Below are 114034 nucleotides of genomic sequence, written 5' to 3' on the forward strand. Positions count from 1 at the left end.
CTTAATAACTGATGTTACGCACTTGATTTAAATTAAGTAGGTGAAAAAGAAAAAGCTAAATTTACACGACGGAGTCTTACATCCAAAGTTTAAATTTATGGAATAGCCTTCGGCTCGAGGTACTTTTGTTTTGGCAAGAGGAGCGAAGCTCCGCAAGGGAAACCATCTTGCGCAGCGGTATCGCTGCTCATCCGCAGAACTCGTTCACTATCGTCAAAATATTCAAAAGTTTCGCAGAAACTTTACTTATTAGAAGGAGTCCTGCCTCAAGCAATTGCGGATGACGTTTCCGCGTATCCACATTCTTCTAGCTCCAAAATTTAATTTTAGAGTTACTGTGTAACATCAGTTATTAAAATGATGAAGTCTAAAATATATTTAAGTTGTCTTGGCGCAATTGCGCTTTGTGTATCTACACCCGTTTTAGCCAAGACACCACCACTTGCCAGTCAAGATGTATCCTGTCACTTTAAATCCGAATTTGACGACACCATCCCAGCAGATGTTTCTTATGTCAAATTTGGCGCCCAACCTTTTAAAGTGTTTAAGACCAATCCTGATTATTTTTCGAGTCATGTTGAAGACTGCCAATTACATCATGGTCGATACTATGTGTTGTCTGTATCTCAGAGCCATCCAGCAAGAACATTGGCACAGTCTTTGATTGAAGTGACACAATTCGACTTAAACGGTAAAAAGGTTGATCAGAAATTTTATAATCAAGGTTGGACCTGTGAGTTAACACAAGGCTTGATTGCAAAAAATCAAAAATTATTCATTGATACACAATGTACAGAAAAATCAAATTTTGATGAATATGGTGAAATGCTTGATCCTAAGAAAAACAAGTCCTATCGAGTCGAAATCAAATAATCTAAAAAAAGCTGATTAAACATCAGCTTTTTTTTTAGGGCTAGGCTTTTTACCTTTATGTTTCTACAATACCCTGCATGCTTTCTAATTTAATCAAATATTTACGGATTTGTTCTTCCGCCAATTCATCATGGCGTGGGTAGAACCACTTGGCGATCTGTTCTGAAACCAAAGGGTGATATTGAATATCAAAATGGTTAAGACCATAGAACACGGCTTTGTGCGATTCTGGCAGTTTTAATTGAAAGCGTGGATTAGGGTGTTCGCCTAAAGCACTCTTTACACTGACCAAATAATCGCCAATTACTTTTAAGGTTCGATTTTTTCGATTCTCAAACTCTAAGGTGCCAGCAATTAAAAAGGTATTGATGTGTGAGGGCAGTGGCGCAGGTTTACGGTTATCGTCCATTAAACCGATACGCGCATTATTATGTTCCCAATCATCATCACGAACACTACCATAGCGCAAGTCCAAAATCCCATTACTGCGAATATTCACAACATGGCTGATGATTTTGACGATGGGGAAATGTCCAATCTTTTCTTGGATTGCAAAACCAAAGCGTTCCAACACCGCGCCATGATGCGGAGAACCAATACATACTAGGTTTTCAACCATATGAAACCATTGGTGCATATTCTGCTTGCCATAGAATAAGGCACTACGACAAACCAAACCTCCCATACTGTGTCCAATCAAATCAATACTGGTAATACGTGGATTACGTTTGATGAGGTCTTCTAACAGATTGGCTAAAGAGCGTCCATTGGCTGAAATTCTGCGCCCAGTATTGTAGTGAAAATAGAGCATGGTGTTGTTATCACGTTGTGCCAGTAATTTTTCTCCAATACCTCCATTGCCACGGTTGCTCCAATCCTGATAAGTCATACACAAACCGTGTGCGAAAATCACCACACGACCTGCCAGATCACCTTGTTGTAATGCACCGTAATGATCATAAAGTACCGGTGAAAGTGCCAATGGATTATGTGTCGCCAAAAGGTAATCGCCCAGCACACCATTTAAAGCACTGACTAAAAAAGTCATATGCGCATTAAGTGGTTTATCATGTAGATTTGGGAAACGTTCAATGGTTTTACGAAGTACAGGCGCCAACAGGTGACTACCATAATTTTGTAAAGCGTTATAACCGAATTTATAGAATTTATCGACGATTGGACGTGACTGAAAACGTTTAGCTTTTTGCTTACTTAAACCAAAAATACTCAGTAACATTTCACGCTGAATTGACTGGATGAAGTCCTGAACGACACCACTAAGCGGTGTACTCACTAACTGTGCTAAGCCTTCTAATACGTCTGCCTGACTCGGAGGCGAGCGATCCCACTTACAATAGGTTTCGTGTAAAGGGGTTAAACTTGGCATTGTTATTTCCTCATCCATATTGATCTGGAACAAAGACTTTATTTTTGCTCTAGATCCATGTATAAATTCTTAGGCAATCATCTTATCTTGTTCATCCTGAACACTATTTAAAATACCGATAATTGCATTAAAGTTTTAATTTTTTGTCGGACAAGATCCCCAAACATACAAATTAAAACAATTCTGTGATTTGAGTCACATTAAAAATTAAAACATTAGTGGTGAAAAAGCAATCTATTTTCAATGAATATTATTTATTTACATGGTTTTAAAAGTAGCTCGTTGTCTATTAAAGGGCAACAACTGAATGATTACTGTCGATGCCATTCATCGCATAATGTGCATTTACCTGATTTAAATCAACATCCAAAAGATGTGTTGATGAAAATTTCAGCATATATTGAACAATGGTCAGATGTAGTCTTGGTTGGGAGCAGTCTAGGGGGCTTTTATGCGACACAGTTGGTCGCAAAATACGGTATACCCGCTGTTTTAATTAATCCAGCTATGCGACCATGGGAATTGTTTCGTCGTCTTTTTGGAACTGAGCATATGCCTTATCAGGTGACAGAACAATGGACACTGGATCATGCTCAATTGGTGTATTTGGAAGATATTGCTGTACCGTTTGTGCAAGATGCAGACAAAATAATGGTGTTATTGCAACAAGGTGATGAAGTTTTGGATTATCGTGAGGCTGAACGGTATTATAGTACAGCTCCACACACATCCTTGATCATGACAGAAATGCATGGTAATCATGCGATGGAAGATTTTGCAGATAAAATTCCCATGATTGTGGAGTTTTTATCTTACTCCGTAAAATAAAAGGAAAAACTTAAACGTGTCTCAATATACGGCTCAATCACTTGAAGTATTATCTGGCTTAGACCCTGTGCGTCGTCGTCCAGGCATGTATACAGATACCACGCGTCCAAACCATTTGGCGCAAGAAGTTATTGATAATGCGGTCGATGAGGCACTTGCAGGGCATGCCAACAAAATCACTGTCACGGTATATAAAGACGGTTCTTTATCTGTTGAAGACAATGGTCGTGGTATGCCAGTCGATATTCACCCTGAGTATGGACAAAGTGGCATCGAAATTATTCTGACCAAACTACATGCAGGTGGTAAGTTCAGTACAGACAATTATCAGTTTTCTGGCGGCTTACATGGGGTCGGGATTTCTGTGGTAAATGCCTTGTCTGATCGTGTTGAGGTTGAGGTTCAGCGCCAAGGCAATCTCTATAAAATGGCTTTTGAGCGAGGTGAACCTGTCGCACCTTTAGAAGTGTTAGAAGGTAAAGTTGCTAAACGTGCAACAGGCACAACAGTACGTTTTTGGCCTGAAGCTAAGTATTTTGATTCGCCTAAATTTGCGCTTAAAGCGTTAAAGCATAATTTAAAAGCTAAAGCTGTTTTGGCTGCAGGTTTGCAGATTAATTATATTGATCAGATCAATGACGAGAAAATCGAATGGCAATTTGAAAATGGTTTAGTCGACTATTTGATGGATGAATTGCAAGACCGTGAAATTATTCCTGAACCTGCTTTTGTTGCAACAGGCGAAGCTGAGCGTGCCAGTGCTGAATTTGCAATTTGCTGGAATATCGAAGGTGGAGAGCAGATTCAAGAAAGTTATGTCAACTTGATTCCAACAGCACAAGGCGGTACACATGTGAACGGTTTACGTTCAGGTGTTACCGATGCGATGCGTGAATTTTGTGAATTGCGTAACTTATTGCCACGTAATATGAAATTGTCAGCAGAAGATGTTTGGGATGGTGTGAATTTCATTCTCTCACTTAAATTCCAAGAACCACAATTCTCAGGTCAAACCAAAGAACGTCTTTCTAGTCGTGAAGCATCCAATATTGTCTTGAATATTGCCAAAGATGCTTTTGCCCTGTGGCTCAATCAGAATGCCGAAGTTGCCATGCAATTGGCTGAAATCGTGATTGCCAAAGCTGGTCGACGTTTAAAAGCAGCAAAGAAAGTTGAACGTAAAAAAATCGTTGCTGGACCTACACTACCTGGGAAATTATCAGATTGTGTTGGACATACACTTGAAGAATCAGAACTTTTTATTGTGGAAGGGGATTCAGCTGGCGGTTCTGCCAAACAGGCGCGTGATAAAAACTTCCAAGCCATTATGCCGATTCGTGGCAAAATCTTAAATACATGGGAAGTGTCTTCGGATGAGGTTTTAGCTTCTCAAGAAGTTCACAATATTGCGATCGCGATTGGTGTGGATCCGGGAAGTGACGATCTTTCAGAATTACGTTATGGCAAAATCTGTATTCTTGCCGATGCGGATTCTGATGGTTTACACATCGCAACATTGTTGTGTGCTTTATTCGTGAAACATTTCCCAGCAATGGTGGATGCAGGGCATTTATATGTAGCGATGCCGCCTTTGTATCGAATCGATGATGCTAAAGATGTTTATTATGCATTGGATGATGATGAGTTAGAAGCTATCTTAAAGAGAGTAAAGTCTAAGAACCCGCAGATCACCCGATTTAAAGGATTGGGAGAGATGAACGCAAGCCAATTGCGTGAAACAACTTTAGACCCAAACACTCGACGTTTGGTTCAGTTGGATTTAGATGATGCACATCATACAGCAGGCTTATTGGACAAATTACTGGCAAAAAAACGTGCCAGTGATCGCAAAGGCTGGTTAGAGCAAAAAGGTAATCTCGCAGATTTAACTGTTTAAACAGCATATGCTTTGATAAAAGTTCTTGTAAAAAGATGAGGTCTAGAAGACCTCATCTTTTTTTATCCGCTTTTAAATCCATATTGCCCAACCTATAGTCAAACTGCTTGATTATTCATAAGCGCTAAAGCGTGGCAATAAAAGCTTTAGATCATTCAACAATAAATTCATCGCATTGATTTTATTGATCAAGAGAGGTTCTATTTTACGGTATGAGTTTTCAACAGATTGACGATATTGACTTTTTAAAAGTACAGGAATTGTCCGTTTTTATCCTAGCTTATCACACTCAATCTGCACTCTCTTTGCTCATTTTTAAGCGGAAAAATCGCACTTAATTTGATCAGTGTGGACTTTAATCTCGCATTTTTAGATTCACTACCTCTCCTTTTCTATCCTATTGGATAGGTATTTGTAGAGCATAATTCATCCGCTTTAGAGAAAAAAATAGCACTGATAGTTTTATTAATTTTCAATATGTTATTGCTTTAAGAAAGCTATTCAAAAAAATTAAATTTTCCACTTGGCATAGAAATTGAATCCAGCCTGTTAGGTATAAACAAAATCATGCATTTAAAAATGCACCAAAAGGTTTGGAGAAAAAATCATGTTCCAACAAAAAATGTTTTCAAAAACACTGTTAGTTGCTGCAATGATGGGGAGCATGGTATTGACGGGGTGTTCAAAGCCTGCTGATAAAACTGACGCGAAACCAACTACCGCTGAAAGCAAGGCACCTGCTGCAAGTGGCGATACGATCAAAGTGGGTATTTTACATTCACTGTCAGGAACTATGGCGATCTCAGAAACTTCGCTTAAAGACACGGCATTGATGGCAATCAATGAAATCAATGCAAGCGGTGGTGTGATGGGGAAAAAACTTGAACCTGTCGTGGTTGACCCAGCATCAGATTGGCCACTATTTGCTGAGAAAGCGCGTCAGTTGATTACCCAAGATAAGGTGGCGGTGATCTTTGGATGTTGGACATCCGTTTCACGTAAGTCGGTATTACCTGTTGTTGAAGAGCTCAATGGTTTGTTGTTCTATCCTGTGCAGTATGAGGGTCAAGAGCAATCTAAAAATATTTTCTATACAGGCGCCGCACCGAATCAACAAGCGATTCCAGCGGTTGAGTATTTGATGAGTGATGAAGGTGGAAAGGCGCAACGTTTTGTTCTGTTAGGTACTGACTATGTTTATCCACGAACCACCAACAAAATCTTGCGTGCATTCTTAAAGTCTAAAGGCGTCGCCGATGCAGACATTATGGAAGAATACACACCTTTTGGTCATAGTAACTATCAAACCATTGTTGGAAATATCAAAAAATTTGCTGCGGGTAAAAAAACCGCTGTGATCTCAACCATCAATGGCGATTCCAATGTACCGTTTTATCGTGAATTGGGCAATCAGGGAATCAAAGCTTCGGATATTCCAGTGATGGCATTCTCAGTCGGAGAAGAGGAATTACGAGGTATTGATACCAAACCTTTGGTCGGGCATCTGGCATCGTGGAACTACTTCATGTCGGTGAAGAATCCAGTAAATGCAGAATTTATCAATAAAATGAAACAGTACGCAGTGGAATACAAACTACCGAATGCAAGCAAATTAGTCACCAATGATCCAATGGAAGCAACTTATGTCGGTATCCATATGTGGAAACAAGCCGTTGAAAAGGCTGGAACAACGGACGTGGATAAAGTGCGTGATGCAATGGCAGGTCAAACTTTCAAAGCACCTTCTGGTTATACATTAAGCATGGATGCCACCAATCATCACTTACATAAGCCCGTCATGATTGGGCAAATTCGCGCCGATGGGCAGTTTGATGTGGTGTATAAGAGCCCTCAACCGATCAAAGCGGAGCCGTGGAGTCCGTATATTCCTAAATAGGCATTTTACAACCCCAAAGCTTGCTGTGTTTCAGCAAGCTTAACCCATGACCAAGATCAAGCGTCATTGTATTTCAACAAGAATAGGGGGAGTTGCGTATGTCGATCAGACTAAGTTTTGCAACACTTTTTTTTATGATTTCCCAGTTGTTCCTGATTCAAACTATTTCTGCTGAATCCTCACATACAGCGCCAACGGGAGCTGCATTAACCACACAAAAAGCTGCATCTCATGATGATGCAATTCAGCAATTTGTACGCGGAGATTTCGCCAGTCGCCGTGCAATGCTCAATCAATGGCCTGCCAGTATTGAACAACTGGACCAGTTGGTTGCTTATGTTGAAAAAGATCAACTCTACACCGATAGTTCAGGCAATACTTATTTGATGAAAGAGGGGGATAAATTATTCAGTTATCCCGATGAGCAAGCAATAACGGATTGGCCGGGTGATTTAAATCAAGTGACTTTGGTCAATACCCTACACAAAGCCTTGAGCTTTGCTCAAGCAAAAATCAAATTACAGTCTACAGATGTTTCACAGCGTCTTGCCGCGATTGATATTCTAGAAAACAACTTAGATGAGCTGGATATAAAAATGATCAATCAGCTTTATCTAGATGAAAACAATAATAAAGTCAAAGCACGTTTAGCACAGCTAAAGGCCAGAATGGATTTTAATAGCCCTGATACTTTGACCAAAATTCAAGCTGCAAAAACCTTAAAAGATTCTAATCGCCCTGATGTTTTAGCCATCGTTGAACAAGCGCTGACACAACCAAACTTAAACCCAGAATTAAAATCAGTATTAGTCAGTGCACAAAGCAGTATCAAAACACGAATCCAGGTCAGTGAATGGACTGGACATGTTTTTTCAGGTTTAAGTACCGCAAGTATTTTACTGCTTGCTGCTCTTGGGCTTGCGATTACCTATGGCTTACTGGGTGTCATCAACATGGCGCATGGTGAGTTGATCATGATCGGTGCTTACACCACTTATGTGGTGCAAAGCTTTTTTAAAACACATTTAGGTGCATATCTGGATTGGTATTTGATTGCTGCCATTCCTGCGGCTTTTCTTGTTAGTGCCTTGATTGGCATGCTGATAGAACGAACCGTGATTCGCCCTTTATATGGTCGTCAACTGGAAACATTATTGGCAACTTTTGGTGTAAGTCTCATCTTGATGCAATTGGTTCGAATGATCTTTGGTGCTCAGAATGTTGAAGTATCAAATATTTCATGGCTTTCAGGCGGTATTTCAATCACACCAAGTTTAATGCTGCCATACAACCGTATTGCGATTATCGTCTTTACCATTGCTGTACTGCTGTTACTGGTCTATCTACTCAATAAAACTCGGTTTGGCTTATTTGTTCGTGCAGTCACGCAAAATCGTCAAATGGCACGGGCTGTCGGGATTCGCTCGGCACGTATCGACATGATGGCATTTGGCTTAGGTTCAGGGCTTGCAGGACTTGCAGGCTGTGCTTTGGCACAAGTAGGTAATGTTGGTCCAGATTTGGGGCAAAACTACATTATTGATGCTTTCCTTGTCGTTGTGGTTGGTGGCGTCGGGCAGGTTTGGGGAGCGGTTTTGGCGGCGCTGGGACTTGGTGTCAGTGGAACAATTCTCGAAATCGGCATGGGTGCTGTGCTGGCTAAAATTATTCTCTTGGTGCTTGTGATTTTGTTTATTCAAAAACGTCCACAAGGTTTATTTGCCATCAAAGGTCGTTTTGTGGAGTAAATATATGAAAATCACTGCATTACTTTCAGATAAACCCTACAGTGCAATCGCGATCGCAATATGCTTTGCAGTGATGTTGATTTTACCGTGGTTCCATGTACTGCCACAGGATTCAAGTCTACATCTTTCAGCGTATTGGGTCACTTTGATTGGCAAAATCATGTGCTTGGCTTTGGTCGCACTTGCATTGGATCTGGTGTGGGGTTATGCCGGCATTCTAAGTCTGGGGCATGGGCTTTACTTTGCTTTGGGCGGATATGCTTTTGGTATGTACTTGATGCGAGAGTCGGCAGGGGATCAACTTCCCGATTTTATGCGGTTTCTCAGTTGGACTGAATTGCCTTGGTATTGGGTTGGGACTCAACATTTTGTTTGGGCCTTGGTGTTGGTTGTTTTAGTCCCGGGTGTAATTGCCTTTATTTTCGGATTTTTTGCTTTCCGTTCCAAAATCAAAGGGGTGTATTTTTCAATTATTACCCAAGCCATGACCTTTGCAGCAGCATTGTTATTTTTCCGCAATGAGACAGGGTTTGGTGGCAACAATGGTTTTACTGGTTTCAAAACGATTCTCGGAATGGATATTACCTCCGCTTCTATGCGAGCTAGCTTATGCTTCCTGACGGCTGTGGTATTACTCCTGAGTTTTATAGGTTTACGCAGTTTAATGAATAAACCTTATGGTCGAGTACTGGGTGCGATTCGTGACAGTGAAAACCGTTTGCAATATCTAGGTTATCGAACACTTTGGTATAAATTGTCTGCATGGGTCATTTCAGCAGTTATTGCTGGAATTGCAGGTGCATTGTATGTACCGCAAGCAGGCATTATTAATCCAAGCGAAATGAACCCTGTCAATTCAATTGAAATGGCAGTCTGGGTTGCCGCAGGTGGACGGGGTACTCTGATTGGTCCGATTCTCGGTGCAGGATTAATTAATGGGGTAAAAACCTATTTTACAGTTGCCTATCCAGAAGCATGGTTATTGATTCTAGGTGCATTGTTTATTGTTGTGACTATTTTCCTCCCGAAAGGTGTGATCGGATTATTTGAACGCTTTAAAAAAGGAGATCACTAATGTCAGCGCTCTTATCAGACTTAGGTTTAAATGCTCAACATGGTGGTCAAATTGGTGAAGGTTACGGTCGCCCTAAAGCCGAAGGCGCCGATTTTAGCCATGGTATTGCACTGTATTTAGAAAAAGTCAGTGTGTGGTTTGATTCCTTTCGTGCCTTAAATGATTTGTCTCTTTATATTGAAGAAGGTGAATTACGCTGCATCATTGGTCCAAATGGTGCTGGCAAAACCACCTTGATGGATGTCATCACAGGCAAAACACGTCCAACAGAGGGTTCGGTTTTTTTTGGTCAAAACTATGATTTAGCCAAAATGAGTACCGAGCAAATTGCTGAAGCTGGGATTGGTCGTAAGTTTCAAAAACCGACTGTATTTGAAAATTTTACGGTCATGGAAAATCTGCTCCTTGCTGCACCTAAAGATAAAACGGTGAAAAAAAGTTTCTTCAGCAAACTAAGCCCTGATGCACAGTTGGCATTAGATGAATCTTTGCAGCAAATTCGTTTACAAGAGTTTATTCAAAAGCCAGCAGGTTTATTGTCACATGGGCAAAAGCAGTGGCTTGAAATCGGGATGCTATTAATGCAACGCCCAAAACTGATTCTGCTAGATGAGCCTGTTGCAGGTATGACCGATGCAGAAACCGAGCGTACTGCTGAATTATGTTTGGAGTTAAAAAAGAATCATACTTTGTTGGTGGTTGAACATGATATGAGCTTTATCGATACCATTAGTGAAAAAGTCACCGTGCTTGCACAAGGTGCAATACTCGCCGAAGGCACATTGGCAGAAGTTCAGGCGAATGAAGACGTGATTGAAAAGTATTTAGGGCGCTAAAGGGGATGCATTATGTTGGAAGTTAAAAACATCAATCAATTTTATGGGGGAAGTCATATCCTCCGTGATGTTAGCCTCAATGCGCCAATCGGTGAATGCTCGGTGGTTTTGGGCAGAAATGGTGTAGGAAAAACCACCTTATTAAAATGTTTGATGGGGATCTTACCCATTAAGTCAGGACAGATTCTTCTAGATGGTCAAGATATTGCCAAAATGAATCCTGAACAACGGGTGAGAGCAGGGTTGGCTTATGTTCCACAAGGGCGGGATATTTTTTCTACACTGACTGTGGAGGAAAATATTTTGATCGGCATGGCAAAATTTTCTGGCGCAAAAACCCGTAAAGTTCCTGAGCACTTATATGAAATTTTTCCAGTCCTCGATGAAATGAAACATCGCCGTGGAGGCGATTTATCAGGAGGACAGCAACAACAATTAGCCATTGCACGTGCTTTGGCTTCCGAACCTAAAGTGTTGATCTTAGATGAGCCTACGGAAGGTATTCAACCCTCAATTATCAAAGACATTGGACGAGTGATTCGAAAATTAGCGGATCGTGGAGAAATGGCGATTGTATTGGTCGAGCAATTTTATGATTTTGCTGAGGAGCTGGCGGATAATTATACGGTGATGGCACGTGGTCAGGTGGTGGCACAAGGTATTGGGGAAGAAATGCCTGAAAAGGGGATTCGAGATTTAGTTGCCATTTGATTATTGACTTAGAATGAAACTCTCAAACACATGATGAGAGCTTCATTCTTTTCAGGATTTGTGTAATGATGAATCGAAGTAAGTAAAAATGAAGATATATTAGATTTCTGTATTTTCATCCCATAAAAAATAACCACCATATTGGCTTGATCTAAATTCTCCACCAATAGTTTTGCCTTGTTCAGTTAAATAATGTTTACCACTGTCGTTTAAAGTTAAAAAACCTTTTGCTATAAATTTATCAAGTAATTCAGGCGTTTTAAGCTTATGTTTTGCCGCGAGCTTTGAGGTGGTTAATTTATTGGAATTTTCAGATGGCTCTTTGGGGGTATCTTCCAATTCTTCCATTTTTACTTCATCAAGCGAAATTCTAACCTCATCGCTAATACGAATAATTCGTTGAGCTTCTTCATAAGCATCTTTGTAGACGGTAGTATCATCTTCTTTATTGATTAAGATACCCATTTCATTATTATTTACTTGACTAAACTCATATAAATTTAGGCTAGAGATAATACAACTAGTTTCATTTAAATAACATTTAGCATGAAGATTTTTACAGAAGCTAACTCGAATATAATCTAGCTTTTGCATCCATTTAATTTCATCGGGATGTAAATCGCTTTTTCCATAAATGATCCGAATATCAATCTTTAAACGATTTTTATCCTCTAGTAATTCTTTGATACGATCATTAAGTCGAAGATAAGGACTAATTAAAATTAGTCTTTCTTTTGCACTTTTTATCAGTTCTTCTAAGAAAAAATTTGTACCACTTGTATTTAAAAACTTTGCCATTTTTTCAACCAATTATTATGTATTAAATTATATAATTCAATAAACTAAAGCATTTGAAATGTAGAAGCAATATTTTATTCCGTTTCAACTTTCTGATAATAGCCCGTTGATGAAACATTCATACCAAAGCCACAATCGGTCTGTTCAGTTAATTGTTCCACTTCAATAAAATTTCCTAAAGATGGGCTATAAGTAAAATTGATGGCAATTCGACAATTTTTATAACGATAGCTTGCTTTCTTCGCTTGAAGAGGCATTTCTGTTTCAAACTCACCAATATTAGGACCATAAATTAGGCTTCGAGGTCCCATCCATAAACCAGTGAATTCGATGTGATATTTCTGATCACGCTTTTTAACATTAACCCGATTCCACTCACCAAAACCGGCATAACTGACATATTCTCCGGTAAAGTCATTATTTGCTTGAGGGACTGCTAACTTTTTTAAATTAAATTGACTGGTTTTTGTGGGTTTAATTTGAAACCATGCTCTTGCCCATAAGGGTTGATTGAGTTTGCTATAGGTTAAACCCACATTATTATTGGCAATGTCGATGTCATTGTCTGAAACTTGGATGCCAGTTTCTTCTTGACCAACCGACTGACAAAAATCGCTCCAAGATGCTTGCTTTTGAAACTGATCAAGTGCTTTTTTATAATTTTTCTGGTCGTAAAATTTTTGTCCCAATTTACGATATTGACTAAGTTTGGCACACCCTTGTTTGACATTTGGGTCAACATAGTCAGCAGCATAGCTTGATGTATGAAGGATCAGAGCCAATGGTGCCAGTAGGCTGATTATAATTTTATTCATAGATGCTCAGAAAGTAGGCAATATTATTCATTGTTATACAACAGATTTTGGAAAAGCCAAAAACAAAATGTGTGATTTTTCATCTTGAATTAACATCCAATTCTAATCAAGCGCTTTGGCTGTAGAGATATATTTAATTTGCAAGAAACTTATTTTTTAATTTCACCCGCTTAATGCTTCGTCAAAATTAAGTTGCATCCACACCAAATCACGCCACATGCCAAATTTCTGACCAACCTGAGGCATATAGCCAGTTTGGATGAATCCGAGTTGTTGATGTAGATAGATTGATGCTGCATTTTCGTGATCGATTGCAGCAACCATGACATGTATGCCTTGTTGTTGTGCATGTTCAATGAGTTTGATCATCAGGCGTTTACCCAGTCCTTGCCGTGCATAGCTTGGATCAATATAAACAGAATGCTCTACAGTTTGTTTATAGCCATTAATTGCTCTGAAACTCGCATAATCGGCATAACCTGCAATCGCGTGAGTAGAGGTTTCTTCTGCCACAAACACGGGGAATCGATTTTGTTCCAGTTCTAAAAACCATTGTTGATAATCTTCTAAGGTTTTTAATTGACTATTCCAAGTGGCTAGACCTGTTTTAATTTCTTGATTATAAATATGCATGATCTCAGTCAGGTCTGAGGTTTTCGCAGGGCGGATCTGAAAATTCATGAATCTTAGGTCAGAGGCAAATTTGTCTGTTTATTTTAGAAAGATTTATTTTTAAGGGCAATAAAAAAGCAAGGTTGAAACCTTGCTTTTTTATCAATACCTAGACGGTCAATTAAAAGTGATATTTCACAAGTGCGCTGACGTTATTTTCATCTTTGCCAGGAACGCCATATTTGTTATGCCATACAGAATGTTCAACACCAAGATATAGGCGAGTATCTGGAGAAATGTGTTTACCAGCGTTCCATTTCCATTGTGTTGTCCAGTTTAATTCACTTGAGTGAGCAACTTGATCTTTTTCTGCAGTAGACCAATCTAGGAAACCATCTACTAAGAATTCTTCAGAAGCAATTTTGAATGGAATTCCATAAGTGAATGTCAATTGATAGTCATCTTCTTGGATTTCGTTATTGGCACGATAGAAGTTTAATTGTGCATATTGGAAATATGGAATCGCTAAATCTACGCCAACACCATAGAGGTAGTTGTTCATATCTTTACCACCTTCCCAAGTGGTTGCGATCAATACATCTTTGATTGGACCAAGTTCAAGTTTTTTCCCTGAAACTGCACCTAAACTGAGGCGTGGTGAAACTTCAAAATAAGTGTCTGATTGACCACCACTGTTAGTACGGTCTGCAAATGCAAAAAAATCGCCGTATTTTAGCTTTGCTGCATACTCAAACGTAATTGTAGATTGTTTTTCATCTGGCGTTAATTCATAGTTTTCACCATAAAGACCGGTAATACTAAAATCTTGCCAAACTGGCGCAGCTTGAGCCATAGTTGCAGTTGAAGCGATTGCACAAATCGCAGCGAGATGTGTAAGTTTCATGAAAAATCTTTCCCCCCAAGAAAAGCGCTTCAAGGATACAGATTCCGCGATAAAAATAAAGCTAAAAATAGATGGAATGTAAATAAATATGTAAACATCAAGTAGGGAAGTGTGTTGAAAAAGTGAATCTAAAAATAAATTAGAAAATGAACTTTTATATTCACGCAATCATCATCCTTTTATATAGAGTTGATTGATTTACTCAGGATTAATGCTAAAAAATTTAAAAAAATCATTAAATTATAAAGTAAAGTAACAAGATGTCATTTTTCATATTGTTTTCATAAAAAAGTTAAAAATCCGCTTGCATATTTTTCAATATAGCCTGATATTGAAGATATAAGAACACCTATCTGCAGATCATTAAAAGTGTTCATCTTTGCAATAGAGGAGTTAAGGTTCCAATTTATTGAAGGTGAAAAGCTGTTTTAAACAGTAGGCTTTGAATGAGCCAAAAATATAAGTTTTGCACTGTTTTAGATGAAAAAAGAGGTTTTTTTATGAATATTGAAATCCGTACAGATAAAAATATTAGAAATAGTGATCGTTTAATTACTTATGTACGCGACGAGCTAAATCAAGAATTCCAACGTCATAGTGAGCGTATTACCCAATTTTCAGTTCATATCAGTGATGAAAATGGGGACAAAGGTGGGGATGATGATATTCAATGCATGATCGAAGTGAAAGCAGCAGGTCTAAAACCGGTGGTGGTAAAACATCGAGCTAAAAATATAGATCTCTCGTTACATGGTGCGATCGATCGCGTAAAACGTAGTTTAGAGCATGTTTTGGAGAAAACTGAAAATCCACGTGGTGGTAAGTTAGAACTTGCAGATGCGGATGAAGCATGAGTAGAAAAAAGGCCTTAGGGCCTTTTTTTATGAATCAAAACAAAAAATGCGATGCACTTTGTCATAAGTTAACAATAAATGCCATTTAAACCAAAAAAATGAAGTATTAAATTTTTTCAAAGCTATTTTTAAAATATTCGTCATAATGTTGATAGGAATAGAATAGTGAGATCAAAATGTTATCAGCACAACAACAAGTCTTTATACAGGCTTTAGAAGATTTAGACCTTGCTCAAGTGAAACGTTTGCTCGCAGATGGGTTTGACCCTAACTTTATGGAGCCAGAAAAAGGTCCAGCAGTATCTATCTGGTCAGATGGATTATTTAAATGGTGGGAAAAAATCTGTGATGCTTATGAAGCAGGGCAGCCCCTAAGTGCGGAACAAAAAGCTCAAGATTTACAACCACATTTAGACATTTTAAATGCTTTGATTGATGCTAAAGCAAATTTTTATTTGTGGGATGCAGAAGAGTGTTATGGTCCTTTATGGGATGCAGCAAGCGCAGCGTGTGTGCCGGTAATTCAAAAGCTGTTAGATCATAAAGTTGATCCTAATACCAAAGATGATGAAGGTAAAACCATTTTGTCATCGATCAGTGATTTGTTTTTTGATTGTGAATTTGATCAAATAGATTGGTCTCAGGCTTTACCTGAAGAGAAAGAATCTTTAGAGTTACTACGTAGTCGCGGTGCGAAAATGTCCAAAGAATTACCTTAAATTTTGAGTCTTCATATGGCAATTTTAAATAGAATCACATTAGCCCTTGCTTCGAGCCTAAGTATAAGCGCAATGGCAGCAGAATTTTCTTTTGATCGTCCTGGATCAGGTTTTGGAACAGGAATTACTCCAGTAGGTCAGTTGGCTTGGGAGCAAGGTTTACCAACTGCAACCTACACTGAAACCCGAGTAGATGGCGCAAAAGCAAAAACTGTAACCCTCAATGGCGATATGCTACTTCGTACAGGTTTAACCTCAAGTATGGAATTGCAGTTAGGTTGGCAAGGTCCAGCTTGGACACAAACCAAGTATAGAGGCGTTAAAGACGATGACTCCGGTTTGGGTGATGTTTCTATTGGGATTAAAAAAGCCATTGATTTAAAAGATGATAAGTTGTCTATGGCGATCTTGGCAAAAGCATTGATTGCAACGGGCAATGAAGGTTTTTCTGAAGAAGACGATATTTACAGTATTGGAACATCTTTAGCTTACCAGTATAACGATTTGGTTAATACGGGTATCACTATGGACTATGCGGTACAAGATGGTCATTGGTCAGTCACAGCTATTCCTACAGTAGGCTATAAAATTGCAGGCAATCTTTCAGGTTTTTCTGAATTCGTTTATTCAAAAACTGAAAGCAAAAATTATGAATATGGTCTAGGTTCAGGTTTGATCTATGCTGTGAATGAACGCACTCAGCTTGATGGTAGTGTCGGTGTTGATTTAAACGGTCGCGATCGTAGCTATAAAGCAGGTTTTGGTATTTCCTATTTATTCTAAACCAGACCGTTCAGAAAAAAGGAGCAGTTAAACTGCTCCTTTTTTTGTTGCTGAGTTTTTATGCTTTTAGATAGGCAAAAACTTGGTTATGCTCTTTTTAAAATGTAAATAAATAGAGGAGGATAAAAATGTTAGAACTCTTTATTGGTGATAAAAACTATTCAACTTGGTCTATGCGTCCTTGGCTTGTGATTCAACATTTTAACATTCCGTTCAAGGAGCGTTTAATCCCGTTTGATCACTTCGACATGGACAGTCAATTTAAGCAAAGTATTTTAAAAATTAATCCTACAGGCAAAGTGCCTGCTCTGGTTGATGATGGCTTTTTAATTTGGGACTCCTTGGCGATTTGTGAATATCTTGCTGAGAAGTTTCCTGAAAAACAGTTATGGCCACAAGAGATCAAACAGCGCGCACGGGCTCGGTCGATGTCTGCGGAGATGCACAGCAGCTTTACTGCGCTACGCAGTACATGCGATATGAATATTGATGCGGATTTAAAAGATATTGGTTTAAAACTTTGGCAAGATCATCCAGCACTACAGCAAGATGTGCATCGTATTGTACAACTGTGGTCGGAACGTCCACAGTTGGATGGTTTCTTATGTGGGGAGAGTTTTAGTATTGTGGATGCATTTTATGCGCCAGTAGTGATGCGTTTTATGACCTATGGAATTCCTGTAACAGACAACAGTGAACGCTATATTCAAAAAATGTTGACTGTACCAGCGGTGCAACAATGGATTGCTGAAGCGCGGGCTGAGTTTAGATTTGTGGCATGTGAAGAACAATATCGAACATTGTCTGACTAAATACCAAAGTTAAGCGATTTCATTGATCGGCGCGTGATACAAGTGCACTTGATTACGCCCAGATTGTTTTGCGCGATATAATGCTTTGTCTGCCAGATGAATAATTTTACTGATATTGTCATCATCTATAGAGGTGGCAATCCCGAAACTTGCAGTCAGTTGCACATAATGATGATCAAGTGACTCAATGACTTGATTTTGGATCGCCAATCGACAACGTTCAGCAAATGCTTGAGCGCTGTCCAATGTGGTGTCAGGTAAAGCAATAATAAATTCTTCTCCACCATACCGCGCCACGATATCGGAATGGCGAATTTGTGAAGAGAGCAGTTTGGCAACTTGGCATAATGCTTCATCACCAAAGTGGTGCCCATATAAGTCATTGATATCTTTAAAATGATCAATATCAATTAAAATAATGGCATAGTGGGTTTTTTTGCTTTGCATTGCATCGAGTTTTTCATTAAAAAAACGACGATTATATAAATTGGTGAGTGGATCCGTTTCGCTGAGTTTTTTGATTAAAGACTCTCTATGTCGCCACTGTGACAATAAAATTTCACATAAAATTAAACACGCCATTAAAATGGGAACAATAAAATATACCATCGTTCCTACCCAGAACAGATTGTCATGACGATTATTCTCTAATATGCGTATGCTAAAGATGGGTGCATAAGGAATGATGTGCCAATAAGTAAATAACATCATTGAAATATAAATCACTAGTGCCGTGATGAGTTGAATATATATAATTTTTCGATTAAATAAAATGAGCCCTACACCTGAAATACACACGAATGCAAATATCGTTGCAGGGCTATAAATTCCGACTAAAAAACCATCAGTGAGCATTAACATAATAAAAATACTGATGACGATATGGGGCAAGATGGTGTTCGCCCATGTTTTATGTTGGAAAAAATGACAAAATAGGATCAGTAAAAAAAGCAGTAGTGTTGAACCAAGATTGACCATCAACTGCAATTGAATCAAGCTGATATTGACCCATTGCCAAGTTTCTGGGGTTAAAAGGATAAAAACTTTCCATGCAATCCAGGAAAGATGCAGCGCCATAGTGAGGATGAGAATCAGAATACACTTATGCAAACTGCTCCAATTCATAATGATGTTTGAATCAAATTGTGTTTTCAGTTTTTTAAAAAAAAGATTAATGCCTAAATTTGATTCTGCCATCCATATTTATTCCTCTATTTTGTTAGTCAGTCATCATTGTATATTGATCATATTTTCTAAATTATAATGACTAAAATCTAGGTTAACAAAACATTATTATGCATGATTTGTTAAAAATTTTTTATAAAAATACACACATTAAAAGCAGTGCTTCGATGATTTAAAAACCTTTTGTTAAGATCGAACTCCTGTACTTGAATAAAATTGATGGCGATTGTTTTTTGCCATGTAGAGTGCTTCATCAGCCTGTTGTAAGACTGTACTGCTCATACTGTCTCGTCCCGAGACGGAGACACCACAACTGGTTTTAAGCGACAGGACTTTGTTGTTAATTTTAAACTCATGATTGTTAATCAAATCTGTTAAACGCAATGCAATTTGTTGCGCTTGCGTTTGATTGACATCACTTAAAATTAAAATAAATTCGGACTCACTATAGCGACCGATCAAGTCTGTTTCACGGATATTTTGTGATAGTTCATTAGCAATCGCAGCCAAAGCTTTATTTGCTGTCTTTAAATTATATTGAGTTTTAATCGTATTTAAATTATCGACGCTCAGCAAAATAATCCCATAATAAGATTCACTTTGTGGGTGCAATTCTTTTAAATAGCTATTAATGGCAAATTGGTTATATATGCCTGTTTGTGAGTCAATTTCTAAATCATGATTGACTTGGTTTTTGTGAATAAGCTTGGCAATAAAAGAGTGTTTCAACACTTGATTGAATAATGAGTGAATTTTACGCCGTCTTTCAGAATAAATTTTATTACGCATCATTTAATCCATCCGTGCTTGGATTTTTATTGTGTGATTCTGAGAATGTAGCAATTTATTCAGCCAAACTCAAATTTAAGTTGATGTAAATAATTGATGAATATAAACATAATTTATAAAAGGGTGACTAATTTTGCAGTAAAATTTAACAATATAGTCAAACCATCTGATTATTGATACGAGTAATTTGATTTCAATCATGCATATTCAATATATTTCAGGCTTTTATAAAAATTATTAGAAGCGTTTAGAAATTCATTTATTTTTGTATTTTTGAATCATAGATGGTCTTTCTATCGAGAGAAGGCATGGATATCGCCATGTTGTGTGGGGGATATAAAAAAACAAAGCACTGCTTTGTTTGCAGCGCAAGAATATGGTTAAACAAAAAATGGTTGAGCAATGAGTCTCATTACCTACGCAAATCTATTTAAACTCTAAATATAAAGCATGGCAATGAAAACTTTAAATCATTCAATAATATATTCATCGCATTGGTTGTATTGATCAATAGAAATTATATTTTTACTGTATACTTTTTTAAGCAGATTGACGATAAAAATAGTGTTGAAGCTGTTTGGGTAAGGCTTAAATTTCGTGATTGATATAAATAAAAAAAACAACAGTGAATTCTGCATATTCTCTGTTGTTTTTGGTCTGAGGCAGGGGGTTAAGGGTTAATCTTGATCAATTTTATGTGCAAATTCTGCGAGATCTGCTAAAGATTGCTTTGCTTCCTCAAACCATGGACTAAACATCTGAAAATTGTGCCACATGCCGGTGTAGAGTTTGTAATTAACCTGAACATTTGCTTCTTTGGCTTTTTCTTCAAAACGTTGTGCATCCGAAAGCAAAATTTCTTTGGAACCAATTTGTACAAGTGTTGGAGGAAGACCTTCAAAATCGCCAAAAATTGGGGATAGCGCTGGCAAAGAACGATCTAGATGTTTCGGAACATAAAAATCAATGCCAGATTCAAGCGCTTCTATAGACAGCAGTGCATCATGCTTTTGGTTATAACGCAAAGACTCTCCTGTGAGCGTTAAGTCTAGAAATGGAGACATCAGGATTAATGCGCTTGGGAGTTGTTGTTTATTTTCTGCTTTAATTCTTAACGCTAATGCCAGAGCTAAATTTGCACCACAAGAATCACCTGAAATGATGATGTCTTTGGGTTGAATGCCTTGATCCAAAAGTTGTTGATAAACATCATAAATGGCGTCACCCGCTTCAGGGAACTTATTCTCAGGTGCGAGAGGATAATCCAGATGTAGCACTTGCATTTGTGTTCGTGCTGCAACTTCGGAAAGAAAAGCACGATGCGTTTTAAGCGATCCTACAAAAAAAGCGCCACCATGGATATGTAGAATCATTTGAGTTGATTGTGCTTGAGGTTTGATCTCTTCTGCTCGAATCCCTGCAATCCGTAAAGGACGTATTTGTACATCTTTACGTTGCGGGAAAACGCGTGCAAGTTGTTCTATCGCAAAGCGCGCTGTAGCTGGAGGAAGATTAAAGCGACTTGGAAATTTGAAGCTGGATTTAAGAATAGATTCTGTAAGATATTGTTTCAGGGCTGAGTTCATCTTCACGTTTATTCCATATTGTTAAATTTTCGACTTTATTTTTGTTGATTTACCAACATTTGTTACAAGGGTACACTATATAGTCACATAGAAGAATTGCTTAATTGACGCAAGTTTTTGATACTATAGATTGTCAATTAGACTAGGGAAAACAAAACAATGAAAAAAATTGTACTCGCATTAGGCGTATTATCGGCAACAGTTCTTGCAAACGCTGCAGATCCACTCAATGGAACAGTTTGGAAAACAATTGATGATACGACGAAACAACCAAAGGCAATTGTAAAATTCACTGAACAAAAAAATGGAACATTGACGGCAACGATCCAAAGTGTTTTAACACCAGGTGAGGAAAACTCGTGCAGCAAATGTGAAGGGCCTTATCACAATAAATCATTGAAAGGCGTGACCATTGTTCACGGACTACAAAATGTCGGTGGTAAGAGTTATGACAATGGTACGATTCTTGATCCTAAAAATGGCAAAACCTATAAACTGAAAGGTGAACTCGCTGGGAATCAATTAAAGTTACGTGGCTATATGGGCATCTCTGCTTTAGGTCGTAACCAAACATGGGTACGTGCAAACTAAGACGGACGCTTCTATCATCTAAAAAAGCCTGATCAATCGATCAGGCTTTTTTATAGTTTAGCGTAGAACGTTTATACAGCAGTTTTTAAGGCTCTAATTTGGTCTTCATCATAACCCACCACAAATTGACCATTCTGTTCAATCACAGGACGTTTAATTAAACTGGTATGGGTTGTGAGTGCATCAATTAAATTTTGATCACTGGATAAGGCAAGCTGTTGCTCTTGTTCACTGAGTTTTTTCCATGTTGTTCCCTTTTTATTCAGCACCACATCTTTTCCTAAGCGATCGAGCCATAACTGAACCGTATCTTTGTCGATACCTTGCTTCTTATAATCATGAAACTCATAACTCAATCCAAGTGTTGTGAGCAAATCAAAAGCTTTCTTCATTGAGTTACAATTTTTGATCCCGTAAATTTTCAACATGTCTTAACCTAACTTACAATTGTGTGATTTAACTGAAAGAGTAACAAAATTGTCGATCTAGACTGTATAGAATAGATAAAATATTTTAAAACAGGGGTGTTCTGTCATAAAAAATTAATATAGTAGGATTAATCTTTTAATTAAGTTGGCATGAGATCGACTGAGATAAAAGATTTTTAAAATAACTCAAAAACAAAAAAGCAAAAATAAAAAAGAGAAAACCCGCATCTAATCATCCTGATTATGCGGGTCTCATTACAACGTCCAATGTCACATCCTTGCAAAATAAATATTCAACATATTTATTTCTTTTCGTCCTACGGCGTCCTATCCCTTTGCTGTCATCCTGACAATGTCCCTGTGCCGTGGAAGGTATAATGCGCTTATTGCAATGAAGAAAATATACGATAACACGACAAATTTTGTAGGTTTTTACCGCATATTCAGTGCACACTTGTAAACTTATTGAGTGGATTTTGAATAAAAACCACTCAAATTGGCTTAAATTTTGTAGTCAATGACCACTGGAGCATGGTCGCTATACCATTCATCTTTATACACCCAAGCATTGACGGTACGCTCTTTCCAGTCAGGTGAGCAAGCATGATAATCAATTCGCCACCCGACATTTTTTGCCCGAGCTTGTCCGCGATTGGACCACCAAGAATATAGTTCAGCTTCTTTACGTACTTCTCGGAAGGTGTCGACATAACCTAAATCATCATAAATATGATCAAGCCAAGCACGTTCATGAGGTAAGCAACCCGAAGATTTTTGATTACCCGACCAATTTTTAATGTCGATACGTTTATGCACAATATTGTAATCACCACAAACAATGATTGATCTGTCTTCATCACGCCATTGTTTTAAAATTTTTGCATATTCTTCTAAGAAATGGTCTTTACGCGCCTGAGCTTCATCACCAGATGAACCTGAAGGGAGATACAATGAGCAAATTTGTACTGGTTTATCTAAACCAAGATCAAATTCAGCTTGGATAAAGCGACCTTGACTGTCTGCAAGCTCAAAACCTAGACCATTGCTGATCGATTTAAAAGGCAAACGACTATAGATTGCAGTACCTGCATAACCTGATTTTTGCGCAGGAAATAGATGGGTAAACCAACCCTCTGGTTTAAATTTATCTGTCCATTGCTCGTGTGTAATGCGGCTTTCTTGGATACAGATTACGTCGGCATCCGACTTTTCCATCCATTCGAGTAAGCCTTTGGTGACGGATGAACGTAAGCCATTTACGTTAATTGAGACAACTCTTAAAATTTTTTGATCACTTGGATAGCTACTCTTTGGTATCATGCGCAGTCATAACCTCAATGTATGAATTTTGGAGCACCTCATGTCAACGCCAGCTCAGTTTAACCCACAAGCTTTTATCGAACTCGCATTATCACGTGGTGTGCTTAAATTTGGTGAGTTTACTTTAAAATCAGGTCGTGTGAGCCCTTATTTTTTTAATGCAGGTTTACTCAACGATGGTGAAGCATTATCGCTTTTAGCTCAAGGTTATGCAGATAAATTAACACAATGTAACAACGTCGAAGTAATTTTTGGACCAGCGTATAAGGGGATTCCTTTCGTTGCTGCGACTGCTGTAGCGCTATCTCAAGTTCACAATCAGAGTGTACCTTGGGGATTCAATCGCAAAGAAGCAAAAGATCATGGTGAAGGTGGTGTTTTGGTGGGTGCTTCAGTTGAAGGCAAAAAAGTTTGGATTATTGATGATGTGATTACCGCAGGTACTGCGATTCGTGAAGTTGTCACGATTCTTAAAAATGCAGGTGCAACAATTGCAGGTGTATTGGTTGCACTTGATCGCCAAGAAAAAGGTCAAGGTCAGTTGTCTGCGATTCAAGAAGTTCAGAAAGAGCTTGAGATCCCAGTTCATGCTTTAATTACCATGAAAGACTTGATGGATTATCTGGATGCGAAAGGCGACAAAGATGCTTTAGCGAAAATGGAAGCTTACCGTGTGAAATATGGCATATAAGCTGAAAAATTAGATAAGATAAGGAGCATCAGCTCCTTATTTTTATGGTCAATGAAGGATTAGGTACCATATTCAATGTTAATTCTTGTGATAATCGTTGTTGTGGCTGTATTAGGCATTATTTTTGCCAAACAGATCGACCAACGACGCTGGCAACGATACCAATTTGAAAGAGATATTTATTTTCGACAATATCCTTTTCAGTGGAAAGGTTTAGAACAGTTTGAGCTGGTTCTAAATATCAATGCGCAAGCGCAAAAAAAATTGATCAACCAACTGATGTTAAGACCGTCAAATGACAGCTATATCAGAAAATCATCCATACAGCGTGAACCAGAATATCCAAGACAACATTATACGATCAAAGTGATGGTACAAGATTTCACGATTGGCTATTTAGAAACAAAATACGCTGAATTATTCGGAGCGAGTCTCGATCAAACGGATTTTGAAATTGGTCGCCCAATTGAATTAAATGCTGAAATTATTGTTTTTGAAAGGGATAATGAAGTTTCCTGTCGTGTAAAACTAGATTTGCCACGTAATCCAAAAACTGCATATCAATATTTAATTGAAAATAACCAACAACAATTTAAAGAAAAAAATTAAAAATAAAAACAGAGGAAAAGAAGCATCGGGCTGTGACCACGACAGTCCTGCATCACGCTCTTTAATTTGAAACAAGATTTTTTGATTAATGCAAGGATTTCTATCTGTATGATTAAGCTCGCACATAGCCTTTCACTGCTTGTAAGGCTCTATTTCGCACAGATAAAGTGTTGGCATGAGCTAGAGAGATTATCTCTCATCATCCATATGTGAATTGAGCAAATAAATACTTTGAACAATATGTTTCTGATTTTGAAAGGTATGGGCGACACGGTGTGTCTGAAACTCTTCAATGGTGAAGTTTAATGTGTATTCTTGAATAGCGTCTAAACTCACCAAGTGCGTGATCAATTGATTGTGTTGTCTTAAAACTTGGATTTGAAGAGGAATGTTGAGATTGTTTTGGAACTGCAAATCCTTGTATCCATAGACCACAGTGGCATCACTGCCTAAAGGTGTAAAACGTTCATGTTCTTGATAAATATCTATAGAATGTGAATGCCTTTCTACAATCACTAAACCAGCTTTTAATGCACTGATATAGAGTGAAGACGAAATTTGGCAAATTCCACCCCCAAGATCTTCTGAAATGATTCCATTCACTAGATTGCGTCCTGCTTTATAGCCATTTTTTAAGGTGGGTGCTTTCACCAAATGCCAAAATGAAAAAATCTGCTGTGGCTGAATGATCACGCCATTTAAAGTTTGGATGGCAAGATCAATATTGTGGATTTTATTTGCGAAATAAGCATTCGATTTGATTTCCTGCGATGTTGAAATTTGGTATTCCGATAGCCATAAATTTTGTTGTGTCAACGCAAAATTTGCTGAGGAAAATAGATGTTCTCGGCTATACCTTCGCAACTGCTGATAACGTAATTTCCATGATTTAGGTAAATATTTTTTCATGTAGAGTTATGCTATTGGATGAGGTTAAAGAGAGGATTGTTTTTCTAAAACAACAACCAAGTAAGACGCATATTCTTTTAAAAATGAACGGCAGAATAGATTATCCAAGCTTCTGAATAGTGGACGCAAGCGTTTGGGAATACGATGAATGGGGAAGAATAAGAACCCTTGACTGGCAATCAGTTTCCACTGGGTGCCTGCAATTTTTTTTATTTCCGACAAAGTCATTTGATGTCCTGCATGCCAGTTTTCTTGTTGATGCTTGACTACTTGTCTACGCTTGGCGGAAGGGAAGTCGAAAATAAGCTGACCTTTTGATTTTAATTTTTGATATGCCTCATTTAAGAATTGGATGGTGGTTGCATGATCTTGATGCATGATCACATGAAAGCTATAGATGGCGTTTAAGCTGTGGTTAGCTATAGGTATTTCAGTTAAACGACCTTCGAGCAAGTCTTTGTTTGGATATTTTGCTTTAGCAACTTTAAGCATTTCAGGGCTAAAATCCACGCCATAATGGGCATAATCCAATAAACGACCTGTACCACATCCCAGATCCATACATTGTTCAGGTGGTGTGGTTTTAAGTATTCGATTGAGAAAATCTCGTTCCTGTTGGTCTAAATACTGCCCATAACTGTTGTTAAAACGATTGTTGTCATAGTCTTCAGCGAGTTTGTTGTAGTAGGTTTTTATTTCTAATTCAGAATGATTCGACATGGGTAGCTCTTTTTATTTGGCGAATAAATAAATTTATAAACTATTTTTGGGGAAATCACACTGTTTACAATCTATAGGCGTTGCAATTTTTTCCTGACGACCTTGTGTACTCATTACCCAAGGTCGATTTTGCCAAGGCGGAAGATGGCGCATATGTTGGCGGTGCCCACAAGAAAGCAAAGCAACATAATGATATTCTTCATCTATTTCAAACCCAAGGATAGTTTGCAACATTTTGATGGTCTTATTCACAATTATTGCCAATAGTTTAGCGAAATTTCGAAAAAGAACGGCATAATCTCCGCTATACTGCATGCAATCCAAAAATTTATCAGAGTATCAAAATGCGTGTACTTGTTGTGATGGATCCCATCGAAAGTGTAAACCTCAAAAAAGACTCAACTATGGCGATGCTGTGGGCTGCAGCACGTCGTGGACATGAATTGGGTTATGCATTGCAACAAGATTTGTATATTGATCAAGGCAAAGCATTTGGTTTGATTTCACCCCTTAAAGTTTTTGAAGACTACAATCATTATTATGAGTTGGGTGAAAAAACCAAAGAGTCTATCGCTGCTTATGATGTGGTGTTGATGCGTAAAGACCCACCTTTTGACATGAACTTTGTTTATACCACGTATATTTTAGAGCAGGCAGAACGGGAAGGTGCGTGGATCATCAACAAACCACAAAGTTTACGTGACTGCAATGAAAAACTTTTCGCAACACAATTTCCTGATTTACAAGTACCAACCTTAGTCAGCTCACAACAGCGTTTAATTCGTGAATTCTTAAAGGAACATGGTGATGTGATCGTTAAGCCTTTAGATGGTATGGGGGGAATGGGGATTTTTCGTTTATACCAAGATGGGGTAAATATTGGTTCAACCATCGAAATTTTAACTGAAAATGGTACACAACCGATTATGGCACAACGCTACATTCCTGAAATTGTAGAGGGCGATAAACGCATTTTAATGATCAATGGTGAACCGGTACCTTATTGTTTGGCGCGTATTCCACAAAATGGCGAAGTACGCGGAAATTTAGCTGCTGGCGGTTTAGGTGAAGCGCGTCCATTAACAGAAAATGATAAAGCCATTGCTGCAAAAGTTGGTCCATTTTTAAAAGCAAAAGGTCTAGTCTTTGTTGGCTTGGATGTGATTGGTAATTATGTGACTGAGATCAATGTGACCAGCCCAACCTGTATCCGCGAGATCGATACTCAATTTGGTACTTCAATCGCAGATGATCTGTTTGATGTACTGGAGGCGGGTAAATCTGCTTAAACATCATATTTAGTGGAATGACATTTTGTAGTGAGATGATCAATTTATTTTTAAATGATGCTAAAAAATAGAGTCTAGAGAGACTCTATTTTTTTTGGGTTGAACTGGATAAATCATGCAAAAATAAAAAAAATAACATTGAATTCTACTTTTTTTAGCAGATTAATGACAAAAGTAGTTTAAACTTTCAAAACAGTAGAAAAAAACAATGAAAGGCTTGGTGAAAAAAAGTAAATAAACTTTTCCCCATAGCGGATTGTGATTACAATTGGTTGTTTAAAATATTCGTTAAACATTTATTTTTGCATTGAAGAATTAGACCGTGACCAAACCTCAGCAAAGCACACCGAAACACGTCATGATGATGGCGGCGGGTACAGGCGGACATGTATTTCCTGCACTGGCAGTTGCAAAAGAATTGCAGCAACAAGGCAGCCAAGTGTCTTGGTTGGCAACACCAACAGGTATGGAAAACCGACTTTTAAAACAACACGATATTCCAATTTATCAAATTGATATTCAAGGTGTACGCGGCAACGGAATTGTACGTAAACTGGCTGCGCCCTTTAAAATTTTAAAAGCAACCTTAAGCGCGATGCGCTATATGAAACAGCTCAAAGTTGATGCTGTTGCCGGTTTCGGTGGTTATGTGGCAGGTCCAGGCGGTTTAGCTGCACGCTTATTGGGGATTCCAATTCTGATTCACGAACAAAATGCTGTTGCAGGGTTTACCAATACCCAATTATCACGAATTGCTACGACGGTATGTGAAGCTTTCCCAAATACATTCCCCCAGAGTGCGAAGATTGTGACGACTGGAAATCCTGTACGTGCAGAGATTACGGGGATTTACAATCCATCTTTTCGTTATAAAGAACGAGAAAATGCGCATGAACCATTACATATTTTAATTGTCGGTGGCTCTTTGGGAGCGCAGGCATTGAATGAATGTGTGCCTGAAGCTTTGAAACAGCTCAATGTACCATTAAACATATTTCATCAATGTGGTCAAAATAAACAAGATACTACCCAAGCGTTATATGCCAATGCCCCCGATAATATGCAGGTTGAGGTTCAACAATTTATCGAGGATATGGCACAGGCTTACAGCAATGCAGATTTAATTATCTGCCGTGCAGGAGCGCTAACAGTGACTGAGGTAGCAACAGCAGGTGTGGCAGCGATATTTGTTCCATTGCCAAGTGCCGTGGACGATCACCAAACTGCCAATGCCAAATTTTTGGAAAAAACGGGTGCTGCGAAAATTTGTCCGCAAAGTACCATGACACCAGATTCCCTAAAAGATTTACTCACGCCGTTGATGAACCGTCAGTTATTGATGGAAATGGCAGTTAAAGCCCGTCAACAAGCTCAACCAGATGCGACACAACGTGTGGTTGGTTTAATTCAAGATTTGTAAGTTAGAGTTGATTATGTCTCCAACAAGCCCAGCTGATAAAGCAAAGAACCTGATTAAAATTCCAGAAATGCGCCGTATTAAGCATATCCATTTTGTGGGTATTGGGGGTGCAGGTATGTGTGGTATTGCAGAAGTATTAAAAAACCAAGGTTATAAAGTTTCTGGTTCTGACATTAAAGCATCCAAAACGACAGTACAGCTTGAAGAGAATGGTATTAAAGTTTTTATTGGGCATGCAGAAGACAATATCAAAGGTGCAAATGTACTGGTGGTATCCACAGCAATTGATCCTGAAAACCTAGAAGTCAAAGCAGCAATTGAAAATCGCATCCCTGTGGTGCGTCGTGCTGAAATGCTGGGTGAGTTAATGCGCTATCGTCATGGTATTGCTGTTGCTGGTACACATGGTAAAACTACAACGACAAGTTTGGTCACTTGTATGTTGGCAGAAGAAAACATGGACCCAACCTATGTGATTGGTGGTTTGTTAAATCGCACAGGTGTGAATGCTGCATTGGGAGCAAGTCGTTTTATCGTTGCTGAAGCCGATGAATCAGATGCTTCGTTCCTTCATTTAGAACCAATGGCTGCGATTGTCACCAATATCGATGCAGACCATATGGACACTTATGGCGGTAGTTTTGATGTATTGAAAGATACTTTCGTGAAATTCTTACAAAAAATGCCGTTCTATGGTTTGGCTGTGGTGTGTGGCGATGATGCTAATATTCGTGAAATCATGCCACGGATTGGTCGCCCTGTGGTGACCTATGGTTTCAATGAAGATAATGATATCCGTGCGATTGACATTGACCAAACGGGTATGCAGTCAAGCTTTACCGTGTTGCGTAAAGGACGTGAACCTTTACGACTAACAATTAACCTTCCTGGTTTACACAATATTCTCAATGCATTGGCTGCGATTGGTATTGCCACTGATGAAGGTGTATCAGATGCGGCGATTGCACGCGCATTAGAAAGCTTCAGTGGGGTAGGTCGCCGTTTTCAAGTTCAAGGCGAATATCCACTTGATGAAGGCACCGTGAAACTGGTAGATGATTATGGTCATCATCCAAAAGAAGTAGAGGCAACGATTAAAGCCGCTCGAGCGAGTCATCCAGATCGTCGTTTAGTCATGATGTTCCAACCGCATCGTTTTAGTCGTACCCGTGATTGTTTTGATGATTTTGTCGATGTGTTGTCACAAGTCGACCAATTGTTATTATTAGAAGTATATCCTGCAGGTGAGAAGCCAATTGTTGGGGCAGATAGTCGCTCTTTGGCACGTAGTATTCGTTTGCGTGGTGAAGTTGAACCGATTTTAATTGACCCTGTAGAAGGTAATTTGCAGAACGTGATACAAAAAGTGTTACAAGCGAATGACTTGTTATTAACACAAGGTGCAGGTAACGTGGGAGCAATTTCTGTAGAATTGGCTCAAAACCAACTGTATTTAAAATAATTGATTTGGCTTTGTTTAAATTTGGATTTGAATAAAGCCTTAAAAATTGAAATTGACTAACTTATAAGTTTAAGGATTTAAACGTGTCAAATGCTTCTAAATTCGGCAAAGTAGCGGTGTTGCTTGGTGGTAAATCTGCTGAGCGTGAGGTGTCATTAGATAGTGGTAAAGCTGTTTTAGAAGCATTATTACGTTCAGGTGTGAATGCAGAGGCTTTCGACCCGCAAGAGCGTAGTGTGACGGAACTTGTGGACTATGATCGTGCATTTATTGTATTACATGGTCGCGGTGGTGAAGATGGTCAAATCCAAGGTGCCTTGGAGTGGATGAACGTACCTTATACAGGGACAGGCGTACAAGGTTCTGCGATTGGTATGGATAAAGTCAAGACTAAACAGATCTGGCAAGGTTCAGACTTGCCGACCGCACCTTATCGTATTATTTCAAAGGATTCTGATCTCAATGAGGTGATTGAGAGTCTTGGCTTACCTTTGATCATTAAGCCCGTTCACGAAGGTTCAAGCGTGGGAATGAGTAAGGTTGAAAAAGCAGAAGACCTTATTGCCGCAATTGAAAAAGCCACTGTACATGACGCAGTCGTGATGGCTGAAAAATGGATTACAGGGCGTGAATATACCATTTCATTTCTAAATGGTTTGCCATTACCAGTGATTCGTTTACAACCTCCAGCAGATGTAGCATTCTATGATTACGAAGCAAAATACAATCGTAATGACGTGGAATATGGTATTCCATGTGGTTTAAGCGAAGCTGAAGAAAAGAATCTTCAAGCGCTCTGTTTGCGTGCTTTCCAAGCTGTAGGTGCTAGCGGATGGGGGCGTATTGATGCGATGTTGGATGAGCAGGGTAATTTTTGGTTATTAGAGGTGAATACTGTTCCGGGGATGACCAGCCACTCTCTTGTACCTAAAGCTGCAAAAGCAGTTGGTTATAGTTTTGATGAATTGTGTGTTGCGATCTTAGCGCAAACACTCACGGAACAAGCTCACTAATTTATGGCTCAACTTCCTGCTTCGATGCGTCGCAAACGTGCGGCGATTACATCAATACACGATAAGCCACCGACACGTCAGGATAAGCTTCTGAACGTGGGTAGCTGGTTGCTTATGGTTGTTGCTATAGCTGTATTATTTGCAGGAATCTATGGTCTTTATAAAGTGATCACCGATGCGCGAGTTGCAACACTTGAAGTGGTGGGGACGAGTTCATCGGTCGAATCGCAAGCGATTACACAACACCTAAAACCTGTTGTGAAAGATAATTATTTCACCTCGGATTTGGAGCAAATTCGAGATAAAGCACTGGAAGTATCATGGGTAGACCGTGTTGTGGTATCACGCGCATGGCCAAATGGTATTCGAGTGCGCGTTATGCCGCGTCATGCAATCGCACGTTGGGGAACAGGGCGATTACTCAGTGATGCTGGAGATGTCTACAGTGAAGCAGTGGTGACCAATCATTCCAATTTGCCATTGCTTCATGGACCACTCAGCCAATCCAAAGTCATGATGCGTCGCTATAATGAAATTAACCAATTATTTCACCCAGTCAATTTACGTTTAAAAGAGCTTTATCTCACTGAACGGATGACTTGGTTTATGCAGTTTGATTCAGGTCTACGTGTGATTGTCGACCAAGATCAAACGATGAGTAAGCTACAACGTCTCAGTCACTTGGCACAAACAGACTTAAAACCCGTGTGGTCGAATATTTCTGCAATTGATTTGCGTTACCGAAATGGTCTGGCAATTCAGTGGAAAAATTCAGTTTCACCCAAAATTACCAACGGTCAGTTTGTTGTAACCAGTAATGACATAGGCGTTGCAGGTGGGATGGTTGCACAGCCATAATATGTGGCTTGAAAAAGAGGCGTAGAGCCAAACATAAACAATGAAGATAATGGTAGCAAAGCGATGAATGAAGCTGTTCCCTCAGTTGTTGCAATTGACATTGGGACACATAAAGTTTCAGTACTGATTGGTAAAGTACATGCCCCTGATAATATTCAGGTTATTGGCATGGCAAGCGCACGTAATAAAGGAATGAATAAAGGCAAAATTGTGAGCCTTGATAAAGTCACAAATGCAATTAAACAAGCCGTTCAAGAAGCTGAAGATATGGCTGAATGTCGTATACATTCAGCATGGGTGTCGATTCCAAGTACTGAATTACAAAGCCATTATGCAATTGGACGTACCCCGATTTCAAACGCAGAACGTACGATTACCACAACTGAGGTGGTACGTGCTCTAGAGTTGGCAAAAGCCAGTCATATGGCAGCTGATCACTATTTGGCGAGTGCTGTACCTTTAGGATTTGAGTTGGATGACTCAACTGAATGGGTACAAAATCCGATTAACTTATCTGCCAATAGTATGACTGCACATTATCAATTGATGATGATGCCGATCAGTACCATGCAGAACTTAGATCGCGCTATGAAAGGTGCCAATATTTCTGTTGAGAAAATGGTGGTTTCGTGTTTGGCAACTGCTGAAGGCAGTTTGCTGAAAGATGAAAAAGAATATGGTGTTTGCCTACTCGATATTGGAGCAGGTACCACCAATATTGCTGTTTATATAGAAGGTCATTTGGCTCTAGCCAGCACCATTCAATGTGGTGGTGAAAATGTTACACGTGATATTGCGACAGTGTTGCAGACCACCACTGAAGAAGCTGAACGGATTAAGTTGCTTCATGGCTGTGTCGATATCCATCAAGTCAAACCTGATCACATGATCCAGTTTGAGGCAATTGATGGTCCGCAAACCATCAGTCGCATAGAACTTGCTGAAATCATTATTGCACGTTATGAAGATATTTTAACTAAAGTGCGCTACGAACTAGAGCAGCGTGGTGCCTTGCAAAGCTTGTATCATGGTGTTGTACTGACAGGTGATGTTTGTCAAATTGAAGGCATGGTGACTTTGGCGCGTCGTATGTTGGGCGTTTCTGCACATCTAGGCAATCCACCTTTACAGGTGGTCACTGACGATCAGAACTTACCTTCATTACGTCGTTCAATGTATGCTACAGCGGCAGGCTTACTTTTATTTAGTCAAAGTGACATGCAAGAGGCGATTGAGGAGCCTGAAGTTCAAGGGGGAAGACCATTCTTTGACCGAATTGTGAATGGTTGGAATGCCTTGAATAACAAATTAAAAGGTATTTTTTAGGTGTATTTTTTTTGGGAATATTGTTAGGAAGTTGTAAGTGTTCTATCCAATACTTGACAAGCTCTGTAATGAACAGCATCCTAAAAACAATTTTTATTATTGAAGATCAAGGCAGTATACGGGCTTAAGTGACTGCCACATTATATTAGGAAATCTAAAGGTCATGGCCTCATTTGAATTTTTAGACGATGGACAAACCGATAACAACGGTCAAGCCCGTTTTACTGTGTTTGGTGTTGGCGGCGGCGGTGGTAATGCTGTACAACACATGGTGCAATCTGACATTAAAGGGGTGAAATTTGTCTGTGCAAATACAGATAAACAAGCCCTGGATCGTATGAATGCACCTTTTAAAATGCAACTTGGTGAGCAAAGTACGCGAGGTCTAGGTGCAGGTGCGAATCCAGATGTAGGTCAAATTGCTGCTGAAGAAAGCCGCGAGCAAATTCGTCAGCACCTTGAAGGTGCAGATATGGTGTTTGTCACTGCCGGTATGGGTGGTGGTACGGGCACAGGCGCTGCACCAGTTGTTGCTGAAATTGCTCAGGAAATGGGAATTTTAACTGTAGGTGTTGTGACTACGCCATTCAATTTTGAAGGTCGTCGCCGTCAGCGTTCAGCTGAAAAAGGCATCGAAGCATTAGAGCAGCATGTTGATTCTTTAATTATTATTCCGAACCAACGTCTTCTCAGCGTATATGGTGACATCTCGATGCAAGATGCTTACCGTAAAGCTGATGATGTATTGTTGAATGCGGTTCGTAGTATTTTTGATTTAGTGGTACGTCCAGGTCATATTAACCTTGACTTTGCTGACTTAAAAACTGCAATGAGTACCCGCGGTTATGCCATGATGGGTGAAGGCAAAAGCAGTGGTCCAGATCGTGCTGAAGAAGCTGCACGTTTGGCGATTCGTAGCCCATTGCTTGATAACGTCAACATCATGAACGCTAAAGGTGTGTTGATTAATATCACTGGCGGTGCAGATGTAACATTACGTGAAACAGAAGTGATCACGGATGTTGTCAACCAGATCGTTGACCTTGAAGAAGGTGAAGTGTTCTTTGGTACTGTGTTTGATCCCGATGCGCGTGATGAAATTCGTGTGACAGTGATAGCTACAGGTTTGACGCGTAACGCAAGTGACGCGACTGAAGCGAAACGTAGAACACATGTAAATAGTGCTGCTCAAGCTCATTTACAACAAGCACAACATCATGCTGTAGATGAAGATGATATTCCTGCGATCAATAAACAGCGTCAGGAAGAGGGTGCACCTGTGACGGCACCGAGTTCAAATGGTCGTTCTACGCCAATGAGTATTCAAGATTATTTGAAAAATCAACAGCGTAAGTAATTGATAAATATTAATAATATTTAATATTGTCGAAAAAGGTAGTGAGATTCATTACCTTTTTTGTTTTTTATCAATGGCTAAATGTGCTAACGTATAGCGGATTTGAGAACGAAGACCGAATTAGCATGTTGAAACAACGTACCCTGAAGCGAGTCGTTAAAGCGAGTGGCATCGGACTACATAGTGGACAAAAAGTCATGATTAACTTTTTGCCTCATGTGGCGGATGGGGGTATTGTATTTCGACGCATCGATTTAAATCCACCTGTCGATATCCCTGCGGATGCCATGCTGATCCAAGAAGCATTTATGTGTTCAAACTTGGTCAGTAAAGAAACTAAGGTGGGCACGATTGAGCATGTCACCAGTGCGATTGCGGGATTGGGGATTGATAACCTGATTATCGAAGTCTCAGCGTCTGAAATTCCGATTATGGATGGAAGTGCAGGTCCATTTATTTACTTACTCATGCAAGGTGAGTTGGTTGAACAAGATGCACCAAAGAAATTTATCCGAATTTTAAAACCTGTTGAAGCACTGATAGACGATAAGCGTGCAATTTTTTCTCCTCATGATGGGTTCCAAATCAACTTTACCATCGACTTTGATCATCCAGCCTTTGCTAAAGAATATCAATCCGCAACCATTGATTTTTCAACTGAAACATTTGTATATGAAGTTAGTGGTGCGCGTACCTTTGGCTTTATGAAGGATTTAGATTATTTAAAAGCCAACAATCTAGCATTGGGGGCAAGTTTGGATAATGCTGTGGGTTTAGATGATACTGGCGTCGTCAATGAAGAAGGTTTACGTTTTGCTGACGAGTTCGTGCGTCATAAAATTTTAGATGCCGTTGGTGATTTATATTTGCTTGGACATCAAATTATTGCCAAATTTGATGGTTACAAATCGGGTCATGCACTAAATAATCAACTTTTACGCAATGTGAAAAGTGATCCAAGCAGCTATGAAATTGTAACATTTGATGACGAGAAATTGTGTCCAATTCATTTCGTCAATGTGACATAAGTCATTGTGTTCTCTAGATTGTGTTATATTGTAACATTAATAAGTGTGAATTGAGTCATATTTTAAACAGTTTCAAATCTTAATTTTATCTATTCTGTTTACTTTTTATTGCTTGCCAAACGTAGTAGAGCTTGGCTAAGCTTAGGGTCGTTCACAAAACTAGCGGCATTTTGTAACATTTCGGATGTTGCGGGTTGCATCGAGCTTACCGTTTTATGGGGTTGTAAGGACGTTTCAGTATTGGTATTTTCAATATGTAATCGGACTTGTAGTTTTTGTAAATCACGTAGTTCATTGATTTGTGATAATTGAGAAATATACTGCTTTTGAAGATAACCGAGTTGACTAATCATGGCTTGATTTTCACCGGTAATCGTCAAAATACCGTATTGATAACAGACAACTCGCCAATTCTCAGGTTGAGGAAGTAGCGGTTGAATTAATTTAGTAAGTTTTTGCCATTCAGCAACTTGCTTTGTAAGAAACGATAAGTTTCCTGTTTTTAAGTGTTGTCTTGTTGGTTGGAAGACGTTTTTGGGTTCAGACATACATTGTTCCTACATATTTATGTCCTATCTTAAGCGCTCGTTTCACCAGATATCAAGGATGAGATCACACAAGAAACTTGACTAAGAACAGTTAAAGAGGTTTTTATGCACACGCGACGTATTTTATTAGCTTTTACACTAGCTGCTTCAGCTGCTACTGCGACATTTGCAGACTTGATTCAAACTCCAGATCGTTTAGAAAAATTATCCAAGACACTTTCTCAAGGTTCTTACAATCCAGATGATTTAGACCTTCCTGCTTCAGCAAAGATGAATGTCACGCTACGCAGTTCAGATGCTCCAATCGAGTTAAACAACGCAAGCATTGCTAAAAAATACGGTTCTAGCTCAAATTCCACTTCTCGTTATTCAGCAAGTTCTCCATATTCATGGTTAGTCACGCATCCTCTTCCAGACATGAAGCGTGTGAGTTCTGATTTCGGTGGTCGTACCATGGGTGGTCGCGCTGAACATCATTCAGGTTTAGACCTTTCTGCACCAAGTGGTACACCAATCTATGCTACAGGTCCTGGTATTGTAACCAAATCAGGTTGGGGTACAGGCTATGGTCAATATGTTGAAATCAACCATGGCAATGGCTATATCACACGTTATGCACATGCCTCACGTCTGATTGCGCGTGTAGGTGATCAAGTCAAAGCAGGTGAGCATATTGCCAATGTAGGCTGTACAGGTCGTTGCACAGGTCCACATTTACATTATGAAGTTGTAAAAGATGGTCAACGCAAGAACCCTTCTTCTTACTTAGCGATGTTGCCATAAAACAATCACGTAATTCATTGAGTGTCTTTGTTGGATATTGAGGATGATATTCAGTGTCGCGTTGAATTAAATCCTGTATTCAGACTAGCATTAAATTGAATTTATATTGTATAAAAAACCGCCATTATTGGCGGTTTTTTGTTATTTTAAGTGTCATTTAGTCAACAACTATTTAGTTCCTAAATAATACCTACAATCTGCATTCGTCTGTAACGATAACTTAACAGGGCTAAAACATGATACATATAATATATAGAAAATTATTCAAGGAGTAAGTGGAAAATGGCGTATTACGGTGATAGCGACGCTCAGGAAACACAAGAATGGCAAGATGCCTTTGATTCAGTGCTCCAGCATATGGGGACTGAACGTGCTGCGTTTTTATTAGAAAAATTATATCAGCAAGCCATTTCAAAGCATGTTCCCATTCAGCGTCTAAATACTCCTTACTTAAATACCATTCCTGTAGAAGAGTCTCCAGCAATGCCGGGCGACCAAGATATGGAACGCCGCATTCGTGCATTGATCCGTTGGAACGCCTTGGCAATGGTATTGCGTGCCAATAAAACAGGTGATGACTTAGGTGGTCACTTGGCAAGTTTCGCTTCATCTGCAACTTTATATGATGTTGGTTTTAACCATTTTTTCCGCGCCAATAGTGATAGCTTTGGCGGCGATATGATTTATTACCAAGGGCACTGTGCGCCTGGGATTTATGCGCGTTCATTCTTGGAAGGTCGCTTAACTGAAGATCAATTGAGTAACTTCCGTCGTGAAGTGGGTGGTCAAGGTCTTTCAAGCTATCCGCATCCTTATTTAATGCCTGATTATTGGCAGTTCCCAACGGTTTCGATGGGTCTTGGTCCAATCATGTCGATCTATCAAGCACACATTCAAAAATATTTAATGAATCGTGGTTTGATCAAGGAAGAAAACCGTAAGGTTTGGGCTTATCTTGGCGATGGTGAAATGGATGAGCCAGAAAGCTTGGGTGCGATTTCGCTGGCAGGTCGTGAAAAACTCGATAATTTAATCTGGGTGGTTAACTGTAACTTACAACGCTTAGATGGTCCTGTTCGTGGTAATGGTAAAATTATTCAAGAGCTTGAATCGTTATTCCGTGGCGCTGGCTGGCGTGTGATTAAAGTGGTTTGGGGACGTCATTGGGACCCTCTACTTGATAAAGATACTTCTGGTGCTTTAAAAGCATTAATGGATGAAACTTTAGATGGCGAATATCAACGTTACCAAGTAAAAGGCGGTGCGTATACTCGCGAAAAATTCTTTGGCAGATATCCTGAAGCTGCGGAATTAGTGAAAGGCTTGAGCGATGAAGATATTGATAATCTAAATCGTGGTGGTCATGACCCATATAAAGTTTATGCGGCTTATGCAGCAGCAATGACCAGTAACGGTCAACCTACAGTGATCTTGGCGAAAACTGTAAAAGGTTATGGTTTGTCTGATGAAATCGAAGCAGTCAACAAAACGCATCAAATCAAGAAAATGCAACTTGATTCATTAAAATATGTGCGTGATCGCTTCAATTTACCATTCAATGACGAACAGCTTGAAGAATTACCATTCTATCGTCCTGGTGAAAACTCGCCTGAATTGAAATATATGAAAGCTCGTCGTGAAGCTTTAGGTGGTTATCTACCTGCACGTCGTAAAGAAAGCGAAGCTTTGGCGATTCCTGAACTTTCAGTATTTGATGGTGTATTGAAAGGCAGTGGTGGTAAAGAACAATCTACGACGATGGTGATGGTGCGCTTGATTGCAGCATTGTTAAAAGAAAAAGCCATTAAAGACCGTGTTGTTCCAATTGTACCTGATGAAGCTCGTACTTTCGGTTTAGAAGGGATGTTCCGTCAGTTGGGTATCTACGCTGCACACGGACAAAACTATACGCCTGAAGACCAAGAACAGCTCATGAACTATCGTGAAGCAAAAGATGGTCACATGTTACAAGAAGGGATCAATGAAGCAGGTGCGATGAGTGCTTGGTCAGCATTGGGTACCAGTTATTCCACCAATAACTTGCCAATGATTCCAATGTATATGTACTACTCTATGTTTGGTTTCCAACGTATTGGTGATATTGCATGGGCTGCAGGTGACTCTCAAGCACAAGGTTTCTTGTGTGGTGCAACAGCAGGTCGTACAACTTTGAATGGTGAAGGCTTACAACACCAAGATGGTCATTCACATATCTTGGCAGCAACTATTCCAAACTGCGTGGCTTATGATCCTTGCTTTGGTTATGAGTTGGCTGTGATTGTGCATGATGGTTTACAACGCATGTATGTCAATCAAGAACGTGTGTTCTATTACTTGACACTCATGAATGAAAACTATGATCAACCTGCATTGCCTGAAGGTGCTGAAGAAGGCATCAAGCGTGGTATGTATTTATTCAACCAAGATGAAAAAGCCACAGTTCAGTTGTTGGGCTCAGGTGTAATTTTACGTGAAGTTATCAAAGCGGCACAAATTTTACGTGATGAATACCAAATTCATTCTAATGTGTGGAGCGTAACAAGCTTCAATGAGTTAGCACGTGATGGTATGGCTGTTGAAGAATACAATCGCTTGCACCCACTTGAAGATGGTAAAGAATCTTGGGTGTCTCAGCAGTTACGTGATACCGATGGTATTGTCGTTTCAGCAACAGATCATATGCGCGCATATAGCGAACAGATCCGAGCTTACCTTCCAGATAGCCGTCCATATGTAACTTTAGGTACAGATGGTTATGGTCGTTCAGATACACGTGGCAACTTGCGTAGCTATTTCGGTGTAGATGCTGCTCATATCGTGGTTGCAACATTGAAAAAACTTGCCGATGAAGGTGAAGTGGACGCACGTTTAGTGAAAGATGCGATTTCTTCGTTTGAACTTGATGTTGACCGTCCAGTTGCATGGTTACCTCAAGCACATCCATCTGTGCAAGAAGTTGCAGCTTATACTGAATCTACTGAGGAGAAATAATGATGCAAATTACAACTCCTGATATTGGTGTAGATAAGGCGACTGTTGCCGAAATCCTCGTCAAGGTCGGCGATACCATTGCTGTAGATGACAGTATCGTTTTGCTGGAATCTGATAAAGCCTCTGTTGAAGTGCCTAGCACTTCAGCAGGTGTAGTAAAACGTATTGCGGTTGCTGAAGGTGATGAAGTTTCAGAAGGTGCAGTATTGATTGAAGTTGAATCTGCTGATGCAACTGTGACAGAAGCCGCTGAAGCACCTGCTCAAGAGCCAGCAAAAGCAGAAGCTGTTGTAGAAGTTAAAACTGAGTCTGCGGCGCCTGTGGCAAATTCAGCATCTACAAATACGACATCACAAACAGTTGAAGTGAAAGTTCCAGATATTGGTGTGGAAAAAGCTTTAGTAGGCGAAGTGTTAGTAAAAGTTGGTGATGAAATTGCTGTGGACGATAGCATTGTTGTTGTCGAATCAGATAAAGCAACAGTTGAAGTTCCAAGTACAGTCCCAGGTACAGTTGAAAGTGTTGTGGTGAAAGAAGGTGACAGTGTTAAAGAGGGTGTAGTACTCATTACAGTGAAAACTATAGGTGGGGCAGCAGCATCAACAGCATCGTCCGTTGAGACAGCGCCACAGCAACCAACGCCAGTACCTCAAGCTGCTGCACAAGAACAGTCCGCTGTGACTCAATCAGGTAAAGTTGAGGTCACTGTGCCAGATTTGGGCGTGGACAAAGCGACTATTTCTGAAATCTTGGTCAATGTGGGTGACCGTGTTGAAAAAGATCAAAGTCTTTGTGTTGCGGAATCTGATAAAGCATCTGTAGAAGTGCCAAGCACAGTTGCAGGTGTGGTCAGCGCTATTCATGTGGAATTGAATCAGTCTGTGGCTCAAGGTACCGCTTTGGTGACCATTGAAGCTGAAGGTCAAGCAGCATCAGCTTCTCAAGCGAAGCCTGCGACTCAATCATCGCAAGAAACAGCACCAGTCGCAGCTCAAGCATCGACTACTGCATCTGCAAAAGTTGAGACGATTACTGCTGTAGACTCGGGTGAGAAATTATCAAAAGCACAGCAAGCTGAAAATGCCAAAGTCTATGCGGGTCCAGCTGTGCGTAAACTTGCACGTGAATTGGGCGTTATACTTTCTCAAGTTCAAGCTTCTGGTCCACATGCACGTGTGATGAAAGACGATGTTTTTGCTTTTGTTAAAGCGAAACTGACTGCACCACAAGCAGCGCCACAAACTACAGTTGCTCAGGTTGCTTCAGGTTTACCGGCTTTACCAGACTTCAGCGCATTTGGTGGTAGTGAAATTGCGCCAATGACACGTTTACAGCAAGTGTCTGTACCGCAGTTGTCATTGAACAATTTTATTCCGCAAGTGACACAATTTGATTTGGCGGATATTACTGAGCTTGAAGCTTGGCGTGGTGAACTCAAAGGTAAGTTTAAGCAAGACGGTATAAGCTTAACCATTCTTGCTTTTATTGCGAAAGCTGTAGCGTTCTTGTTGAAAGAAGAACCTTATTTTGCAGGTCATCTTGCTGACGATCAAAAGTCAGTGGTGTTACGTAAGGAAATTCATATGGGTATCGCAGTGGCGACACCAGATGGATTAACCGTTCCTGTATTACGCAATCCTGACCAAAAATCAATTAAGCAAATTGCGATTGAATTGGGTGAGTTAAGTAAAAAAGCACGTGATAAGAAACTTTCTCCGAAAGATCTGCAAGGTGCCAACTTTACAATTACCAGCTTAGGTTCAATTGGTGGTACAGCGTTTACACCTTTGGTCAACTGGCCACAAGTTGCAATCTTGGGAATTTCACCTGCCACCATGCAGCCAGTTTGGAATGGTTCAGGTTTTGATCCGAAATTGATGTTGCCACTGTCATTGTCTTATGACCATCGTGTGATTAATGGTGCGGATGCGGCTCGATTTACCAATAAATTGACCAAGTTGTTATCTGACATTCGTAACATCTTGCTTTAAGTTTTAAAGATGAGGAAACCTCGCTTTATGCGGGGTTTTTTTATATTTAAGCCGATCAAATCTTTTGCTTTGATTGGTGTTTAAGATATTGAATAGTAAAAATTGAAAATAAACTGAAAAGCATTGTAGAATAGTTGTACTTCATTGGGGAGTAGCCGCTGTTTGTTATCAATACGATAATAAATGGGTGATGATCAACATAATTACTCAACAGAGTATGGTCATCATAGCAAAGAACCAATTTAGCTGAAGGCATGTACTCAGCTATCTTTTGTTGGCAAGACCTTTGATTTATCACTCCGCGTTGGATAGGTGACTATTCATATTGGCTAGCAGGAGGGGTAAGTCATCGGTAAATATTGCTAGCCAGAGACTTTGACATGTTAAATGCCTTCCTCATCTCTTTGGTGGTTGTTGCTTTATCCGAAATGGGCGATAAAACGCAACTACTCGCATTACTTCTTGCTGCACGTTTCCGTAAACCTATTCCGATTTTATTCGCGATTCTGATTGCGACATTGGTCAATCATGGCGTGTCAGCTGTGCTGGGGCAATGGATTACCACGGTACTCAGTCCAACTGTTCTGTTATGGATTGTTTCACTGGGCTTTATCGCCATGGCGGGTTGGATGCTGATTCCAGACGAACTGGATGATGAATCTGAAAGCATCAATAAATGGCAGAAATATGGGGTCTTTGGTGCAACATTTGTGTTGTTCTTCCTGGCTGAAATCGGTGATAAAACTCAAATTGCGACCGTAGCACTTGCTGCACGTTTTGACAGTATCGGATGGGTCACTCTAGGGACTACACTGGGCATTATGTTGGTCAATGCACCTGCTGTATTTATTGGTAATAAGTTGGCAGATAAATTACCAATTTCTTTAATTCATAAAATTGGTGCAGCGATATTCTTTATCATCGGTGTTGCCGCATTGGTACAACATTACTTTTTTTAAGGCTGTTTTGTCGATGCGGCTTTAAGCTGTGATTGGATCAGCACCTTTTCAAGATAAAAAACTCAACCTAGTGTTGGGTTTTTTATTATTTTGAGAATAATCACACAAATAATCATAAAACTTAGGTTGTATATTTATTGTAACTTTGAAGAAAACCTTATATGTTGTATGGGATAAATAAAGATTTATTTTAAAAAAGGTTTTGGGGTTCTGGGTATGGCTTTAGATCGCACCACATCGCAAGTTTTGTTTGATAATGGCACACATAAATGTATTAGTTTTACCAGTTTGGTGAAAGGCGAAGGTGTACAAGCCAATCAATTTTTGATTCTCAATAATGAACGTGCAGCAGTTTTGGATCCAGGTGGTGATTTAACTTATGTACCTTTAACTATGGAATTAAATAAATACACACGTTTGCAAAACCTAGACTATGTGATGGCATCTCATCAAGACCCTGACATTATTACCTCAATGCCACGTTGGTTAGTGTATACCGATGCTAAAGTGGTCGCTTCTAAGTTGTGGGCGCGCTTTTTACCTCACTTAAATTCCGCTTTTATGAGTGACCGTATGAAAGGCGGTTGGCTAGAGCGTTTGATTGAGTTACCTGATCAAGGGGGTTCGATTCCTTTGGGTGAAACTCGAATTATTGTCGTTCCTGCACATTTCTTACATTCAGTAGGGAATTTTCAGTTTTACGACCCCATCTCTAAAATTTTATTTTCTGGGGATATGGGGGCATCTATTGTTGATGATGCATCTACACCGATAGATGATTTTAATAGTCATATTCCAAGTATGCGTGGTTTTCATCAACGGTATATGTGTACCAACAGAATCATTCGCTTATGGGTGAAAATGGTGCGTCAGATGGATATTGAGATGATCGTACCTCAGCATGGCAAACCTTTTATTGGAAAGGAAATGATCAATCAATTTTTAGATTGGATTGAAAATTTACAGTGTGGTGTTGATTTGATGGATGAGACCGTGTTTACCTGTCCTCAATAAAAAAACTCAAAAAATCTATTGTGTTTGGATACGACTTTTTTTAGGATTTTCTTGCCAAAATCTTAAACTGATAACGAGAATCTTAAAAAAATGTTGTCACAAATCTCAGCACAGGATGCGTGCTTAAACTGTGGGGCGTGTTGCGCCTTTTTCCGAGTCTCATTTTATTGGGCGGAGGGAGAAGCAATGCCTTCAGATTATGTAGAACCGTTAACTGCAGTATATTCATGTATGCAAGGGACCAATCAAAAACAACCCCGTTGTATTGCATTGGATGGTGTTGTTGGACAGCAGGTCAGTTGTACCATGTATGAACAACGCAGTTCATCTTGTAAAGAGGTGCAGGCTGGGGATGCACAATGTGCCAAAGCAAGGCAGGCACATAATTTAATTCCCTTGATTGATATTGATGTCATGACACCCAGTAATGATGAAGATTTTGATCAGGTGTGCTAATGCTGCAATGGAGAAGTTTAGGATATGAGAAGATTTTTTTACAAGAGATACAAGCTCTAATCATATATTGAGTCGTTTTTTGACAGTAGCCTAGTGTTGTTTAAAAAGCAGAGACTGTCAGCTGACAGTTTACTGTGGTGTTAAATCCACTATAATTTTATATTCAAAGCCCATTTTTATTTCAATAAGATACTGAAAAATAAAGGGTGATTGAGAATAAGATAAATCCGCACAATAAAAAATGAAAATTGAACGGAAATTTGTATATAATAGCTCACGGAAATTACCAGCGAGACTGTTATGTTGACCATCGTTCAAGAAGCGTTAACCTTCGATGATGTCTTATTACTCCCTGCCTATTCTACTATCCTCCCAAAAGATGTCTCTCTAAAGACACGCCTCACACGCGGCATTCAACTGAACATACCTATGGTTTCAGCAGCAATGGATACAGTGACTGAGTCACGTATGGCAATTGCAATGGCGCAAAATGGTGGTATCGGTATTTTACATAAAAACATGGATATTTCTGCGCAAGCTGCAGAAGTTCGCCGTGTGAAAAAATTTGAAGCAGGCATGGTGAAAGATCCTATCACCGTGACTCCTGAAACGACGATTCGTGACTTGATTGCGATTACTCAAGCCAACAATATCAGTGGTGTACCTGTTGTTAAAGACGGCAAGGTTGTTGGAATTGTGACAGGACGAGATACTCGTTTTGTGACCAATTTAGAGCAACCTGTAAGTAACATCATGACCGGGCAAGATCGTCTTGTGACTGTTCGTGAAAATGAGTCTAAAGAAAATATTCAAGCATTGTTACAACAACATCGCATTGAAAAAGTGTTGGTGGTGGATGATAACCATGCCTTAAAAGGTTTGATTACTGTCACTGATTTCCGCAAAGCAGAATCTTATCCAAATAGCTGTAAAGACGAATTAGGTCGTTTACGTGTTGGTGCTGCGGTGGGTACTGGTGCAGAAACGCCAAGCCGTGTTGAAGCTTTAGTAGAAGCAGGTGTCGATGCGATTGTGGTAGATACTGCGCATGGTCACTCTGCAGGCGTGATTGAGCGTGTACGTTGGGTCAAAGCCAATTTCCCACAAGTTCAAGTCATTGGCGGAAATATCGCAACAGGTGATGCGGCATTGGCATTGCTTGACGCGGGTGCAGATGCTGTAAAAGTCGGGATTGGTCCTGGTTCAATCTGTACAACACGTATTGTTGCGGGTATTGGTATGCCGCAAATTTCAGCAATTGATAGTGTTGCAAATGCACTGAAAGATCAAATTCCGTTAATTGCTGATGGTGGTATTCGCTTCTCTGGCGATATGGCGAAAGCGATTGGTGCTGGTGCAAGTACCATTATGGTGGGTTCACTCATGGCAGGTACTGAAGAAGCACCTGGTGAAGTTGAATTCTTCCAAGGTCGTTACTACAAAGCTTACCGTGGTATGGGTTCTTTGGGTGCAATGGCAGGTGCAACAGGTTCTGCAGACCGTTATTTCCAAGACTCTAAAGCAGGTGCTGAAAAGTTAGTTCCAGAAGGTATTGAAGGTCGTGTACCTTACAAAGGACCAATGGGTAACATCGTACATCAAATGATGGGCGGTTTACGTTCATCAATGGGCTATACAGGTTCCGCAACCATTGAAGATCTTCGCCAAAATGCAAAATTTGTGAAAATTACTGCAGCAGGTATGCAAGAGTCGCATGTGCATGATGTCACGATTACTAAAGAAGCACCGAACTATCGAGTGGGTTAATCTTTTGTAATATTTTGATTGAAAAAAGCCGTCAGTTTATGACGGCTTTTTTATTTTGGTGTAAAGTATAAACGTGAAAAATTGATTGTTATACAACGCATAATAAGTGGGTAAAAAATGAGTTATTTCGGTACAGATGGGATTCGTGGAAAATTTGGTGAACTCCCAATTACCCCTGAATTTGCACTTAAATTGGGGTTTGCCGCGGGTAAAGTATTAAAGCAAATTAGCCCAAAAACAAAACCTATTGTGGTTTTAGGTAAAGATACACGTTTATCTGGTTATATTCTTGAAGCAGCATTACAGGCAGGCTTAAATGCAGCAGGTGTTTATGTGCACTTGTTAGGACCGTTACCTACCCCAGCGATTGCCCATTTAACGCGTGCATTGCATGCCAATTTAGGGATCGTCATTTCTGCATCACACAATCCTTATTTTGATAATGGCATTAAATTTTTCTCAGATGAAGGCAAGAAACTACCTGATACGATTCAAGAAGCGATTAACCGTGAATTAGAAAAAGATATAGTCATTGAAGACACCGCCAACTTGGGTAAAAGTGTACGTGTTAAAGATGCCAATGGGCGATATATTGAATTTTGTAAATCGACGTTCCCGTATCATTTCAATTTACGCCATTTAAAAATTGTTGTGGATTGCGCCAATGGTGCAGCTTATAGCGTGGGTCCTGCGGTGTTTCGTGAATTGGGTGCTAAAGTGATTGCACTTTATAATGATCCTGATGGTTTAAATATCAATAAAGATTGTGGGTCAACACATCCTGAAAACTTACAAAAAGCTGTAGTGGAGCATCAAGCAGATTTAGGCATTGCTTTTGATGGCGACGCTGACCGTGTTGTTTTGGTTGATCGTCATGGAAAGCTGGTAGATGGTGACCATATTCTTTATATCTTAGCCACACAGTCCTCACAGAAACCAGCAGGTGTAGTGGGTACAGTGATGAGTAACATGGCTTTGGAATTGGCATTGGAAAAGGCAAAAGTACCTTTTGTACGTGCTAAAGTGGGTGACCGCTATGTTTTACAAAATCTAGAAGAAAACAACTGGGTCATTGGCGGTGAGCCATCAGGTCATATTTTGACTTTAGACAAGAGCACCACAGGTGATGCCATTATCGCGGCACTGCAAGTATTGACGGTGTTGGTTGAGCAAAATAAAGCTTTGGATGAATTGGTCGCCGAGTTTAAAACTTTGCCCAATGTTTTGGTCAATGTACGCCTTGAACAAATGTTTGACCCATATGCAGTGCCTGCCTTGGTTGCTGAATTTGATAAAGCAGAAACATTACTCAAAGGGCGTGGTCGAATTTTAATTCGTAAATCTGGGACTGAACCGATTATCCGTGTTATGGTAGAAGGTGATGATTTGCAAGAAGTCACTGATTTAGCAAATCATTTAGCAGATGTTGTACGCAAAAATGCTGCCTAAAAATAGTATCTAATCTGTAGAAGGTTTGGGTTCATGAGTGATGTGATTAAAGATTTAAGCGAGCTTCGTTTAACCTATCAGAAAGGTGAACTGCATGAGGAACAGGTGGACGCCCATCCACACCAACAGTTTCTCAATTGGTTTAATTTGGCTTTAGAAGCCAAACTTCATGAACCTTATGCAATGTCCCTAGCGACGGCAAATGCACAAGGTCGCCCGCATGTGAGGACAGTGTTATTGCGTGGTGCAACCGAAGCTGGTTATGACTTTTATACCAACTATGACAGTCAAAAAGGTTTGGATTTAGCTGAAAATCCTTTTGCAGAACTTCTCTTTTACTGGCCGGAGTTGGAGCGCCAAGTCCGTGTTAGTGGTCAAGTCGAGAAAATATCTGAGCAAGAGTCTACTGATTATTATCACAAGCGTCCACGCGATAGCCAAATTGCAGCGCATATCAGTACACCTCAAAGTGGGGTGATTGCGAATCGTGAACAACTTCAACAACGCTTTCAAGCACTGTATGATCAAGTTGCGGAGAAAGACCAACTGGTAAAACCTGAGTTTTGGGGAGGCTATCGTTTGCAACCCGACTATTATGAGTTTTGGCAAGGTCGTCCAAATCGTTTACATGATCGTTTAACGTATGAAAAAACAGATGGATTTTGGAAATTACAACGTTTGATGCCATAAATGCAAAAAATACAAATTAAACAACGACCACTGTTGACACGCCCTGATCATTTTCAGGGCGTATCACCGTTTATTGCTGAACTTTTGGCAAGACGTGGAGTACAGTCGGAACAAGAACTTGATTTAAAACTGAAATATTTACTTGCACCCAAAATGAAAGGTTTGGAGCAGGCGATTCAGATTATCGACCAAGCCATAGATGAACAGAAAAAAATCGTCATTGTGGGGGATTATGATGCCGATGGTGCGACCAGTACAGCACTGATGATATTGGCTTTAAATGAAATGGGAGCAAATGTTCAATATCTAGTGCCTGATCGTTTTAAATATGGTTATGGTCTCACCCCTAAGATTGCCGATTTAGCTTTTGAAAAATTTCAACCCGATTTATTGGTCACTGTAGATAATGGAATTTCCAGTCATGCAGGAGTTGATCAAGCGCATTTACTGGGTATGCAGGTCATTATTACCGACCACCATTTGACTACGAAGCAAACACCTCAAGCTGAAGCTGTGGTGAATCCGAATCAACTGGGATGTGAGTTTCCAAGCAAGGCATTGGCGGGTGTGGGGGTTGCTTTTTATTTATTGGCGAATTTAAGCAGTCATCGTGCAAAACTTGCTAAATCGACTGCAAAAATGCAGCAATATTTAGATTTGGTTGCTTTAGGCACTTATGCCGATGTGGCAAGTCTGGATTATAACAACCGGATTTTGGTCGATGCAGGTGTGAAGCGAATTCAGCAAAATCAGTGTCGTGCTGGAATCAGTGCATTGTTGGATATCGCAGGGCGTGATCCAGCTGAGTTAAAAGCTTCTGATTTAGGGTTTGTCTTAGGTCCTCGAATTAATGCGGCAGGACGTATGGAAACCATGGATATTGGGATTGAATGTCTATTGGCAACTGATATGCAAACTGCCTATGCATTGGCGCGTCAGTTGAACGATTTAAATTTGGAGCGCCGTCAAGTTGAATCACAAATAAAGCAAGAAGCACTGACTGAGCTAGAACAACTTGAATTAGACCAAGACAATTTACCCGCTGCGTTGGTGATGTTTGAAGAGCATTGGCATCAAGGCGTGATTGGTATTGTTGCGGGGCGTTTAAAAGAGCAGTTTCATCGTCCGAGTATTGTATTTGCTGCCGATAAAGATGGCATTCATATCAAAGGATCTGCTCGCTCGATAGAGGGTATCCATATTCGAGATATGATTGAAAAAGTGGCAGAACAGTATCCTGATTTAATTAGCCATTTTGGTGGTCATGCTGCTGCGGCAGGTTTGACCATTCAAAAGCAAGATTTTGAAGCATTTAAGCAGCGTTTTACTGAACTGGTTGCTCAATCAGATGAATCTCTGTTTCAAGCAGTGTTATGGACAGACGGTGAATTACCTGCTCAAGCCTTTCAACTGCAAACGGTTGATACGCTCGAACAATTGGGTCCTTGGGGACAAAAGTTTCCTGCCCCTGTGTTCGAAGGGCAGTTTAAGGTGATTGACTACCGCTGGCTGAAAGATGCTCATTTAAAATTGCGTTTGGCTTTAGCAGATGGGCAGGCTGTGGATGCTATTGCATTTAATGTTCGCGATAAATTTAATTTTGATCCAATGCAGGATCGTGTTCGTATCGTCTATGAGTTAGATAAAAATCAATTCAATGGCAATGTGAGTTTGCAATTGCGAATGTTGCATTTGGAACAGTAATTTCAAATAAAAAAGCGCTGATATAGACGCTTTTTTATTGGCATATCATTAAAAATATAATGAGTAAACTATACGAATAAAAACAAGCCATGTGCTGATTCAATCGGCAAAAGGATTCAAATCTGCTGATATTTCTGAATTGATCATGTCCACTTTAAGAATTGAAAGAATGTCTTTTTCATATCTTAAGCAATATCTCCTTATATAATTAATTTAATATAAATCAATTGATTGTGATTTATCATAAATATTTTATTGTATTAAGATACATTAAGATATATCTTAATATGTATAAATTAATCAATTTGAGAAAAATAAAGATGAAATCAGCTCAGCATGATCATTCACAGCATGACTTTGAACATCGTGGTCATCATCCAGAAAAAGGCTATGCTGGACGTAGAGGTCGCTTATTTGAATCGGGAAAAATGAAGCTTTTGGTACTTCATCTGATTGAACAGCAAGCCAAACATGGTTATGAAATTATCAAGGACATTAGTGATCTGGTGGGTGGCGGCTATACACCCAGTTCAGGCACTATTTATCCCACACTGACCTATCTTGAAGAAATAGGCTTTGTTCGGGTAGAGAGTACGGCGGATGATCGCAAGCAATATCATATTACTGACGCTGGAAAGTTACACTTAAAAGAGCAACAACAACACATTCAACATTTATTAGCGCGTTTAGAAACGCGTCGTGAAATTCATGAAAATGACCAATATTTGGATGTGCATCGCGCCATGGAAAATTTAAAAACGGCGTTGCGTTTAAAGCTCAAAGGTAAAGATTTTAATGCAGAACAGGTCAGACAAGTTGCTGAGATCATTGATCAAGCAGCTGTAAAGATTGGGCGTTTATAGCATGACATCCAAAAGGTGAGACATGAATATTGAAATCCAACAGAAATTACGTCACGCAAACTTAAAAATTACTCAGGCACGAGTGATTGTATTCAAAGCCTTATCAGATCAAAAAGCACAACTGACGGCTAAACAAATTTATCAGCAGTTATATCTGAACAATCAGCAGATTAGCTTATCCACCATCTATCGTGTAGTGAGTGACTTAGAAAGGGCGGGTTTGGTGAGTCAAAAATTGAATGGTAGAGATGAAGCACGCTATGCCTTGATTAACAAGTCCGAAGCTGAATTTCTCAACATTCATTGTGCTGATCTGAAACAGATCAATAAATCCTCTTTGATTGAATCACTGGAAAAGGTTTTCCAACAATTCAATATCGATATTTTAGAGATTGAATTTAACAACACATTACACTAGAAGGTTTAGAGAAAGAGTATGAAACAACATCAATACCACGTGAGCGTACAGCATCTTGCAGATGCCAAAGGTCAACCATCAAACTACAGTGAAAATATCGAATTTAATGTGGGAAACCACGACGATATTTTTGAAATTGTTGAACGTTTAAAAAAAGCTGAGTTTTTTGATGATGAGACAACAAAGGCATTTGCAGTAGGACTCAAATTGTTTTTAGAAGTGATGATTACCCATCGTGATCATATTTTATTTAAAGACTTTGAACCCGCAGTAAAACAATTTATGAAAAATTTAAAGCAAAATGTAAAGAAAGAGGCATGATGATTAAAACAGATACATTTAGAGTGTTGGTATAATGCAAGCAAAATCTACAATGATCGTGGGTAAAATTCCCAAATTACCCGCAAAATATGCCAATTGGTTGATGCCATTTTTCCTTTCAGGATTAATGAGTGCCACTATTTCTATGATTAATTTATGGAAAAATGTGGGATGGTTTGATGCATTTTTTACAAAATGGTTCGATGTCTGGCTATTTTCATGGATGATTGCCTTTCCAACGGTATTGATATTTTTACCGATCGTCCGTCGATTTACTGGACTATTTGTAAACCTAACACCGCCGCCAGCACCTTAAACAAAAAGTTCTGAAAATGGATGGTGTTGGATGGAGATTAGGTCTAGAGCATTTTAAGCGCAAGCCAATATCAGAAAATACAACATCACCAGTGGAGCATCACCATCCTCATAACAAAAACCACACTATTATTGTCCTATTCATAGTATTCAGCGTATTAAGATAGCTATAGGTTGATGGATATAAAACCGATAGGCTAGATATATTGAAATAGCAGATGTTGAAAGAACATCCTGAGCTGATGAACAACTTTAGGATAACAAAATGACCAATACCAACTATACCGAGATTTCTAATTCTGACGATTGTGAAAAATATGTGAATCAATTTATTCAAGATTTTCCAATTCGCTCAGCAGAAATAGGCAGAGGCACTGTCATTAAACGTGCATTACCAAGTCGTCAGAAACGTATGATAGGGGCATGGTGCTTTTTAGATCACGCAGGACCAGTGACATTTCCTCAGGGAGATGGATTGGATGTTGGACCACATCCACATATCGGGCTACAGACTTTTACGTGGATGATTGAAGGCACAATGATGCATACAGACAGCATTGGCTCAAAACAATTGATTCGCCCAAAGCAAGTTAATTTGATGACGGCAGGTTACGGAATTTCTCATACAGAAGTTGCACCTGATACCGAAACCCGAATGCATGCGGCACAACTGTGGATCGCCTTGCCTGATGATAAAATCAATATGGCACCTCAATTTGACCATTATCCAGTTTTGCCAATTGTAGAAAAAGACAATATTGAATTCACTGTATTAGTTGGTGAATTTATGGATACCGTGTCTCCAGTCCAAGTTCATACAGAATTATTGGGCATTGATTTTTTTGCCAAAGAACAGACCAAAACCCGTATTCCACTTAATCCAAAATTTGAGTATGGATTTATGGCTTTAGAGGGTGATGCAATCGTCAATGGTCACGATTTAAATAGTGACAATATGGTGGTGCTGGAACCTGGAATCTCCCAGATTGAAGTGGAACTTCCGAAAGGTTCTCGTTTGTTGTTGATTGGTGGAGAACCCTTTGAGTCGCCTATTTTATTGTGGTGGAACCTTGTGGGGCGTACTCAAGAGGAACTGAAAACAGCGACAGAGCAATGGATCAATCAAGATGCCCGTTTTGGAACAATTCCTGATTATGATGGTCCACGTTTAGAAGCCCCAGCATTTCCAGATAAGATGCGACCATCGAAGTAATCGGTGCCATGATTGATTGCTGATCTTGAGACAGGAGCTTAAATTAAACAATTTGCGTTAAAGGCTCATCCCTTAGCGCAAATACTGAGCTTACAAAGTTTCATCTAAACGAAGGTTAAATAAAAATTTCAATATTATAGGAAAATAAAATGGCAATTATTGCAAATGCAAAAGTAAAAACTTATCCAGAACCATGGTCTGGCGAAGTGCTCAGTGGTAAGCACCAACTGATTACTGATAAACCTGAATCTTTTGGTGGGCAAGACAAAGGTTTAGCACCTTATGATTTTGTTTGTTCGGGTTTGATTTCCTGTACGATGATTACGTTACGGATGTATGCGCAACATAAAGGTTTTGATTTGGGCGAGTTCACAGTTGAAGCAGATTTTAATGCCAACAAAGAAGGTAAAGAATGGATTGAACGCCGTTTATCATTTGCCAATGCTTTATCAGAAGAGTTGCACCAAAAGGTATTAGACATTTGCCAAAAAACACCCGTCACCAAAACCTTGTTACGTAGTGTAGAAATCAATACCTCGATTATTTGAGTGATATTGAAAAAACAATTTGATTTGGAAAAGACATTCTGTTGAGTAACAAAGTGTCTTTTTTTATCTGGTCAATATTGCTGATAACTTATTTACAACTGATGTCATAAATTTGTGTATAAAACTGACCTTGGTTTAAGGGCTTAAAATCTAAATCATCAAAAGAATAAAACGCAGCACCAGTTTCGCCGTCATGACTCAAGGTAATGTCATCAAATTTTTTTACGAGTTTGCTGTTTGAGGTTTGTCCTGCAAAGTAATCAGCACCTCGGAGGGCAATAGTTTTCCCTTTACAGTCGACAATAAGTTGTTTAATCACAGATTGATAAGGCAGATCAGTGTTTCGTTTGATTGGCGCAGTATATTTTTCGTAGATCACCGCTTGTTTAAATGAATCACGAATCACTTTATTTGCCTTACTGTCAATAAAGGCTTGACCTTGGGGCTCAATAGCTCCAAGCAAAATAAGTTTGGGCTGATAGGAATATGCATTGGCGCATGCCAATAATAGAGTTAAACCGAGTAAATGCTTCATTTTTATTTTCAGTATGGCTGATATTCAGACAGATTATAAACACAGTCATTCCAGAGCACACTTAAAAAAGTGTTAAAAATAGAGTAATTCAATTGTTGAAAAGCCAAGATCAATCTATAGTCAGAACACAATAATTGAGGCAATAAAAATGATTACATTACATCATCTGGATCAATCACGCTCGTTACGGATTATTTGGGCTTTGGAGGAGTTGGGGCTTGAATACCAAATTAAGCATTATAAGCGTTTGCCTACCTTAGCTGCACCGCCAGAGTTAAAAGCTGTTCATCCACTTGGAAAGTCTCCTGTGTTGACGGATGGTGATTTAACAATTGCTGAATCTGCGGTAATTTTAGACTATCTTCAAACGACCTATGATAGCAAAAATCAGTTTAAACCTCAGAATCCTCAAGATCTGATGCAATATAACTATTGGATGCATTATGCAGAAGGTTCTTTAATGCCTTATTTGGTGATGACTTTGGTGATGACCAATATGCCGAAACATGTACCGTTTTTGATTCGACCGATAGCAAAAAAAATCTCCGAAGGGGTACGTGGTGGTTTTATCAATCCACGTTTAAAAGAGCATTCTGCATTCTTGGAAGACTATTTTAGCCAGCATGATTATGCGGCAGGGGAGTTCTCCTTTGCGGATATTCAGATGAGCTTCCCTGTGATAGCAATGCAGCAACGTACTCAAAATAAGATGCCTCAAATTGCAGCTTATGCGGAACGCATTCAACAGCGACCTGCTTATCAACGTGCTAAAGCAAAAAGCGGCGATTAATTGTTTGAAAGCTCAAAGTGAAGTCTAAATGAATTTGATCTTTTTACCGGGTGCATCTGGAAGTACTGAATTTTGGCAACCTGTGATGCAAAACTTGTCGATGAATTATGCAAAAACCGTGATTGCCTATCCAAGCTTTGGGGGATACCCAGATCACCCTCAAATTCATAGTTTTGAAGATCTACAGACTTATGTCCTTGATCAGATTGAACAACCATCGATATTGATTGCGCAGTCTATGGGAGGCATCTTTGCTGTCCAAGCAGCATTGCAGAAACCAGAATGGGTTAAGGGACTGGTATTGGTTGCAACTTCAGGAGGAATCAATTTAGCTCCATTTCATGTGACGGATTGGCGAGAAGACTATCGCCAAACTTTTGCTGTGCCAAGTTGGTTTATGGATCATAGATCTTATTTGGATGATGTATTAACCCAGATTTCTTGCCCTGTTCTATTAATCTGGGGTGATTCAGATCCAATCAGTCCAGTTAAAGTCGGTGAATATTTGCAGGACAAAATCAAAAATTCAATATTGCATGTCATTCCACAAGGTGAGCATGATTTAGCTCATGTTTTTGCAGATCAAGTGACAGAATGGGTTGAAGATTTTCTTTCCGAACATGAATGTACTTTACCACAATGACAATTGTGACTCGTCTTGTAGATCTGTGAGTTGGTATAGACCCACGCCAATTAAACGGAATTGAAAATGCTCAGGAATCTGCATTTCATTCAATAAGATTTGAACCACTTGAGTCATTTCTTGTGGTGATTTAAGTGCAGTCTTAAAACTCTTACTGTGTTGTAGTACCTGAAAATTCTTTAATTTCAGTTTGACGGTCACACCTCGCGCTTGCATCTGTTTCTTTTCTAAACTGAGCCAAACCCTTGAGATTAAATTGTCCCAATAGATTGCACATTGTTCGAGATTAAAATCGTCATCAAATGTGGTTTCTTTTGAAATTTGCTGACGTTGCCGTTCTGCTTGTACAGGTCGATCATCTATGCCTTGAGCATATAAAAACAACTGTTTGCCATATTTACCGAAATGATGAATTAAGATATTTTCTTCAATTTTTTGCAAGTCGCCCAATGTTTCTAAATTTAAACTTTTGAGTTTTTCTTGAGTAACTTTACCCACGCCAGGAATTTTTTTTAGGGCTAAATCTTGAATAAAATTTTGCACTTGGCTGGGTCTAATGATGCAAATCCCGTTGGGCTTGTTCCAATCTGAAGCGACTTTGGCAAGGAATTTATTTGGTGCAACGCCTGCGGATGCAGTAAGACCCGTTTGTTGGAAAATATCAGCACGAATTCGTTCAGCGACTTCTGTGGCACTGGGAATATTGAGTAAGTTTTCAGTCACATCAAGATAAGCTTCATCTAAAGACAAAGGTTCAATGAGTGATGTATATTTTTGAAAAATTTCATGAATTTGACGAGAAACATCACGATATTTTTCAAAATTAGGTTCAATCACATAGACTTGTGGGCAACGTTTTTTCGCTTGTGACATCGACATGGCAGAGCGTAAGCCGAACTCACGGGCAGGGTAAGATGCCGCAGCAATCACCGCCCGAGGGTGATGTGAAGAAATCACCACAGGTAAATGCCTTAATTCAGGACGTTCAAGTAGTTCCACAGATGCATAGAATGCATCCATGTCGATATGGATGATTTTTCTCATGAATGACACAGTGTTACAGCGCTGTGTGTTTATTCTAACCGATCTTGATTTGTTGTAAGTGGTGAATTTGGTGTTTGGTAGCGAATCTGCGACAGTCTGTGTCGAGATGATGGTTGGCTAATTTAACTTATTCTGTTGTAAAAACTGTTTCCACTGTTCAGCATCTCCATAAAAAACATTTAAATCAACATTTTTAGCAATACCTTGAATTGTTCCCTGATTGGTATTTTGCCAAAAAGTCCATTCACGACCATCTTTTAAATCAGGCTTATCTTTATACTCACGAATCCAAATCGGTGTGTCCTTAAATTCGCCTGTAAGAACCATGTTATAAAATACTTTGGACGTGTAAAAAATGGGTTGTTTAGCATAATGTTGATGCAACTGATCATGTATGATTTTGATTTGTTTCAGTAATTGCTCTTTGGTGTAAGTGTTGATACAGGCACTGTCATATTCCAAGTCGATGACAGGGGGCAAGGCATTACTTTTATTGGGTACTGTTTTGATAAAGTTTTGTGCTTGAATTGCGCCGTCTCGACACAAACGGAAAAAGTGATATGCACCTACACGCATACCACGTTCACGTGCTTCTAACCAGTAATCCTGAAATTTATCATCTTGATAATCTCCGCCTTCAGTGGCTTTGAGATAAACAAATTGATACTGCTGAGGAGAGATTTTTTTCCAATCGATCTCACCTTGATGATGTGATACATCGAAACCACGAATAACATAATCTTGAGCACCAGCATTTTGTGGATAAAACACAGCCAAGTAACTGGCGATACCCAATAAACTGATACATCCGATACTGGTGAAGATAGAACGATATTTAGGTTGGTGTTTCACAAAAATCATCCTGTTGCCAATGTTATGCAATTTCTAGATTAATCGTCGCGTTGCAGTATTGATCATGTGTTGATTGTACGCGTTTCGCTTTAGGGTGCGTCATTTGACTACCCAATTGTTCAATAAATTTACATGACGCATATTTTTTGGCACGTGCTTGATATTCAGTAATCCATCTGTCTCGGTCAAGCATACGGTTTTCTTGAACTGGCCAAACCCCTAAACGTAAGGCATCTATACCAATTCTCCACGGTTTCGGACTAATCCTTGCTCGGAAACAGTTTTGGTTCTTACACATACGCACATAGTTTGGATCGGCTTGTAGTGCAATAAAAAACTGTTGAGTTTCTTCACTGCGAGGTTCAAAGAGCTGATGCATGACCAAGACCCGATAGCCTTTTGGGGTTTGATAGACACGTAAATGCCAAGTTGGATGTTGCATAGAAAATTGACGAATGGATTTTAAGGCTTGTTGTTCTGGTGAACCCTTCCATTTATTTTGAATACTCAACAATATTTCGGCAGTTTGTTTGCTGAGTACAATGGAAAAAAACACGCCGAGTAGCAATATCCACCATGTTTTAAGTAATACAGTACAGACGATACTGATGAAAAAGAGCAATATAAAACTAAAAAAATACAGTCGACTATTCGGCGCGTAATTAAAATCAATGTCTGCAAATAAAACATCGGGCGTATTGAGACAGAGTGCACCATAAGAATTACGTGTGATCACCACATCATCGTGTTGTTGAATAATTTCTTCACGAATGGGCAAACCTTCACTGCCATTATAAGGAATTTTATGGTCAAGTTTGCGAATGTTCTGTCCTGATCTAAGTTGCTCAAGTGCCTCTTTAACACGTGTTTCTGCATGTATTAGTGCATCATGCATACTCAAATCTGACCAACCAAATCGTTTGATGGTGACTTGGCGTTTTTCGTATTGTGTTGTTATTTTTGCTTCTGCCCAATATCTTGGAATGATCATATGATGTGTCCTTATTCTTTATTCAGTTTTATTTTGAACAGTTTAATCTCGGGTATCTTTTGGGATCTGAAAGAAAATTAAAGCAGTGATAATATTGATCGCACCTAAGCAGATCAGCGTATAGTGAAAAGCTTGAGTAATATGTGTCTCTGTAAAATATACGGTAAAAGTATTCAACAATGTGCCTGCTAAGGCAATACCAATACTCATTGAAAGCATCATAATCATCGACAAGAAACTGTTACCACTACTGGCGTCTTGTTGAGTTAAATCTTTCAGCGTTAACGTATTCATGGTCACAAACTGCAATGAATTGAGTAAACCAAAAACAAAGAAGTGTAGAGTGCGCAGCCAAAGTGGCGTATCGACGGTATGCAAGGCAAAGCTGGCAATACATGCACCAATCAACAAGGTATTGACCAATAAAAATGGACGATAGCCTGTGCGTTGTAAAATAGGGCGGATGATGGGTTTGGAAAATAATGAGCCTAATACAATTGGTGTCATCATGATCCCTGTCATCAAAGGCTCCATTTTAAAAGCCACTTGTAACATGAGCGGTAAAATGAAAGGCACTGCGTTGCCACCAAAACGAGCAAAGAAATTTCCCAATACACCGATGGCATAAATTTTATTTTTAAATAAACGGCTACGAAATAGTGCATTCTGATGCGTATGGGCATGATAAGCATAAATACATGCTGCAATGATGCCGATAGAAAGTAAGCCGATACTGAAGTTTCGAGAGATCTCTTTACTGGCAATATTTTTAATACCGAGAGCCATACCCACCATCGCGATGGCTAAAAACACAAAACCGCTGAAATCGAAAGATTTCACTGAAGCTTCTTTGACATTGGGCATGGCTTTAAAGGTGACAAATGTCCCTAAGATTCCGATCGGTAAATTGATCAAAAAAATCCAATGCCACGAAGCATATTCAACCAGCCACCCTCCTAAAACAGGACCCATCAATGGTCCGAGTAGCCCTGCCAAACTCATCAGACTCATTGCTGAAAGAAATTGTTCACGAGGAATAATTTTTAACATGGCTAAACGACCTACTGGAACCAGTAGTGCACCACCTATGCCTTGAATGACTCGGAATGCGATCAGCAAATTGAAATTGTTGGATAGCGCACAACCCAAAGAGGCACTGGTAAAAATCACAATTGCGATAAAAAAAGTATTACGTACTCCAAAGCGATCAGCCAACCAGCCACTCAAAGGAATACAGGCGGCAACAGCCAATACATAGCTGATGACAATACCATGCATTTTTAATGGATTTTCTTGCAAACTTTCCGCCATTGCAGGCAAGGCTGTATTGATAATCGTGGTATCCAAGCCTTGCATGAAAAAGCCGATCGAAACTAAAAAAACCAATAAATAAAATTTAGGCTGTAATTTGCTGTGCGATGGCGTTGCAGTCATAGAACTGAAATAAGTCAATTTTGTGAATAGTTTAAAACAATGCTCAGCTTAAATCTGTATGAAATCGTTGTTGAACCAGCGAGATAAATGAGCTTTGGTACATGAGTCAAAAAATGAGGCATTGTACAGTTGATCTGAATGCACTGATTTCTGTGCAAAGTTAAAATTTGATCACTGAGTAAGCTTACCCACATTTAAAATGCTTTTGCCAAAGATACTGTGTCAAAGGTCAAGAAACTGCAATAAAAGTGTAATGTGTTGGTCATGAAATTTACACCCCTAATCCTTATAGTGGTGAAAATTTAAACTACAACGGATTGGCGCATGAACTTAAAGATTTCTGCATTGTGTTTAGCAATGCTTTCTGTGGGACTGGTGGCATGTAATGATGACAATGATCAATCAACACCACCAGTGGTTGAGGAGGCAACACCTGAAAGTATTAGCCTAAGTCTATTAGGTCGTTATGAGACAGGTGTTTTTGCTGAAAGCGCAGCAGAAATTCCTGCTTATGATGCAAGCACCAAACGAGTATTTGTGGTCAACGCCAAAAAAGGTTTGGTCGATGTACTTGATGTGTCTAAGCCAGATGCACCAGTTCATATTGGCGAGCTCTCTGCTCGTGAAGCCTTGGCAGAGTCAGAAGTAAATTCTGTGGCGATCAAAAATGGTATTGTTGCGCTTGCTGTTCAAGCCAAGCAAAAAACTGACAAAGGGTTGGTGGCGTTTTTTGATGCTAAGGATTTAAAACTCATCAGTAAAGTTGAAGTGGGTGCTTTACCAGATATGCTGACTTTTACCCCAGATGGTAAAACAGTTTTGGTTGCCAATGAGGCTGAGCCTAATGATGATTATAGTATTGATCCTGAAGGCTCAATCAGCATTATTGATATCACGAATATTCGTCAGCCAACCGCAACTGTTGCAGACTTCAAAGCATTTAATGATAAAAAAGCAGAGTTGATTAAATCAGGTGTACGAATTTTTGGTCCAAAAGCGACAGTCGCTCAAGACTTAGAACCTGAATACATTACAGTTAGCCAAGATGGAAAAACTGCTTGGGCAAGCTTACAAGAAAATAATGCCATTGCAAAAATTGATATTGTCGCAAAAAAAGTGACTGATATTTTACCATTGGGCTATAAAGATCATGGTCTGGCAAATAATGCTTTGGATGTCAGTGATAAAGATAAAAAAATTAATATTCAAGCTTGGCCAGGTTTGCTGGGAATGTATCAGCCTGATTCAATTGCCCACTATCAAGCCAATGGTACCAGTTACTTAGTGACCGCAAATGAGGGTGACTCACGTGAATGGTTAAATGACACAACTGCATATTATGCTGGAGACCAAAGTAAAGGTTTTGCAGAAGCAATTCGAATGAAGCATTTATTCAATGTCAAAGGTTTTAATAATAAAGGGGATTATCCTGCGCATTTGACTCATCTTGTTGCTGGGGTAAAAGGAGCCAAATTGGATGCTACAGTCTTTGCATATTGTGGAGCAACAGCAACTGGTCCAGGTTTATGCCGTGAGGACGACCAATTGGGGCGTTTAAATATTGCATGGAATATGGGGTATGAAACCAATACCGATGGTTCTCCCAAACTAGATGCCAACGGATTATTGACCTATAACAAACTGTATAGCTATGGCGCACGCTCATTTAGTATCTGGGACACACAAGGTAAATTGGTTTGGGACTCAGGCAGTGAGTTTGAACGTAAAGTTGCTGAGTTATTTCCAAATTACTTTAACAGTGATCATGAAGCGGCTGCTTTTGATGACCGTAGTGATAATAAAGGACCTGAACCCGAAGGTTTGGCTTTAGGGACGATTGGTAAGAAAACCTTTGCCTTTATTGGCTTAGAGCGTCAAAGTGGGATTATGGTTTATGATATTAGTAATCCTCAAAAACCTGCTTTTGTGCAGTATTTTAACAACCGTACTTTTAAACAAGATCAAACTTATGTCAATTCCAAAGGTGAATCTATTTTAATTGAAAAGAGTGATCTAGGACCTGAAGGACTGACGTTTGTTTCTGCGAAAGATTCACCGAATGCTAAACCAATGTTGATTGTGGGTAACGAGGTGAGCGGTAGTACAGCAATTTATCAGATTAATTTAAAGTAGAATTTTGAATTAATCCCTTTGTTTTAAAGAGTGCTTTGGCACTCTTTTTTATTACATTTTCAACGCCCACTATCCCAAAACTTAATATGTATAAGGGAGAGTGGGAAGCATTATATCTATAAATTACTGATCTAAGCCTAACCATTGTCTTTGATGATAAGCACCATCCCAAAATAACCATTCTAACTCAGCACCTTTGGTATAGGCTTTATGCATTTTCTCAAGTGTTGCGGCATCACAATGTTCAGCAATACGGTCAATAGTTGCCAAAACATTTTTAACCGCTTCATTAAATTCTTCACCAGAATAGGTATCGATCCATGCTTGGTAAGGATTATTGGCGACAGATTTGTTGACAATATCTTTACCGACTTCAGCATAAATCCAGAAACAAGGCAGTAATGATGCCAATACCACAGGATAGCTTTCTGACCACGCTGTCGCTGTTAAGAAAGAGGTATAGTGATGGCAAGCAAGCGTCAGTGGTGTGTTTTCAAAATCAGCTTTGCTGATGCCGAAGTTTTGCATAAATCCATCATGCAAACTGCGTTCAACCACAATGGCTTCTTTCGCGCCTTGCGTAAATTGAATGATATCGTCAGCATCAAAGGCTTTTGCACCACAAATAGCCAACGCACGTCCATACGCCACTAAATAATGGGCATCTTGGATCACATAATGACAAAAAACGTCTTTGCTTAATGTGCCTGTAGCAAGTTCTTGATTAAATGGTAAAGCTAATGTTTTGTTATATAAGGCAAGATTACGTTGCCAAAGCTGTTGAGAAAAACTCATGTTATTTTCCTATGCGATCATTCAAGCAATTAAAGTCATTTTGAACTGGCAAGACTATAACAACTCTAGGTTGGTTTAGGTATTTGAATGCAGAAAATTCAACTGAGTTTGCATAAAAATATGACAAAGAACTTTTGGAGAAACCTAAAAAAGTCGTCATAATGTGCGTATTAAAAACCCAATTTTTATTTCAGTGTTCTGATTAAAAAACTATTCTCCGTAGGTCGTATTCTCATGATGAAACATTTTGGTTTCTCAATTTTTTTTACGGTTGTGTGTTTGGCTATATCTGCATATTGGGGCTTTACCCATGGTCCCAATGCAGGTGTCCAAGCCATGCTGTCTGCACTGACGATTACAGCGATTTTGGCTGTGATGGAAGTGTCTTTGTCTTTTGACAATGCTGTGGTCAATGCCTCTGTATTACGCAATTGGGATCATTTTTGGAAAATGATCTTTTTAACGGTTGGGATCTTGATTGCCGTATTTGGTATGCGACTGGTTTTCCCTGTTGTGATCGTTGCAGTGACCGCAGATATGGGCATGGTTGAAGTTGTGAAAATGGCTTTAAATGATCCAATCCAATATTCAGCAAAATTATTAGCGCATCATGCAGAAATTGCTGCTTTTGGTGGAGCATTCTTATTGTTGGTTTTCTTAAACTTCTTCTTGGATGAAGGTAAAGACACGCACTGGTTTAAGTGGGTTGAAAAGCGTTTAGCAAATTTAGCCAATGTGCCTGCGATGTCGGTTTTCCTCGCACTCATTGCTTTGTTGGTGATGGCAGCCAATGTTGAAGAGGCAAAACGTCTTGTAGTGACCATGGCAGGTATTTGGGGTATTGTCATTTATATTGGTGTGCAAGTGCTGAGTCATTTATTGGGTGGTGAACCTGAAGTTGATGAAGAGGGCAATGCCGTAGGTCACGATGCCAATGGCGCTCCAACAGGTGTCATCAAAGCAGGTATCGGCGGTTTTATTTATTTAGAAGTCCTTGATGCCTCTTTCAGTTTTGATGGTGTGATTGGTGCTTTTGCAATTACCTCTGATGTGGTTATCATCATGTTGGGCTTGGCCATCGGTGCAATGTTCGTTCGATCAATGACGATTTATCTTGTCGATAAAGGTACACTTGATGCTTATGTCTACCTTGAGCATGGCGCACATTATGCGATTGGTGCTTTAGCTTTTATTATGATTGCAAGCGGCACTGGACTCCATGTACCTGAGGTGGTGACAGGATTGATCGGTGTTGCCTTTATTGTCTGGGCTGTGATTGCATCAATCCAATATAACAAGCGAATTGAACAACAAGATTAATCCTTTTTTAATAAAAGAGATTACAATGGGAGAGCACTTTGAAAGTGCTCTTTTTTATGCGCAATGTTTCCACAAAGTTGCCACAATATGCGATGATGTGTTTGAAAATTAGCTCGCCAGTTTTGATAAGCCAGTAGATATGATGAATCCTTTAGAACGCCGCTCGACCTTTGCATTAAGTAGTATTTTTGCTTTACGCATGCTGGGGCTGTTCATGATTATCCCTGTGTTTTCCGTGGTGGGGCAGTCTTATCAATATGCGACACCAGCCTTGATTGGTTTGGCAGTGGGTGTCTATGGTTTAAGTCAGGCAATTCTGCAAATTCCTTTCAGTTTATGGGCAGACCGTTTTAGTCGAAAACCATTGATTGTATTTGGGTTACTGTTATTTGCTTTAGGTGGTGCAATTGCAGCCATGTCTGAAAGCATTTATGGTGTGATCCTTGGACGAGCGATTGCAGGGGCTGGCGCTGTATCAGCGGTTGTCATGGCATTGCTTGCAGATGTGACTCGTGAAGAAAACCGCACCAAAGCCATGGCTGTGATGGGTATGAGTATCGGCTTATCTTTTGTAGTCGCGTTTAGCCTTGGACCTTGGCTAACCAGTTTAGTCGGTATTTCAGGACTTTTTTGGGTCACGACCGTGATGGGGTTGTTGGCAATTTCAATGTTGTTTTTGGTGCCAAAAACTACTCGTCATCATAAGAACTTTAAACAAGGCTATCTCAATCAGCTCAAACAAGTGTTAAAAATGGGTGATCTGAATCGTTTGCATGTTTCAGTCTTCGCGTTGCATTTATTGCTCACTGCCATGTTTATTTATGTGCCTTCTCAGTTGATTAACTTTGCAGGTATTCCTTTAGCCAAACATGGCATTGTGTATTTACCACTGTTGGTGATTAGCTTATTTTTTGCTTTTCCAAGCATTATTCTTGCTGAAAAATACCGCAAGATGCGCAGTATTTTTCTCACAGCGATTGCAGGCATTATTGCTGGTCTGGTTATTCTTATATTTGGTTATGAATCCAAATATATTTTATTGCTCGGTCTGGGCTTATTCTTTATTGCTTTTAATGTGATGGAAGCCTTATTACCTTCATGGTTGTCCAAAGCTGCACCGATTCAGTCCAAAGCAACAGCAATGGGTGTCAACGCAAGTGCTCAATTTTTAGGTGCTTTTTTTGGTGGTACACTCGGTGGGCAATTAATTTTGCTCAATAATACAACAATGGGTTGGAGTGTTTTAGCAGCTATTGCTATACTTTGGTTGCTCATTAGTTTTGGGCTGGCTCAACCACGATATTTGACATCAATCGTTTTGCGATTACCTGAGGATAAACAAACCGATAATTGGACTTCTCAGTTATTGTCAATTCGTGGTATTGAAGAGGTCGTGGTGATGTCTGACCAGCAAGTGGCGTATATAAAGGTTGATAAACAGCAGATTGATGATGCTGCGCGACAACATTTAACGCAGTTGTTTGGGAAAGAGGTAGCCATTTAAACATAACTCTTATAAAGTAAAACATAGAATCGAATAGGAAGATAACATCTAATGCGTGGTGTAAATAAAGTTATTTTAGTTGGTACTTTGGGTCGTGATCCTGAGACGAAAACATTCCCAAATGGGGGGTCTCTCACTCAATTTTCAATAGCGACCAGTGAATCTTGGACAGATAAAAATTCCGGAGAAAGAAAAGAACAAACGGAATGGCATCGTATTGTGTTGCATAACCGCTTAGGTGAAATTGCACAGCAATATTTACGTAAAGGCTCGAAAGTTTATATTGAGGGTTCTTTACGTACACGTCAGTGGACAGATCAAAATGGTCAAGAACGCTACACAACGGAAATCCGTGGTGAGCAAATGCAGATGTTGGATAACAACCGTCAGCAAGGTGAAGCAGGTGAAAACGGGGGCTATAACCAACCACGTTTCAATAACAATCAACAAGGTGGTTTTAATAACAACCAAGGTGGTGGTTATAATCAAGGCAACCAAGGTGGCTATGGTAATGCAGCTCCACAAGGTGGTTATGGCAATGGTGGAAACAATGTTAATCAGGGTTTCCAGTCGCCTAAACCACAACAAGCGCCTGCAACTGCTCCAGCAGATTTAGATGATGATCTGCCGTTCTAGATCAAATATCTCAATTATTTATTTGAAGTTGATTTAATTTAAATTTCTTTAAACTCAAATATTTAATGTATTAAATAGCCTCTTTTATTTTGTAAATAAGAGAGGCTATTTTTATTTCATGCAGAGCGTAAGCTATCGTTTTTTCACTTAGCTTCGGTTGAGCATGCGAGGGAGTCTAAAATTTGGTAATTTAATAAAGAAAATTGCATTACCAGATAAAATTAAAATTACCCCGATCACAGCATTGATATGCCATTGATACCCTTCCCAAAAGGTCGAAATCAGCAAAGCGACCAATGGAAATAACAAGGTACTATACGCCGCTTTAGCTGCACCAATCCGCCCAACTAAATAGAAATAAGCAGTAAAGCCAATCACTGAGCCAAAAATAGCCAAATATAGTAAAGCACTCACTGCACTGAATTGCATATTTGGGAAAAACTCATCTTGCTTGATCACCGCGATCAGTGCCATTAAGATTGAACCGTACAACATGCCATAAGCATTGGTGGTAAAAATATCCAACCCCTTTTTTTGATGGCGTGCACTGATCATATTTCCCAGAGAAAAGCCGTAGGTTCCCAATATACACAGACCTATTCCTATCAGCGTATATTGATTTAAGCTGTTTCCCACGACATCATGCCAAAACAAGGCAATAATACCTAATCCACCGAGCAAAGCCGCAGGATAAAAATATGTAGAAACCTGCTGTTTAAAGAAAATTTTGGCATTCAGTGTGTTAAAAATCACTGCCATTGAAAAAATGACAGCTTCCAAACCACTACTGATATATTGAACTGCATAATAAAAGCAAACAAAGTTAAAACCAAAAATACAGCAAGCTTGCAGCATACAAAATAAATGGTCGTTTAAAGCTAACTTTTGCTTTTTTCGGCACAACATAATCACTGCAAATAAGAACATTGCTGAAATAAAGAAACGCCAGAACACCGCCACATTGACCGATATGCCACTTTGTTGTTGCAGAGTAATCGCAATCCAAGTCGTTCCCCAAATCACCACGACCAATACATATAGGAGTGCATTCATATTCTTTCAACCAAACTAAACGATCAGCACTATTGTGCTTGATTTAAGCGACCTATTTCTTGCACCTCCTTGTGGTGGCTATCATGAGCTTGTGGTTTTTTTCTACTCACATTTTTATATCAATGATAAAATAAATTTATAGTCTTACACTCAATATTCAAATTTGGTACTGCGTATAGAAGATGAAATATCAGATTTTCGATCAATTGCAACAGCACAAAGCTCAACTGCTGGATTCGGTCGAGTTGGGTTCTGGTATGCAATTAGCCATGTGGCAAAATAACCAAGACCGTGTAAGTGTATGCAGTAACCACCATACCCTGAGTATGTATGTTCAAGGTGGATATCACAGTTATCAAAAGACAGCACAAGGTTGGCACAATGGCGGTGGACCTGATCATATGTGCTTAATGCCTCAAGATTTTGAGTCAACTTGGGATCTACGAGATCCGCTCACTTTTGCGCATCTTTACTATACTAAGCAACACTTACAACGTGTAGCAGAACAGGTATGGGATCGTGAGCCGAGTCAAATTATTTTAGATCCGCAAATTTTTGTTGCTGATCCACAGATCGCAATGATTTATCGTCATTTTTTATTAAATACGGCTTGGCAGGACAGTGAAAACCACTTGCAAATGAGTACAGCCACGACACTACTGCTCAATCATCTGATTAAAAATTATAGTGCTGCTCAGTGGCAGGCGCCAGAGATCAAAGGGGGCTTGTCGCCTTATACACTCAAACACGTATTGGAATGGATTGATCAGCATATTCAGCAAAGCTTGACCCTATCTGATTTGGCTCAACAAGCTCAACTGAGCGAATATCATTTTGCACATATGTTTAAGCAATCCATGCAGATCCCACCACATCAATATGTGATGCAACGTCGTCTGGAATTGGCTCATCAAGCTTTACAACAAAGCAAAGCGAGTATGATGGACATTTCAGAACAATACGGATTCAGCTCAAGTAGTCATTTTAGCAATCGTTTTAAAAAGCAATTTGGGTATTCTCCATCTCAAATGAGAAAAGCTGAAAAAAGTCGTTATTAATATGATCGAGGCTTTGAAATAGAAGCTTTGGGTAATTTACTTATTTTGTAGTTTTCAATCATCACGGGTTTTCTATTCTGAGGCGTTACGGATATTACAACAAGGTCGAATGATCAACCTTGTTGTATGGGATGACACTAAAACTAAAAGGCAGTATTTTGAAAGCGGCTTAGAAAATACGTGAGCTGTGCATATAGTGATTGCTCACTTGATTATAGCTTTGCATGATCTGTTGGCTATTATTACTGCTCAGTGCTGAATTAAATTGATGCATATAATCGAGTAATTGTGATTTTGCTTTGGTTGCAAACTCAGCAGTGATGGCTTGATCTTCATAGAGTAAAACATAGTTTTTGGCAAAGCCATAAATGATAAACAATGCTGTTTTCTCAAAGTCTGATTCGCAATCAAGAATTTGATCTTCACAGTTTATTTTCAGTTGTTTAAAGGCATCTGTACCAAAAGGAAGGTTTTGGAATTGCTCCAAAATAGCTGAGAACGTCATTTTTTAAAGTCCACGCAAAAAGAAAATCTACAGATTAATTCTTGCGAGGTCAAGCCACTTTGCAAGAATAACATGAAAAGCCTTTTTAATTCATAAAACCGATTTATTTTATTAAAAACTACAGTTTTACCGATTTAAATATTTTTCGTATAGTGGCTTCACAGATAAGCAATCCCTGAAACGAATTGAAGGAAGACCACATGAGTTTAATCAATACTGAAATTAAAGCATTCAACGCAACAGCATATAAAAACGGTGAATTTATTGAAGTGTCTGAAAAAGATTTCTTTGGTAAATGGTCAGTTGTATTTTTCTATCCTGCGGATTTTACCTTTGTTTGTCCGACAGAGTTAGGTGATCTCGCCGATAATTATGCAGAATTCCAGAAAATGGGTGTCGAAATTTATTCAGTCTCTACAGATACTCACTTTACTCATAAAGCTTGGCATGACAATTCAGACGAAATCAAAAAGATTCAATATCCAATGATTGGTGATCCAACTTGGGCATTGGCAAAAAACTTTGAAGTGCTGATTGAAGCTGAAGGTCTTGCAGACCGTGGTACATTTGTCATTGATCCTGAAGGTAAGATTCAAATCGTAGAAATCAATGCCGGCGGTATTGGTCGTGATGCACAAGAGCTATTGCGTAAAGTCAAAGCTGCACAATATGTCCATACTCACCCAGGTGAAGTTTGCCCAGCAAAATGGAAAGAAGGTGATGCGACACTTGCACCATCAATTGACCTGATTGGAAAAATCTAATTGTTTAATCATTTTGAGTCTCAAAAAACCAGAAGTGCTACTTCTGGTTTTTTATTTTTAAATTGGCTTTAGAGAACATAACCTTCTTGTTGAGGGGCATAAGCACGGATGCCTTCAACAAGGTCCTCAATGAGTTTTTCCATCACTAAGCGTTGTCCTTTTCTGGATGCATAAACCAGTTGTACAGTCCCGATATTGGAACACCATTCAGGTAAAATATGGATCAAACGACCCGAAACAATATCTTGTTCTACGGTTAAATAAGGCAGATCGGCAATGCCTAAACCATCCAAAACTGCATAATAGGCACCCATCAAGTCATTGCTCTTGATACGCGGTTGCAGAGGAATATCGATTTCTTCTTGTTGCTCGTTATGATGTAAATGCCAATGATAATGCTGTTTGTCTGTACCTAAAACAATGCTTGGAAACTCACATAACTCGGTGACATGCTGGATTTGACGGTCACCTAAAAGTTCAGGACTAATGACTAAGCAATGCGTGGTTTTAATAATGTCACGCACAATGATACTAGAGTCTTCATTCATGGTGAAATTGGTACGAATCGCCAAATCAATATCATCATGCAAAACATCGATACGTCGACTGGTCAATGCTAATTCAACATTGACCTTGGGATATTTTTTTAAAAACTGATTTAAAATAGGACGAACTTGGTGTTCTAACATCACGGGAGGGCAACAAATTTTAATCAGTCCCTGCAATTCAACTTTTTGCTTTAACAGTACATTCTGTGCAGTATCAGCTTGATCAATAATCTTGGAGCATTCTTCAAAAAATTCTTGCCCTAAAGGTGTGACTTTAAAATGCCGTGTCGAACGTTGAATTAAAGTGACATTGAATTTTGCTTCCAAATCCAAAATACGTCGGCTAAGTTTTGACTTGGTAATGTTACTGGCTTCACTTGCAGCACTAAATCCGCCATGCTTTACAACCAAATAAAAATAATAGTAGTCGTCAAAAGAATGCACAGCTATATCTCTGAATTGGGTTGTTTAGATCATATCACTGATAGGAAAATACACTCAATCATATCCACTCAAAATAGAAATGTAAGCGCTTACATTTCTATTTGAGAGCAGATTGTCTTATTTTTGAGAAGTATTCTGATTGTAACTGTTGATCAGGTTACGGTAGTCAGGTATATGGTTGCCAAATAATGTACCTAAACCTTCGATATCATTGCGCCAGTCACGATGTAATTCACAGGCAGCACCAAACCAAGTCATTAACTGTGCGCCTGCACTACTCATACGATCCCAAGCGGAATCACGAGTGAGTGGATTGAAAGTGCCAGAAGCATCGGTAATCACAAACACATCAAAGTCTTCTTCAAGGGCTGAAAGGGCAGGAAAAGCCACACAAACTTCAGTCACAACCCCTGCAATAATCAATTGCTTTTTGCCAGTTGCTTTTACAGCTTTCACAAAGTCTTCATTGTCCCAAGCATTGATTTGACCAGGGCGAGCGATATAAGGCGCATCTGGAAAGAGTTGTTTTAACTCTGGTACAAGCGGACCATTTGGACCATCTTCAAAACTGGTGGTTAAAATGGTTGGAAGGTTAAAATATTTGGCTGCTGCTGCGAGTGCCAATACATTGTTCTTAAATTTATCTGGATCAATATCACGTACTAAAGACAACAATCCTGTTTGATGATCGACTAATAATACGGCTGCATCTTCTTTATTTAAACGAATGTAAGGTTTGCCCATTTTTTATATCCTGAATTTAAAAAAGTTTAAATTGTGCTTAAAAACAAAACAAATTGCTTTGTATGGACTTTATCTTAGGGTGTTTATATTGAACAAATAAGTCTAAAAAATGAGATAAATAATCCCATATATAAGATTATTATCGGGCATGTAAGGGGGAGTATTGGGCTTTAATGTCCTATATTTGAGATACAGTGTATTGATGGGTTGCTGTATTCAGCACTTTAAAAAACATAAAATACAATCATATTAAAGCCTAGAGATAGGAGTATTGAGATGAAAAGAATTATCGGTGTATACCGCAATCAAAATATGCATTGGGTGGGTGATGGCTTTCCAGTAAAAAGCTTGTTTTCTTATGATCGTCTAGGTCAGGCAATCAGCCCGTTTTTACTTTTAGACTATGCCGCACCTTACACATTTGCACCAAGTCATGAACAGCATGGTGTGGGTTCGCATCCTCATCGTGGTTTTGAAACAGTAACTATTGCATATCAAGGTGAAGTGACGCATAAGGATTCACATGGCGGTGGTGGAACGATTAAAACTGGCGATGTGCAATGGATGACTGCGGGCGCTGGTTTAGTTCATGAAGAGTTCCATTCACATGAGTTTACCGAAAAAGGTGGTCTGTTTGAAATGGTTCAGCTTTGGGTAAACTTACCTGCGGCAGATAAAATGACTCAACCGAAGTACCAAGCCATTTCTGCACAAGATATTCCTGTGATTCATTTTGATGATGATGCAGGGCATTTGCGTGTGATTGCTGGAAAATATGCTGAACAACAAGGCGCTGCTTCAACATTTAGCCCTGTGAATGTATGGGATGGTCAATTAAAAGCAGACCAGACGCAAATTGTTCATGTTCCTGTTGACCATAATGTGTTGGTGGTTGTCCTTGAAGGTGAAATGCTACTCAACGGTACGCAAAAAGTACTCGACAGTTCGATCGTCATGTTTGATCAAGATGGCGATGTAGCAATTCAACTTGAAGCGGTGCAAGATGCTAAGTTTTTGGTGTTGACTGGTAAACCGTTGAATGAACCTATTCAGGGTTATGGTCCATTTGTGATGAATACCAAGGAAGAGATCGTGCAAGCTTTTAACGATTTCAATCAAGGTAAATTCGGCGAAATTGCAGCAGAAGCTTAAACAAAGGCGGATTGTAAAATCCGCTTTTTTATACTCGAAATTGTATGAAGTTCGGGGCTGAAAAAGAAAAAAGAGCTTTGATCTCATCAATCAAAAGCTCTTTACGCTGTAGTTTTCTTGTATTCGAAATCGCTATTCTTATACGATGGTTTTAATGTATTGCATGCATCATAATAAATGAAAAATGTGAAGTAAAGCACATATCGGGTTGTTTGTCTAAATTCTGAGCATAATGATAAAAATTGATCAAGGCTTATTATGCGAACAACAGCAAAAATTTTCATCCTATAGGTAAATTTCAAAGTGAAAAAAAAGGATCTCTATTCCACACTATAGAGATCCTTTTTGTGCTGTAGTTTCTTTTATTGTCGATATAGTCATAATTATTTGTTTTTATTATAAATGTGATTTGCTTATCATTTTTATGCTGTAAATTTTAAATAAGAAAATACGGTTTGTAAACGATTTTTTAATAAATAGTTAAATTATCTTTATGTTTTTAACAGAATTTTTCAATATATGAAAATAAAAATGAAATATAAATCATGTAGATCGCATACATTCGCAATATTTAGGATTCCGATGAATGGTAAGCTTAAAATGGGTATTTTTTTCTAAAAAAATTCCAACAAAAAAAGTTAAATGTGGAACTTTTTAATACCGTGATTTAATCCGCTATAGCTCATAATAAAAAAAATGGTTACGCACGGATAATAACTTTGGATATTGCAGTGATTGGTAGTGGTATGGCTGGCCTAGCTACCGCAAGAATTCTTAAAGATGCAGGTCATCACATTACCATCTTTGAAGCATTACCTGGTCGTGGGATGGATAGTCACAGTATTGAGTTTGAAGGTGGCTTAATTGATGCACCATTACGTGTGATGAATCCACATTTATGGAAAAACACGCTTAGCCTAGCGACACATTTGGGTATAAAAACATTTCCTGTACGTACTTTTATGGCGTGCAGTTGGTTATTTGAAGATAAAACAGAAACATGGTTGACCACCTCTCGTACTCGGATTGGTAATTTTCCGATTATCAATAACCGCAAAGGCATTAAGCAGTACGGATGGCGTTTGGTGAAAGGGATGTTGCAACTTAAAACAGCAATTTCTCAGTTTTTTAAATCTAAAAATCAAGAGATTACCCTCGCAGATTTTATCAATCAGAATGAAATCGAAGAAGTATTTTGGCATGGTGCGGTAATGCCAGTGCTCTATACAATTTGTACCTGTGACCCTAAAACGATTGGTGAATGGCCAGCAAAGCCGTTGTTAATCTTTTTAAAGCAATTAACTGATGGCGATGCATTGCTTCGTTTACATGGCGGTACACCTGCTTTTGTCGATAAATTAATCGAAGGCATTGATATACATAGCAGTTCTGAAATTACGCTGGTTGAAGAACAGGGCGAAGGTGTTTTGGTTAAAAATGCCCAAGGCGAGCAATTCCAGTTTGATCGTGTTGTGGTTGCCACCCCGACCAACAAATTGGACAGCTTTTTAAATGTTGAACAGTTTGCTGATGATATTGAACTTTTGAAAAAGTTTAAATTTGAGCAGGGTGAATTGGTCATGCACACCGATCCAACGGTGATGCCTCCAAACCGTAAAGACTGGTCCGTGTTGAGCTATATGATGGACCGTAAATTTACCAAGCAACAGTTCACGGTTTGGCTCAACTCGATTGAACCGAGTCTAGTGGGCAAGTCCCCAGTCTTCCAAACTTGGCGTCCAGTTACGACAATTGATCCTAAGAAAATTATTTCAACAGTGACCTTAACGCGAGCTGTGGTAGACTCTGAAACTGTTGCATTGAATAAAGAGTTGCAAGCGCGCCATAAAGTGGCAAATCGCAAAGTCTTTTATTGTGGTTCATGGTCTTGTGACGGTTTACCTATCCTTGAGTCAGCGGTCACTTCGGCAATGCATATTGCAGAGATATTTAATGCACCATTGCCATTTAAAGGTTTAAAGCCTAATGTTGAGGTCGCACCACAACTCGGTTATTAATGCTAAATCATATGGGTGGTGTGTCAGCATCACTTTCAGATTGAGCATTTAAACATGAAATGGATTCAAGCAATTCAGCAACAACTTCCCAAACATAAATATGCAATCAATGCAAAGATGTTGGGCGATACCGCTGAATGTGCTTGGACCAATCTCGGCTTATGGACAGTAACAACGTCTTCCTACCCCCAAGCCTGCCAACAGCTTGCACAAGGACTTGCAGACGCCGTGCAACTTCAATTGCATGATCGTGTGCTAGATTTGGGTTGTGGGCAAGGTGCGAGTTTAAAATATTGGTTAACGCATTATCAGATTCAGCATCTTGAAGCAGTAGAGCTACAACCACACTGCGTCAAACAAATTCAAAAGCAACTTCCCCATGTTAAAGCAGTTCATTGCCAATCATTTTTGAATTTAAATAAAAACCTTTTCTCTCAAGCTTTTGATGTGGTGATGTGTATTGATGCAGCCTACCATAGTGATTTAAATTCATTTCTGACTTCAGTTGCACCACTTTTAAATTCAAAAGGACGTCTAGCTTTTCATTATTTGATGCTGTCAGATGTCCATTTAAATTCAAAACAAAAACTCAAATATCAATACTTACTCAAAGCAGCAGATGTTCGATTCAAAACTTTAAAGACAGAACAGCAAATTCATCAAGGACTAGCACAACATCATTTTAACCAGATTGAGATTCAAGATATTTCTACAGCGGTATTTGCTGGGTTTAGTCAATATATTGCTGCTAGAAAAGACATGGGGCGAGGGCTGGATCAATTCAAAATACAGATGACAGCCAAGCTCTGCGAAACACTATTTAACGAGGGCATCGTGCGTTATATACAGATCAGTGCGATAAAAGCATAAAGATAAGATTTTTCAATTGAAGAAATCGGAAAAAGAAAACCGAATATGACGATGCAAAAAGCATCATTCAGAAACAACAAAGCCTCACTAAAAAAGCGAGGCTAAGTAAAAATGGTGCCGGCACACGGATTCGAACTGTGGACCTACTGATTACAAGTCAGTTGCTCTACCAACTGAGCTATGCCGGCAACGTGGCGAGAATTCTACAGAAAAATGATAAGAATGCAAGCCAAAAAATAAGCACTTGAGTGAGTTAAAGTTTTTTTATTTAAAATCAAAGATTTTTAAAATGTTTGGGAAAGCTGTAATATTGAAAGAGAGGTTAAAAAATTAAACAAGTAAATGATGGTTTGTACAATATAGATTGGTTTTTTAAGCGATCTGTCATCTAATTTTAGAATTGTGCTGATTTTAGATACTTAGCCAAAAATTGTCATTGAAAAAACCACACTATTGGCAAGCAATAAAATTGCAAATAAAACGATCTGGAAGTTTTTCATAGTATTTATTTTTTAGTGTGAAATAATATGCATTATTTTTATCAAAGTTGAATTGATAAGTAAATAGAGAAGCATTTATTATTTCAAAAAAACATATTATTTTTTAAGTGTTTTTAAATCCAAACCATATTTTTCTGATCTTGAATGATTTGATTTTCCTTAGAATTGTTGGTTGTGTATCAAATATCTTCTAGGATGGTCTCGTGGGATCAATCACTTAGCAAAAATGAGTTAAAGTGGATGGATGCGATAGAGATGAAATGGTTGTGTACTGGCAAAAAGGCTTACTGAAATGTAAGCCTTATGGTTTTTAGTGAATTTGAATAAATCTTTATCCGATTTAAAAATATAGACTTATTTTCTCCTCAAAATATGATCTAAATCTTGTGCGCATTCTTCTAGAGTGATTGCCATATCAAATTGCATTTGGGGTTTCAATTCGTTTGCGAGTTTTCTCCATTGCTCAATCAACTGGATAGCTTTCTGAATTTTATGTTTATTTACATCCTTGGCAATAGTTGGGGTGTATCCACCACGTTTAGCATTTTTGACTTGTCTTACATAATTGGCGCTGTTATTCATTGTTGCTCCCGAATAGCAGTTTTATGTCATAAACTTGTTTGAATCGCTAATAGGTACTGCATCATCATTATCTAAAGAGAATATTACATCTATATGATTTTTATTTTGTATTTCACCTCCTTTGCATATATCGAGAAGTTCTTTTCACTTGATACTAATTCAAGAAAGTATGAATTGAAATAGGGAATTGTCTGATTCATTCAGTGGATATGTATCTATTTGCTTCAAAAAACAGTTTAAATATCGTATAACTCAATGAAGTCAAAAACAGAACAATTGAGAATGAAAAGATTCAGTATTTTATTATTTTTGGTTTCGGTTGCACATGCTGAAGTTCCGAACGAATGTCAGTTGGTTGAAGAAACCTCCGTAATGTTAATGCAGTTACGTCAAAGTGGTTTGTCGCTGGATGATGTGGACTTTAATCCTGAAGCCTTGTCTGCAAAAGAACAGGTATTGTTAAAAGGTATGATTGACGATGCAAAGGATGTTCCGATTTATCAAATTCCTTTAACCCGGCAAAAAGCCATTGATGATTTTAAACTCAAGTGGCAAGAAGTATGTCAGTCAGCAGATGTAGTGATGCCGACTGAAACGAGATAAGCTCTTATTTTTCGATCAAGCTAACAAGTCTGTTGAAGTGAGTCGATTTCTGATCATCCTATTCGATCAGATTGAAATAAAACCGATGTGTCTAAAACAGATCGGTCTCATTAAAAATTACAGGTTACTTATGCTTGATGTTTTAAGCAGATCAATCACAGTTAAGTGAACCGATAAACCTGACCTTCTATTTTAAGGTCTACAGATTTGATTTGTTTCATCGGGCAGTGATCTAAAATAATACTTAAGCCTTCATCAGTTAAGTTTTCACCATCCGCTCCCCACGTAACCACTTGACATGATTTGTTATCTTGAGTCGAAATTTTTAATTCGTCGATCCATAGATCTTTGAATTGATTGGCTTTCATAAATTCAATACTGATCATCTGATCAACATTGGGTCTAGGGTCAGCGCTATACATAAACCAAATCAGTGGATATGCAGTGTTAGAACAATCAACACTGTATTCATTTGCTCCACAATGCTGCATTTTAATCACTGAGTTTGATGACTTTTTAACGCTTTGTATTGGTTGAGCTGATGAAGTAAGGCTAGCGGAAGGTTGTGCAGATACCTTATCTATTGCGACTTCTGACGCTGACTTTTGTGTTGGTTCAGATTGGATGGTTGTCTCATGATCATTTTCTTGTGGGGTTGACTTGGATTGATTGAATAAAATATAAATAATCGCGATCAGTGCGACGATCATGATTAGATTGATGATGATTTGTGGCTGAAGTTTCATGTCATTCTCCTTTTTAGTTTTTTATCAATAGCTGATCAACGCTAAAGTTTATTTAGGCTTGAGCAGTAATCCGCCCACAATCAAAAGAATCAGTACACCACCAATAAATTTACCCACAGAAGGAAACATCACCGCAGGCCAAATCACGCCTTGCCCTAAATGGTAAGCAAATGATTTGTAGCTTTGTGATCCCCAATAGTTTTGGTAGAGGGCAAATAGTAAGCCAATGATGAAGTAGCCACGGATGAGCCAAGATGTAATGGATGTATTCATTTATTTTCCCCCAAGTGCAAATTTAAGAAGTAGGTAAAACAGTCCAAACATGATCATCAAGCCGATAAAGGGAAGCCCTAGAAAACAGATGATCACGATCACACAAACGATTGCTGCTATCGTTCTCATGACTTACTCCCTCAAGCATTGCAGACCGCTTTGCATCAAGTCGTATTGAAATGATTCGCTCTGGGTCAGTGTGTAGAGGTTGTTCTTTAAACTGTCTTCTCCGTATTTGCTTTCGAGTTTTTTATAGGCGCATTTGCATGTGCTGCGGTCCATACCTGTAGACTGACAGCCACTGATAAACTCGCGTTCTGATTTACTGGCGCAACCGAGTGTCAGGAGTGAACAGGTGATGATTAAAATTGAAGTGTGAATGTTCATCATTCTCTCTCTTTTATTGTTGTGGTTATTTTTTAAATTTAGATTCAGCGAGTTGATCAAATTCAAGGCGTAGCTTGCCTGTCCAAAGAGCTGTTATGCCTTTAGATCAATCTAAGCTGAAATAAAATCTATAAATTTTGCCAAAGGCAGGGGATATGCCTAAAACGTTTTTGAGAAAGGAATAAAAATAAGAAATGCTTAGTCATGGCGACTACTCCTAGATGTAAATAGAAGTTCTACCGAATCACTGTCAATTGATTATGGTGGCAGAACGAAAAGGGGTTGACAGACTGGACATCTAGAACCAGCACGCGCGGACGCGTCCCCCTCCCGTTCTACCGCAAAGAGGGACGAGAAGGTTTTACGCATGAAGATACTCAGAAACAATGAATCCTGATGCGCTAGATGAATCGGTCTGTCAAAACCGACTGACAATGTAGGTCAGCAGTAGAATGATAAGTTTTGGGGTGGGTTTAGTCAATTGGGGTTTTTGGGCAGTATGTGGGACAAGGTTGAAAAGTGTCATGCCTTTCAAGATAATATTGAGTTATATTTGCTAAAATTAAAAAACTTGAAAATATAATGATGACATCAAACTTGAATTATTACGATATTAATGCACCAGAATTTTTTGAATCTACTTTTCAAATAGATATGGAGAGTTTATATCAACCCTTTTTAAGGTATTTAGCAAAAGATGCTTCAATACTGGATTTAGGCTGTGGTTCAGGTAGAGATACCTTAGCTTTTAAGAATAAGGGATATCAGGTTTCTGCAACTGATTATTCAAAAGAACTAGTTGAAAAAGCAAGATGCTTGACTGGAATTGATGTACGTTTTGAAAGCTTTTATGAGTTGTCTGAACTGAATCTGTATGATGGTATCTGGGCATGTGCTTCGCTCTTACATTGTGAAAGAAAACGTTTGGTTGAGGTACTGGAAAAAATATTAAAAGCATTAAAAGGTAACGGTATCTGTTATATGTCATTCAAATATGGTGATGGAGATCGTTACAAGAATGGAAGAAAATTTACAGATATGGATGAATTACAGGTACAGAATCTATTAAAAAATTTTGATAATATTCTACTGTTACAACAATGGATTACCATTGATAAACGTCCCGATCGTAATGAAGATTGGCTTAATATCGTATTTCAAAAACAAAATTGAATAAATAATGTCATTATCTATACCTACACCACAACAGCAGCTCAAGTTTCTGAAACAAATCCAGCAAATTTTACATTCAGGGAGTTTTTCTTCCACTTATAAATTTGCTTTGTTGATAAGCCTTTCCCGTTTAGCGATTGAACAGGGGAGTGATACTGGTGAAAGCTTAACTTTAGACTATCTGGATATTGCTGAAAAATTTATAGATTTATATTGGAAACAGACACTGCCTTTTCATTTTAATGAAAATGAACCATTCCAATTACAACAGAATAATGGCAAGCAAGCAGGAATTATCAGCTTAATTCACACCGCCCAGCAAAATTATAAATCCCTTGCCTTAGCCAGACGAGACCATGTGTATTGGTTGCAATTGAAAAAGAAAGTGGCTGATACCATAAAGAAGATGCCTGTAACTTATCTGCAAAATTTGAAAGGTCAAAATATTGAGTTTTTATATCATTTAAAAGATTCTCGGAAACAACTTATCCTTTTACCAAACGTCATGTATTGCTTACGTCAATTCAGTGAAATTATTGAAGAGTTATGCCAGAAAAAGTGGGTTGATTTTGTAAGATTGAATAAAAGTAATTTATTGGTTTTAGATGGCTTACCTGACTTGGCAACATTCATGTTTGAGCCAAGCCGAAATCAACTTCATCAAGTAGGAGAATTCTTGGTTGATCTACAGGAATGTCAGTGTTTTTACTGCCAAAAGCCGATTAAGCAAAATAAATGGGCTGTGGATCATTTCATACCTTGGGCGATGTACCCAGCGGATACAGGTCATAATTTTGTGCTTGCAGATGAAAAATGCAATTCAGCTAAAAGTGATTTCTTGGCATCAGAAGAGTTTTTGTTGCAGTGGCAAGAGCGAAACCAAAACTTTGATAATTTAATTACCAATGAATTATCAAAGCTAGGTTTTTTGACAAATATTGAAAGATCTCATAGTGTCGCAAGCTGGGCATATCGACAGGCAAAGGATAATGGATATTTATTGTGGACAAATAATCCCTATGCATTTACATAAATTTAGAGTATCTATCTATAAGTAGTTGATGGTCATGGAATTCTATAAAAGGTTTAAAAGCTAAATAAATTTCCTCTTGTAGATTGATATCTATCCATGATTCATCACCATAGATACATTCACACATGGCTCTGAAAATAAGTTCAATTTCATGATTATTCATTAAAAAAATCTCTTCTTCTACTCTACCTCTGAGTGCATTAAGAAGTTCCTCAAAATTTGCAAATTCTTCATTATAGAAATCGAGCTTTGAAGAAATATAAGAAAAATAGCCTTTTGCATTTTCAACTAAAGGAATGAGACAAAGATAGAGCTGTGAAATTTCATTAGTTGTGAAATAGGCCCGATTGCTGTGATGGGAGATGTAAAAAGCTTGAAGTAACTCAATGGTTTTCAATATACCTAAAGTCCGATAGTAGTGATCCTTTAGCAAAGCAAACTCACGAATGTCTCTGATATAACCAAAGTCTTCTAGATCCTTTAAACCGTTAATTTTTTTTAAAGAATTAAAATAAGTAAAAATACTTTTCTTTTTATCCCAGCTAATAACTTCAGGAATAAATTTCTCTGTTATCCATTCAAATGAAGTTTGACAAGACCACCATTGTTTTTCTGATATAGGGATTTTGCTAAGTGGCGGTTCCCATAACAAGGTGAGCTCATCTTGGTCGTTGATACCTTCAATATTTTCTGCCCAAAACATACCGTGATAAACATCTTCTACAGGTTTATATTTTTCACCAGTATATAGTTGTATGAAATTTCTAGATGCTGAAAATATATGCCAATCAGTGTTTCCGTTATCTACATCATGAACGTTCGTAAACTTAATCAACAGGTCCCAAACTTGCTTGGGCAATGTACATAAAGCAACATATGTTCGACTATTCCATGAAATAAAAGGAAAATTATAAGCTTTCCATATGTCTTCAATTTTTTGTATTGCTCGGAGGTAAGCGATAGTAAGACTGTCTGCGACTTCGGTAATTTGTTGAACAACTTCGGCTGGTAGATTAAAACGACAGTTTTGTAAGTCAATAACTTCAGATATATTTGATGGACTATCAATATAAAATGGTCTATAGCGAGAGAGAATGGGTTGTCCTGAGTTCCCTAAGAAATTTTCTAACATCCATTTGTTTTCTAGAACAACACTTACGCCATGAGCATCATGAGTTTTGACCGTAATAGTGGCAGAGCCAACATGGTTTTGTGTAGGTAATAGAGCCGAAATTTCTATCCATTTCCTTTTAATTTCCCAGTTGCCATCTTTATAAAAGGTTTCATCAAAATCTGAATAATTTAATGAAGAGAAATTCAGAAATTCTTTAGCAGCTTCTCTATTGTTTTCAATAGGATCAATTAACGCTTTATGTAAAGTTTCAATAAAGTGTGTTCTAAGCATCCACTCATTATAAAACTGGCTTTCTGGAGCCATTGGAAAGTACTTACTAACAATGTCTGGATAGGGTTGTGACTTTGCGGTTAAGGTTACTGCTGTCCATAACTCGGATTCAATTCCTAAAGCATGAAGTTCTTGATGTATCTCATCCCATTTTTTTCGTATATTTCTTGGTAATTGGTCTTGAGCAAGGATAATTACATATTTTTTTATCTTTGAAATTAAATCATTTTGTTTGAACTTTTTTACAGTGTTTTCTAACTCTTGAATCGATAAGCTTCTCCAGCACTTACATTCATAAGCAGTAAGTTTTTGAGGGAATTTGGCAAGATTGGCACATATATCAAGCCCACCCTGATAGTGCCCATTCCCTTGTATTCGATGAACATTTGTTAAATCTTTATCTTTATAAAGTAACCATTCACAATATTGTTCAAATTGCTCACTTGTAAGTTGAGTAAAAGGTAAAGTAGTAGAACCAAGTTTTATATGCATTTTCATAAATAAAATATTTAAGGTAAATTATATACTAGTGTTTTGTAAGTAAGCTTTATCAAAAAATTATATTAGTACATCATACAAATCTAATAGAAAATATATCATCTTTAAGTTAAAAAACATACTTCCTCTATTTATTAATTTTCTTTTGGAAAAATTAAAATAAAATGGTGAGATGAATTGCTTTTATTTTAGGCGATGGTATATTAAGTTAAGCTATTAACAAAGTTATAACACTTAGTAAAAAGGTAAAATAATGCAAGCTTATTTTTATTTCAATTATGTAATAAATACCAATAATTCAGAAAAGTATCTGTTTGATTTAAAACCATTTTTTCAGGCTTTTACGAATTGGGAAACTAGTATTAATATTGCTAAAAGACTAGCGAAAGGTGATCAAAAGTTGTTTCTAGTTCCTGTAGCAGGCACAAAGAATTTCTATTTATTCATCAGTACTAAAACAAATGAAGCATTTCAAAAAGTTATTGCAAATGATGAAACAATCAATACATCGGATCTTTTAACAGAGCTTAAAAAAGATGAGCAAAATGCAAATGTTGGTTTTGCAGCATATGTTTTATTTGATGAGGAAAGGAATCTATTTGTTTATGCTAGTCGACAAGGTGCGCCTAGTTTATCTGTATTCAAGAACTATGTGAATGCTATTTTACCTCAAATTGGTGTTGGTGGATTTGAATTTAAAATGGATGAGTTAACCCACAATATGGAAAAAATGGCTGCTGCTGAATTACCATATATGGGTAGTACTAGTATTAGAGTTGATAGCCTAAATCCGTTATATAATCTTATTGCAGATCATTTATTCCCTGACGCTGATGATAGAAAAGATGTTGAGGAAATTGAAATCACACTAAAGCCATCCCCTAGACAAAATATTCGAACTTCTGTTCGCAGTTCAATTTTAAAATTGAAAGATCAAGGATTATTAAGTATACGAATAAATGGTAAGAAAGATGGTGAAATGGATAATAAACAGAAAGAGTTTCGTGTTACAGAACTTGGCCCAATAACTGAAGTATTAAATAGTTTTGATACAACATATATCTACAGTGAAATGCAGAAATTTCTTGATGAAAATAAGTTAGTTGGTAAAAAGTATAAACAACATGTATCTCATCATGAGTTTGGAGATGATGATTTAATAGATTTAACTCGATTCTATGATGTTGAAGAATGGCGTTCTCGTTAAGATAAATATCCCTTTTATCCTTAAACAATGTTTTAGAATTCAAAAGGCTTAAACAATTGTAGTTTAAGCCTTTTGAATTATTAGGATATCATGGGAATACTCTGGTGGTGAGGGAGCTTATCAGGCCTAATGTATAAATTTATTAATTATTTAAACATAAAAATTAGGGTTGTAAATGTTACAGCCAATGGAACTAAATAAAATGTAGAAGATTAGTGGTTTTTGTTAAACGCTATTAATAATGGCAATTTATCACTTAATAAATTTAATAAGGTTGTTGGAGGAAAAATGAGTTTTGATTTTAAAATATTGACTGATGAAGTTGTTGATAGTGATCTTTTTGCTGATAAAACTCATGAAAAATCTGCTGATACTTTGTTTAAGGTAATTGGTGCATCAGATAAAAGTATAACTATTGGGTTGGAAGGGGCTTGGGGGGCAGGTAAGTCAACAGTAATAAACATGCTCAATCAAAAGCTCAGACAAGATGCGCAACAAAAAACATTATTTTTTCTATTTGACGCTTGGGCGCATAAAGATGATCCATTAAGAAAAATATTCTTAGAGTCTTTGATTGAGAAAATTAATAGTGAGAACTCGGATAGTAAGAACCTAGAAAAAACTCATAAGGAAATTGTTGGTAAAGTTAAAACAATAGATATAACCGCTCATAAAACAGTATCTCCATTGGGCAAGTATCTAGCGTTTAGCGCAATGGTAGTTCCTTTAGGGACTGTGTTAATACGAACTGTAAAAGCTGATAATTTGGGTGCATTATCAATTCATAGCTCAATTAATTGGACATACAGTTTTGGTTTTTTACTAGTGATTGCTCCCATACTAGTAATGGTTTATTGGTTTTTTAGAGGGGAGGATCAAGTTCCTGAACAAAAAAGATCTATAGCAGGGAATAAGAAGAACTGGGATTTTTTTACTAAAGAGTCTACTGAAACTATAAAGCAAGATGTGACTGAGCAAGGAGAAAAGACTTCTATCGAATTTCAGAAGTATTTTGGTGAAATTATAACAATCGCATTTGAAAAGTATAACTACCAGCAAGTTATTATAGTCGTTGATAATTTAGATAGGGTTGATTCAGATCAGGCAAAAAGTGTGTGGTCAACATTACAAACATTCTTTCAAAGTAGATCATTGAGTGGTGATACAGCTCAAAGTAACAAAATTATATTTATTGTTCCTTATGATAAGGAGGGATTTTCCGCTATTTGGACAAAAAGCGATGAATCAAAGGATGAAGTTGCTAGTTCGTTTTTAGATAAATGTTTTCAGGTTCGTGTTGAAGTCCCTCAACCAATTAGTTCGGGTTGGCTAAATTACTGTGAACAATGTATCAATCAGGCTTTAATCGGTTGGGATAGTGATAGAAAAAAGCAAATTAAAGAAGAATATTCTAAAATATTAACCTCAAATAAAATAATACCTACACCTCGCCAAATTCGCTCATGGGTGAATCAAGTTGGAATGAATGGCTATAAATGGAAAGATACTTTTTCAGCAGAAGCATTGGCTGTATATTCTTATGAGAGGTTGTACTTAACAGAAAAACAGCTATTAAAGGATTTATTAAATTCAGAATCCGTATTTTATAAAATGAGCAATGGTTTAGAGCTAGTTTATGAAATGTCAGGGTTGTTGTTCGGTGTAAATAAAGTGCGGGGAACAGAGATATTACTTCATGCTATGATTGAAAAATGCTTTGAAGATGTTAATGGAAAAGATGGGGAATTAAAAGCATTAGTTGAACAACATCAAACTATTTTTTGGATGAATTGGAATAATATTAAAAACAGTATTTTTCTTAAATATAGTTCATTTGAATTAGGTGAAATAAATGATTTAACTGATTATGTTTCCGCTGAGTTAGGCGAATATGATGTTAAAAATGATTTAAATCAGATATTAAATGTATGGAAAAAATCTACAGTAAAGGATTGGAAGTTAGATAGCGATTGGGGCTATACAAATACAATTCGATCTTTAATAGATTGCTTAGGAAAGCAAGAACAAGATATTATCTGGTTAAGTGATTTTGTGAAGAAAATTTGTTCCTATACTATTAATAATATTGATAAATTAAATTCTACCATAGTTAAGGATTTGAAGGGACTTGTAGATTTAGTGAGTATGTATAATAAACCTATTGAAAGGTTAGCTTATTCGAAACTAAATAAAGAAAACTGGTCTAAATGGGTTAAAGTTACTAGTGAATCTGCTGTAGTTTTTAATGAAATTTACCCAAATGCAATAGAGTTTGATAATTGGAGAAATGCCATTTTTGATAACCCTACTCAGTTATCAGATGAAGATTTTAGTCTATTAATATCATCTTTGAAAATTGTTAAAGAAAAAGCTAAGTGGATAGGTTTTACGGAAAAACTGTCAAAGTTATTAGGAACATTGAATTATCAACAAAGAAGTTTAAATACCGATAAAGTATATGAATTAGCCTTTTTAATTTTGCGTAAATTTGACGATAAGAAACTTAAAGATGCACTTAAAACTCCTATTTTTTTACAGACAGTACAACAAGCAGATCTGAGTTTAATTCCTTCCATAAAATTTCTTTTAGCTTTGGTTTATAAGACAGAAATAATTACAACTAAAGATGCTATTAGAGCCGAAATTAAAGACTATTGGTCATCAGGAGACGAGAAAAAGATGACTGAAACAATAGATTTTTTGGAGAAGGCTTCAAATTTAGAATTAATTACTTATTTAGCTAGAGATAGTCATAATAAATTAGCACAGTATATTTTGAATAAAAAAACTTCAGATATTTCCTTTACGTCCAATAGTAGTGATTACAGATTTATTGATGAGGTCTGTCAAAATATCAATGAGGAAGAATTTAAAATTAGATATATTCAAAATCTATGTGAAAATGCATTAATTGATAATGAGTTATCTGAATTTCAAGAAAATCCAATTATTTATGCTGAATGTTTTCATTTATTAATGCAGTTCGGCACAGATGCTGTAAGAGAAAAAATATTGCGTGTAATCAAGAATATCTCTATTGAATTATGGATAGAAGATTTAAAAGCTAATAAAAAATTAATTGATTTATTCGAGTATGATTTAAGTTTAGATCATAAATTTTCAGAAGCTTTTGCTGATTGGTTAGACTTTAGCATGCTTAATAAAGATGAATATCAAGATAAAATCTGGAGATTTTTTAATATAATTGAAGTAAAAATTCTTGATAAGCAACTTGTTTATTCAAATTTGAAAAAGAAATTTTTTGAAAATAATCCTATTTATTGGTCGGATATGAGCATTCAATATGTATCTGAGTTTTGGGTAGATATAACGGATATTGATTTTCAGTACATTATTGATAAGTTAAACTTATGGATTGACGCTAAATCATGGAGTCAAATAGAATGGGTTGTAGAACTACTTGAGGATCAAGTTTTAAGAAGTGAAATATTAGAGTCTAGAGTAAGGGCTAATTTAGAAAATGAGCAACATTCAGAAGAAATAAAACAAATTCTTGAGAATCTGCTCCTGAAAATCATTGTTGATACAGCGATAGAGCCACCTATTGAAAATTAATAGAAATTAATTTTATTGGTTAATAAAAGATACTTAACTTCATATTAAGCCTTGATTCTTTGTAATCTATTAAGATTAGTTAAAATTAAATTTTTTATGGATATGCTTCACGTAATATTTTTTAAATTTTAAGATATTGCTTATTCTAGCTAATTGTAAAAAATAAAATTATGTGATAAATCATATCTTTATGAATAAATTAAATTCTTTATAATACTTTGATCTTTCTTAACCTAGCATTTTGCAAGTATTGTAATTTAATTTTAGAAATTTGGGGGGGATTACCGGGGTAAATACACTCTCAAATACATCAAGATTCTGAGCATTAGAAAGACAACAAAAAAGCCTAAACCACGACAGTTTAGGCTTTTCAGCTTCCAGTGGATGAGGTTGGAATAAATTTGGCGGTGAAAGAGGGATTCGAACCCTCGATACGCTATAAACGTATACACACTTTCCAGGCGTGCTCCTTCAGCCACTCGGACACTTCACCAAGGCGAGGGATGATAACCAAAAAAAAGAATTCTGCCAAGCAACAATTGAGTTAGAGCAAAAAAAATTTCACAGTGATATGATTGCGCAAAAATAGTGTCTAATTTTTGAAGACGAATCTATGCAAAGTACTGCAAAAAAAGCCGCGTTACCTGCGATCACACTCGCAGCACTAGGGGTGGTATTTGGAGACATCGGAACCAGTCCCTTGTATGCCCTACGCCAATGTTTTCTCACCGCACACATCGCCATCACTGAAGCAACAGTGCTGGGGATCTTATCGCTGATATTCTGGTGCATGATGCTCACCATCAGCTTTAAATACGTCACCGTCATCATGCGGGCAGATAACAATGGTGAAGGCGGGATCATGTCTTTGCTGGCGCTCAACTTGCGTTCCAACCGAATTCCAGATAACCGAAAGATTTTCCTGATTGCTTTAGGCTTTATCGGGGCATCGTTATTTTTTGGCGACGGTATCATTACCCCAGCCATTTCAGTGCTTTCTGCGATTGAAGGGCTAAGTATTGCTACACCGATGTTTAACAAATGGTTAATGCCATTGGCGATTGGAATCCTTACCGCACTGTTCCTTGTGCAACGACATGGTACAGGGACCATGGGTAAATTCTTTGGTCCAATCACCCTGACATGGTTTGCATCCATCGGTTTAATTGGTATTCACAGTATTAGCCAAACACCGTATGTACTCACCATGCTGAGTCCACATTGGGCTTTAAACTTTATTTTTCATCAGCCTTTTGTTGCCTTCTTAACGATGGGAGCGGTGATTTTAACCGTAACAGGGGGTGAAGCACTCTATGCCGATATGGGACATTTTGGGCGACTGCCGATTCGTTTAGGTTGGTTTATTATCGTATTGCCGTGCCTCTTACTCAACTATGCAGGGCAAGGGGCGCTGTTGCTACGTGATCCAAGTGCGATCGAAAACCCATTCTACCTACTCGTGCCTGAGTGGGGTTTATATCCGATGATTGCCTTGGCGACAGCAGCGGCAGTGATTGCCTCGCAAGCGGTGATTACGGGCGTATTTTCCATGGCAAACCAAGCCATTCAACTGCGCTACTTACCACGTTTAACCGTACATCACACCTCTGATGTTGAGCAGGGACAAATTTACTTGCCGTTTATTAACTGGATTCTATTTGTTTCGATCCTATTGCTTATCGTGATTTTCCAAAACAGTGCCAACCTTGCCAATGCTTATGGTGTGGCGGTCACAATGACTATGCTGTGTGACACGATTTTAATCGCATTTTTAGCTTATGGTTTCTGGCGTTGGCCAAAGTGGAAAGTGGCATTATTTGCGGTGCCATTTTTAGTGATAGACAGTGTTTTTATTGGCTCAACCTCATTAAAAATCATCTCTGGGGGATGGGTGCCGATCTTAATCGGTGCAATCGTGTTTACCATTCTGATGACATGGAAAACTGGACGAGAAATTGTCTTTAACCGTTTGGAAAAAGATGCGCTGCCACTGGACTTGTTTATTAAAAGCGTCAGCTTGAGTGATGAAACTCAGTTTGTACCCGGACAAGCAGTATTCTTAACAGGTAACCCAAATATTGTACCGCATGCGATGTTGCATAATATTAAACATAATAAAGTGCTACATGAACGCAATATCATGGTGACGGTGATCACCCGTGATGTGCCTTATGTACCTGAGCAAGAGCGGATTCGTGTTGAAGTCTTAGATGATCGCTTCCAACGTGTCTTTGTTTATTATGGTTTTAAAGATCAACCGGATATTCCGAATGCACTTGAATTGGCATATAAGCAACTTGAAGTTGAGTTTGATATGATGCATATCAGCTTCTTTATTTCACGTGATCGTTTGATTCATACTGTGGGTGAGGGTATGGCACCATGGCGTGAAAAACTGTTTATTTCAATGCAACGTAATACCAGCCCTGTGAGTGATTTCTATCAAATTCCACCGAACCGTGTAGTTGAAATGGGTAGTCAAATCGAGATTTAAAAAATCTCACAATATGAAAAGCCAGAAATCATTCTGGCTTTTTTTTTATTTCAATCATTGGCTTGCGTTGACGTTGGTGCGGACGATGGGTGTTGCGAGAGGTCTTGATGTTGGGAAGGTGGGGCAATATCGATAATTCGGCGTGGTTCAGTTGAGTTCGGATCTTTCGGGATGGCTTCCAATATGCGTGGAGCAGGTTTAATTGGGGGCACTGTGGTTTTTAAGTGCTGGTAGTGTTGGCTTTTATTCTGTAAATGAGGTTTTATTGTCAGTTTAGACTGCTTTTCAATACTTTGCTTAGCGGTTGGTGAAGTAGCAAAAGCAGCGCAATTTAGCAAAGCACAGAGCAGTATCATTCCATATTTTACGTGAAGTTTGAATCGTCGGAATATTTTCACTGTGTTATTCCATAAACATGATGGATGAATATAAACCCTGCGACAAATTGTGTCGTAAAGCTGTCGAAGATCTGACTTTAACATGCCATAATTTCGATGACAGCAGCAAGTCATACGATGGAAGTAATTTAATTTCTTAATTTTTTTGCAAGCAATCAATACTTGAGAAATTTAAAAAATTGTTTGAATAGGTAAAAATTGTAGAAGCTTTATTCAGTTGGATATTCACATAATATCTTTCGTTGCCTGAGCTTGTTAAGCTGTTTTATTCAATTCAAAACCAAGTATGGATTGGTTCTGAATATCTTGTCTGTTATGTGGCTTAGGATGATTTTTGTTGAAAAATTCAGTAGTTAAATTGGTGTTGGGTCTTGTGGCTACTGGAAGCTTTGCGATTGCATTTGGTCAAGAAAAAATTTTGCAGTTATTGCCTTTTACTCAAGGCAGTTCTCTTAATTCTGAATGCTTAAATCAGTTCTATCGAGATCAACCGCCGATCTTGATGAAAGACAGTTTAAAAAAGAACAGTTATCCTTTGTGTTTCAATGGCTTTAATGTGATGTACTCGGGCATTTCCAAAACACCACTTTGGACAGCGGAGTATTTATCACCACAACGGTTAAGCCAAAAGATTAAACGTGAAGACAGCTTCCATGAAGAGGAGCGAATCAGCAGTCAGCATCGAGCATTATTGTCTGATTATCGTGGTTCTGGTTATGACCGTGGACATATGTCGCCCAATGCCGATATGTCGACCAAAGCCTCTCAGTTTGATAGCTTTTCTTTGGCAAATATGGTGCCCCAAGCGCCAAAAAATAATCAGCAAGTCTGGCGAGAGTTAGAAGAAGCAACACGTGCGATTGTAACCAAACAAAAGAAAGATGTTTATGTGGTTACGGGACCATTATTTAGTGGCAAAAAACTTAAAACCATTGGTCGTGGTGTGATTGTTCCAACCGCTGTCTTTAAAGCGATCTATTTGCCTAAACATGGCATTATCGGTGCTTATTACGCGCCTAATAATAATTCATTGCAGGTTAAAGTGGTCAGCGTGTGTTATTTGGAAGAGCAGCTAGGAATGAACTTATTTCCACAGCTCACCGAAGAACAAAAGCGCAATACCTATAAATTGCCTTTAAATGCCAATCAAGTAAAAGCCAATAAAGAAATCGAATATTCTCATTGGGATGCAGAAAGTCAGTGTGCTGAAGCTGTGCCACAGGATCAGATTACTGCGGTACAAAAGCAATTCCAGCCTGCCATTCGTTCTACATCGACCAGCAATATTGAGTTGCCTAAAGTAGATGAAGAAACCAAAGATGCTTTGGTAAAACAATTGGCTGAAGCTTTGTTGCATTATATTTTACAAATTTTGAAATAATTAAAGCCTTATTAGAGGAGAATCTATCTATACTAGAGCTGTTTTATCCAGCAAAAAATGATGATCAAAGCTCAATCATATGGATATTGAAAGTGGCTACTCGCTTTGCGAGAGGCTGGGTATGATGGTGCTTAAAAGAGTATATACAAGCAGGTTTTTGTTTATAACGTTAAAAATAGAGAAAATTAAAATGTTTAAAGCTTTTGAAAATGATACAGAATCACATGCAATTCATGATTTGACCTTAGAAAATCAACTGGATTGTGTCAATCTCTATGGCAACTTGCAGATTACTAAGGACCAAGCAGGCTTAAAAGCTGCTAAGGTTTTACAAAGTTATTTGAATGACATTGTGGCAACTTTGGAGAAGCAAAGTGATCTGCCCGCGCAGATTGTTCGTCAAAATGAAGGTGAAATAGAAAATCCGTTTCTTTAAGCGCTATTGATTTAATTTCTATTTAAAGATTGAGATAAAAAAACCTGCTGAAGCAGGTTTTTTAAAATTTAACGGATTGAATTAAAGTTCAATGTGCATGGTTTAAACCACAGCATTTAATTGCGTGGCTCATTACCGACTACTTTATAAATAATTGCACCAATTACAGCGCCCACGATCGGCGCAACCCAGAATAACCACAGTTGGCTCAATGCAGCGGTTTCTGCAAATAAAGCGACCGCGGTACTGCGTGCTGGATTGACGGAAGTGTTGGTTACAGGAATACTGATTAAATGGATTAGGGTTAGCGCCAAACCAATCGCAATCGGTGCAAAGCCTGCTGGTGCGCGTTTATCCGTTGCACCTAAAATTACGATTAAGAATACTGCGGTTAAAACAATTTCAATGATCAATGCTGAAACCAAAGAATATTTTCCAGGAGACAAATCTCCATAACCGTTGGTTGCAAAGCCACCTGTTCCAGCGAACCCAGCCTGTCCTTGAACAATTAAATATAAGATAAAAGTCGCGAGAATACCGCCGACGACTTGAGCAATGATATATGGAACGAGGTCTTTGGCATCAAAACGACCACCCACCCATAAACCAACACTGACTGCTGGATTGAAGTGTCCACCTGAAATATGACCGAGTGCATAAGCACCAGTAAGTACTGTAAGACCGAATGCGAGTGCTACGCCTGCAAAACCAATGCCTAATTCTGGAAAAGCAGCAGCAAGTACCGCGCTACCACATCCTCCAAAGACCAGCCAAAAGGTTCCGATAAATTCTGCAAGATATTTATTCATATTGATTCCTATTTATTTTTTTTAACGGAATGGGTTATGTCGCTATTTTTTAAATAGTTGATAACCTTTCGATGAGGTACAACTTTATATTTTCAGCATCATTATCATAGTTTAAAAATATGAAAATTGAATCACAAATATAATTTATTGATAATACTATCACTTAATGTTCTGATTTAATTGTGGAAAAAACCGCAAAGATTTGCCAAAAATATGATCTAAATAAAGCATTAATAGAGGAAATTTAATAAATATTTATCATTTAAATCAGGCACGATGATGTTTAAGTATTTCGATTTTGAAGTCGCCATTGTTGCGGTGTGAGCCCGGTCCATTGTTTAAAAGCACGTTGAAAGGCACTTTGTTCGGAGTAGCTCAAAAGCAAAGCAATTTCATGTAGCCCTAAATAGCGATCCTGCAAATATTGAAAGGCGAGTAGTTGCCGAACATCTTGGACACGTTGTTGGTAGGTGGTATTTTGACTTTGTAAATGACGTTGTAATTGGCGTGTAGACATATTGAGCTGCTTGGCAACTGATTCAATTTGATAATTATTTTTTTGTAGTCCCAATAAAATACTTTGTTGTAAGCGCTCATCTAATTGGGTGGTATTCGGCAAGCTGTCCAGTAGAGCTTGTGCTTGTTGCATCAGCAACTTTTGTAAGGTTTGGTCACTTTGTTTAACCGGAATGGTTAAAGCAGAAATAGGGAAGATCATCTCAACTTTTGGTTGTTGGAACTTTACTGGACAATTGAAAAAGCTTTCATATGCCATGCTATTTTTGGGTACTTGGTGAATAAAATTGACTTGATAAAGTTGAATATTGTCAGAAACAAATAAACGTAAAAATTGAATCATCACAGCAATCGCGATTTCATCCGTGATTTGAGTGGTGAAGTGAGCCGGTAGATTTGCCCAACCTACCGAAATATGTTGTTCATCATAATATTCGACTTTAAGTGGGCTACCATCATAAATTAATCGATGAAAATCATGATAGCGGCTGAGGGCTTCTCCTAAACTGTCACAAGACTGTGCAATATAGGCAATAATCCCTATATGCTTCGGTTGTACATAAGGTGCGATTTCTAGCCCTAAAGCAGGGCTTTGTACTTGTGACTGTATCTCATCCAAAATTTCACGCCAAACGGTATAGTCAAAGCGTTCAAGATTTTGAACCTGTTGTAACTTGGGTGAAATGTTTAAGCCTCTAGCTTCGCTAAAAGTATAGAGTAATTGCCCAAGCCCTCCATAAACGGAGCCTGCATAATCCTTTAATAGCATCATTGACACATCTTGTTGTTGTGCGATTTACATCATGTAAGATCAAACTTGGCGCTATTTTAAGCGAGTTTAAATCCAGCAAACAAGTCGCATTTTATGGGGTTGGTGATAGATTTTCTATAGTGTTCATGTCGTGATTTGTCAATGAAAATACTTTTCCATGTCAATATCTTTTTTCAGCACAGTTTTATATTAAAAATAAGCAGAGGAGAAAAAACATGTTAAAAGGCTTTTTAGTTGGATTGGTCTTTGCGAACGGCTTTGAGTGGATTGCACATAATTATATTTTGCATGGTCAGCACCGTCCTGGAAAGCCACGTTTTAGCCCTGTTCCAAGAAGTATGAAATCGCATTGGGAACATCACCGCGAAGTCCGTAAGCAGGATTTTCATGATGATGGTTATGTGCAAGGTATATCGAATTGGCGCACCAAAAATGAAATTGTTTCATTGGCAGTGGTTGCAGGTGCTGCGAGTTTAATTTTTTATCCGATTTCAAAAGGCATGGTGGCTGCATCTTTATATAGTGCATGTAATTATTATTATATTCACCGCCGTGCACATTTAGAGCCAGCATGGGCGATGAAGAAAATTCCTTGGCACTATGACCATCATATGAATGCAAATCAAGATGCAAACTGGTGTGTGACCAAGCCGTGGTTTGACTATCTGATGGGAACACGGGTGATCTCATCCGCAGATTTACAAGAGCAAAATCCGTTGGGAATCACGCTACCTCAGCCGATTGCACACTGGGTTTCAACAACCGTTGAAAAGTATTTTCCTGCAAAATGGGTTGAGAAAAAGCCACAAGTGATTGAAGAACATTCGGCGAACCGTGTAGATTCAGTCGCCTGATCTTGTGTTTTGTTAAAGTTTAGCTTTGACTCATCTGATTGGTTTGGAGCGCTATTCCTGTCTCCATTGATCTGAAAGCGCGAATTATCAGTTCGATTGTCGTGATTTGTCACAAAATATGTATGTTTGGTCAATGTATAACATGTTTTCATGATTATACTGGCTAGCATCAAGATATGTTTCAGAATGCAAATAGCTGTCGTTTCTGAAGTTTATAGGAGTCTCCAAGACTCCTTTTTTTATGTCTACAAAAACAAAAATCGCACTTCTCACATGGCACGATCAGCGTAGCTAATGGGGTTTGATGAGTATCAAATCAGAGCTAAGCTAGTACAGCTTAATCTATGGCATCCATGTCGCCAAACGCGATAGCGATGCTGGTCAAATTGATAGATGTCGGTCAAATTGGTAGAAGGGAAAACAAAATCTTTCTACAACCTAAGCGCTATATAAAATATTTGAAAGAATAGCGTTAAGTTGAACGTATATTAATTTAATCTCATTTAGAGAAATGCGATTAGATTCTGGCAATGTTTTAAGTGCTTTGTTCTTTTGAGCATCAATAGACTATAAAAAATCCCCATCAGGGGATTTCTTTATGAAGCACAATACACAGGTTGCTTTCAAATGACCATTGTATAGATCTTTGAATACTACTCTGGTTTAAGCCCTTCAGCTTTTTCCAACGATTCATCATTATTGAAGAATTTTTCACGTTGTTCTTCTAAAAACTTCTTAGCATCCGCTTCAAATACATTTAAACGTTTTTCATTAATCAATGTGGTTTGATGCTTTAACCATTCTTGCCAAGCTTGTTTAGACACAGTGTCAAATAATTCCTGTCCTTTTGCGCCTGGGAAAGGTGCAAAGTCTAAACCTTCTAACTCTTTTTGATATTTACGGCAAAATACTTGTCGAGTCATATCAAAACTCCTTATGCATAAAGTTTTTCTAAACGTGTATGAGCGCGTTCAATCGCCGCTGCCACTTGAGCAGGTGCAGTCCCACCAATATGGTTACGGGCATTCACTGAAGCTTCTAATGTCAATGCTTTTTCAAATACATCTGCCTGAATTAAATCAGAGAACTGCTGTAATTGTTCAAGTGTTAATTCGGAAAGGTCTTTAGATTCCTGAACACCCAATGCAACTGCCTTACCTACGATTTCATGGGCATCACGGAAAGCGACTCCATTTTTAACCAGATAATCTGCCAAATCTGTTGCAGTAGAGAAGCCACGAAGTGCTGCTTCACGCATTACATCAACATTCGGTACCAGTGCAGGAATCATGTCTGCGAAAGCCATCAATGAACCACGGATGGTATCAATGGCATCAAATAATGGTTCTTTGTCTTCTTGATTGTCTTTGTTATATGCCAAAGGTTGACCTTTCATCAAGGTTAACAGGCTCATAAGATCGCCATAGACACGACCAGTTTTACCACGAACCAATTCTGGAACATCTGGGTTTTTCTTTTGTGGCATGATCGAAGAACCAGTACAGAAACGGTCTGGAATATTCACAAATTTAAATTGTGCAGACGTCCAAAGAATCAATTCTTCTGACATACGTGATAAATGCATCATGATCAGTGAAGCAGCTGCGTTGAATTCAATGGCAAAGTCACGGTCTGATACAGCATCTAGCGAGTTTTCAGCAACTGCTTCAAAACCTAATAATTCCGCAGTGAACGCACGATCGATCGGATAGGTCGTACCTGCCAATGCCGCTGAACCCAAAGGCATACGGTTAACACGTTTACGACAGTCAATCAGACGCTCAGAGTCACGTACCAACATTTCAAACCAAGCCATTAAATGATGACCAAAAGTCACAGGTTGTGCAGTTTGTAAATGCGTGAACCCAGGCATGATGGTTTGGGTATTGTTGCTGGCTAAGCGAAGAATACCTTTTTGTAGTTTTTCCAGTAATTTTAAAATTGCGTCAATTTCATCGCGAACATAGAGACGAATATCTGTCGCAACTTGGTCATTACGGCTACGCCCGGTGTGTAGCTTTTTGCCTGTGATACCAATACGCTGAGTCAAGCGAGATTCGATATTCATATGCACATCTTCAAGATCGATGCGCCATTCGAATTGACCTGCTTCAATTTCAGTTTTAATTGTATTCAAACCATTGATAATGTCATCACGTTCTTGTTCTGTAAGCACCCCAACTTTTGCTAACATAGTTGCATGTGCAATAGAGCCAGCAATATCTTGTTTATAAAAGCGTTGGTCAAACTGGACAGAAGCAGTAAATTCAGCAACAAAGGCATCAGTAGCTTCAGAGAAACGACCGCCCCACATGCCTGAAGTTTGGGCTTGTGACGGATTAGAGGAATTAGAAGATGTGGTCATATCGGCTCAGTAGGAAAAAAAGCAGTAGAACTAAACGCAGTATAACAAATTCAGCCTCACTTGCCGAAGTAAAGCACAATCATTCATCAAGAAAATCTACTTTGCATTTTCAGCCTTCGTATTTTTTTAGCAAAATGGGGCATCGTCAGTATTTATTGGAATTATTTATTTCCAGTAATGTATTGGCTTTTTTATTGGCACTGGCAGAAGCACAGTCGTGGAGTAATTTAAATGTTTGGCATGTTTTAGAATATATTTTATATATTAACTGGATATTATTGGCATTTGCTGCCTTTCAAGATCTATTTGCCAAAAGGTTAGCGCAATATACTTATTTGTCGGCGATGATTTTCAGTTTTATACTTTTACAGGTCATCGTCATGTGCACAACTTTGGTGCTGAATATTGTGCATTATTGGGCTGTTCATTTTTCTTTACAAAATATTTCGACAAACGATATCAGTCATAATCTTATTTTGCATTTAAGTTATGGGATATTACTCGGTGCATTTTGTTTGCGTTATATGTATATTCGCGAGCAAGCCGTTTTACAACAACACAGTGAATTAAATGCACGGGTTCAAGCCATGCAGGCGCGAATTCATCCTCATTTTCTATTTAATAGTTTAAACAGTGTGGTGAGTTTAATTGCAATTGATCCAGATAAAGCAGAACAAATGCTGATTGACTTGTCAAAATTGTTTAGAGCAAGCTTTCAAGAATTAAAATTGGTGACCTTAAAAGAAGAAATACAATTATCGAAACAATATATTGCCATTGAACAAATCCGTTTGGGCGAGCGTTTAAATGTTGAGTGGAATATTCCACAGCCGGGATTATTGGAATATGTGCAAATTCCATTATTAACCCTGCAACCCTTAATTGAAAACAGTATTTTTTATGGGGTCGAAAACCAAATGAAAGATGCCAAGATTGGGATACTGGTTGAAATATTGCAAAATCAAGTCAATATAGTCATTACCAACCCATTTTTACAAGATAGAATAAAAGTGAGACAAGGGCATGGAATTGCTTTAGAAAATGTAAAACAGCGTTTAAAAGCACATTTTGGCGATTCTGTTTATTTTCGGAATTATGCAGGGAATGGATTATTTACGATGGTCATTCAATATCAGTATAAAAATAGATGATTGAGACATGTATTAAAAATAAATAATGTAGGTATTTGGGTAAGGAGGAGCAATGGACATCCTGATTTGTGATGATGAACCGCTTGCAGTGGAACGCTTATCACGGTTGGTGTCGCAACTTGGGCATCAGGTTATTGCCACAGCACAACATGGAAAGCAAGCATTGGAGATGGTTCAACAGTTTGAGCCTGACGTCGTGTTGCTGGATATTCAGATGCCAGAAATGGATGGCTTAAGTTGTGCGCAACATTTGGCGCATTTTAACCCGATGCCTGCAATCGTATTTTGTACAGCGTTTGATGAGCACGCTTTACAGGCGATTCAATCTCAAGCAAAAGGATATTTGTTAAAGCCAATTGCCAAGGATGAATTGGAAACAGTTTTAGGGAATGTGACTAAACTGACGCAAGCTCAATTAACTCAGATAGAAAAAAAAGAACTCATGGAAGAAAAAGTGCAAAGGCAGCAAATTGCTGCAAAAACCTATCGAGGTTTGGAACTGATCCCTGTTGAAAATATTTATTATTTTTTAGCAGATCAAAAATATGTCACCGTTCGCCATAAAAATGGGAGCGTTTTGATTGATGAAACCTTAAAGGATTTGGAAACTGAATTTTCAGATCGTTTTATACGAATACATCGTAATGCACTCATTTCTTTAGATTATTTGGATGGTCTGGAAATGGTTGCTTCAGGACAGTATCAAGCGCGATGCCGTGAGCTTGAGGAGCGTCTGGCGGTGAGTCGTCGACATTTACCTTTGCTTAGGGAACGCATGCAGAATTTATAGTTTTGTGTGAAAGATAAATCATTTTGATAATTTACTTGCATTTTTAAGATTGCAGGGTAAGTTTAGAGTGTTTAAAAGTTTGGCAAAACTGAAATGATGAAAACCTTGAAAATCGCAACTCGACAAAGCCCGCTTGCATTGTGGCAGGCAGAACATATTCGTGATCGTTTAGAACAATTGCATCCGCATATCAAAGTAGAGTTGGTGACTTTTGTCACTCAAGGCGACAAAATTTTAGACACGCCCTTGGCTAAGATTGGTGGAAAGGGTTTATTTGTCAAAGAGCTTGAAGCAGCATTGATGGATGGACGTGCAGATTTAGCTGTACATTCTATGAAAGATGTCCCTATGCAATTGCCTGAAGGTTTAGAGCTGGCGGTGATCTGTGAGCGTGAAGATCCATTTGACGCCTTTGTTTCAAATCATTATGCAAAGTTTGAAGATTTACCTCAAGGTGCCAAACTTGGTACTTCCAGTCTACGCCGTAAATGTCAAATTCTTAAACAGCGTCCTGATTTGGATGTGATTGATTTACGAGGCAATGTCGGTACACGCTTGTCTAAGCTTGATGCAGGTCAGTATGATGCGATTATTCTCGCCAGTGCTGGGTTAAAGCGTTTAGGGCTTGCACAACGTATCCGTCATAGTCTCGCACCAGAACTCAGCTTGCCTGCTGTGGGACAAGGTGCATTAGGTTTAGAGTGTCGTTCTAATGACCCTGAAACTTTGAATTTGATTCTGCCTTTGATGCACAATGAAACCAATGCGTGTGTACGTGCTGAACGCGCCTTCAATGCTTATCTTGAGGGCGGCTGTCAGGTTCCAATAGCAGGCTTTGCAACACTGGACAATCAAGTATTGTCTTTAGAAGGCCGTGTTGGAAGTACGGACGGTCAGACATTGCTGTGTAGCAAGGTCAGTGGTACTGTCGAACAAGCAGAGCAGTTGGGTGTAAAACTCGCAAAAGATTTATTGCAACTTGGTGCTGGAGATTTACTCAAAGCACTGTATCAAACACAGTAATCGGGTTCCGATGCTGTTTATCAATACACGTCCGATTGACCGAGCTGAGCCTTTAACAGCATGCTTGCGTCAATCAGGTTTTACTGTGGTTGATTTGCCTTTATTAGCGTTAAAGCCCCGTCCATATGACAGTACTTTAGCTACACTGTATTCAAAACTTTTAACGACGCAAATCATCGTTGTAGTCAGTCCAATGGCTGTACAAATGGGAATGCAGTATCTTCAACAGTCTGGGATGAGTCTTACACAGATTCAGCATATTCAATGGATTGCTGTTGGAAAAAAAACTGCTCAATGCTTGGCTGAATTTGGGATAGCAAGTCATGTACCCGAGGTGGAAAGCTCCGAAGGTATGCTGAGTTTACCGATATTTAACAGCATAGAGAATATTCAGAAAATTGCATTTTGGCGCGGTAAAGGTGGTCGCCAATTTATGATGCAACAGTGCCAAGAACGTCATATTGATGTTTTAAACTTTGTTTTATACGAGCGTTTATGCCCACCAGAAACCCAAATACAGTTTTCTGCTTTGCTCAATCAAATAAATCAATTTGAGCCGCCTTACTGGACTTGTATCAGTAGTGAAGCAAGCTGGCGGAATTGGTTGGCGTTGACAGAAAAGCATTCTCATTTGGTTAATGCCTGTCATTATTTAGTTTTGGGTGAGCGTTTGTATCAATTATTAATGCATGATAAAAATACGACTCAAAAATGTTTTAATATCACTCAAATTTTAACGCTAGAACCAAAAGCAATTCTACACAGCATTGTGCAGTTGCAAAGGAAATTATGAAGAAGTTTATTTATATCTTATTGTTGATCGCTCTAGGATGGCTCATTAAGTTGAGTTATGACTTCTATCATGTTTCACAACAGTTGGATGAGATTCAACAAACACTGCATAAAAGTGAACAAAAAAATGCCAGTTTGAACGATCAATTGGTGGCAGTAAAAAGACAAGCGGATGAACCGAGTCAAGAAACAAGCAAGCAACCTCCTGTACTCAAAGAACCCAGTACGGGAATTAACCCAAGTGTGTTGATTAAACAGCAACTTGAGTTGGTCCAGTTTGCGATACAACAACAGCAATTTGTCTATGCGCTGGAGCATTTAACCCAAATTAACCAATCTTTAGATCAATACGCATTGGCAGAGGCAGTCAAGCAAAGTCTGCATCAAAGCATTGTTCAAGATATGCAGAATATCCAACAGTTTGTGATTGAAAGAAATGCACAGCAAGATCAGTTGGATAGCTTAATCAAACAAGTTGATCAAAGTTTGACTGCAGAACTGAAAAATAATCAACTTAAATTAAATACCAGTCAGAGCGCCCACTTTTGGGAGAAATGGTTCAAGGTCGATGTACTTAGTACGGATGCACCAGAATTGAGCAATCGCCGCTTTATTTTAAAAGAAACTCAATTGAGACTTTTGCTCGCTCAACAACTTCTGATTAAAGGTCAAAATATTGAATATAAAGCCATGCTGAATCAGGCGATTCAACAACTTGATCTGTTGCCTGATGCTGCAAGTCAGAACATCAAACAACAATTATTAAAAATTAAACAGAGCTCACAATCTCCTGTTCCTAAGCTGAATAGCTTGGCAGTGTTGGGGTAGTGGGATGAAACATATTTTCTTGATCTATGCCTTTATTAGCCTGATTATTTTTGCGATTTTGAGTGTCTTGAGTTATGCCGCAGGGGCTGGTTATGTTTATGTGCTTTGGCATAATATTCAAATCCAGACGAACTTATGGGTATTGTTATTTCTAGGCGTTATCATCAGCTTTCTTATGCATGTGATGTGGTATGCCTTGAATCGCTATCTGCGTAGAGAAAAAAGAAAATTAGAACAAGTTTTAAACTTTAGTGATTTGCATCCCTTTGAGCAATTGGGCGTGTTGTGGTTATTAGATGGTGAAGATGAGCAAGAACAGGTTATTCAAAATATTTTTGATCAATCGGGTTTATTAAAAGCGATTATTCAATCCCGAATATTGTTCAAGCAAGGTGATTATGCAGCAGCTTTGCAAGTTTTGGAAAATAGCCCACCCTCAGCATTTGAATTAGCCGAAATTCTCCGTATCGAAATTTATTTGGCGCAGCATGACAGTCAGCAAGCTTTGACACATCTTGAGTTTTTAAATGGTCATGAGTTGTCGCCATGGCTGAGTCAACTTTCAGAAAGTTATAAATTATCAGTACAAAAATTATGGGGACAGTTTGCAATCCAGTCACCTTGGCACTATTTACATTCAAGTCAATTTGGACAGTTGGAAGTCGCGACCAAACAACAATGGTTGATTCAGCTTTTAGGTTGCTATGACCAAGCGCAATTTGAGGACTTGGAGTTATTACAGCACAAGTTTTTTGAAATCGCACCTTTACTTGATCAAATGCCCTATGACACCAAAGTATTATGGTTGAAGTTAATTACGCGTCTACCTGAGCTGGCACAGCAACAGCAACAACTTGCCATTCAATTGCTGGATGAGAAATTCGATCAGGATGTTTTCTACTTATGGTTTCAACAACAGTTGCTTCGGCAAAATCCAGATTATGAATATCTGGAACAACAGATTATTCATCTGGAAAGTAAGTATATAAATATTCCTGTATTTAGTTTTGCAAAGTGGCATATATATACGGCGACACAACGTGAAACAGAAGCGGATCAGCTCTTAGCATTATATCCAAATGATATTTTGATGAATTATTTACGGATTAAAGCCACTCTAAATGGCAATGATGAATTAATTCAGCAATTGAATTCAATTTTTGAAAAAGACAGCAACTACATTCAGTTTAAAATTTGAGAACACATTATGAATCTATTGGCACAATTCCCTATCGTTTATGAACAAAAGGTCGCTTGGGGAGATATGGATGCTTTTGGTCATGTGAATAATGTGCAGTATTATCGTTATATAGAAAGTGCGCGTATTGCATATTTTGATCGTTTAAATGTATTTGAACAAGATGTTTTAACTGTGGTTGCTTCAAGTCAATGTAAATATTTAAAACCAGTATTTTATCCAGATGTGCTACATATTGGTGCAGGTATAGCGGAAATGCGCAATAGTGCAATACGCATGCATTATGTATTATTCAGTGAACAGCAACAGGAGATTGTTGCCGATGGTGAAGCGGTCATCGTATTTGTAGATAAAGATTCTATGAAAAAAGCATTAATACCTGAAAATTTAAGAAAAGTTATAATTGATCTCGAAGCAACAGTTCAAAACAATTTGCTGAATTTATAAAAACGCTACAGTTATCATCATTATATTTAAAACGTGTATCAAAAATTACTTTTTGTTGTATGTTTATTTTGACTGGGATAAATAAACATTTTTGGCGTGTTATAATCATTTTTTGTTGTTTTATGTATTTATTGGGGAATATATGTATTGCCAATTGGTATAAATAAAAATACTATTGCTGTGAATTTATTTTAAATATATTTGCGAAGTTTAATGTGGAGTGTTAATGATGCCTGATATTAGTAATTTATCTGTTGAAGAGTTAAGAAAGTTAACAGCTGAAGCTGAAGCTTTAATTGAAAGTAAAAAAGATCAAGCGATCGAAGATGCTTATAATAAGATTGTTGAAATTGCAGAATCTGCGGGTTTAAGCCTAGAGCAGTTTATTGAGTATGGTGCTCAAAAACGTAAAAAGACAACACGTAAAGCTGTTGAGCCACGCTACCGCAATAAGAAAAATACGGCTGAAACTTGGACGGGTCGTGGTAAGCAACCTCGCTGGTTGGTTGCTGAAATTGAAAAAGGCGCTAAATTAGAAGATTTCTTGATCTAATCTTCATCTAAGTGTCATTCAATGACGATAAAATAAAAGAACCAAGCAAAACTGCTTGGTTTTTTTATACGAGTGAATTGGCGATATGAAAAAATTATGCATAATGTATAAACAAGAGGGCATCATCTTGCATGGAAGAATAAATCAATGATGGTAAAGCTGGATGAATAAAAAATCAAAACGGATGACCTGGTGGATTACTGGAGTTGTCGCTTTTTTAATTTTTGTACTTTTACAAGTTCCTGCAACATGGTTAATTGCTAAATTTTATAAAAATAATCAAACCTTACACAATGTCAGTGGCAATATTTGGCAAGGGCAAGCGGATTGGCATAAAGGTAATTTACGTGGGTCAGTTTCGTGGCGTACGCGTCCTTGGGATTTAATCTTATTGCGTGTTGGGGCAAATGTTGAAGTTCATAGTGGACAAACGCAACTCAATGGGGTTGTGGGCTATGGCTTGGGTAAAAAAATCATTGTTAATCAAATGCAAGGTCAGATTGCTCCTGAAACATTGAAAAATATCGCCAACTGGCAATGGCCTGCAAACGCCATACAGATTTCGGACATGAGCCTTCGTTTTAAAAAAGATGCTGGATTTAGTGATGTTGATGGTCAGCTGCATTGGGCTGGTGGTGAACTTCGCTATACTTTTGGTCAACGACAAGATCAAATGAATATCCCTTCTTTAAATGCACAGCTAAAAGATGAAGCAGGTAAACTGATTTTTGATATTCAAGATCAACGCAGCCAAAAAATGGCGAATATCAGTTTAGATCCAAGTATGATGTTGGATGTACAATTGACCCAAAGAATGTTACTTAATGTTCCATCTTATGATGGGAAAGCTGGACTGGATACATTTGTGATCAGTTCAAGACAACCACTGATTCAAGGTGGTTTCTAATGAATATAAAAGAACAGTTTGAAAACATTTCTTGGAAAAAAACAGAGCATCTCGCACCTGTTGCTTTATTTATATTGATTTTGGCATTGTGTTGGAAATTAGCCTCTATTTTTTGGTGGGTGGTCGCACCGCCTCAAGTGATGCAACCTGAACAAGTGAGTCTAGGCTCGCAACAAGCACAAGTGCCTAATATTTCAAGTTTTTCCTTGTTTAATGAAGTGGGTTCAAGCGCAACAGCAGATGACAGCATTCCAATGGTTTTGCAGGGCGTCGTGGTGAGTTATCCTGCACGCTTTTCATCGGCTGTGATTAAAGTAAAGGAAACGGCAGATCGTTATGTGGTTGGTGAAACCATAGAAGGCACCAGTTATCAGTTGTCAGAAGTATATTGGGATCATATTGTTTTAAGCCAAGGTGGCAATAATAGTAAAGAGTTACGTTTTACAGGTTTGGATAATTTATATCAGCCTTTACCTGGGCAGCCTACAGATTCGAATATGGCAACACCAACCAGTAATCCAGATCAAGCTGTACCGCCACCACAAAATACCAGTCAGAATGCGTTGGGGCAGGCAATTGATCGAATGAATGAAAATCGAGAACAATATCTAAAGAACATGGGGGTGAACACCAATAGCGGACAAGGCTATGAGGTGACAGAACAAACCCCCGCAGCACTTCGAAATAAATTAGGACTTCGGTCTGGGGATCGCATTCTTTCACTCAATGGGCAGTCAGTCGGTCAAGGACAGAGTGATGTTCAACTGCTAGAACAAGCAAAGCGTGAAGGAAAAGTAAAAATTGAAATTAAGCGTGGTGATCAGGTGATGACCATTCAGCAAAGTTTGTAAGTGGCTAGGACTACAAATAAAATTAGGATAGATAATAAGTTATGGCTTTTTTGACTCACAATCGACCACTCTGGGCTATCGTTGCAGCAGCACCCATGATGGTTGCAGTTAGTACAGCAACATATGCTCAGACGTGGAAGATTAACTTACGCGATGCTGATCTTACGGCTTTTATCAATGAAGTTGCAGATATTACGGGTAAAAACTTTGCTGTTGATCCGCGCGTACGTGGCAATGTAACTGTTATTTCAAACAAACCACTCAATAAAAACGAAGTTTATGACCTATTTTTAGGTGTGCTCAATGTCAATGGTGTAGTGGCGATTCCATCAGGCAATACCATACGTTTAGTGCCTGACAGTAATGTTAAAAACTCTGGTGTTCCTTATGATCCACGCAACAATGCACGCGGTGATCAGGTGGTCACACGGGTAATTTGGTTAGAAAATACTAATCCAAATGATTTAATTCCTGCACTTAGACCGTTAATGCCTCAATTTGCTCATTTGGCAGCCATACAAGGCACCAATGCGTTAATTGTTTCAGATCGAGCGGCAAATATTTATCAACTTGAAACCATCATTCGTAATTTGGATGGTACAGGACAAAATGATATTGAAGCTGTACCTTTGCAGCAAAGTCAGGCTGAAGAAATCATTAAACAATTAGATGCAATGAGTGCGACTGGCGCATCAAAAGATTTCGCAGGGGCACGGGTACGTATTATTGCAGATGTACGCACCAATCGTATTTTAATTAAAGGCGATACAGGTACACGCAAACGTATTCGTAATATGATTGAAATGCTTGATGTGCCATCAGCAGATCGTTTAGGTGGACTAAAAGTATTTAAACTCAAATACGCCAGTGCAAAAAATCTCTCTGAAATTTTACAAGGCTTAGTCACTGGGCAAGCAGTCAATTCAAATTCAAATAATTCTTCGACCAATAATAATTCTAGTAATAGCAGTAATTTAAACAATAACAGTAATAACTCTTCTTCAAATTCCAGTTCAGGCAGTAGCAGTATTTCAACGCCAGGGATTAATTTAAATAGCAATTCCAATAACAATAATCAAAACAATGTCACCAGCTTTAATGCTAATGGGGTAAGTATCATTGCAGATGGGGCGCAAAATGCCTTAGTGGTCAAAGCCGAACCACAATTGATGCGAGAAATAGAAGCCGCCATCCAGCAATTGGATGTACGCCGTCAACAAGTGTTGATTGAAGCAACCATTATAGAAATTCAGGGCAATGATGCAGATCAATTGGGTGTGCAATGGGCAATGGGTGATATCAGCAGTGGTGTGGGGCTGATTAATTTTGATAATATCGGCAGTAGTTTGGCGGCACTAGCTGCGGGTTATTTATCTGGTGGTGCAGCAGGTTTGGGTAATGCAGTTAAACCCGGAACTTCACTTATTTTAGGTGATTATAAAGAGGGGGCAGATGGTTCTCGTAAGCTCTATGGTGCAGTGATTCAGGCTTTAAAAGAGCGAACGAAATCAAATCTGCTCTCTACACCGTCTATTCTGACCATGGACAATGAAGAAGCCTATATTGTTGTGGGTGAAAATGTACCTTTTGTAACAGGGTCTGTATCTACAGGTACCGGCGGAACAGTTAATCCCTATACTTCGATCGAACGTAAAGATGTTGGGGTGACTTTAAAAGTTGTTCCGCATATTGGGGAAGGGGGGACAATTCGTTTGGAGGTAGAGCAAGAGGTTTCAGGTGTTAAATCTAGTAAAGGACAAGCTCAGGACTTAGTCACCAGTAAACGCTCTATCAAAACAACAGTAACAGCTGATCATGGACAAACAGTCGTATTGGGTGGGCTGATTTCTGATGATACGGTTCTTGGTCGTCAATCTGTGCCATTCTTAGGAGATATTCCTGGCTTGGGACGTTTATTTAGATCAGATGCAAAGTCAAATGTTAAACGTAATCTTTTAGTGTTTATTCATCCAACAATTGTGGGTGGCGATACAGAAATACGTCGTTTATCCCAACAGCGTTATGACCAGCTATACAGCTTGCAATTGGCGATGGATAAAGATGGGAATTTTGCCAAACTGCCTGCCAATGTTGATGATGTATTCCAACAGCGTTTGCCTATTACCTCGTCACCAAATACTCAGCCTAAACTGATTCAACCACAGCCGACGGCACAGCCATCCAGTCAATATCAGAAAGTACCCGCAGGTGGCGTAGCAACAAATCCAAACAAAAGCAATGCGGTTACAACCCCTGTTGCAGAGGAACCAAATGATATCCGTAAGCAGTAGCGGATATTTTGAGTGTTAAAATTAGATCAGCTGTTTGATTGAATGTTTAAGATTAACAGTTAATTTGTTGCAATGGCTTGTTTGATTCATGAGCTAAAGTATGGTTTTAAGTTGATTTAGAACTCTAGATATGTCGTGTTAAAATAAATGTAAATTGGAATGAGAGAATGACGATGACTTGGAAATTACAAGCAATTTCGGGTGAGCTAGAAGGGCAGGAAGTGACGATTGATCGTGACATGTTGGTGGGTCGCCATCAAGATGCGGATCTTTTATTGCAGTCTGCGGAAATCTCACGTCGCCATGCCGCATTTTTATTGAAAGACGATGCATTATGGGTACAGGACTTAAAGTCATCAAACGGAACTTTTGTGAACGATATACGCATCGATCAAGATAAAATGTTGATGGATGGCGATATTGTTCAATTTGCCAGCATTAAATTCAATGTACTTGCACCTGTAAAAGCAGTTGAAGTGGCTGATCAATCTATCGTAGAGCCTACATCTATCATTGCGGATGCTGAACCAGCGATTGCACAAGTTGAGCCTTCAGTTTCACAACTCGCCGAACAACAAGTACAACAGCCTGCTGAGGCTATTGCAACCGCAGAACTTGATACAGCTGTATCAGTTGAACCGAGTGCGGCAGAAAAAATGAGTGAACAGGGCATGCCAGAGCTTTCCGCACGAGATAGCAATGTACAAATCACTCGTGAAGGAATGCCATCAGGCGTAGCTGTACCTAAGCCAGCTCCAATTCCTGATGGTGTTGACATTCATACGCCAATAAAACCTGACATTGAACAAGTTAAAGCGCCAGAAGCTCGTGTTGAAAAAGAGATAGAAACTCAGAAAAATGCCAAAGTTGGCTTGATGACGGTGGTTGTCTTAATCATTTTGGCAATTATTGCATGGCTGTTGTTTAAATAATCTGTGAATGCGATACACTCAAGGCATGCAATCGCATGCCTTTGTTTTATGTAAAGTCTATACAAAGACTAAAGTTGGATTTTATTTTTAGTGCGATAAGTTTTAAAAAATTATTTTAGGTGTACAGCATGAATGTGGCGAAGCTAGACCAACGTGAACTTATTTTATTTGATTTGGATGGAACATTGGTTGATTCAGCATTTGATTTATATCGTGCTATGAATTTGAGTTTGGCACGTTTAAATCTTCCTTTAGTCACTGAGCAACAAGTCCGCGTTTGGATTGGCAAAGGCACATCATTATTTTGTGAAAGTACTTTAAAATATTTAAAAGACGAGGTTGATCCCGTATTGCATCAGCAGTTGCTTGATACATTTTTGGAAATTTACAATGCCGAACCATGTGTAGATACTCAGCCATTCTCTGGGATTTTAGCGTTTTTAGATTGGGGAATACAAAATAACAAGAAGCTGATTTGTGTGACCAATAAACCTGAACAGCCTGCCAGAAAAATCTTAGAAGAATTAAAAATGGATCACTATTTTATTGATGTGATTGGTGGAGATCGTTTTGAAGTACGAAAACCACACCCAAAACCATTGTTGTATTGTGTGGAAACATACCAATCTTCAGTCGATAAAACATTGATGATTGGTGACTCAAGTAATGATGTAGAAGCTGCCCGCCGTGCAGAGGTTGATTGTATTGTGGTCAGCTATGGCTATAATCACGGTGAAGATATTCATCTTTGTCAACCGCAACAGGTGGTCGACGATTTAACAGAGCTTTTGGCTTAACCCCTATATTTGAAATTGTTGTGAGAAAAGGAAAGAGGAATGAATGGAAAAGGTACTTTTCGATGGCGTCACTAAGTGAGCTGTATGCAAACCAATACTTAGTAATATCGAAAATAGAGAGAATTCCTCATGACAACTTTAGCGCAATTTGAACAATTAACATCGGCGGGATATAACCTGATTCCTGTTTATCGCCAACGTTTAGCAGATACGGATACGCCATTGTCTGTATTTGCACGGTTACAACAGCACCAACAGGCATATTTATTTGAATCTGTCGAGGGGGGCGAAAACTGGGCACGTTACTCGATTATTGGTCTGGGTGAGTCAACTGTATTTTCCTGCAATGCTGGACAACTTACAGTTAAATTTCCAGATGGGCGAGTTGAGACACAGACGTGTACTGATCCATTTCAATATATTCGTGACTTTCAGGCACAGTTTAAAGTGCCTACGCAACAAGATTTACCTGCGTTGCCAAATTTTACAGGCGGCTTGGTTGGGTATTTTGGTTATGACGCAGTACGTTATATTGAACCACGCTTAAGCAATGTGCCTGAAGCTGACCCTGTTGGGTTACCTGATTTATGGATGATGCTGTCAAAGACAGTGGTGGTGTTTGATAACTTAAAAGACACTTTGTTTTTGATCGTACATGCAGATGTTAATGATCCACAAGCTTATAACAAGGCACAACAACAACTCGATGCTTTGGAAGCCATATTGGCAACGCCGATCAGTTTGGTTGCAAAAAAACATACAGCACCACATTTTGAATCTTTAACTGGGCATGACCGTTTTCTAGAGTCGATTGAAAAAGTCAAAGCGTACATTCGTGCTGGAGATGTGATGCAGGTTGTACCTGGGCATCGAATGGTCTCGGATTTCGATGGTGATCCATTGCAAGTGTATCGTGCGTTACGTCATTTGAATCCTTCTCCTTATTTATTCCTTGTACAAGGACAGACCATTGCTGACCAAAAACCATTTCATATTGTAGGTTCGTCACCAGAGATTCTTTCCCGCCTTGAAAATGGTATTGCGACTGTAAGACCACTTGCGGGAACACGCCCTCGTGGAAAAACCAAAGAAGAAGATTTGGCATTGGAAAAAGATTTGCTTTCTGATGAAAAAGAAATTGCAGAACATTTAATGCTGATTGATTTGGGGCGTAATGATATTGGACGCGTTTCAAAAATCGGTAAAGTGCAAGTGACTGATCAAATGGTAATCGAGCGTTACTCACATGTCATGCATATTGTTTCCAATGTGCAGGGTGAAGTGTTGGATGATGTTGATGCTTTGGATGTTTTTAAAGCAACTTTCCCAGCCGGAACGCTTTCTGGCGCGCCAAAAATTCGCGCGATGGAAATTATTGACGAAGTTGAACCGGTAAAGCGCGGTATTTTTGGTGGTGCTGTTGGTTATTTAGGCTGGCATGGTGAAATGGACATGTCGATTGCGATTAGAACCTGTGTAATTCGTGAAAATAAAGTCTATGTACAGGCTGGAGCAGGGCTTGTTGTGGACTCAAATCCTGAATCAGAGTGGAATGAAACCCAAATAAAAGCTCGCGCAGTGATCAAAGCGGTTGAATTATCATCAAACGGATTGATTTTATGAGTTTTTGAGGTTTTTTTTAAAAAAAACACTTGCAAGGATTCTGAGTTTTGCTAAACTGCACACCGTTCCGATACGAAACGTACGAAACACTAAGAAACGCCGGCATAGCTCAGTTGGTAGAGCAACTGACTTGTAATCAGTAGGTCCACAGTTCGAATCCGTGTGCCGGCACCATCTTAAAGTTTTGTGTTATAGTGTGGAGGAACGGCACTGAAAGTAAGTGTAAATGGTGAGATTCCCGAGCGGTCAAAGGGAGCAGACTGTAACTCTGCCACGAAAGTTTCGAAGGTTCGAATCCTTCTCTCACCACCATTAACTTCGATAAGTGGTTAATTACCAACATTAAGCGGGAGTAGCTCAGTTGGTAGAGCGGTAGCCTTCCAAGCTACATGTCGCGAGTTCGACCCTCGTCTCCCGCTCCATCGAAGATGATTGCTCTTATAGCTCAGTGGTAGAGCACTCCCTTGGTAAGGGAGAGGTCTCGAGTTCAAATCTCGATAAGAGCTCCAGATACAATTTAGTAGATTATTCTACACCAGTTTTTAAAAAGCAGGCTTATTAGTCTGCTTTTCAAGTATTAGGTGTCTAGTTTTTTAGACGATTGTCGATGCTGAGTTGTTTAACTCGTGTTCGACATAAACGAGGAAGAGCAAATGGCTAAGGCTAAGTTTGAACGTAATAAGCCACACGTAAACGTAGGTACAATTGGTCACGTTGACCATGGTAAAACAACTTTAACTGCTGCAATTGCAACTATCTGTGCAAAAACTTACGGCGGTGAAGCTAAAGACTACGCAGCAATCGACTCTGCACCAGAAGAAAAAGCACGTGGTATTACAATTAATACTTCACACGTAGAATACGATTCTCCAATCCGTCACTACGCTCACGTAGACTGCCCAGGACACGCCGATTATGTTAAAAACATGATCACTGGTGCTGCTCAGATGGACGGTGCGATCCTTGTATGTGCTGCGACTGATGGTCCAATGCCACAAACTCGTGAACACATCCTTCTTTCTCGCCAAGTAGGTGTACCTTATATTCTTGTATTCCTTAACAAGTGTGACCTTGTTGATGATGAAGAATTGCTTGAATTAGTAGAAATGGAAGTTCGTGAACTTCTTTCTACTTATGACTTCCCAGGTGATGACACTCCAATCATCCGTGGTTCAGCACTTGCTGCACTTAATGGTGATGCTGGTCAGTATGGCGAATCTGCAGTTCTTGCACTTGTTGAAGCGCTTGACTCTTATATCCCAGAACCAGAGCGTGCAATCGACAAAGCATTCTTGATGCCAATCGAAGACGTATTCTCAATCTCTGGTCGTGGTACAGTGGTAACAGGTCGTGTAGAATCTGGTATCGTTAAAGTAGGCGAAGAAGTTGAAATCGTTGGTATTAAAGATACAGTTAAAACAACTGTAACTGGCGTAGAAATGTTCCGTAAACTTCTAGACGAAGGTCGTGCTGGCGAGAACTGTGGTGTACTTTTACGTGGTACTAAGCGTGAAGAGTACAACGTGGTCAAGTACTTGCTAAACCAGGTACAATCAAGCCGCACACTAAATTCGACGCAGAAGTATATGTACTTTCTAAAGAAGAAGGTGGTCGTCATACTCCGTTCCTTAACGGTTACCGTCCACATTCTACTTCCGTACAACTGACGTAACTGGTGCAATCCAATTACAAGACGGTGTTGAAATGGTAATGCCAGGCGACAACGTTGAAATGTCAGTAGAATTGATCCACCCAATCGCAATGGACCCAGGTCTACGTTTTGCGATCCGTGAAGGTGGTCGTACAGTTGGTGCTGGTGTAGTTGCTAAAGTAACTGCATAATCGCTAAA

At 38.6% G+C, this 114034-nt stretch carries 108 protein-coding genes, 6 tRNA genes, 2 pseudogenes and 1 riboswitch; of the genes and pseudogenes, 79 read left to right on the forward strand and 37 right to left on the reverse strand.

All coding sequences use genetic code 11. From position 1 onward, the window contains the following. The first annotated feature begins 357 nt into the window (after positions 1-357). Complete coding sequence (locus tag ACINWC743_RS10780; RefSeq protein WP_009585465.1) at positions 358-873, forward strand: hypothetical protein; 516 nt, start codon at positions 358-360, stop codon at positions 871-873. A 55-nt stretch (positions 874-928) separates the two neighbouring features. Here ACINWC743_RS10780 and ACINWC743_RS10785 read toward each other — a convergent pair whose 3' ends face one another. Then, positions 929-2260 (reverse strand): alpha/beta hydrolase, encoded by a 1332-nt coding sequence (locus tag ACINWC743_RS10785; protein ID WP_004826023.1) that lies wholly within the window; start codon positions 2258-2260, stop codon positions 929-931. A gap of 243 nt (positions 2261-2503) precedes the next feature. On the opposite strand from ACINWC743_RS10785, the gene ACINWC743_RS10790 reads away from it, so the two are divergent. The 7 genes from ACINWC743_RS10790 (at position 2504) to urtE (ending at position 11252) form a co-directional block, all read left to right on the forward strand. Continuing rightward, positions 2504-3088 (forward strand): YqiA/YcfP family alpha/beta fold hydrolase, encoded by a 585-nt coding sequence (locus ACINWC743_RS10790; protein WP_009585495.1) that lies wholly within the window; start codon positions 2504-2506, stop codon positions 3086-3088. Positions 3089-3104: 16 nt separating this feature from the next. Then, on the forward strand, positions 3105-4985 hold the full coding sequence (gene parE / locus ACINWC743_RS10795; RefSeq protein WP_009585500.1) for a DNA topoisomerase IV subunit B: 1881 nt from the start codon (positions 3105-3107) through the stop codon (positions 4983-4985). A gap of 607 nt (positions 4986-5592) precedes the next feature. Then, the gene (urtA, locus tag ACINWC743_RS10800; RefSeq protein ID WP_009585460.1) at positions 5593-6882 is read left to right on the forward strand and encodes an urea ABC transporter substrate-binding protein; all 1290 of its coding nucleotides are present in this window, start codon (positions 5593-5595) and stop codon (positions 6880-6882) included. 98 nt (positions 6883-6980) lie between these two features. Beyond that, positions 6981-8630 carry an urea ABC transporter permease subunit UrtB gene (gene urtB, locus ACINWC743_RS10805; RefSeq protein WP_009585466.1) on the forward strand — a complete coding sequence of 550 codons (1650 nt, stop codon included), beginning with the start codon at positions 6981-6983 and terminating at the stop codon, positions 8628-8630. A 4-nt stretch (positions 8631-8634) separates the two neighbouring features. Continuing rightward, positions 8635-9705, forward strand: coding sequence for an urea ABC transporter permease subunit UrtC (gene urtC, locus ACINWC743_RS10810; RefSeq protein WP_005035138.1), 1071 nt, complete (start codon positions 8635-8637; stop codon positions 9703-9705). Further along, the gene (gene urtD, locus ACINWC743_RS10815; RefSeq protein WP_009585471.1) at positions 9705-10541 is read left to right on the forward strand and encodes an urea ABC transporter ATP-binding protein UrtD; all 837 of its coding nucleotides are present in this window, start codon (positions 9705-9707) and stop codon (positions 10539-10541) included. Before urtC ends, urtD begins: the two co-directional genes overlap by 1 nt. 12 nt (positions 10542-10553) lie before the next feature. Beyond that, positions 10554-11252: an urea ABC transporter ATP-binding subunit UrtE gene (gene urtE, locus ACINWC743_RS10820; protein WP_005035141.1), complete on the forward strand. Its 699-nt coding sequence runs from the start codon at positions 10554-10556 to the stop codon at positions 11250-11252. A gap of 99 nt (positions 11253-11351) precedes the next feature. On the opposite strand, the gene ACINWC743_RS10825 is transcribed toward urtE, so the two are convergent. The 4 genes from ACINWC743_RS10825 to ACINWC743_RS10840 all read right to left on the reverse strand — a co-directional run bounded on the left by ACINWC743_RS10825 (position 11352) and on the right by ACINWC743_RS10840 (position 14381). Continuing rightward, positions 11352-12050 (reverse strand): phospholipase D family protein, encoded by a 699-nt coding sequence (locus ACINWC743_RS10825; protein ID WP_009585521.1) that lies wholly within the window; start codon positions 12048-12050, stop codon positions 11352-11354. 74 nt (positions 12051-12124) lie between these two features. Then, complete coding sequence (locus ACINWC743_RS10830; protein ID WP_009585516.1) at positions 12125-12865, reverse strand: hypothetical protein; 741 nt, start codon at positions 12863-12865, stop codon at positions 12125-12127. Between the two features lie 162 nt (positions 12866-13027). Continuing rightward, positions 13028-13546 carry a GNAT family N-acetyltransferase gene (locus ACINWC743_RS10835; RefSeq protein ID WP_009585467.1) on the reverse strand — a complete coding sequence of 173 codons (519 nt, stop codon included), beginning with the start codon at positions 13544-13546 and terminating at the stop codon, positions 13028-13030. Between the two features lie 112 nt (positions 13547-13658). Then, on the reverse strand, positions 13659-14381 hold the full coding sequence (locus ACINWC743_RS10840; protein WP_004826043.1) for an outer membrane protein OmpK: 723 nt from the start codon (positions 14379-14381) through the stop codon (positions 13659-13661). Positions 14382-14881: 500 nt separating this feature from the next. On the opposite strand from ACINWC743_RS10840, the gene ACINWC743_RS10845 reads away from it, so the two are divergent. From ACINWC743_RS10845 to ACINWC743_RS10860, 4 genes are all read left to right on the forward strand, one after another. After that, positions 14882-15235, forward strand: a complete 354-nt coding sequence (locus ACINWC743_RS10845; RefSeq protein WP_004826046.1) for an HPF/RaiA family ribosome-associated protein — start codon at positions 14882-14884, stop codon at positions 15233-15235. A gap of 176 nt (positions 15236-15411) precedes the next feature. Then, positions 15412-15954 carry an ankyrin repeat domain-containing protein gene (locus ACINWC743_RS10850; protein WP_005035149.1) on the forward strand — a complete coding sequence of 181 codons (543 nt, stop codon included), beginning with the start codon at positions 15412-15414 and terminating at the stop codon, positions 15952-15954. 15 nt (positions 15955-15969) lie between these two features. Then, positions 15970-16737 (forward strand): transporter, encoded by a 768-nt coding sequence (locus tag ACINWC743_RS10855; RefSeq protein ID WP_009585528.1) that lies wholly within the window; start codon positions 15970-15972, stop codon positions 16735-16737. Between the two features lie 128 nt (positions 16738-16865). Continuing rightward, positions 16866-17549 carry a glutathione S-transferase family protein gene (locus ACINWC743_RS10860; protein ID WP_009585491.1) on the forward strand — a complete coding sequence of 228 codons (684 nt, stop codon included), beginning with the start codon at positions 16866-16868 and terminating at the stop codon, positions 17547-17549. Positions 17550-17558: 9 nt separating this feature from the next. On the opposite strand, the gene ACINWC743_RS10865 is transcribed toward ACINWC743_RS10860, so the two are convergent. The 3 genes from ACINWC743_RS10865 to ACINWC743_RS10875 all read right to left on the reverse strand — a co-directional run bounded on the left by ACINWC743_RS10865 (position 17559) and on the right by ACINWC743_RS10875 (position 21109). After that, entirely contained in the window at positions 17559-18746 is a 1188-nt protein-coding gene (locus ACINWC743_RS10865) for a GGDEF domain-containing protein (protein ID WP_009585515.1), read from the reverse strand. A 174-nt stretch (positions 18747-18920) separates the two neighbouring features. Further along, positions 18921-19526: a GGDEF domain-containing protein gene (locus tag ACINWC743_RS10870; protein ID WP_035300992.1), complete on the reverse strand. Its 606-nt coding sequence runs from the start codon at positions 19524-19526 to the stop codon at positions 18921-18923. Positions 19527-20200: 674 nt separating this feature from the next. Further along, on the reverse strand, positions 20201-21109 hold the full coding sequence (locus tag ACINWC743_RS10875; RefSeq protein ID WP_004826058.1) for an alpha/beta hydrolase: 909 nt from the start codon (positions 21107-21109) through the stop codon (positions 20201-20203). Between the two features lie 159 nt (positions 21110-21268). On the opposite strand from ACINWC743_RS10875, the gene ACINWC743_RS10880 reads away from it, so the two are divergent. Next, positions 21269-21700, forward strand: a complete 432-nt coding sequence (locus ACINWC743_RS10880) for a DUF2147 domain-containing protein (protein ID WP_004826060.1) — start codon at positions 21269-21271, stop codon at positions 21698-21700. A 71-nt stretch (positions 21701-21771) separates the two neighbouring features. Here the strand turns inward: ACINWC743_RS10880 and ACINWC743_RS10885 are convergent, their stop codons facing one another. Then, positions 21772-22128 (reverse strand): Spx/MgsR family RNA polymerase-binding regulatory protein, encoded by a 357-nt coding sequence (locus tag ACINWC743_RS10885; RefSeq protein WP_004826062.1) that lies wholly within the window; start codon positions 22126-22128, stop codon positions 21772-21774. Between the two features lie 501 nt (positions 22129-22629). After that, entirely contained in the window at positions 22630-23448 is an 819-nt protein-coding gene (locus ACINWC743_RS10890; RefSeq protein ID WP_004826064.1) for an exodeoxyribonuclease III, read from the reverse strand. Between the two features lie 40 nt (positions 23449-23488). Between ACINWC743_RS10890 and pyrE the strand changes: the two genes are divergently transcribed. After that, the gene (gene pyrE, locus ACINWC743_RS10895) at positions 23489-24139 is read left to right on the forward strand and encodes an orotate phosphoribosyltransferase (RefSeq protein WP_004826066.1); all 651 of its coding nucleotides are present in this window, start codon (positions 23489-23491) and stop codon (positions 24137-24139) included. Between the two features lie 75 nt (positions 24140-24214). Further along, positions 24215-24748, forward strand: coding sequence for a hypothetical protein (locus ACINWC743_RS10900; RefSeq protein ID WP_004826067.1), 534 nt, complete (start codon positions 24215-24217; stop codon positions 24746-24748). 189 nt (positions 24749-24937) lie between these two features. Here ACINWC743_RS10900 and ACINWC743_RS10905 read toward each other — a convergent pair whose 3' ends face one another. Genes ACINWC743_RS10905 through ACINWC743_RS10915 form a run of 3 tightly spaced genes read right to left on the reverse strand, consistent with a single transcriptional unit; the run spans position 24938 to position 26611 of the window. Continuing rightward, positions 24938-25657 (reverse strand): VanW family protein, encoded by a 720-nt coding sequence (locus tag ACINWC743_RS10905; RefSeq protein WP_004826070.1) that lies wholly within the window; start codon positions 25655-25657, stop codon positions 24938-24940. A 24-nt stretch (positions 25658-25681) separates the two neighbouring features. Beyond that, on the reverse strand, positions 25682-26377 hold the full coding sequence (locus ACINWC743_RS10910) for a class I SAM-dependent methyltransferase (protein ID WP_009585485.1): 696 nt from the start codon (positions 26375-26377) through the stop codon (positions 25682-25684). Between the two features lie 33 nt (positions 26378-26410). Further along, positions 26411-26611, reverse strand: coding sequence for a DUF3565 domain-containing protein (locus tag ACINWC743_RS10915; protein ID WP_034708110.1), 201 nt, complete (start codon positions 26609-26611; stop codon positions 26411-26413). Positions 26612-26721: 110 nt separating this feature from the next. Here ACINWC743_RS10915 and gshB point away from each other — a divergent pair, with 110 nt between their 5' ends. The 8 genes from gshB (at position 26722) to lpxC (ending at position 36130) form a co-directional block, all read left to right on the forward strand. Next, a complete protein-coding gene (gene gshB, locus ACINWC743_RS10920; RefSeq protein ID WP_004826075.1) occupies positions 26722-27666 on the forward strand; it encodes a glutathione synthase in 945 nt (314 codons plus the stop codon). Positions 27667-27988: 322 nt separating this feature from the next. Next, positions 27989-29086 (forward strand): undecaprenyldiphospho-muramoylpentapeptide beta-N-acetylglucosaminyltransferase, encoded by a 1098-nt coding sequence (murG, locus tag ACINWC743_RS10925; RefSeq protein WP_009585475.1) that lies wholly within the window; start codon positions 27989-27991, stop codon positions 29084-29086. A gap of 13 nt (positions 29087-29099) precedes the next feature. After that, positions 29100-30548 (forward strand): UDP-N-acetylmuramate--L-alanine ligase, encoded by a 1449-nt coding sequence (gene murC / locus ACINWC743_RS10930; RefSeq protein ID WP_004826079.1) that lies wholly within the window; start codon positions 29100-29102, stop codon positions 30546-30548. 83 nt (positions 30549-30631) lie between these two features. Beyond that, entirely contained in the window at positions 30632-31561 is a 930-nt protein-coding gene (locus ACINWC743_RS10935) for a D-alanine--D-alanine ligase (RefSeq protein ID WP_004826080.1), read from the forward strand. 3 nt (positions 31562-31564) lie between these two features. Then, positions 31565-32419, forward strand: coding sequence for a cell division protein FtsQ/DivIB (locus ACINWC743_RS10940; RefSeq protein ID WP_004826081.1), 855 nt, complete (start codon positions 31565-31567; stop codon positions 32417-32419). Positions 32420-32482: 63 nt separating this feature from the next. Next, positions 32483-33745: a cell division protein FtsA gene (gene ftsA, locus ACINWC743_RS10945; protein WP_004826082.1), complete on the forward strand. Its 1263-nt coding sequence runs from the start codon at positions 32483-32485 to the stop codon at positions 33743-33745. A gap of 163 nt (positions 33746-33908) precedes the next feature. Next, complete coding sequence (ftsZ, locus tag ACINWC743_RS10950; protein WP_004826084.1) at positions 33909-35102, forward strand: cell division protein FtsZ; 1194 nt, start codon at positions 33909-33911, stop codon at positions 35100-35102. A 125-nt stretch (positions 35103-35227) separates the two neighbouring features. Then, on the forward strand, positions 35228-36130 hold the full coding sequence (gene lpxC / locus ACINWC743_RS10955) for a UDP-3-O-acyl-N-acetylglucosamine deacetylase (protein ID WP_009585483.1): 903 nt from the start codon (positions 35228-35230) through the stop codon (positions 36128-36130). A 98-nt stretch (positions 36131-36228) separates the two neighbouring features. Here lpxC and ACINWC743_RS10960 read toward each other — a convergent pair whose 3' ends face one another. Further along, the gene (locus ACINWC743_RS10960) at positions 36229-36678 is read right to left on the reverse strand and encodes a hypothetical protein (RefSeq protein WP_004826088.1); all 450 of its coding nucleotides are present in this window, start codon (positions 36676-36678) and stop codon (positions 36229-36231) included. A gap of 105 nt (positions 36679-36783) precedes the next feature. Between ACINWC743_RS10960 and ACINWC743_RS10965 the strand changes: the two genes are divergently transcribed. From ACINWC743_RS10965 to ACINWC743_RS11040, 16 genes are all read left to right on the forward strand, one after another. Next, on the forward strand, positions 36784-37461 hold the full coding sequence (locus tag ACINWC743_RS10965) for a M23 family metallopeptidase (RefSeq protein WP_004826089.1): 678 nt from the start codon (positions 36784-36786) through the stop codon (positions 37459-37461). Positions 37462-37743: 282 nt separating this feature from the next. After that, positions 37744-40452, forward strand: coding sequence for a pyruvate dehydrogenase (acetyl-transferring), homodimeric type (gene aceE / locus ACINWC743_RS10970; protein ID WP_005035172.1), 2709 nt, complete (start codon positions 37744-37746; stop codon positions 40450-40452). A 2-nt stretch (positions 40453-40454) separates the two neighbouring features. Further along, positions 40455-42443: a 2-oxo acid dehydrogenase subunit E2 gene (locus tag ACINWC743_RS10975; RefSeq protein ID WP_049044470.1), complete on the forward strand. Its 1989-nt coding sequence runs from the start codon at positions 40455-40457 to the stop codon at positions 42441-42443. Positions 42444-42577: 134 nt separating this feature from the next. Then, a riboswitch (yybP-ykoY riboswitch) is annotated at positions 42578-42734 on the forward strand. Between the two features lie 89 nt (positions 42735-42823). Further along, positions 42824-43402, forward strand: coding sequence for a TMEM165/GDT1 family protein (locus ACINWC743_RS10980; protein WP_004826097.1), 579 nt, complete (start codon positions 42824-42826; stop codon positions 43400-43402). Positions 43403-43618: 216 nt separating this feature from the next. Then, positions 43619-44416, forward strand: coding sequence for an MBL fold metallo-hydrolase (locus ACINWC743_RS10985; RefSeq protein ID WP_004826099.1), 798 nt, complete (start codon positions 43619-43621; stop codon positions 44414-44416). 90 nt (positions 44417-44506) lie between these two features. Further along, on the forward strand, positions 44507-44872 hold the full coding sequence (locus ACINWC743_RS10990) for a YkgJ family cysteine cluster protein (protein ID WP_026040289.1): 366 nt from the start codon (positions 44507-44509) through the stop codon (positions 44870-44872). A gap of 300 nt (positions 44873-45172) precedes the next feature. Then, entirely contained in the window at positions 45173-46639 is a 1467-nt protein-coding gene (gene guaB, locus ACINWC743_RS10995; RefSeq protein ID WP_004826103.1) for an IMP dehydrogenase, read from the forward strand. Positions 46640-46756: 117 nt separating this feature from the next. Beyond that, positions 46757-48088, forward strand: coding sequence for a phosphoglucosamine mutase (gene glmM, locus ACINWC743_RS11000; RefSeq protein WP_009585519.1), 1332 nt, complete (start codon positions 46757-46759; stop codon positions 48086-48088). A gap of 33 nt (positions 48089-48121) precedes the next feature. Further along, entirely contained in the window at positions 48122-48778 is a 657-nt protein-coding gene (gene pdxH / locus ACINWC743_RS11005; RefSeq protein WP_009585520.1) for a pyridoxamine 5'-phosphate oxidase, read from the forward strand. Further along, positions 48779-50482, forward strand: coding sequence for a single-stranded-DNA-specific exonuclease RecJ (gene recJ, locus ACINWC743_RS11010; protein ID WP_009585474.1), 1704 nt, complete (start codon positions 48779-48781; stop codon positions 50480-50482). A gap of 320 nt (positions 50483-50802) precedes the next feature. Next, positions 50803-51345, forward strand: coding sequence for a PadR family transcriptional regulator (locus tag ACINWC743_RS11015; RefSeq protein ID WP_004826110.1), 543 nt, complete (start codon positions 50803-50805; stop codon positions 51343-51345). 22 nt (positions 51346-51367) lie between these two features. Further along, the gene (locus tag ACINWC743_RS11020; protein WP_004826112.1) at positions 51368-51763 is read left to right on the forward strand and encodes a Fur family transcriptional regulator; all 396 of its coding nucleotides are present in this window, start codon (positions 51368-51370) and stop codon (positions 51761-51763) included. Between the two features lie 18 nt (positions 51764-51781). Further along, on the forward strand, positions 51782-52084 hold the full coding sequence (locus ACINWC743_RS11025; RefSeq protein ID WP_004826114.1) for a DUF3861 domain-containing protein: 303 nt from the start codon (positions 51782-51784) through the stop codon (positions 52082-52084). A gap of 34 nt (positions 52085-52118) precedes the next feature. After that, positions 52119-52400 carry a DUF2798 domain-containing protein gene (locus tag ACINWC743_RS11030; protein WP_009585524.1) on the forward strand — a complete coding sequence of 94 codons (282 nt, stop codon included), beginning with the start codon at positions 52119-52121 and terminating at the stop codon, positions 52398-52400. 264 nt (positions 52401-52664) lie between these two features. After that, positions 52665-53612, forward strand: a complete 948-nt coding sequence (locus ACINWC743_RS11035) for a pirin family protein (protein WP_009585489.1) — start codon at positions 52665-52667, stop codon at positions 53610-53612. Positions 53613-53761: 149 nt separating this feature from the next. After that, positions 53762-54160 (forward strand): OsmC family protein, encoded by a 399-nt coding sequence (locus ACINWC743_RS11040; RefSeq protein ID WP_005035190.1) that lies wholly within the window; start codon positions 53762-53764, stop codon positions 54158-54160. Between the two features lie 88 nt (positions 54161-54248). On the opposite strand, the gene ACINWC743_RS11045 is transcribed toward ACINWC743_RS11040, so the two are convergent. Further along, positions 54249-54695: a surface-adhesin E family protein gene (locus tag ACINWC743_RS11045; protein ID WP_009585513.1), complete on the reverse strand. Its 447-nt coding sequence runs from the start codon at positions 54693-54695 to the stop codon at positions 54249-54251. Between the two features lie 148 nt (positions 54696-54843). Here ACINWC743_RS11045 and ACINWC743_RS11050 point away from each other — a divergent pair, with 148 nt between their 5' ends. Both ACINWC743_RS11050 and ACINWC743_RS11055 read left to right on the forward strand, forming a co-directional pair. Further along, entirely contained in the window at positions 54844-55485 is a 642-nt protein-coding gene (locus ACINWC743_RS11050) for a glutathione S-transferase family protein (RefSeq protein WP_009585462.1), read from the forward strand. 28 nt (positions 55486-55513) lie between these two features. Beyond that, positions 55514-56128, forward strand: a complete 615-nt coding sequence (locus ACINWC743_RS11055) for an alpha/beta fold hydrolase (protein ID WP_009585463.1) — start codon at positions 55514-55516, stop codon at positions 56126-56128. On the opposite strand, the gene dinB is transcribed toward ACINWC743_RS11055, so the two are convergent. The 4 genes from dinB to mdtD all read right to left on the reverse strand — a co-directional run bounded on the left by dinB (position 56117) and on the right by mdtD (position 60449). Beyond that, a complete protein-coding gene (gene dinB, locus ACINWC743_RS11060) occupies positions 56117-57172 on the reverse strand; it encodes a DNA polymerase IV (RefSeq protein WP_009585518.1) in 1056 nt (351 codons plus the stop codon). The two genes, ACINWC743_RS11055 and dinB, sit on opposite strands and share 12 nt — an antisense overlap. 117 nt (positions 57173-57289) lie before the next feature. Next, a complete protein-coding gene (locus ACINWC743_RS11065) occupies positions 57290-58033 on the reverse strand; it encodes a GH25 family lysozyme (protein WP_009585484.1) in 744 nt (247 codons plus the stop codon). 13 nt (positions 58034-58046) lie between these two features. Next, positions 58047-59015, reverse strand: coding sequence for a hypothetical protein (locus ACINWC743_RS11070; RefSeq protein ID WP_009585508.1), 969 nt, complete (start codon positions 59013-59015; stop codon positions 58047-58049). A gap of 42 nt (positions 59016-59057) precedes the next feature. After that, positions 59058-60449 (reverse strand): multidrug transporter subunit MdtD, encoded by a 1392-nt coding sequence (mdtD, locus tag ACINWC743_RS11075; protein ID WP_009585522.1) that lies wholly within the window; start codon positions 60447-60449, stop codon positions 59058-59060. Positions 60450-60773: 324 nt separating this feature from the next. On the opposite strand from mdtD, the gene ACINWC743_RS11080 reads away from it, so the two are divergent. Beyond that, the gene (locus ACINWC743_RS11080; RefSeq protein ID WP_009585509.1) at positions 60774-62582 is read left to right on the forward strand and encodes a choice-of-anchor I family protein; all 1809 of its coding nucleotides are present in this window, start codon (positions 60774-60776) and stop codon (positions 62580-62582) included. Between the two features lie 123 nt (positions 62583-62705). Here the strand turns inward: ACINWC743_RS11080 and tenA are convergent, their stop codons facing one another. Beyond that, on the reverse strand, positions 62706-63377 hold the full coding sequence (gene tenA / locus ACINWC743_RS11085; RefSeq protein WP_005035207.1) for a thiaminase II: 672 nt from the start codon (positions 63375-63377) through the stop codon (positions 62706-62708). Positions 63378-63614: 237 nt separating this feature from the next. Here tenA and ACINWC743_RS11090 point away from each other — a divergent pair, with 237 nt between their 5' ends. The 3 genes from ACINWC743_RS11090 to ssb all read left to right on the forward strand — a co-directional run bounded on the left by ACINWC743_RS11090 (position 63615) and on the right by ssb (position 66837). Then, positions 63615-64697: a DUF475 domain-containing protein gene (locus ACINWC743_RS11090; protein WP_010590906.1), complete on the forward strand. Its 1083-nt coding sequence runs from the start codon at positions 63615-63617 to the stop codon at positions 64695-64697. A gap of 139 nt (positions 64698-64836) precedes the next feature. Next, the gene (locus ACINWC743_RS11095) at positions 64837-66201 is read left to right on the forward strand and encodes an MFS transporter (protein ID WP_009585507.1); all 1365 of its coding nucleotides are present in this window, start codon (positions 64837-64839) and stop codon (positions 66199-66201) included. 51 nt (positions 66202-66252) lie between these two features. Continuing rightward, complete coding sequence (gene ssb, locus ACINWC743_RS11100; RefSeq protein ID WP_004826134.1) at positions 66253-66837, forward strand: single-stranded DNA-binding protein; 585 nt, start codon at positions 66253-66255, stop codon at positions 66835-66837. A 147-nt stretch (positions 66838-66984) separates the two neighbouring features. On the opposite strand, the gene ACINWC743_RS11105 is transcribed toward ssb, so the two are convergent. Beyond that, on the reverse strand, positions 66985-67890 hold the full coding sequence (locus tag ACINWC743_RS11105; RefSeq protein ID WP_009585506.1) for a DMT family transporter: 906 nt from the start codon (positions 67888-67890) through the stop codon (positions 66985-66987). Between the two features lie 182 nt (positions 67891-68072). On the opposite strand from ACINWC743_RS11105, the gene ACINWC743_RS11110 reads away from it, so the two are divergent. Next, entirely contained in the window at positions 68073-68948 is an 876-nt protein-coding gene (locus ACINWC743_RS11110; protein WP_009585490.1) for an AraC family transcriptional regulator, read from the forward strand. A gap of 169 nt (positions 68949-69117) precedes the next feature. Here ACINWC743_RS11110 and ACINWC743_RS11115 read toward each other — a convergent pair whose 3' ends face one another. Continuing rightward, positions 69118-69453 (reverse strand): hypothetical protein, encoded by a 336-nt coding sequence (locus ACINWC743_RS11115; protein WP_004826157.1) that lies wholly within the window; start codon positions 69451-69453, stop codon positions 69118-69120. 200 nt (positions 69454-69653) lie between these two features. On the opposite strand from ACINWC743_RS11115, the gene ahpC reads away from it, so the two are divergent. Further along, positions 69654-70217, forward strand: a complete 564-nt coding sequence (ahpC, locus tag ACINWC743_RS11120) for an alkyl hydroperoxide reductase subunit C (RefSeq protein ID WP_009585469.1) — start codon at positions 69654-69656, stop codon at positions 70215-70217. A 68-nt stretch (positions 70218-70285) separates the two neighbouring features. On the opposite strand, the gene ACINWC743_RS11125 is transcribed toward ahpC, so the two are convergent. Together ACINWC743_RS11125 and ycaC are read right to left on the reverse strand one after the other, a co-directional pair. Continuing rightward, the gene (locus tag ACINWC743_RS11125; protein ID WP_009585526.1) at positions 70286-71209 is read right to left on the reverse strand and encodes a LysR substrate-binding domain-containing protein; all 924 of its coding nucleotides are present in this window, start codon (positions 71207-71209) and stop codon (positions 70286-70288) included. 117 nt (positions 71210-71326) lie between these two features. Beyond that, positions 71327-71953, reverse strand: coding sequence for an isochorismate family cysteine hydrolase YcaC (ycaC, locus tag ACINWC743_RS11130; protein ID WP_009585529.1), 627 nt, complete (start codon positions 71951-71953; stop codon positions 71327-71329). A gap of 276 nt (positions 71954-72229) precedes the next feature. Here ycaC and ACINWC743_RS11135 point away from each other — a divergent pair, with 276 nt between their 5' ends. The 3 genes from ACINWC743_RS11135 (at position 72230) to ACINWC743_RS11145 (ending at position 75993) form a co-directional block, all read left to right on the forward strand. Then, positions 72230-73105, forward strand: coding sequence for a pirin family protein (locus tag ACINWC743_RS11135; RefSeq protein WP_009585486.1), 876 nt, complete (start codon positions 72230-72232; stop codon positions 73103-73105). 719 nt (positions 73106-73824) lie between these two features. Next, entirely contained in the window at positions 73825-75123 is a 1299-nt protein-coding gene (locus ACINWC743_RS11140; protein ID WP_009585502.1) for an FAD-dependent oxidoreductase, read from the forward strand. Positions 75124-75177: 54 nt separating this feature from the next. Further along, entirely contained in the window at positions 75178-75993 is an 816-nt protein-coding gene (locus ACINWC743_RS11145; RefSeq protein ID WP_009585478.1) for an SAM-dependent methyltransferase, read from the forward strand. 112 nt (positions 75994-76105) lie between these two features. Here ACINWC743_RS11145 and ACINWC743_RS11150 read toward each other — a convergent pair. Further along, positions 76106-76181, reverse strand: a tRNA-Thr gene (locus tag ACINWC743_RS11150). A 666-nt stretch (positions 76182-76847) separates the two neighbouring features. Beyond that, positions 76848-77075 carry a hypothetical protein gene (locus tag ACINWC743_RS11155; RefSeq protein WP_004826172.1) on the reverse strand — a complete coding sequence of 76 codons (228 nt, stop codon included), beginning with the start codon at positions 77073-77075 and terminating at the stop codon, positions 76848-76850. Between the two features lie 255 nt (positions 77076-77330). Between ACINWC743_RS11155 and ACINWC743_RS11160 the strand changes: the two genes are divergently transcribed. Further along, the gene (locus ACINWC743_RS11160; protein ID WP_009585477.1) at positions 77331-77678 is read left to right on the forward strand and encodes a hypothetical protein; all 348 of its coding nucleotides are present in this window, start codon (positions 77331-77333) and stop codon (positions 77676-77678) included. Between the two features lie 161 nt (positions 77679-77839). On the opposite strand, the gene ACINWC743_RS11165 is transcribed toward ACINWC743_RS11160, so the two are convergent. From ACINWC743_RS11165 to ACINWC743_RS24480, 4 genes are read right to left on the reverse strand one after another with little or no spacing between them, the layout of a single operon-like run. After that, entirely contained in the window at positions 77840-78424 is a 585-nt protein-coding gene (locus ACINWC743_RS11165; RefSeq protein WP_009585499.1) for a hypothetical protein, read from the reverse strand. A 48-nt stretch (positions 78425-78472) separates the two neighbouring features. After that, on the reverse strand, positions 78473-78697 hold the full coding sequence (locus ACINWC743_RS11170; RefSeq protein WP_005035236.1) for a hypothetical protein: 225 nt from the start codon (positions 78695-78697) through the stop codon (positions 78473-78475). Then, complete coding sequence (locus tag ACINWC743_RS25090; protein WP_009585514.1) at positions 78698-78826, reverse strand: hypothetical protein; 129 nt, start codon at positions 78824-78826, stop codon at positions 78698-78700. 3 nt (positions 78827-78829) lie between these two features. After that, the gene (locus ACINWC743_RS24480) at positions 78830-79084 is read right to left on the reverse strand and encodes a hypothetical protein (protein ID WP_080972003.1); all 255 of its coding nucleotides are present in this window, start codon (positions 79082-79084) and stop codon (positions 78830-78832) included. A gap of 585 nt (positions 79085-79669) precedes the next feature. Between ACINWC743_RS24480 and ACINWC743_RS11175 the strand changes: the two genes are divergently transcribed. Both ACINWC743_RS11175 and ACINWC743_RS11180 read left to right on the forward strand, forming a co-directional pair. Next, complete coding sequence (locus ACINWC743_RS11175; RefSeq protein ID WP_035301017.1) at positions 79670-80257, forward strand: class I SAM-dependent methyltransferase; 588 nt, start codon at positions 79670-79672, stop codon at positions 80255-80257. 7 nt (positions 80258-80264) lie between these two features. Then, positions 80265-81290 (forward strand): HNH endonuclease, encoded by a 1026-nt coding sequence (locus tag ACINWC743_RS11180; protein ID WP_009585497.1) that lies wholly within the window; start codon positions 80265-80267, stop codon positions 81288-81290. Here the strand turns inward: ACINWC743_RS11180 and ACINWC743_RS11185 are convergent. Beyond that, on the reverse strand, positions 81283-83193 hold the full coding sequence (locus ACINWC743_RS11185; RefSeq protein ID WP_035301002.1) for a hypothetical protein: 1911 nt from the start codon (positions 83191-83193) through the stop codon (positions 81283-81285). The two genes, ACINWC743_RS11180 and ACINWC743_RS11185, sit on opposite strands and share 8 nt — an antisense overlap. A gap of 253 nt (positions 83194-83446) precedes the next feature. Between ACINWC743_RS11185 and ACINWC743_RS11190 the strand changes: the two genes are divergently transcribed. Then, positions 83447-84400, forward strand: coding sequence for a hypothetical protein (locus ACINWC743_RS11190; RefSeq protein ID WP_009585505.1), 954 nt, complete (start codon positions 83447-83449; stop codon positions 84398-84400). Positions 84401-84688: 288 nt separating this feature from the next. After that, positions 84689-87976, forward strand: a complete 3288-nt coding sequence (locus tag ACINWC743_RS11195; protein WP_009585493.1) for a P-loop NTPase fold protein — start codon at positions 84689-84691, stop codon at positions 87974-87976. 402 nt (positions 87977-88378) lie between these two features. On the opposite strand, the gene ACINWC743_RS11200 is transcribed toward ACINWC743_RS11195, so the two are convergent. Further along, positions 88379-88469: transfer RNA gene (locus tag ACINWC743_RS11200), tRNA-Ser, on the reverse strand. A gap of 120 nt (positions 88470-88589) precedes the next feature. Here ACINWC743_RS11200 and ACINWC743_RS11205 point away from each other — a divergent pair. Further along, complete coding sequence (locus tag ACINWC743_RS11205; protein ID WP_004826198.1) at positions 88590-90470, forward strand: potassium transporter Kup; 1881 nt, start codon at positions 88590-88592, stop codon at positions 90468-90470. Positions 90471-90520: 50 nt separating this feature from the next. On the opposite strand, the gene ACINWC743_RS11210 is transcribed toward ACINWC743_RS11205, so the two are convergent. Beyond that, on the reverse strand, positions 90521-90868 hold the full coding sequence (locus tag ACINWC743_RS11210; protein WP_035301004.1) for a hypothetical protein: 348 nt from the start codon (positions 90866-90868) through the stop codon (positions 90521-90523). A 334-nt stretch (positions 90869-91202) separates the two neighbouring features. Here ACINWC743_RS11210 and ACINWC743_RS11215 point away from each other — a divergent pair, with 334 nt between their 5' ends. Next, entirely contained in the window at positions 91203-92249 is a 1047-nt protein-coding gene (locus tag ACINWC743_RS11215; RefSeq protein WP_009585479.1) for a DNA/RNA non-specific endonuclease, read from the forward strand. A gap of 190 nt (positions 92250-92439) precedes the next feature. Continuing rightward, entirely contained in the window at positions 92440-92685 is a 246-nt protein-coding gene (locus tag ACINWC743_RS11220) for a hypothetical protein (protein ID WP_009585468.1), read from the forward strand. 116 nt (positions 92686-92801) lie between these two features. Here ACINWC743_RS11220 and aqpZ read toward each other — a convergent pair whose 3' ends face one another. Both aqpZ and ACINWC743_RS11230 read right to left on the reverse strand, forming a co-directional pair. After that, entirely contained in the window at positions 92802-93494 is a 693-nt protein-coding gene (gene aqpZ, locus ACINWC743_RS11225; protein WP_009585504.1) for an aquaporin Z, read from the reverse strand. A gap of 283 nt (positions 93495-93777) precedes the next feature. Further along, positions 93778-94782, reverse strand: a complete 1005-nt coding sequence (locus ACINWC743_RS11230) for an AraC family transcriptional regulator (RefSeq protein ID WP_035301008.1) — start codon at positions 94780-94782, stop codon at positions 93778-93780. Between the two features lie 215 nt (positions 94783-94997). On the opposite strand from ACINWC743_RS11230, the gene ACINWC743_RS11235 reads away from it, so the two are divergent. After that, positions 94998-95636 (forward strand): sterol desaturase family protein, encoded by a 639-nt coding sequence (locus ACINWC743_RS11235; protein ID WP_004826210.1) that lies wholly within the window; start codon positions 94998-95000, stop codon positions 95634-95636. A 653-nt stretch (positions 95637-96289) separates the two neighbouring features. Here the strand turns inward: ACINWC743_RS11235 and ACINWC743_RS11240 are convergent. Both ACINWC743_RS11240 and argH read right to left on the reverse strand, forming a co-directional pair. Next, positions 96290-96559 carry an oxidative damage protection protein gene (locus ACINWC743_RS11240; protein ID WP_004826212.1) on the reverse strand — a complete coding sequence of 90 codons (270 nt, stop codon included), beginning with the start codon at positions 96557-96559 and terminating at the stop codon, positions 96290-96292. An 11-nt stretch (positions 96560-96570) separates the two neighbouring features. Next, positions 96571-98001 (reverse strand): argininosuccinate lyase, encoded by a 1431-nt coding sequence (gene argH, locus ACINWC743_RS11245; RefSeq protein WP_004826213.1) that lies wholly within the window; start codon positions 97999-98001, stop codon positions 96571-96573. Positions 98002-98135: 134 nt separating this feature from the next. Here argH and ACINWC743_RS11250 point away from each other — a divergent pair, with 134 nt between their 5' ends. From ACINWC743_RS11250 to ACINWC743_RS24845, 20 genes and pseudogenes are all read left to right on the forward strand, one after another. Beyond that, positions 98136-99152, forward strand: coding sequence for a sensor histidine kinase (locus ACINWC743_RS11250; RefSeq protein WP_009585473.1), 1017 nt, complete (start codon positions 98136-98138; stop codon positions 99150-99152). A gap of 52 nt (positions 99153-99204) precedes the next feature. After that, positions 99205-99942 (forward strand): LytR/AlgR family response regulator transcription factor, encoded by a 738-nt coding sequence (locus ACINWC743_RS11255; protein ID WP_004826215.1) that lies wholly within the window; start codon positions 99205-99207, stop codon positions 99940-99942. A 96-nt stretch (positions 99943-100038) separates the two neighbouring features. Then, positions 100039-100965, forward strand: coding sequence for a hydroxymethylbilane synthase (hemC, locus tag ACINWC743_RS11260; RefSeq protein WP_171064889.1), 927 nt, complete (start codon positions 100039-100041; stop codon positions 100963-100965). Positions 100966-100975: 10 nt separating this feature from the next. After that, positions 100976-101758: a uroporphyrinogen-III synthase gene (locus tag ACINWC743_RS11265; RefSeq protein ID WP_009585523.1), complete on the forward strand. Its 783-nt coding sequence runs from the start codon at positions 100976-100978 to the stop codon at positions 101756-101758. Beyond that, on the forward strand, positions 101755-102585 hold the full coding sequence (locus ACINWC743_RS11270; RefSeq protein ID WP_009585525.1) for a hypothetical protein: 831 nt from the start codon (positions 101755-101757) through the stop codon (positions 102583-102585). The genes ACINWC743_RS11265 and ACINWC743_RS11270 overlap by 4 nt, the downstream gene beginning before the upstream one ends. Before the next feature lie 4 nt (positions 102586-102589). Next, entirely contained in the window at positions 102590-103783 is a 1194-nt protein-coding gene (locus ACINWC743_RS11275) for a hypothetical protein (protein WP_009585527.1), read from the forward strand. A gap of 9 nt (positions 103784-103792) precedes the next feature. After that, positions 103793-104230 carry an acyl-CoA thioesterase gene (locus tag ACINWC743_RS11280; protein ID WP_004826221.1) on the forward strand — a complete coding sequence of 146 codons (438 nt, stop codon included), beginning with the start codon at positions 103793-103795 and terminating at the stop codon, positions 104228-104230. A 226-nt stretch (positions 104231-104456) separates the two neighbouring features. Beyond that, positions 104457-104783 (forward strand): H-NS family nucleoid-associated regulatory protein, encoded by a 327-nt coding sequence (locus ACINWC743_RS11285; RefSeq protein ID WP_004826222.1) that lies wholly within the window; start codon positions 104457-104459, stop codon positions 104781-104783. Between the two features lie 163 nt (positions 104784-104946). After that, entirely contained in the window at positions 104947-105690 is a 744-nt protein-coding gene (gspN, locus tag ACINWC743_RS11290; protein ID WP_009585481.1) for a type II secretion system protein N, read from the forward strand. After that, complete coding sequence (locus ACINWC743_RS11295; RefSeq protein ID WP_009585487.1) at positions 105690-106541, forward strand: type II secretion system protein N; 852 nt, start codon at positions 105690-105692, stop codon at positions 106539-106541. Before gspN ends, ACINWC743_RS11295 begins: the two co-directional genes overlap by 1 nt. Before the next feature lie 41 nt (positions 106542-106582). Next, positions 106583-108832, forward strand: a complete 2250-nt coding sequence (gene gspD / locus ACINWC743_RS11300) for a type II secretion system secretin GspD (protein WP_009585512.1) — start codon at positions 106583-106585, stop codon at positions 108830-108832. 173 nt (positions 108833-109005) lie between these two features. Continuing rightward, a complete protein-coding gene (locus ACINWC743_RS11305) occupies positions 109006-109764 on the forward strand; it encodes an FHA domain-containing protein (protein WP_035301021.1) in 759 nt (252 codons plus the stop codon). Between the two features lie 128 nt (positions 109765-109892). After that, positions 109893-110561, forward strand: a complete 669-nt coding sequence (locus ACINWC743_RS11310; protein WP_009585488.1) for an HAD-IA family hydrolase — start codon at positions 109893-109895, stop codon at positions 110559-110561. A 129-nt stretch (positions 110562-110690) separates the two neighbouring features. Further along, on the forward strand, positions 110691-112184 hold the full coding sequence (trpE, locus tag ACINWC743_RS11315) for an anthranilate synthase component I (RefSeq protein ID WP_009585461.1): 1494 nt from the start codon (positions 110691-110693) through the stop codon (positions 112182-112184). A 98-nt stretch (positions 112185-112282) separates the two neighbouring features. Continuing rightward, positions 112283-112358: transfer RNA gene (locus tag ACINWC743_RS11320), tRNA-Thr, on the forward strand. A gap of 54 nt (positions 112359-112412) precedes the next feature. After that, positions 112413-112496: transfer RNA gene (locus ACINWC743_RS11325), tRNA-Tyr, on the forward strand. 34 nt (positions 112497-112530) lie between these two features. Then, a tRNA-Gly gene (locus ACINWC743_RS11330) sits at positions 112531-112606 on the forward strand. 12 nt (positions 112607-112618) lie between these two features. Continuing rightward, positions 112619-112693: transfer RNA gene (locus ACINWC743_RS11335), tRNA-Thr, on the forward strand. Positions 112694-112837: 144 nt separating this feature from the next. After that, a pseudogene (gene tuf / locus ACINWC743_RS11340) lies at positions 112838-113728 on the forward strand (elongation factor Tu); the annotation flags it as partial. Between the two features lie 8 nt (positions 113729-113736). Continuing rightward, positions 113737-114026: pseudogene (locus tag ACINWC743_RS24845) on the forward strand (elongation factor Tu). Positions 114027-114034 lie beyond the last annotated feature (8 nt).

The organism is Acinetobacter sp. WC-743 (assembly GCF_000335555.1).
Taxonomy (GTDB): Bacteria; Pseudomonadota; Gammaproteobacteria; order Pseudomonadales; family Moraxellaceae; genus Acinetobacter; species Acinetobacter bereziniae.

Coding starts and splice junctions, on each gene's coding strand:
- urtD (WP_009585471.1), top strand. CDS start 9,705: ATGTCAGCGCTCTTATCAGACTTAGGTTTAAATGCTCAACATGGTGGT.
- ACINWC743_RS10985 (WP_004826099.1), top strand. CDS start 43,619: ATGGCTTTAGATCGCACCACATCGCAAGTTTTGTTTGATAATGGCACA.
- ACINWC743_RS11030 (WP_009585524.1), top strand. CDS start 52,119: ATGCAAGCAAAATCTACAATGATCGTGGGTAAAATTCCCAAATTACCC.
- ACINWC743_RS10965 (WP_004826089.1), top strand. CDS start 36,784: ATGCACACGCGACGTATTTTATTAGCTTTTACACTAGCTGCTTCAGCT.
- gspD (WP_009585512.1), top strand. CDS start 106,583: ATGGCTTTTTTGACTCACAATCGACCACTCTGGGCTATCGTTGCAGCA.
- ACINWC743_RS11275 (WP_009585527.1), top strand. CDS start 102,590: ATGAAACATATTTTCTTGATCTATGCCTTTATTAGCCTGATTATTTTT.
- ACINWC743_RS10910 (WP_009585485.1), bottom strand. CDS start 26,377: ATGTCGAATCATTCTGAATTAGAAATAAAAACCTACTACAACAAACTC.
- ACINWC743_RS10905 (WP_004826070.1), bottom strand. CDS start 25,657: ATGAAAAAATATTTACCTAAATCATGGAAATTACGTTATCAGCAGTTG.
- murC (WP_004826079.1), top strand. CDS start 29,100: ATGTCTCCAACAAGCCCAGCTGATAAAGCAAAGAACCTGATTAAAATT.
- ACINWC743_RS11220 (WP_009585468.1), top strand. CDS start 92,440: ATGTTTAAAGCTTTTGAAAATGATACAGAATCACATGCAATTCATGAT.
- gspN (WP_009585481.1), top strand. CDS start 104,947: ATGAATAAAAAATCAAAACGGATGACCTGGTGGATTACTGGAGTTGTC.
- urtC (WP_005035138.1), top strand. CDS start 8,635: ATGAAAATCACTGCATTACTTTCAGATAAACCCTACAGTGCAATCGCG.
- ACINWC743_RS11095 (WP_009585507.1), top strand. CDS start 64,837: ATGATGAATCCTTTAGAACGCCGCTCGACCTTTGCATTAAGTAGTATT.
- ACINWC743_RS10890 (WP_004826064.1), bottom strand. CDS start 23,448: ATGATACCAAAGAGTAGCTATCCAAGTGATCAAAAAATTTTAAGAGTT.
- ACINWC743_RS11240 (WP_004826212.1), bottom strand. CDS start 96,559: ATGACTCGACAAGTATTTTGCCGTAAATATCAAAAAGAGTTAGAAGGT.
- ACINWC743_RS11270 (WP_009585525.1), top strand. CDS start 101,755: ATGAAGAAGTTTATTTATATCTTATTGTTGATCGCTCTAGGATGGCTC.
- tenA (WP_005035207.1), bottom strand. CDS start 63,377: ATGAGTTTTTCTCAACAGCTTTGGCAACGTAATCTTGCCTTATATAAC.
- ACINWC743_RS10785 (WP_004826023.1), bottom strand. CDS start 2,260: ATGCCAAGTTTAACCCCTTTACACGAAACCTATTGTAAGTGGGATCGC.
- ACINWC743_RS11105 (WP_009585506.1), bottom strand. CDS start 67,890: ATGAATGCACTCCTATATGTATTGGTCGTGGTGATTTGGGGAACGACT.
- ACINWC743_RS11055 (WP_009585463.1), top strand. CDS start 55,514: ATGAATTTGATCTTTTTACCGGGTGCATCTGGAAGTACTGAATTTTGG.
- ACINWC743_RS11185 (WP_035301002.1), bottom strand. CDS start 83,193: ATGAAAATGCATATAAAACTTGGTTCTACTACTTTACCTTTTACTCAA.
- ACINWC743_RS11295 (WP_009585487.1), top strand. CDS start 105,690: ATGAATATAAAAGAACAGTTTGAAAACATTTCTTGGAAAAAAACAGAG.
- ACINWC743_RS10860 (WP_009585491.1), top strand. CDS start 16,866: ATGTTAGAACTCTTTATTGGTGATAAAAACTATTCAACTTGGTCTATG.
- ACINWC743_RS11170 (WP_005035236.1), bottom strand. CDS start 78,697: ATGAATACATCCATTACATCTTGGCTCATCCGTGGCTACTTCATCATT.
- ACINWC743_RS11080 (WP_009585509.1), top strand. CDS start 60,774: ATGAACTTAAAGATTTCTGCATTGTGTTTAGCAATGCTTTCTGTGGGA.
- ACINWC743_RS11305 (WP_035301021.1), top strand. CDS start 109,006: ATGACTTGGAAATTACAAGCAATTTCGGGTGAGCTAGAAGGGCAGGAA.
- ACINWC743_RS11230 (WP_035301008.1), bottom strand. CDS start 94,782: ATGATGCTATTAAAGGATTATGCAGGCTCCGTTTATGGAGGGCTTGGG.
- ACINWC743_RS11070 (WP_009585508.1), bottom strand. CDS start 59,015: ATGATCATTCCAAGATATTGGGCAGAAGCAAAAATAACAACACAATAC.
- ACINWC743_RS10790 (WP_009585495.1), top strand. CDS start 2,504: ATGAATATTATTTATTTACATGGTTTTAAAAGTAGCTCGTTGTCTATT.
- ACINWC743_RS11155 (WP_004826172.1), bottom strand. CDS start 77,075: ATGAATAACAGCGCCAATTATGTAAGACAAGTCAAAAATGCTAAACGT.
- ACINWC743_RS24480 (WP_080972003.1), bottom strand. CDS start 79,084: ATGAACATTCACACTTCAATTTTAATCATCACCTGTTCACTCCTGACA.
- dinB (WP_009585518.1), bottom strand. CDS start 57,172: ATGAGAAAAATCATCCATATCGACATGGATGCATTCTATGCATCTGTG.
- ACINWC743_RS10840 (WP_004826043.1), bottom strand. CDS start 14,381: ATGAAACTTACACATCTCGCTGCGATTTGTGCAATCGCTTCAACTGCA.
- ACINWC743_RS10865 (WP_009585515.1), bottom strand. CDS start 18,746: ATGGCAGAATCAAATTTAGGCATTAATCTTTTTTTTAAAAAACTGAAA.
- ssb (WP_004826134.1), top strand. CDS start 66,253: ATGCGTGGTGTAAATAAAGTTATTTTAGTTGGTACTTTGGGTCGTGAT.
- ACINWC743_RS10900 (WP_004826067.1), top strand. CDS start 24,215: ATGTTAATTCTTGTGATAATCGTTGTTGTGGCTGTATTAGGCATTATT.
- aqpZ (WP_009585504.1), bottom strand. CDS start 93,494: ATGAATAAATATCTTGCAGAATTTATCGGAACCTTTTGGCTGGTCTTT.
- ACINWC743_RS11145 (WP_009585478.1), top strand. CDS start 75,178: ATGAAATGGATTCAAGCAATTCAGCAACAACTTCCCAAACATAAATAT.
- ACINWC743_RS11235 (WP_004826210.1), top strand. CDS start 94,998: ATGTTAAAAGGCTTTTTAGTTGGATTGGTCTTTGCGAACGGCTTTGAG.
- ACINWC743_RS11180 (WP_009585497.1), top strand. CDS start 80,265: ATGTCATTATCTATACCTACACCACAACAGCAGCTCAAGTTTCTGAAA.
- ACINWC743_RS10940 (WP_004826081.1), top strand. CDS start 31,565: ATGGCTCAACTTCCTGCTTCGATGCGTCGCAAACGTGCGGCGATTACA.
- ACINWC743_RS10915 (WP_034708110.1), bottom strand. CDS start 26,611: ATGTTGCAAACTATCCTTGGGTTTGAAATAGATGAAGAATATCATTAT.
- ACINWC743_RS10875 (WP_004826058.1), bottom strand. CDS start 21,109: ATGAACTCAGCCCTGAAACAATATCTTACAGAATCTATTCTTAAATCC.
- ACINWC743_RS11280 (WP_004826221.1), top strand. CDS start 103,793: ATGAATCTATTGGCACAATTCCCTATCGTTTATGAACAAAAGGTCGCT.
- recJ (WP_009585474.1), top strand. CDS start 48,779: ATGCAAAAAATACAAATTAAACAACGACCACTGTTGACACGCCCTGAT.
- ACINWC743_RS11310 (WP_009585488.1), top strand. CDS start 109,893: ATGAATGTGGCGAAGCTAGACCAACGTGAACTTATTTTATTTGATTTG.
- ACINWC743_RS11025 (WP_004826114.1), top strand. CDS start 51,782: ATGAAACAACATCAATACCACGTGAGCGTACAGCATCTTGCAGATGCC.
- ACINWC743_RS11045 (WP_009585513.1), bottom strand. CDS start 54,695: ATGAAGCATTTACTCGGTTTAACTCTATTATTGGCATGCGCCAATGCA.
- ACINWC743_RS11050 (WP_009585462.1), top strand. CDS start 54,844: ATGATTACATTACATCATCTGGATCAATCACGCTCGTTACGGATTATT.
- ACINWC743_RS11090 (WP_010590906.1), top strand. CDS start 63,615: ATGAAACATTTTGGTTTCTCAATTTTTTTTACGGTTGTGTGTTTGGCT.
- guaB (WP_004826103.1), top strand. CDS start 45,173: ATGTTGACCATCGTTCAAGAAGCGTTAACCTTCGATGATGTCTTATTA.
- glmM (WP_009585519.1), top strand. CDS start 46,757: ATGAGTTATTTCGGTACAGATGGGATTCGTGGAAAATTTGGTGAACTC.
- lpxC (WP_009585483.1), top strand. CDS start 35,228: ATGTTGAAACAACGTACCCTGAAGCGAGTCGTTAAAGCGAGTGGCATC.
- trpE (WP_009585461.1), top strand. CDS start 110,691: ATGACAACTTTAGCGCAATTTGAACAATTAACATCGGCGGGATATAAC.
- ACINWC743_RS10885 (WP_004826062.1), bottom strand. CDS start 22,128: ATGTTGAAAATTTACGGGATCAAAAATTGTAACTCAATGAAGAAAGCT.
- ACINWC743_RS10825 (WP_009585521.1), bottom strand. CDS start 12,050: ATGGCAAAGTTTTTAAATACAAGTGGTACAAATTTTTTCTTAGAAGAA.
- ACINWC743_RS10855 (WP_009585528.1), top strand. CDS start 15,970: ATGGCAATTTTAAATAGAATCACATTAGCCCTTGCTTCGAGCCTAAGT.
- ACINWC743_RS25090 (WP_009585514.1), bottom strand. CDS start 78,826: ATGAGAACGATAGCAGCAATCGTTTGTGTGATCGTGATCATCTGTTTT.
- ACINWC743_RS10830 (WP_009585516.1), bottom strand. CDS start 12,865: ATGAATAAAATTATAATCAGCCTACTGGCACCATTGGCTCTGATCCTT.
- hemC (WP_171064889.1), top strand. CDS start 100,039: ATGAAAACCTTGAAAATCGCAACTCGACAAAGCCCGCTTGCATTGTGG.
- gshB (WP_004826075.1), top strand. CDS start 26,722: ATGCGTGTACTTGTTGTGATGGATCCCATCGAAAGTGTAAACCTCAAA.
- ACINWC743_RS10845 (WP_004826046.1), top strand. CDS start 14,882: ATGAATATTGAAATCCGTACAGATAAAAATATTAGAAATAGTGATCGT.
- ACINWC743_RS11255 (WP_004826215.1), top strand. CDS start 99,205: ATGGACATCCTGATTTGTGATGATGAACCGCTTGCAGTGGAACGCTTA.
- ACINWC743_RS11160 (WP_009585477.1), top strand. CDS start 77,331: ATGAAGTCAAAAACAGAACAATTGAGAATGAAAAGATTCAGTATTTTA.
- ACINWC743_RS10990 (WP_026040289.1), top strand. CDS start 44,507: ATGTTGTCACAAATCTCAGCACAGGATGCGTGCTTAAACTGTGGGGCG.
- urtB (WP_009585466.1), top strand. CDS start 6,981: ATGTCGATCAGACTAAGTTTTGCAACACTTTTTTTTATGATTTCCCAG.
- pyrE (WP_004826066.1), top strand. CDS start 23,489: ATGTCAACGCCAGCTCAGTTTAACCCACAAGCTTTTATCGAACTCGCA.
- ACINWC743_RS10880 (WP_004826060.1), top strand. CDS start 21,269: ATGAAAAAAATTGTACTCGCATTAGGCGTATTATCGGCAACAGTTCTT.
- ACINWC743_RS11285 (WP_004826222.1), top strand. CDS start 104,457: ATGATGCCTGATATTAGTAATTTATCTGTTGAAGAGTTAAGAAAGTTA.
- ACINWC743_RS11040 (WP_005035190.1), top strand. CDS start 53,762: ATGGCAATTATTGCAAATGCAAAAGTAAAAACTTATCCAGAACCATGG.
- argH (WP_004826213.1), bottom strand. CDS start 98,001: ATGACCACATCTTCTAATTCCTCTAATCCGTCACAAGCCCAAACTTCA.
- ftsZ (WP_004826084.1), top strand. CDS start 33,909: ATGGCCTCATTTGAATTTTTAGACGATGGACAAACCGATAACAACGGT.
- ycaC (WP_009585529.1), bottom strand. CDS start 71,953: ATGGGCAAACCTTACATTCGTTTAAATAAAGAAGATGCAGCCGTATTA.
- urtE (WP_005035141.1), top strand. CDS start 10,554: ATGTTGGAAGTTAAAAACATCAATCAATTTTATGGGGGAAGTCATATC.
- ACINWC743_RS10780 (WP_009585465.1), top strand. CDS start 358: ATGATGAAGTCTAAAATATATTTAAGTTGTCTTGGCGCAATTGCGCTT.
- urtA (WP_009585460.1), top strand. CDS start 5,593: ATGTTCCAACAAAAAATGTTTTCAAAAACACTGTTAGTTGCTGCAATG.
- ACINWC743_RS10960 (WP_004826088.1), bottom strand. CDS start 36,678: ATGTCTGAACCCAAAAACGTCTTCCAACCAACAAGACAACACTTAAAA.
- ACINWC743_RS11115 (WP_004826157.1), bottom strand. CDS start 69,453: ATGACGTTCTCAGCTATTTTGGAGCAATTCCAAAACCTTCCTTTTGGT.
- ACINWC743_RS11195 (WP_009585493.1), top strand. CDS start 84,689: ATGAGTTTTGATTTTAAAATATTGACTGATGAAGTTGTTGATAGTGAT.
- ACINWC743_RS11135 (WP_009585486.1), top strand. CDS start 72,230: ATGAAAAGAATTATCGGTGTATACCGCAATCAAAATATGCATTGGGTG.
- ACINWC743_RS11190 (WP_009585505.1), top strand. CDS start 83,447: ATGCAAGCTTATTTTTATTTCAATTATGTAATAAATACCAATAATTCA.
- ACINWC743_RS11015 (WP_004826110.1), top strand. CDS start 50,803: ATGAAATCAGCTCAGCATGATCATTCACAGCATGACTTTGAACATCGT.
- ACINWC743_RS11250 (WP_009585473.1), top strand. CDS start 98,136: ATGGGGCATCGTCAGTATTTATTGGAATTATTTATTTCCAGTAATGTA.
- ACINWC743_RS11065 (WP_009585484.1), bottom strand. CDS start 58,033: ATGATTTTTGTGAAACACCAACCTAAATATCGTTCTATCTTCACCAGT.
- aceE (WP_005035172.1), top strand. CDS start 37,744: ATGGCGTATTACGGTGATAGCGACGCTCAGGAAACACAAGAATGGCAA.
- ftsA (WP_004826082.1), top strand. CDS start 32,483: ATGAATGAAGCTGTTCCCTCAGTTGTTGCAATTGACATTGGGACACAT.
- ACINWC743_RS10975 (WP_049044470.1), top strand. CDS start 40,455: ATGCAAATTACAACTCCTGATATTGGTGTAGATAAGGCGACTGTTGCC.
- pdxH (WP_009585520.1), top strand. CDS start 48,122: ATGAGTGATGTGATTAAAGATTTAAGCGAGCTTCGTTTAACCTATCAG.
- ACINWC743_RS10980 (WP_004826097.1), top strand. CDS start 42,824: ATGTTAAATGCCTTCCTCATCTCTTTGGTGGTTGTTGCTTTATCCGAA.
- ACINWC743_RS10835 (WP_009585467.1), bottom strand. CDS start 13,546: ATGAATTTTCAGATCCGCCCTGCGAAAACCTCAGACCTGACTGAGATC.
- ACINWC743_RS11110 (WP_009585490.1), top strand. CDS start 68,073: ATGAAATATCAGATTTTCGATCAATTGCAACAGCACAAAGCTCAACTG.
- ahpC (WP_009585469.1), top strand. CDS start 69,654: ATGAGTTTAATCAATACTGAAATTAAAGCATTCAACGCAACAGCATAT.
- ACINWC743_RS10870 (WP_035300992.1), bottom strand. CDS start 19,526: ATGATGCGTAATAAAATTTATTCTGAAAGACGGCGTAAAATTCACTCA.
- ACINWC743_RS11020 (WP_004826112.1), top strand. CDS start 51,368: ATGAATATTGAAATCCAACAGAAATTACGTCACGCAAACTTAAAAATT.
- ACINWC743_RS11175 (WP_035301017.1), top strand. CDS start 79,670: ATGACATCAAACTTGAATTATTACGATATTAATGCACCAGAATTTTTT.
- mdtD (WP_009585522.1), bottom strand. CDS start 60,449: ATGACTGCAACGCCATCGCACAGCAAATTACAGCCTAAATTTTATTTA.
- ACINWC743_RS11265 (WP_009585523.1), top strand. CDS start 100,976: ATGCTGTTTATCAATACACGTCCGATTGACCGAGCTGAGCCTTTAACA.
- ACINWC743_RS11205 (WP_004826198.1), top strand. CDS start 88,590: ATGCAAAGTACTGCAAAAAAAGCCGCGTTACCTGCGATCACACTCGCA.
- ACINWC743_RS10850 (WP_005035149.1), top strand. CDS start 15,412: ATGTTATCAGCACAACAACAAGTCTTTATACAGGCTTTAGAAGATTTA.
- ACINWC743_RS11035 (WP_009585489.1), top strand. CDS start 52,665: ATGACCAATACCAACTATACCGAGATTTCTAATTCTGACGATTGTGAA.
- ACINWC743_RS11165 (WP_009585499.1), bottom strand. CDS start 78,424: ATGAAACTTCAGCCACAAATCATCATCAATCTAATCATGATCGTCGCA.